This window comes from Chryseobacterium sp. JK1, assembly GCF_050632815.1.
In the GTDB taxonomy this organism is placed as follows: domain Bacteria; phylum Bacteroidota; class Bacteroidia; order Flavobacteriales; family Weeksellaceae; genus Chryseobacterium.
The window spans coordinates 1-115,343 of sequence record NZ_JBODRU010000004.1 but is presented as its reverse complement, the minus strand read 5'-3'; the positions used below and the strand labels follow the sequence as shown (position 1 = coordinate 115,343).

The 115,343-nt window shown below is 36.0% G+C and carries 92 protein-coding genes and 1 rRNA gene (1 of these 93 running past the window's edge); 59 read left to right on the top strand and 34 right to left on the bottom strand.

Annotated features, from left to right (window positions below):
• From tilS to ACQ76T_RS19390, 7 genes are all read left to right on the top strand, one after another.
• A protein-coding gene (gene tilS / locus ACQ76T_RS19420) for a tRNA lysidine(34) synthetase TilS (RefSeq protein ID WP_431344905.1) crosses the window boundary here: on the top strand, positions 1-773 show its 3' portion. It extends 580 nt beyond the left edge of the window; 773 of the gene's 1,353 nt are visible here — the last part of the coding sequence; its start codon lies beyond the left edge, outside the window; its stop codon occupies positions 771-773.
• Complete coding sequence (locus ACQ76T_RS19415; RefSeq protein ID WP_431344904.1) at positions 746-1,324, top strand: RNA polymerase sigma factor; 579 nt, start codon at positions 746-748, stop codon at positions 1,322-1,324. The genes tilS and ACQ76T_RS19415 overlap by 28 nt, the downstream gene beginning before the upstream one ends.
• A gap of 62 nt (positions 1,325-1,386) precedes the next feature.
• The gene (locus ACQ76T_RS19410; RefSeq protein WP_431344903.1) at positions 1,387-1,800 is read left to right on the top strand and encodes a thioredoxin family protein; all 414 of its coding nucleotides are present in this window, start codon (positions 1,387-1,389) and stop codon (positions 1,798-1,800) included.
• 289 nt (positions 1,801-2,089) lie between these two features.
• The gene (locus ACQ76T_RS19405) at positions 2,090-4,150 is read left to right on the top strand and encodes a cytochrome c biogenesis protein CcdA (RefSeq protein ID WP_431344902.1); all 2,061 of its coding nucleotides are present in this window, start codon (positions 2,090-2,092) and stop codon (positions 4,148-4,150) included.
• Positions 4,151-4,363: 213 nt separating this feature from the next.
• Complete coding sequence (locus ACQ76T_RS19400; protein ID WP_431344901.1) at positions 4,364-4,885, top strand: biopolymer transporter ExbD; 522 nt, start codon at positions 4,364-4,366, stop codon at positions 4,883-4,885.
• A 190-nt stretch (positions 4,886-5,075) separates the two neighbouring features.
• Entirely contained in the window at positions 5,076-5,858 is a 783-nt protein-coding gene (locus ACQ76T_RS19395; RefSeq protein WP_431344900.1) for an alpha/beta fold hydrolase, read from the top strand.
• Between the two features lie 71 nt (positions 5,859-5,929).
• Positions 5,930-6,742, top strand: a complete 813-nt coding sequence (locus ACQ76T_RS19390) for a patatin-like phospholipase family protein (protein ID WP_431344899.1) — start codon at positions 5,930-5,932, stop codon at positions 6,740-6,742.
• A gap of 65 nt (positions 6,743-6,807) precedes the next feature.
• On the opposite strand, the gene ACQ76T_RS19385 is transcribed toward ACQ76T_RS19390, so the two are convergent.
• The gene (locus ACQ76T_RS19385; protein ID WP_431344898.1) at positions 6,808-7,812 is read right to left on the bottom strand and encodes a DHH family phosphoesterase; all 1,005 of its coding nucleotides are present in this window, start codon (positions 7,810-7,812) and stop codon (positions 6,808-6,810) included.
• A 234-nt stretch (positions 7,813-8,046) separates the two neighbouring features.
• On the opposite strand from ACQ76T_RS19385, the gene rpmH reads away from it, so the two are divergent.
• Positions 8,047-8,205 (top strand): 50S ribosomal protein L34, encoded by a 159-nt coding sequence (gene rpmH / locus ACQ76T_RS19380; protein WP_034701860.1) that lies wholly within the window; start codon positions 8,047-8,049, stop codon positions 8,203-8,205.
• Between the two features lie 154 nt (positions 8,206-8,359).
• The gene (locus ACQ76T_RS19375; RefSeq protein ID WP_431344897.1) at positions 8,360-9,070 is read left to right on the top strand and encodes a cell division ATP-binding protein FtsE; all 711 of its coding nucleotides are present in this window, start codon (positions 8,360-8,362) and stop codon (positions 9,068-9,070) included.
• A 45-nt stretch (positions 9,071-9,115) separates the two neighbouring features.
• On the opposite strand, the gene ACQ76T_RS19370 is transcribed toward ACQ76T_RS19375, so the two are convergent.
• From ACQ76T_RS19370 to ACQ76T_RS19360, 3 genes are read right to left on the bottom strand one after another with little or no spacing between them, the layout of a single operon-like run.
• Complete coding sequence (locus ACQ76T_RS19370) at positions 9,116-9,823, bottom strand: tRNA1(Val) (adenine(37)-N6)-methyltransferase (RefSeq protein ID WP_431344896.1); 708 nt, start codon at positions 9,821-9,823, stop codon at positions 9,116-9,118.
• Positions 9,823-11,277 (bottom strand): ATP-binding protein, encoded by a 1,455-nt coding sequence (locus ACQ76T_RS19365; protein ID WP_431344895.1) that lies wholly within the window; start codon positions 11,275-11,277, stop codon positions 9,823-9,825. The genes ACQ76T_RS19370 and ACQ76T_RS19365 overlap by 1 nt, the downstream gene beginning before the upstream one ends.
• Position 11,278: 1 nt before the next feature.
• Positions 11,279-11,863 (bottom strand): riboflavin synthase, encoded by a 585-nt coding sequence (locus ACQ76T_RS19360; RefSeq protein WP_431344894.1) that lies wholly within the window; start codon positions 11,861-11,863, stop codon positions 11,279-11,281.
• Between the two features lie 48 nt (positions 11,864-11,911).
• On the opposite strand from ACQ76T_RS19360, the gene pdxA reads away from it, so the two are divergent.
• From pdxA to accC, 5 genes are all read left to right on the top strand, one after another.
• A complete protein-coding gene (pdxA, locus tag ACQ76T_RS19355) occupies positions 11,912-13,003 on the top strand; it encodes a 4-hydroxythreonine-4-phosphate dehydrogenase PdxA (protein ID WP_431344893.1) in 1,092 nt (363 codons plus the stop codon).
• Between the two features lie 84 nt (positions 13,004-13,087).
• Positions 13,088-13,618 (top strand): YceD family protein, encoded by a 531-nt coding sequence (locus ACQ76T_RS19350; RefSeq protein WP_431344892.1) that lies wholly within the window; start codon positions 13,088-13,090, stop codon positions 13,616-13,618.
• Between the two features lie 67 nt (positions 13,619-13,685).
• Positions 13,686-13,889, top strand: a complete 204-nt coding sequence (rpmF, locus tag ACQ76T_RS19345) for a 50S ribosomal protein L32 (RefSeq protein ID WP_007843326.1) — start codon at positions 13,686-13,688, stop codon at positions 13,887-13,889.
• Between the two features lie 127 nt (positions 13,890-14,016).
• Positions 14,017-14,502: an acetyl-CoA carboxylase biotin carboxyl carrier protein gene (gene accB, locus ACQ76T_RS19340; RefSeq protein ID WP_422695562.1), complete on the top strand. Its 486-nt coding sequence runs from the start codon at positions 14,017-14,019 to the stop codon at positions 14,500-14,502.
• A 98-nt stretch (positions 14,503-14,600) separates the two neighbouring features.
• Positions 14,601-15,956: an acetyl-CoA carboxylase biotin carboxylase subunit gene (accC, locus tag ACQ76T_RS19335; protein WP_431344891.1), complete on the top strand. Its 1,356-nt coding sequence runs from the start codon at positions 14,601-14,603 to the stop codon at positions 15,954-15,956.
• Between the two features lie 53 nt (positions 15,957-16,009).
• Here the strand turns inward: accC and ACQ76T_RS19330 are convergent, their stop codons facing one another.
• Positions 16,010-17,665, bottom strand: a complete 1,656-nt coding sequence (locus ACQ76T_RS19330; protein ID WP_431344890.1) for a hypothetical protein — start codon at positions 17,663-17,665, stop codon at positions 16,010-16,012.
• Between the two features lie 111 nt (positions 17,666-17,776).
• Here ACQ76T_RS19330 and rocD point away from each other — a divergent pair, with 111 nt between their 5' ends.
• The 10 genes from rocD to ACQ76T_RS19280 all read left to right on the top strand — a co-directional run bounded on the left by rocD (position 17,777) and on the right by ACQ76T_RS19280 (position 27,961).
• Positions 17,777-19,024: an ornithine--oxo-acid transaminase gene (rocD, locus tag ACQ76T_RS19325; RefSeq protein WP_431344889.1), complete on the top strand. Its 1,248-nt coding sequence runs from the start codon at positions 17,777-17,779 to the stop codon at positions 19,022-19,024.
• A gap of 1 nt (position 19,025) precedes the next feature.
• Positions 19,026-19,808, top strand: coding sequence for a glycosyltransferase family 2 protein (locus tag ACQ76T_RS19320; protein ID WP_431344888.1), 783 nt, complete (start codon positions 19,026-19,028; stop codon positions 19,806-19,808).
• Between the two features lie 28 nt (positions 19,809-19,836).
• Complete coding sequence (locus tag ACQ76T_RS19315) at positions 19,837-20,574, top strand: polysaccharide deacetylase family protein (RefSeq protein ID WP_431344887.1); 738 nt, start codon at positions 19,837-19,839, stop codon at positions 20,572-20,574.
• Between the two features lie 52 nt (positions 20,575-20,626).
• Complete coding sequence (locus ACQ76T_RS19310; protein WP_431345099.1) at positions 20,627-21,373, top strand: glycosyltransferase family 2 protein; 747 nt, start codon at positions 20,627-20,629, stop codon at positions 21,371-21,373.
• Between the two features lie 4 nt (positions 21,374-21,377).
• Positions 21,378-22,364 carry a glycosyltransferase family protein gene (locus ACQ76T_RS19305; RefSeq protein WP_431344886.1) on the top strand — a complete coding sequence of 329 codons (987 nt, stop codon included), beginning with the start codon at positions 21,378-21,380 and terminating at the stop codon, positions 22,362-22,364.
• Between the two features lie 3 nt (positions 22,365-22,367).
• The gene (locus ACQ76T_RS19300) at positions 22,368-23,555 is read left to right on the top strand and encodes a glycosyltransferase (RefSeq protein WP_431344885.1); all 1,188 of its coding nucleotides are present in this window, start codon (positions 22,368-22,370) and stop codon (positions 23,553-23,555) included.
• 199 nt (positions 23,556-23,754) lie between these two features.
• Positions 23,755-24,912: a glycosyltransferase gene (locus ACQ76T_RS19295; RefSeq protein ID WP_431344884.1), complete on the top strand. Its 1,158-nt coding sequence runs from the start codon at positions 23,755-23,757 to the stop codon at positions 24,910-24,912.
• Positions 24,913-24,918: 6 nt separating this feature from the next.
• Complete coding sequence (locus tag ACQ76T_RS19290) at positions 24,919-25,737, top strand: DUF6492 family protein (RefSeq protein WP_431344883.1); 819 nt, start codon at positions 24,919-24,921, stop codon at positions 25,735-25,737.
• Entirely contained in the window at positions 25,737-26,639 is a 903-nt protein-coding gene (locus tag ACQ76T_RS19285) for a glycosyltransferase family 2 protein (protein WP_431344882.1), read from the top strand. Before ACQ76T_RS19290 ends, ACQ76T_RS19285 begins: the two co-directional genes overlap by 1 nt.
• A gap of 74 nt (positions 26,640-26,713) precedes the next feature.
• Positions 26,714-27,961, top strand: a complete 1,248-nt coding sequence (locus ACQ76T_RS19280; protein ID WP_431344881.1) for a glycosyltransferase — start codon at positions 26,714-26,716, stop codon at positions 27,959-27,961.
• A gap of 91 nt (positions 27,962-28,052) precedes the next feature.
• On the opposite strand, the gene ACQ76T_RS19275 is transcribed toward ACQ76T_RS19280, so the two are convergent.
• Both ACQ76T_RS19275 and ACQ76T_RS19270 read right to left on the bottom strand, forming a co-directional pair.
• Positions 28,053-29,435: an MAC/perforin domain-containing protein gene (locus tag ACQ76T_RS19275; protein WP_431344880.1), complete on the bottom strand. Its 1,383-nt coding sequence runs from the start codon at positions 29,433-29,435 to the stop codon at positions 28,053-28,055.
• Positions 29,436-29,711: 276 nt separating this feature from the next.
• Positions 29,712-30,932, bottom strand: a complete 1,221-nt coding sequence (locus tag ACQ76T_RS19270; protein ID WP_431344879.1) for a hypothetical protein — start codon at positions 30,930-30,932, stop codon at positions 29,712-29,714.
• 187 nt (positions 30,933-31,119) lie between these two features.
• On the opposite strand from ACQ76T_RS19270, the gene gltX reads away from it, so the two are divergent.
• Together gltX and ACQ76T_RS19260 are read left to right on the top strand one after the other, a co-directional pair.
• On the top strand, positions 31,120-32,628 hold the full coding sequence (gene gltX / locus ACQ76T_RS19265; protein ID WP_431344878.1) for a glutamate--tRNA ligase: 1,509 nt from the start codon (positions 31,120-31,122) through the stop codon (positions 32,626-32,628).
• A 49-nt stretch (positions 32,629-32,677) separates the two neighbouring features.
• Positions 32,678-33,634 (top strand): acetyl-CoA carboxylase carboxyltransferase subunit alpha, encoded by a 957-nt coding sequence (locus ACQ76T_RS19260; RefSeq protein ID WP_431344877.1) that lies wholly within the window; start codon positions 32,678-32,680, stop codon positions 33,632-33,634.
• A gap of 358 nt (positions 33,635-33,992) precedes the next feature.
• Here the strand turns inward: ACQ76T_RS19260 and ACQ76T_RS19255 are convergent, their stop codons facing one another.
• From ACQ76T_RS19255 to ACQ76T_RS19245, 3 genes are all read right to left on the bottom strand, one after another.
• Positions 33,993-34,799, bottom strand: a complete 807-nt coding sequence (locus tag ACQ76T_RS19255; RefSeq protein ID WP_431344876.1) for a GLPGLI family protein — start codon at positions 34,797-34,799, stop codon at positions 33,993-33,995.
• Between the two features lie 74 nt (positions 34,800-34,873).
• Positions 34,874-35,083: a hypothetical protein gene (locus tag ACQ76T_RS19250; protein ID WP_431344875.1), complete on the bottom strand. Its 210-nt coding sequence runs from the start codon at positions 35,081-35,083 to the stop codon at positions 34,874-34,876.
• Between the two features lie 268 nt (positions 35,084-35,351).
• A complete protein-coding gene (locus ACQ76T_RS19245) occupies positions 35,352-36,113 on the bottom strand; it encodes a DUF6759 domain-containing protein (protein WP_431344874.1) in 762 nt (253 codons plus the stop codon).
• Positions 36,114-36,256: 143 nt separating this feature from the next.
• On the opposite strand from ACQ76T_RS19245, the gene tsf reads away from it, so the two are divergent.
• The 8 genes from tsf to ACQ76T_RS19205 all read left to right on the top strand — a co-directional run bounded on the left by tsf (position 36,257) and on the right by ACQ76T_RS19205 (position 50,444).
• On the top strand, positions 36,257-37,081 hold the full coding sequence (tsf, locus tag ACQ76T_RS19240) for a translation elongation factor Ts (RefSeq protein WP_422695580.1): 825 nt from the start codon (positions 36,257-36,259) through the stop codon (positions 37,079-37,081).
• A 196-nt stretch (positions 37,082-37,277) separates the two neighbouring features.
• A complete protein-coding gene (locus ACQ76T_RS19235; protein ID WP_431344873.1) occupies positions 37,278-40,619 on the top strand; it encodes a gliding motility-associated C-terminal domain-containing protein in 3,342 nt (1,113 codons plus the stop codon).
• Positions 40,620-40,698: 79 nt separating this feature from the next.
• Positions 40,699-43,524 carry a gliding motility-associated C-terminal domain-containing protein gene (locus tag ACQ76T_RS19230; protein WP_431344872.1) on the top strand — a complete coding sequence of 942 codons (2,826 nt, stop codon included), beginning with the start codon at positions 40,699-40,701 and terminating at the stop codon, positions 43,522-43,524.
• A 113-nt stretch (positions 43,525-43,637) separates the two neighbouring features.
• Complete coding sequence (locus ACQ76T_RS19225) at positions 43,638-47,039, top strand: T9SS type B sorting domain-containing protein (RefSeq protein ID WP_431344871.1); 3,402 nt, start codon at positions 43,638-43,640, stop codon at positions 47,037-47,039.
• A 228-nt stretch (positions 47,040-47,267) separates the two neighbouring features.
• Positions 47,268-48,059, top strand: a complete 792-nt coding sequence (locus tag ACQ76T_RS19220) for a hypothetical protein (RefSeq protein WP_431344870.1) — start codon at positions 47,268-47,270, stop codon at positions 48,057-48,059.
• Between the two features lie 300 nt (positions 48,060-48,359).
• Positions 48,360-49,121, top strand: coding sequence for a DUF6759 domain-containing protein (locus ACQ76T_RS19215; RefSeq protein ID WP_431344869.1), 762 nt, complete (start codon positions 48,360-48,362; stop codon positions 49,119-49,121).
• 96 nt (positions 49,122-49,217) lie between these two features.
• Positions 49,218-49,895 (top strand): tRNA (guanosine(46)-N7)-methyltransferase TrmB, encoded by a 678-nt coding sequence (gene trmB, locus ACQ76T_RS19210; protein WP_431344868.1) that lies wholly within the window; start codon positions 49,218-49,220, stop codon positions 49,893-49,895.
• A 114-nt stretch (positions 49,896-50,009) separates the two neighbouring features.
• Positions 50,010-50,444, top strand: a complete 435-nt coding sequence (locus ACQ76T_RS19205; RefSeq protein WP_431344867.1) for a DUF6759 domain-containing protein — start codon at positions 50,010-50,012, stop codon at positions 50,442-50,444.
• Positions 50,445-50,862: 418 nt separating this feature from the next.
• Here ACQ76T_RS19205 and rpsB read toward each other — a convergent pair whose 3' ends face one another.
• From rpsB to rplM, 3 genes are all read right to left on the bottom strand, one after another.
• Positions 50,863-51,624 carry a 30S ribosomal protein S2 gene (gene rpsB / locus ACQ76T_RS19200; protein WP_431344866.1) on the bottom strand — a complete coding sequence of 254 codons (762 nt, stop codon included), beginning with the start codon at positions 51,622-51,624 and terminating at the stop codon, positions 50,863-50,865.
• Positions 51,625-51,831: 207 nt separating this feature from the next.
• Positions 51,832-52,218, bottom strand: coding sequence for a 30S ribosomal protein S9 (gene rpsI / locus ACQ76T_RS19195; protein ID WP_007843277.1), 387 nt, complete (start codon positions 52,216-52,218; stop codon positions 51,832-51,834).
• A 6-nt stretch (positions 52,219-52,224) separates the two neighbouring features.
• Positions 52,225-52,680 (bottom strand): 50S ribosomal protein L13, encoded by a 456-nt coding sequence (gene rplM, locus ACQ76T_RS19190; RefSeq protein ID WP_027375420.1) that lies wholly within the window; start codon positions 52,678-52,680, stop codon positions 52,225-52,227.
• Positions 52,681-53,026: 346 nt separating this feature from the next.
• Between rplM and ACQ76T_RS19185 the strand changes: the two genes are divergently transcribed.
• Positions 53,027-54,130 carry a DUF3667 domain-containing protein gene (locus tag ACQ76T_RS19185; protein ID WP_431344865.1) on the top strand — a complete coding sequence of 368 codons (1,104 nt, stop codon included), beginning with the start codon at positions 53,027-53,029 and terminating at the stop codon, positions 54,128-54,130.
• A gap of 41 nt (positions 54,131-54,171) precedes the next feature.
• Here ACQ76T_RS19185 and ACQ76T_RS19180 read toward each other — a convergent pair whose 3' ends face one another.
• Complete coding sequence (locus ACQ76T_RS19180; protein WP_431344864.1) at positions 54,172-54,504, bottom strand: hypothetical protein; 333 nt, start codon at positions 54,502-54,504, stop codon at positions 54,172-54,174.
• A gap of 263 nt (positions 54,505-54,767) precedes the next feature.
• Here ACQ76T_RS19180 and ACQ76T_RS19175 point away from each other — a divergent pair, with 263 nt between their 5' ends.
• The 5 genes from ACQ76T_RS19175 to ACQ76T_RS19155 all read left to right on the top strand — a co-directional run bounded on the left by ACQ76T_RS19175 (position 54,768) and on the right by ACQ76T_RS19155 (position 62,208).
• The gene (locus ACQ76T_RS19175; RefSeq protein ID WP_431344863.1) at positions 54,768-58,115 is read left to right on the top strand and encodes a methylmalonyl-CoA mutase family protein; all 3,348 of its coding nucleotides are present in this window, start codon (positions 54,768-54,770) and stop codon (positions 58,113-58,115) included.
• 117 nt (positions 58,116-58,232) lie between these two features.
• The gene (locus tag ACQ76T_RS19170) at positions 58,233-59,273 is read left to right on the top strand and encodes a hypothetical protein (RefSeq protein ID WP_431344862.1); all 1,041 of its coding nucleotides are present in this window, start codon (positions 58,233-58,235) and stop codon (positions 59,271-59,273) included.
• Between the two features lie 42 nt (positions 59,274-59,315).
• Positions 59,316-60,026 (top strand): diphthine--ammonia ligase, encoded by a 711-nt coding sequence (locus tag ACQ76T_RS19165; protein ID WP_431344861.1) that lies wholly within the window; start codon positions 59,316-59,318, stop codon positions 60,024-60,026.
• A 36-nt stretch (positions 60,027-60,062) separates the two neighbouring features.
• Positions 60,063-60,965, top strand: a complete 903-nt coding sequence (locus tag ACQ76T_RS19160) for a hypothetical protein (RefSeq protein ID WP_431344860.1) — start codon at positions 60,063-60,065, stop codon at positions 60,963-60,965.
• 118 nt (positions 60,966-61,083) lie between these two features.
• The gene (locus tag ACQ76T_RS19155; protein ID WP_431344859.1) at positions 61,084-62,208 is read left to right on the top strand and encodes a serine hydrolase domain-containing protein; all 1,125 of its coding nucleotides are present in this window, start codon (positions 61,084-61,086) and stop codon (positions 62,206-62,208) included.
• On the opposite strand, the gene ACQ76T_RS19150 is transcribed toward ACQ76T_RS19155, so the two are convergent.
• Genes ACQ76T_RS19150 through ACQ76T_RS19140 form a run of 3 tightly spaced genes read right to left on the bottom strand, consistent with a single transcriptional unit; the run spans position 62,192 to position 63,897 of the window.
• Positions 62,192-62,806 carry a hypothetical protein gene (locus tag ACQ76T_RS19150; protein ID WP_431344858.1) on the bottom strand — a complete coding sequence of 205 codons (615 nt, stop codon included), beginning with the start codon at positions 62,804-62,806 and terminating at the stop codon, positions 62,192-62,194. The two genes, ACQ76T_RS19155 and ACQ76T_RS19150, sit on opposite strands and share 17 nt — an antisense overlap.
• A 39-nt stretch (positions 62,807-62,845) precedes the next feature.
• Positions 62,846-63,577: a hypothetical protein gene (locus tag ACQ76T_RS19145; RefSeq protein WP_431344857.1), complete on the bottom strand. Its 732-nt coding sequence runs from the start codon at positions 63,575-63,577 to the stop codon at positions 62,846-62,848.
• Entirely contained in the window at positions 63,574-63,897 is a 324-nt protein-coding gene (locus tag ACQ76T_RS19140) for a PadR family transcriptional regulator (protein WP_431344856.1), read from the bottom strand. The genes ACQ76T_RS19145 and ACQ76T_RS19140 overlap by 4 nt, the downstream gene beginning before the upstream one ends.
• An 80-nt stretch (positions 63,898-63,977) precedes the next feature.
• Between ACQ76T_RS19140 and ACQ76T_RS19135 the strand changes: the two genes are divergently transcribed.
• Positions 63,978-64,391: a 2'-5' RNA ligase family protein gene (locus ACQ76T_RS19135; RefSeq protein WP_431344855.1), complete on the top strand. Its 414-nt coding sequence runs from the start codon at positions 63,978-63,980 to the stop codon at positions 64,389-64,391.
• Positions 64,392-64,537: 146 nt separating this feature from the next.
• On the opposite strand, the gene ACQ76T_RS19130 is transcribed toward ACQ76T_RS19135, so the two are convergent.
• Positions 64,538-65,899 (bottom strand): M64 family metallopeptidase, encoded by a 1,362-nt coding sequence (locus ACQ76T_RS19130; protein ID WP_431344854.1) that lies wholly within the window; start codon positions 65,897-65,899, stop codon positions 64,538-64,540.
• Positions 65,900-65,901: 2 nt separating this feature from the next.
• Positions 65,902-66,393, bottom strand: a complete 492-nt coding sequence (locus ACQ76T_RS19125; protein WP_431344853.1) for a hypothetical protein — start codon at positions 66,391-66,393, stop codon at positions 65,902-65,904.
• Between the two features lie 103 nt (positions 66,394-66,496).
• Between ACQ76T_RS19125 and ruvC the strand changes: the two genes are divergently transcribed.
• Positions 66,497-67,051 (top strand): crossover junction endodeoxyribonuclease RuvC, encoded by a 555-nt coding sequence (ruvC, locus tag ACQ76T_RS19120; RefSeq protein WP_047424950.1) that lies wholly within the window; start codon positions 66,497-66,499, stop codon positions 67,049-67,051.
• 925 nt (positions 67,052-67,976) lie between these two features.
• Here the strand turns inward: ruvC and ACQ76T_RS19115 are convergent.
• From ACQ76T_RS19115 to ACQ76T_RS19105, 3 genes are all read right to left on the bottom strand, one after another.
• Positions 67,977-71,582, bottom strand: a complete 3,606-nt coding sequence (locus tag ACQ76T_RS19115) for a DUF6443 domain-containing protein (protein WP_431344852.1) — start codon at positions 71,580-71,582, stop codon at positions 67,977-67,979.
• A 77-nt stretch (positions 71,583-71,659) separates the two neighbouring features.
• Positions 71,660-74,410: a hypothetical protein gene (locus ACQ76T_RS19110; RefSeq protein WP_431344851.1), complete on the bottom strand. Its 2,751-nt coding sequence runs from the start codon at positions 74,408-74,410 to the stop codon at positions 71,660-71,662.
• An 11-nt stretch (positions 74,411-74,421) separates the two neighbouring features.
• Positions 74,422-76,017: a T9SS type A sorting domain-containing protein gene (locus ACQ76T_RS19105; protein WP_431344850.1), complete on the bottom strand. Its 1,596-nt coding sequence runs from the start codon at positions 76,015-76,017 to the stop codon at positions 74,422-74,424.
• Positions 76,018-76,352: 335 nt separating this feature from the next.
• On the opposite strand from ACQ76T_RS19105, the gene ACQ76T_RS19100 reads away from it, so the two are divergent.
• The 3 genes from ACQ76T_RS19100 (at position 76,353) to ACQ76T_RS19090 (ending at position 79,053) form a co-directional block, all read left to right on the top strand.
• The gene (locus tag ACQ76T_RS19100; protein WP_431344849.1) at positions 76,353-77,423 is read left to right on the top strand and encodes a DUF4407 domain-containing protein; all 1,071 of its coding nucleotides are present in this window, start codon (positions 76,353-76,355) and stop codon (positions 77,421-77,423) included.
• A gap of 343 nt (positions 77,424-77,766) precedes the next feature.
• Complete coding sequence (locus ACQ76T_RS19095; protein WP_431344848.1) at positions 77,767-78,357, top strand: phage tail protein; 591 nt, start codon at positions 77,767-77,769, stop codon at positions 78,355-78,357.
• A gap of 6 nt (positions 78,358-78,363) precedes the next feature.
• Entirely contained in the window at positions 78,364-79,053 is a 690-nt protein-coding gene (locus ACQ76T_RS19090) for a T9SS type A sorting domain-containing protein (RefSeq protein ID WP_431344847.1), read from the top strand.
• Positions 79,054-79,186: 133 nt separating this feature from the next.
• Here ACQ76T_RS19090 and ACQ76T_RS19085 read toward each other — a convergent pair whose 3' ends face one another.
• The 8 genes from ACQ76T_RS19085 to ACQ76T_RS19050 form a co-directional block, all read right to left on the bottom strand.
• Positions 79,187-81,058, bottom strand: coding sequence for a GEVED domain-containing protein (locus ACQ76T_RS19085; protein ID WP_431344846.1), 1,872 nt, complete (start codon positions 81,056-81,058; stop codon positions 79,187-79,189).
• Between the two features lie 334 nt (positions 81,059-81,392).
• Positions 81,393-82,853, bottom strand: coding sequence for an IMP dehydrogenase (guaB, locus tag ACQ76T_RS19080; RefSeq protein ID WP_431344845.1), 1,461 nt, complete (start codon positions 82,851-82,853; stop codon positions 81,393-81,395).
• Positions 82,854-83,078: 225 nt separating this feature from the next.
• Positions 83,079-83,582: a DUF4252 domain-containing protein gene (locus ACQ76T_RS19075; protein WP_431344844.1), complete on the bottom strand. Its 504-nt coding sequence runs from the start codon at positions 83,580-83,582 to the stop codon at positions 83,079-83,081.
• Positions 83,583-83,592: 10 nt separating this feature from the next.
• Positions 83,593-84,879 (bottom strand): DUF4252 domain-containing protein, encoded by a 1,287-nt coding sequence (locus ACQ76T_RS19070; protein ID WP_431344843.1) that lies wholly within the window; start codon positions 84,877-84,879, stop codon positions 83,593-83,595.
• 16 nt (positions 84,880-84,895) lie between these two features.
• Positions 84,896-85,576, bottom strand: a complete 681-nt coding sequence (locus ACQ76T_RS19065) for a hypothetical protein (RefSeq protein WP_431344842.1) — start codon at positions 85,574-85,576, stop codon at positions 84,896-84,898.
• Positions 85,551-86,060: an RNA polymerase sigma factor gene (locus ACQ76T_RS19060; RefSeq protein WP_431344841.1), complete on the bottom strand. Its 510-nt coding sequence runs from the start codon at positions 86,058-86,060 to the stop codon at positions 85,551-85,553. Before ACQ76T_RS19060 ends, ACQ76T_RS19065 begins: the two co-directional genes overlap by 26 nt.
• Positions 86,061-86,159: 99 nt before the next feature.
• Positions 86,160-87,320: a putative sugar nucleotidyl transferase gene (locus tag ACQ76T_RS19055; protein WP_431344840.1), complete on the bottom strand. Its 1,161-nt coding sequence runs from the start codon at positions 87,318-87,320 to the stop codon at positions 86,160-86,162.
• Positions 87,321-87,565: 245 nt separating this feature from the next.
• Positions 87,566-87,817 (bottom strand): type B 50S ribosomal protein L31, encoded by a 252-nt coding sequence (locus ACQ76T_RS19050; RefSeq protein ID WP_002976190.1) that lies wholly within the window; start codon positions 87,815-87,817, stop codon positions 87,566-87,568.
• 184 nt (positions 87,818-88,001) lie between these two features.
• Between ACQ76T_RS19050 and ACQ76T_RS19045 the strand changes: the two genes are divergently transcribed.
• From ACQ76T_RS19045 to ACQ76T_RS19030, 4 genes are all read left to right on the top strand, one after another.
• Positions 88,002-89,411, top strand: a complete 1,410-nt coding sequence (locus ACQ76T_RS19045) for a hypothetical protein (protein WP_431344839.1) — start codon at positions 88,002-88,004, stop codon at positions 89,409-89,411.
• Complete coding sequence (locus tag ACQ76T_RS19040) at positions 89,411-89,737, top strand: nucleotide pyrophosphohydrolase (RefSeq protein WP_431344838.1); 327 nt, start codon at positions 89,411-89,413, stop codon at positions 89,735-89,737. The genes ACQ76T_RS19045 and ACQ76T_RS19040 overlap by 1 nt, the downstream gene beginning before the upstream one ends.
• Positions 89,738-89,808: 71 nt before the next feature.
• A complete protein-coding gene (locus tag ACQ76T_RS19035) occupies positions 89,809-91,041 on the top strand; it encodes a 3-phosphoshikimate 1-carboxyvinyltransferase (RefSeq protein WP_431344837.1) in 1,233 nt (410 codons plus the stop codon).
• A gap of 193 nt (positions 91,042-91,234) precedes the next feature.
• Complete coding sequence (locus tag ACQ76T_RS19030; RefSeq protein WP_431344836.1) at positions 91,235-92,233, top strand: phosphatidylinositol-specific phospholipase C; 999 nt, start codon at positions 91,235-91,237, stop codon at positions 92,231-92,233.
• A gap of 312 nt (positions 92,234-92,545) precedes the next feature.
• Here ACQ76T_RS19030 and ACQ76T_RS19025 read toward each other — a convergent pair whose 3' ends face one another.
• From ACQ76T_RS19025 to ACQ76T_RS19015, 3 genes are all read right to left on the bottom strand, one after another.
• Positions 92,546-94,372: an alkaline phosphatase gene (locus tag ACQ76T_RS19025; RefSeq protein ID WP_431344835.1), complete on the bottom strand. Its 1,827-nt coding sequence runs from the start codon at positions 94,370-94,372 to the stop codon at positions 92,546-92,548.
• A gap of 73 nt (positions 94,373-94,445) precedes the next feature.
• Positions 94,446-95,954: a RagB/SusD family nutrient uptake outer membrane protein gene (locus ACQ76T_RS19020; protein ID WP_431344834.1), complete on the bottom strand. Its 1,509-nt coding sequence runs from the start codon at positions 95,952-95,954 to the stop codon at positions 94,446-94,448.
• Positions 95,955-95,982: 28 nt separating this feature from the next.
• Positions 95,983-98,871, bottom strand: a complete 2,889-nt coding sequence (locus ACQ76T_RS19015) for a SusC/RagA family TonB-linked outer membrane protein (RefSeq protein WP_431344833.1) — start codon at positions 98,869-98,871, stop codon at positions 95,983-95,985.
• A gap of 415 nt (positions 98,872-99,286) precedes the next feature.
• On the opposite strand from ACQ76T_RS19015, the gene ACQ76T_RS19010 reads away from it, so the two are divergent.
• The 10 genes from ACQ76T_RS19010 to ACQ76T_RS18965 all read left to right on the top strand — a co-directional run bounded on the left by ACQ76T_RS19010 (position 99,287) and on the right by ACQ76T_RS18965 (position 114,773).
• Positions 99,287-100,081: an SDR family oxidoreductase gene (locus ACQ76T_RS19010; RefSeq protein WP_431344832.1), complete on the top strand. Its 795-nt coding sequence runs from the start codon at positions 99,287-99,289 to the stop codon at positions 100,079-100,081.
• Positions 100,082-100,183: 102 nt separating this feature from the next.
• A complete protein-coding gene (locus ACQ76T_RS19005) occupies positions 100,184-101,788 on the top strand; it encodes an autotransporter assembly complex protein TamA (RefSeq protein WP_431344831.1) in 1,605 nt (534 codons plus the stop codon).
• Between the two features lie 349 nt (positions 101,789-102,137).
• A complete protein-coding gene (locus tag ACQ76T_RS19000; protein WP_431344830.1) occupies positions 102,138-105,296 on the top strand; it encodes a SusC/RagA family TonB-linked outer membrane protein in 3,159 nt (1,052 codons plus the stop codon).
• 20 nt (positions 105,297-105,316) lie between these two features.
• Entirely contained in the window at positions 105,317-106,840 is a 1,524-nt protein-coding gene (locus ACQ76T_RS18995; protein WP_431344829.1) for a SusD/RagB family nutrient-binding outer membrane lipoprotein, read from the top strand.
• Between the two features lie 82 nt (positions 106,841-106,922).
• Positions 106,923-109,268 carry a phosphocholine-specific phospholipase C gene (locus tag ACQ76T_RS18990; protein ID WP_431344828.1) on the top strand — a complete coding sequence of 782 codons (2,346 nt, stop codon included), beginning with the start codon at positions 106,923-106,925 and terminating at the stop codon, positions 109,266-109,268.
• Positions 109,269-109,450: 182 nt separating this feature from the next.
• Positions 109,451-110,029 (top strand): hypothetical protein, encoded by a 579-nt coding sequence (locus ACQ76T_RS18985; protein ID WP_431344827.1) that lies wholly within the window; start codon positions 109,451-109,453, stop codon positions 110,027-110,029.
• A gap of 103 nt (positions 110,030-110,132) precedes the next feature.
• Positions 110,133-110,936 carry a WxL protein host-binding domain-containing protein gene (locus tag ACQ76T_RS18980; RefSeq protein WP_431344826.1) on the top strand — a complete coding sequence of 268 codons (804 nt, stop codon included), beginning with the start codon at positions 110,133-110,135 and terminating at the stop codon, positions 110,934-110,936.
• Positions 110,929-113,682: a hypothetical protein gene (locus ACQ76T_RS18975; RefSeq protein ID WP_431344825.1), complete on the top strand. Its 2,754-nt coding sequence runs from the start codon at positions 110,929-110,931 to the stop codon at positions 113,680-113,682. The genes ACQ76T_RS18980 and ACQ76T_RS18975 overlap by 8 nt, the downstream gene beginning before the upstream one ends.
• Positions 113,679-114,215, top strand: a complete 537-nt coding sequence (locus ACQ76T_RS18970; RefSeq protein ID WP_431344824.1) for a hypothetical protein — start codon at positions 113,679-113,681, stop codon at positions 114,213-114,215. The genes ACQ76T_RS18975 and ACQ76T_RS18970 overlap by 4 nt, the downstream gene beginning before the upstream one ends.
• A 9-nt stretch (positions 114,216-114,224) precedes the next feature.
• Positions 114,225-114,773, top strand: a complete 549-nt coding sequence (locus ACQ76T_RS18965) for a hypothetical protein (protein ID WP_431344823.1) — start codon at positions 114,225-114,227, stop codon at positions 114,771-114,773.
• 497 nt (positions 114,774-115,270) lie between these two features.
• On the opposite strand, the gene rrf is transcribed toward ACQ76T_RS18965, so the two are convergent.
• A 5S ribosomal RNA gene (rrf, locus tag ACQ76T_RS18960) occupies positions 115,271-115,343 on the bottom strand; the annotation flags it as partial.

The window sequence follows — 115,343 nt, the reverse complement described above, 5'->3', positions numbered from 1 at the left end:
GTGATTATCTGAGAAATAAAATTAGAAACGAAATTGTTCCTGCCCTGTTAGAAACGAATGATCATTTTCTAGATAATTTCAAAAAAAGTTCTTCTTACCTCAATCAAGCCAAAGATTTTGTTCAGGGTCAGATTCTGGAAATAGAAAATCGACTGACCTTATTTAACAAAGACCATAAAATCTTATCAAAAGAAAAGCTTGAGCAGGAAAGCGATTTTGTAAAATTTGAAATTTTAAAGAAATACGGTTTCAGCCAGAAAGAAGAGATTCCTAAAATTTTCAAGTCGGAAAACAACCGTTCTTTTTTCTCAAAAGATTATCAGTTAGTTGTTAATCGTGATGAATTGATTTTTATCAAAATTATTCACGAACAGGAAAAAAAGAATGAAACAGTTCTGATTGAACATTTTGATTTTTCTGAAAACCAGATTACCATCAATCTCGTAGATGATAGTGAAAACATTCATGAAATCGTAAAAGAGTTTGAATGGGATTTTGATGCAGAAAAGCTTCAATTTCCATTGCGTTTGAGAAAACAAAAAGATGGAGATGAGTTTTATCCAACTGGTTTTTCAGGTAAGAAGAAAGTTTCTAAGTTTTTCCGGGACCAAAAATTATCTGCTTTGACGAAGGAAAAGATCTGGTTATTATGTGACTCTGCCAACCATATCTTGGGAGTCATCCCTTTTAGACAGGATCGCAGATATCAGGCAGGCGGAACTACTCAAAAAAAGATAACGGTAAAGTGGACAGAAAAACAACTAATTCGTTAGCTGTTGATGATTTTAAGAAAGACAGCAATATAGCTTTTGGAATTTTATACCAACAGTATTTCGGTTATACCAAAAAATTTATTTTCAAGAATAAAGGAAATGTGGAAGATGCAGAAGATGTTTTTCAGGATGCGCTCCTCATTCTTTATGAAAAGCTGAATGCTGATGAGTTCAGGGTTCAAACCTGCCTGGGAAATTATATCATTGGTATTGTTAAAAATTTGTGGTTGAAGAAACTAAACAATCGAAATTTCTATGTAGCGTCTCCTGAAAGTTACTTCGTGGAACATCAGCAGGAAATAAGTACTGCTATTGAAAATGAAAAATATTATTGGGAAAAACTGATGGGTTATATGAAGTCTATTTCTTCCCATTGTCAGAATCTTATCCATGACATTTTTGTTGAAAATAAAAGTATTGAGGAAATTCAGGACAAATACCAGTATTCCAGCAGGCATAATGCTCAGAATCAAAAGTACAAATGTGTAGAGCAAATCAAAAAGATTAAAAATAAAAATATTTTTTCGACTGAAAATCATTCAATTACATAAAATAATTTTATTCCTGGGTGATTTTATTCTTTATTCGGGAACATCTTAAGAAAAAGAAATATATGTTCAAAAAAATCGTATTGAGCTTTCTTATACTAATAGGAATTTCATTAAGTGCACAAAGCAAAGGCATCAATTTTCAAAAAATTGATTTGGAGGCTGCGAAAAAAATCGCAGCAAAAGAGAATAAGCTAATTTTTATCGATCTGTTCACCACCTGGTGCGGGCCTTGTAAGCTCATGGCAAAAAAGACCTTTACGGATCCTAAAATTGGAGAGATGTTCAACAAGAATTTTGTAAACATTGGTATAGATGCAGAAAAAGAAGGGCTAAGCGTGGCCAAGGAGTTTAAAATTGTAAACTATCCTTCTTTTTTATTTCTGGATTCAAAAGGAAAATTGGTTCAGTATGACTTCGGATATTATAATCCTGAACAGTTTTTAGAAGTAGGAGCTTCTGTTTTGAAAAAGAAATAGCAAGTCAACAAAATCGATAAAATCAATAATTATTCTGAATAATACAATAAGCAACGCTTTTATTGCAATCAGAGGCAGAAGGCAGAATATTTTAAACCTCAGAGTAAAAAAAGAAAGTTTCTAAATTTTTTAGGGACAAAAAATTAGCTATTTTAGCGAGGCAAAAAATCTGGATACTGTCAAACAGGAAGGATTCTGTAATTGGAATCCTCTTTTTTCAGACAGCATGGAAGATATACAAAGCATGAGAAGACAAAGTGGAGTCTCAAAATTTTTAATGAAAGGAACAATGAAATTTAGAAATTGGTTTTTATTAATTCTACTATTTTTAGCAACGGGGATTAATGCACAGATAAAAAATCCTGTAAAGTTTAAATTCACCATCAACGATCTTGGCAACAACCAATACGAAGCAGTTTTGAATGCTACGATGGAAAAAGGATGGCACATTTACTCAAAAGATTTACCGGAAGATACGGGAATTCCTACTGAGTATAAAGTAACAGGAAAGAATATTGAATTGATCGGGAAATTTACCGAAGTAGGTAAAAAACATGAAGAATTTTCTGAAGCATTTGGAGGAACTATCGTATTCTATTCCAATTCCGCAGGATTTAAACAGAAATTCAAATTAAAAGATCCAACCAAACCGGCAGATGTCACTTCTGAAATCACTTATCAGACTTGTGACGACAGAGTTTGTCTGGCACCTAATACGTTAGAGTTCAATCAAAAAGTAACTCCAAAAGGAGCAACTGAAGAGACTGCCACTACAGAACCACAAAAAGATTCTGTAAAAACAGTTGAAACCGTTACAGAAGAGCCTTCAAAAGATGCAATGGTTATTACGGAGACCTCTAAACTTGATCCAAAGAAATTGAAAATTGAAACCATAGATTTCAAAAATCCTTTAACGGATTGTGGAACTGCTTCTGCTAAGGTAGATGAAAACTACTGGACTTATTTATTCTTAGGATTTATCGGAGGGTTAATTGCCTTACTGACGCCTTGTGTTTTCCCAATGATTCCTTTAACAGTTTCATTCTTTACAAAAGGAAGTAAAAATAAAGCAAAAGGGAAAAGAGATGCGTTGATCTATGGATTCTTCATTCTTATGATCTTCGTTTTATTAAGTATTCCTTTCCATATTATTGATGGAATTGCAGGAAATATCTTCAATGAGATTTCTACAAGTGTATGGCTGAACATTGCCTTCTTTATCATATTTATCTTCTTTGCCGGAAGTTTCTTCGGGTATTATGATATTACTCTGCCAAGTTCTATTGCCAATAAGTCTTCAAGAGCGGAAGAAGCTGGTGGAATCATCGGAATCTTCTTTATGGCTCTTACATTAGTAATCGTATCGTTCTCTTGTACAGGTCCTATCTTAGGAAGCTTACTGGGAAGTGCTGTTACAGGATCCTCAAATGTTCCGATGTTATTAACATTTGCTTTGGCTGGCTTTGGATTGGCATGGGCTATTGTTTTTGGACTTCTGGCTTTATTCCCACAAGCATTACAGAGCCTTCCTAAATCAGGAGGATGGATGAATACTGTAAAGGTAGTTTTAGGGTTTGTAGAACTTGCATTAGCATTGAAATTCTTGTCTAAAGCAGATCTTGTATCGAAAACATTCTTCTTAAAAAGAGAACTTTTTATTGCGATCTGGATCATTATTGCATTAGGATTGGCATTATACCTATTAGGCTTCATCAAATTCCCACATGATGATAAAAAACCTAAAATCTCTATCACAAGAAAGGTTTTGGGAGTTTTAGGAATTGGTTTTGTGGTTTATCTTGTTCAGGGATTAATTCCTTCTGAGCGTCCGAAACTTCAGCTGCTGAGTGGAATTTTGCCTCCATTGAATGTTAGCTATTTCCATGATGAAAAAGATGGAATTCTGGGAATGCATCCGGAACATGATTTCTTTAAAGCGATTGAAATTGCCAAAAAAGAAGGTAAACCTATCCTGATCGATTTCACCGGATATGGCTGTGAAAACTGTAGAAAAATGGAAGAGTTTGTATGGAGCGAACCGGATATTCTTCCCATTCTTCAAAATGATGTAGTACTGGCCTCTTTATATGTAGATGATAAAGAAGAGCTTCCTGAAGATCAAAAAACTAAGATTGATCTTGGAGACGGACAAATCAAAAAGGTAAAAACAATTGGTGACAGATGGAGCTTATTCCAGCAGGTTAACTTCAACAACAACTCTCAGCCACATTATGTTTTAATAACTCCGGACGGAAAAGTGATCAACACACCCGTTTCTGGATATATGCCAAAAGAGGACTTCAAAAAATTCTTAGAATGCGGAGTCAATTATTTCAAAAAAAACAAATAGATTTTACATCATAATAACTCAAGCCTTATCAATTTACTGATAAGGCTTTTTTAATGCTTTGATTTTAACAGTATTTAAGTGTATATCATCAGTTAAATTTCAAAAATAAAACGAATTTATCATTTAAGGCATAAACTTTGTATCAATTTCTCAAAACAACGATCGGGTTTTTATATTTTCATCAAATACCGTTTAACATTAAAAACAAACACTATGGCTGAAGTAATCGCGCAAGAGAAACAGGGCGGCAAACAAAAGAAAAAAATGATTCGAGTAGACATGACTCCAATGGTAGATTTAGGCTTTCTGTTGATCACCTTCTTCATGTTCACAACTAATTTCACAAAACCTAATGTAATGGATCTGGGGCTGCCCGCAAAGTCTCATGAGCCCCTAATCAACGAAAATGTGATCAAAGACAAAAACCAGGTAACTTTTATTCTGGGAAAAGACAACAGAGTATTTTATCATCAAAGTAATTCTACAGATTTGAATACAAGCAATCTTAAAGAAACCGATTTCAGTGGAATTAAAATCTCTAAAATTATCTCTGAAGCGTATAAAAATGCTCCCAACCAGGAAAATTTCACCATTATTATCAAGCCAACTGATGAAGCCAACTATAAAAACTTTGTAGATATGCTGGATAATATTGCCATTGCTAAAAAAGAGCGTTATGGCGTTACCGATATTAAACCTTGGGAAACAAAAATATATAAAGAGTTAGTTCAATAAAGTGAAGGCTGTTTCAGATATGAGACAGCCTTTTTTATTATAAACAAATTTATCATCTAAGAGGGATAGTTATACCATCTGTCCTTCTTCCTACTTTATTCCTCTTTTTTGTTTACATTTGAACACCCAATTCTTCAGAAATTTTCTGACGGATTCTGATTTTATTTTAACCTTTTATACATTTGAAATCATGCTGAACTTTGAAAGAAAAGGAAACGGAAAAGAAACACTCGTACTACTCCACGGCTTTATGGAAAACCTCTCCATATGGAATGACATGGAACCTCATCTTTCTAAGGATTTTTCATTGTTAAAAATTGATCTTCCCGGTCATGGAAAGTCTGAAATCTTAGGCGAAGTCCACACCATGGAACTGATGGCCGAGGAAGTAAAAAAAGTGTTGGATCATCAGAATTTAAAAGAAGTACATCTGCTGGGGCATTCTATGGGTGGCTACATATCCTTGGCTTTTGCAGAAAAATATCCAGACACATTAAAAAGTCTCACTTTATTTTTCTCCACTTATTTTGCAGATGATGAAGAAAAAAAACAACAGCGCATCAAAAGTTACAGAATCATCAAAGATGCTTTTGCGCACTATGCCAGAGCTGGAGTACCCAATCTTTTCAACCCCAACGAAAGAGATGTTCTGGAAGGAAAAATTGAAACAGCACTGGAAACAGCACTTTCTACCAACAACCTCGGCGCTCTTGCCTGTGTAAAAGGAATGGTGGAGAGAACAGATAAAAAACACATCATGCAAAATCTGGAAGCTAAAATCTTAGTCCTGGCTGGCAAACATGACAATGCTGTGAAAACAGAGGTGATGATCAAACATCTTCCGGACAGAACCAATATAAAATCTTATATTCTAGACTGTGGGCACAACGGCCATTGGGAAAAACCGGGAATCTGCGCAGAGATTATCAACACAGAGCTCCTTCATCATCTTCCTAAGAAACTGGTTTTTTAACGCTCAGATACAACAACCTTACCCCATACTTACGAAAAAATCCTGTATATTAGTAGAGGATAATTTTTGCAATGGCTTTATTTTCGTTCAAAAAAAAGAAACCACCGGTTATCGGACTTACACTTTCAGGCGGAGGAATGCGTGGGATTGCCCATATTGCTGTTCTGAAAGCTTTGGAAGAATATAACCTGAAACCCCATATTATCTCAGGAACCAGTGCTGGCTCTATTATCGGAGCCTTTTACTCATTTGGAAAAACACCGGATGAAATGATGGAGATTGTACGGCAGACTTCTTTTTTCTCCAGATCATCATTAAAGCTTTCAAAAAACGGAATCTTCAGTTCTAATTTTATTTTAAAACTGCTTAAAGATTACTTTCCGGAGGATAATTTCAATATTTTAGAAATCCCCGTTTATGTGACTGCTACAGAAATGACGCACGGTATCGTAGATTTCTTCTCTGAAGGAGAGCTTTTTGCTCCGTTATTAGCATCATCAAGCGTTCCTTTTATTCTTCCTCCGGTAAAAATTGGTGACAAAATCTACGTGGATGGTGGTGTTTTAGACAATCTTCCTATTGAACCTATCATCGATAAATGTGATTTCCTGATCGCTTCTCATGTTAACTCGCTCAGTTATGATGAACTGAACAAGATGAGCCTGATGAAAGAGTTCGACAGAATTCTCCATCTGGCTATAGCCAAGTCGGTCTATTCTAAAGTAAAATATTGTAATATTTTTTTAGATCCACCCAAAATGACGAAATACAGTCTTTTCAGCAAAAAAAACATGGATGAAATGTTCCAGCAAGTGTATGAATATACCTGTATAGAACTTGAGGAAAAAGGTTACAGCAAAGGATTAGGCTTAACGGTCCAATAAAGAACTGTAAAAAAGTTTCACAGTCTAATTTTAAGCACTCCTGTCTAATGGACAATTTTGTATGTCTACAGATTTTCTTCGATCAGTCTTGCTTTAAATATTTCGATGGTTCCCGGTAGCGAATCAACAGACTTTCCACCTGCAGCATTAATATGCCCTCCCCCATTAAAATATTTTCTGGAGAACTGATTCACATCAACATCATCCTTACTTCTGAAAGAAATTTTAATAAAATCTTCATACAGATCTTCCATGAAAAATGCAGACATTTTAACGCCCGCGATACTTAAACCATAGTTTACAAAGCCTTCTGTATCTCCTTTCTGGAAACCGAATTCTTTAAGTTCGTTTCTGGTAAGGCTCAAAATAGCTACTCTTCCATCGTTCACCACTTCTATTCTTCCCAGAACCAAAGCCAATAAATGAAGACGGGAAACCGTGTTGGTATCCCAGGTATTAGATGTAATCATAGCCGGATCTGCACCTTTTTCAATCAGATTGGCAATAATTCTGTGCGTAGCAGCACTTGTGGAGCGAAAACGGAAACCTCCGGTATCGGTCATAATCCCTGTATAAAGGCATTCTGCTACATCCTGATTCACCAGTTGTTCATCGTTCATTACTTCGATGAAATGATAGATCATCTGTGAAGTTGCAGGAATAACAGTATCTGAATAGACAAAATCAAATGGTTCCGGCTGCTGGTGATGATCAATAAGAATTTTCTTTCCTTGCGCTTTTACCAACCAGTCACCCAATAATCCTATTCTGGAAGGAGAATTGAAATCCAGACAGAAAATAACATCTGCTGTGGCAATAATATCAGACGCCAACTTTCTTTTATATTCAGCAATCGTTACTTTTTTAGCTTCCGGCATCCATTTCAGAAATTTTGGAAAATCATTAGGAACAATAACCTCAGCGTGGATTCCTTTTGCCTTTAAATAATGTTTCAATCCCAGGCTGGAACCAATAGCGTCACCATCAGGATTGTAATGGGTAAGGATAACGATCTTGTTTTCAGGTGTCAGTAATGTATTAATCTCTAAAAGTTCTGCTGGTGTAAACATCGGGTGTTTATTTTCGTTAAAATTAAAGTTTTCAAAGATAGAGCTTTTATATAAATCATCTACATATTATTTTTGTGGCTGAAATTGGTTTTGTTATCAGGGTTTACCAAAGACTGAGTAAAAAACCTAACATATAATTTTAAAAAAAGATCGTTAAAGTTTGTAACTTATAAAATTTTATATATCTTTGCAACCTGAAAATTAATAGATTAATTACGATTTAAACATATAGTAATGAGTAAAAGAACATTCCAGCCATCAGAAAGAAAAAAGAGAAACAAACACGGTTTCAGAGAAAGAATGTCTACGCCAAATGGAAGAAGAGTTTTGGCTGCGAGAAGAGCTAAAGGCAGAAAGAGTTTAACTGTAAGTGCTGCACGCGCTAAGAGATAATCTTTTTATTATCATATACAAAACATGCTTGAGAAGTTGCTTTTCAAGCATTTTTTGTTGTTAAAATTTACTAAAAATTACGTCAGATAGACTTCTTTTTTCTATTTTTAAAAGTTGAAATATTTTTATTAGAAACAGCCTTTAAAATTACATTATGCCACATACTAATATCTCCGGAGACAATATCATAAGTTTGCAGCACGCCAAGATTGCGCAAAAAAACTTTACCGTTCTTTCTGATGTAAATCTTAACATCAAAAAAGGAAGATTCTGCTATCTTATCGGGAAAACAGGTTCCGGAAAAAGTTCACTTTTAAAGACTCTTTACGGGCATATTCCTTTGGCATCAGGACATGGAGCGGTTGTAGGATTTGATCTTGCAAAGCTTAGACCTTCTGATATTCCTAACTTAAGAAGAAAATTAGGAATTGTATTTCAGGACTTCCAGCTACTTTCGGACAGAACGGTTGAAAAAAATCTAAAGTTCGTTCTGGAAGCTACAGGATGGAACGACAAAGTAAAAATAGAAGATCGCATCAACGAGGTTTTAGAAAGTGTGAACATGAAGAGCAAAAAGCACAAAATGCCACACGAACTTTCAGGAGGAGAACAACAGCGTATTGCTATTGCAAGGGCTCTTCTTAATCACCCTGATCTTATTTTGGCAGATGAGCCAACTGGAAACCTTGATCCTGAAACTTCCAACGAAATCATGACTCTACTGAAGCAGGTTGCCCTTGAGAATGGTGCTGCTGTAGTAATGGCGACTCACGATTACCATATGATTCAAAACTTCCCTGGAGAAGCCATCAGATGTGAAGATGGAAAAGTTTCTGTACTAGATACTGCAGAATTATTTGAATAAGAAATTAAAAGACTTGAAAATTACAGTGCTTATGTAATTACCGCTTTAATTATCAACCTTTTTTTTAAAGATATGAAACTCTTTTGTGAGTTCAAGATATTGGTCCGAGTATATTCTCGGACTTTTTTCTATAATAAAATCAGAATCTGAAATTTCTTCTTTATGAAGTGAAAACTCAAGGATTAATCTTTTTATTTTAGAGCTTTCAATACCTTTAATATTGACCCTACGATTTAGGAAAAGTCCCTTTTCTTCTGCAATGGAAACAAAAGATTCTCCTGCCTCAATGGGAATAATAACAGAAAGAAGTCCTTTTGGCGATACAATTTGAGCAGCACCGCTAATCAGCTGAATAAAGTTCAATTCAACCATTTGCCGGGCAATTTTATCTTTGCCTGAATCCGATTCTTCAAAATAAGGAGGATTGGAAACAATCAGATCAAACTTCACTTCTGTTTCAAAAGTTTTAAAGTCCAGATGTTTATTAGCCAGTCTGTTATGGAAAGGCGAATTTTCAAAATTAACTTTTGTAAGAGCAGCGGCTTCTTCATTAATATCCAAACCTAAGACCTTCGTTTGTAGGTTTCGCTGAGCCAGCATGAGAGAAATCAGCCCTGTTCCCGTCCCTACTTCTAAAGTATGGAAAACATTATTTACATTGGCCAACGCTCCAAGCAAAACACCGTCTGTCCCTACGCGGAAGACTTCTTTGGATTGCTGAATTTCAAACTGTTTAAACTTAAAAGGTTTCACTATAAATTAGTAGGAAGTGTGATAATGAATGTTGATCCCTTTCCTACTTCTGATTTCACAGAGATCTCTCCTTTATAATCCTCAATCATTTTTCTTACCATAGATAAGCCAAGTCCCATTCCACTGTTTTTGGAGGTAAAATTGGGTTCAAAAATTCTTTCGTACATATTTTCAGGAATTCCGATCCCGTTGTCCTGTACGGAAATAATAACCCTTCTCTGATGTTGTTCTACATCTACATTGATGATCAGTTTTCTCTCTTCACTTTCTGCCTGTTTGGCATTGGTAACAAGATTGGTGATGATTCTGGACAAGTAAATTCTGTCCATATTGATCATAATATTATTCTTATTAGCATGCATAAAGATACTGTCGTCATTGAATACACGGAGAATATCTTCTACCTCAGTATTAAGGTTAATGACTTCATTATTTTTTTCAGGAAGTTTTGCGAATTCTGAGAAAGCTGAAGCCACGGTAGCAATCAGGTCAATTTGATCTACCATGGTTTTGCTCATTAATTTTACTCTTTCTTTGATATTGGGATCCTGCGGATCAAATTTTCTTTCAAAGTTCTGAATAGTAAGCTTCATAGGAGTAAGAGGATTTTTCACCTCGTGCGCTACCTGCTTGGCCATTTCCCGCCATGCTTCTTCTGACGCCTTGAATCTTAATCTCTCTTTTTGATCCTGAATCTGAAGAATCATTCTGTTATAAGCTCTTGCCAAAGCATTAAGCTCATCATTTTTATAGTATCTGATAGGGCGCATTTCATTTTCAAATAATGTAATACGGGTAATCATATCAGAGAATTTGGTAATTGTTTTTGCCAGACTGTTGGAAGTTACCCAGCTAATCCAGATACTGAACAGGATCAGGAATATATCCACTAAAAGAATATATTTTACATACTGATGAAGAACATCCAGATAAGCAGACTCATTATGATATAAAGGAATATAGACAATACCGACCGGCTCCAGCTCATTGTTTTTCAGTAAAAGATAGGAAGAAGTCAGTTTAGCATCTTTTGCGGCATCATATCTCACCATATCTACTCTAGCATCGGTTGCCAGAATTCTGTTAACAATTTCTATAGGAATTGTTTTCTGATCTACCAAAGCTTCATCTTTACTGGAAAGAAGATAGTTCCCTGCTAAATCATAAATAACAATGTCGTGCTGGTTGATATCCGCAATTTCAAAGATTTTATTCCCTAAAACTTTCGGAAGGTCTTTTGTTTCTACAAGCGTTTGGCTTACCGCATAGTCGAGATACCGCATTACAGCATTCGTCTTCTCCTGCATATCGATCGTACTCTGCTGCAGAGAGTTATTCCTTAAAACAAAATAAGGAACAAGCGAAGTTGCGACAACACTTAAGAAACATACCAGTAAGAACCCGAAAAATACGCGATTTCTTAAGCTATATCCTTTATATTTATTGATTGACATCCTACTTTTTAATTAACCTAGCAATATACTTACCAATAATATCAAATTCCAGGTTAACTTGATCACCAATTTTTAAATGTTTCATATTGGTAAATTCCCATGTGTAAGGAATAATTGCCACAGAAAACTGCGCATCTTCACTTTTTGCTACGGTAAGGCTGATTCCATTTACGGTAATAGACCCCTGAGGTACTGTTACAAAACTTCCATCGTTCTCATATTTCATGGTAATAAAATAGCTTCCGTCTTTATTTTCAATTCCTACGACCTCACCCGTTTTATCAACGTGTCCCTGAACAATATGACCGTCTAATCTACCGTCCATTTTCATACAACGCTCAAGGTTAACCACCGTTCCCAATTCCCATTTTCCAAGATTGGTTTTTTCTAAAGTTTCGTTGATTGCGGTTACTACATATTGGGTATCTTTAATCTCAACCACAGTAAGACAACACCCGTTGTGAGCCAGACTCTGATCAATTTTAAGTTCGTTTGTAAAAGGGCAGGTCAGGGTAAAATCGATATTGCTTCCCTTCTCTTCTATTTTTTCAATAACACCAACTGCTTCAATAATTCCTGTGAACATATTATTTTTTGCTAAATTTGTAAATTATAATCTTCAAAGATAATCAAAATGAGCCCAAAAAACCATAAAGTACGAGTAGGAATTTCAATCGGTGATTTCAACGGCATCGGTCCGGAGATCATTATGAAGTCTCTGAAAGACAAAACTATTACGGATTTTTTCACTCCTGTAATTTTTGGTTCGGGAAAACTATTCACTTATCAGAAAAATATTTTTAAGCTGAATCTTAATTTCAACTATGTTAACGAGGCTTCTCAGGCTCAACCGGGAAAACTCAATATGGTGAATCTTACCAAGGAAAACGTTAATGTAGAATTGGGAGTTCCTACCGAAGAATCTACCAAAATGGCGATTGATTCTCTGGAAGCGGCTACGGAAGCTTTAATGAGAGGAGATATTGATGTGCTTGTAACCGCTCCCATCAACAAAGATGAGATGGTAAAAATGGGCTTTAAACACACTGGCCACACCGGCTATTTTGAGGAGAAATTCAGCAAAAAGGGATTGATGTTCCTTGTTACTGAAGACCTTAAGGTAGCTGTTTCTACCCATCATATTCCGATTTCTCAGGTTGCAGAAAATCTTTCCAAGGATAAGATCAAGAAACAGATCAGAGTATTGAATCAGACTCTTATTGAAGACTTCTGCATTCAGAAACCCAAAATCGCAGTGTTGGGATTAAATCCTCATGCTGGCGATGGTGGTGTTATCGGGACAGAAGAAATAGAGATCATCGCTCCGGCAATCAAAGAACTTTCTGATAATGGAATACTGGCATTCGGGCCTTTCCCGGCAGACAGCTTTTTCCAACCTAATAAATACAAGAATTTTGATGCAGTTTTAGCCATGTACCATGATCAGGGGTTAGCTCCTTTCAAAACACTGGCTTATGAGGAAGGAGTGAATTATACGGCAGGTTTACCTTTTATCAGAACATCTCCCGACCACGGAGTTGCCTATGATATTGCCGGAAAAAACATTGCCGATGAACAGAGTTTTACAGAAGCTATTTTCACTGCTATTAAGATTTTCAAAAACAGAAGTGAATACAGTGATCTGATGAACAACCGCCTTCAGCCTAGAAAAATGGTTGTTGATAACGGAATAGACGAGGATCTTCCTGAGGAAACTGAAGCATAAATCGTTGAAACAAATTTTAAATTAATTTGTTTGAGATTTTATTTGTTATTATAAAAAAAATGCATATTTTTGCACACTCATTTTATGGACAAGTTAAGAAACTATGACGTAAGCTTTTCCGGACTTAAAAACGGAAAACACGAGTTCAAGTTTGAGATAGATAAAACGTTCTTTCAATTATTTGACACTGAGCAAGAATTTACAAATCCTAGAATAAAAGCAGATGTTTTATTAGATAAGCATACGACTTTTTTAGAATTTGAAATTAAAATAAATGGTTTGGTTGAATTGGTTTGTGATATAACAAATGAAGATTTCGACTATCCTATTGAGAATGAAATCAAAATTCTGGTGAATTTCGGGGAAGAATATGATGACAGCAATGAAGATGTTATTACTATTCCTGCAAGCGACCATGCATTCAATATAGCGCATTTGATCTATGAAAATGTAATGCTATCCATCCCTATGAAAAAGATTTCACCTAATGTGAATGATGAAGACATGAAAATTCTTGACCAGTTCAGCCCGAAAGATATTGAGGAAGCTGAAGAGGAAGAACATGAAAGTGACCCTAGATGGGATGCTTTAAGAAAATTAAGAGACAATAATTAAATAGAATAATTTAAATATGATGAGATGATGAATCTCATCGCTCATCAATTAAAAAAGTTATTAGAAAATGGCACATCCAAAGAGAAGACAGTCGTCTACAAGAAGAGATAAGAGAAGAACTCACTACAAAGCTGTAGTTCCTCAATTAGCTAAAGATGCAACAACAGGAGAGCTTCACCTTTACCACAGAGCTCACTGGCATGAAGGAAAACTTTACTACAGAGGTAAAGTAGTATTGGAAAAAGAAGTAGCTACTACTGAAGAAAACTAAGAGTCGCTTTTCACTGAAAAAGCCTCATTTTAATACAAAAACCGCCCAATTTTGATAAAATTTGGCGGTTTTTTGTTGTTTTTTACGTTTTTTTGGTATCTTTGGCATCAAATCAAATATCAAATTTATGGACATTAAAGACATACAAAATCTTATCAAGTTTGTATCTAAGGCTGAAGTTTCAGAAGTGAAGTACAAAACTAAAGATTTCGAAATCACTATTAAAACTCCATTAGCTGGAAGCGACGCTGTTTATGCACAACCTGCAGTATACCACACAGCACCACAAGCGGTAGCTGCTCCGGCACCTGTAGCTGCAACTCCTGCTGCTGCCCCTGCTGAAAAAGCTGAAGCGGCTTCTGATGACAGCAAATATGTAACCATCAAATCTCCAATGATCGGTACATTCTACAGAAAGCCATCTCCTGATAAAGATGTATTCGCAAACGTAGGTGACGAAGTTTCTGTAGGTAAAGTAGTTTGTGTAATTGAAGCAATGAAGTTATTCAACCAGATTGAATCTGAGATCAGCGGAAAAATCGTTAAGATCTTAGTAGATGATGCTACTCCGGTAGAATACGACCAACCATTATTCTTAGTAGATCCATCTTAATTTAGAAGTTAGATGTTAGACATTAGATGTTAGATTAAATTCTACATTAAAATAACATTATCTAATTTTCAAATTATCTAATTTTCAAATTGAAGAAGATGTTCAAAAAAATATTAATAGCCAATCGTGGCGAAATTGCAATGCGTATTTTACGTACTTGTAAAGAAATGGGAATCAAAACTGTTGCAGTATACTCTACTGCTGATAAAGACAGTCTTCATGTAAGATTTGCTGATGAAGCTGTTTGTATTGGTCCTGCTATGAGTAAAGACTCATACCTTAAAATTCCTAACATTATTGCTGCTGCGGAAATCACCAATGCTGACGCTATTCACCCAGGTTACGGATTCCTATCTGAAAATGCTAACTTCTCAAGAATCTGCCAGAAGAACGGTATCAAATTTATTGGTGCTTCTCCTGAACAGATCGAAAAAATGGGAGATAAAGCTAATGCTAAAGCTACCATGAAAGCTGCCGGGGTACCTTGTGTACCTGGTTCAGACGGATTAATTGAATCTTATGAGCACGCTGTAAAAATAGCTGAAGAAACAGGATACCCTGTAATGATCAAAGCAACTGCCGGTGGTGGTGGAAAAGGAATGAGAGCGGTTTGGAAAGCTGAAGATCTTAAAGAACACTGGGAATCTGCTATTCAGGAAGCTGTAGCTGCCTTTGGAAACGGAGGTATGTATATGGAAAAACTGATTGAAGAACCTAGACACATCGAAATTCAGGTAGCTGGTGACCAATATGGTAAAGCTTGCCACCTTTCTGAAAGAGACTGTTCTGTACAAAGAAGAAATCAGAAACTGACTGAAGAAACTCCTTCTCCTTTCATGACAGACGAACTTCGTGAGAAAATGGGTGACGCCGCTGTAAAAGCAGCAGAATTCATTGGATACGAAGGTGTAGGAACTATCGAATTCCTTGTAGACAAGCACAGAAATTTCTATTTCATGGAAATGAATACAAGAATCCAGGTAGAACACCCTATTACTGAGCAGGTAATTGATTATGACCTGATCAGAGAACAAATTCTTCTTGCTGCAGGAACTCCTATTTCAGGAATCAACTATTATCCTAAATTGCATTCTATTGAATGTAGAATCAACGCAGAAGATCCTTACGCAGACTTCAGACCGTCTCCAGGAAAAATCACTGGATTAAACATTCCTGGTGGACACGGAATCCGAGTAGATACTCACGTATATTCTGGATATACAATCCCTTCTAACTATGACTCAATGATTGCAAAGATCATCACTACGGCGCAGACCCGTGAGGAAGCTATTGCAAAAATGAGACGTGCTCTTGAAGAATTCTATATTGAAGGAGTAAAAACTACTATTCCTTTCCACAGACAACTGATGGATCATGAAGATTATCTTGCAGGAAACTATACTACAAAATTCATGGAAGATTTTGTAATGGATAAAAAATATGATAATCACTAAGATTATTATCATTGATATAAAAGCAGGCGGTTTTCAGAACCGCCTGTTTTCTTTTATAAATCATAGAATTCTTCACCATCTTCACTTAGCCAGCCCGCTTTTCCTGTTTCATCTTCAAAACGAGAAAAACGCATTGTAAGATCATCCAGCTTTGTGTATTTTATCTTTACATCTTTCAAGAAAGTAGATCTCGGAGAATACAATCCCAGTTTATCACCATTTCTTACTTTGTAATAGCTATCAGACACAAAATTGCTGTTAGAGAAATTATAAGTACAGGCATAATCTCCCTTAAGATTTAAAAGTGGTAAATCTGCTTTAAGATCTAAAATCTCATCATAGGAACTATTAGGATTGCTCTCAGACCTTCCTAAATCGTAGTAATTTACAAGGTAAAACGGCAGCTCTTTATTTTCTTCAGAAATAGTAACAAAAAAAGGAGTCCACTTATTTTCCTTGTTCTTTCTTTTCAAAACAACTACCATAGGTTTCGATTCAGAAGATTTTTGAAATAAAAATTCTTTATCACCTTTATTAATGTATGAAACACCTTCAAACGGATTCTGAAAAGAATATTTATTTTCTTTCCTTATCCAATCACTTCCCAAAGGTGGATGATATGATGAAATTCCAGTATAAGATATAGTCTGATTTAAGGTAAATTCTTTTTCATCAAATTCAAAATTAATCTTTTCGCTTCTGGACATCCCCATTGTGGTCCCACAAAATTCAAGTTCTCCTAAATTGTTATAGAATTTTGACGTTTTAGATTTTTTATAAATATCCTCTACTGTTTTTATTTTATTCCCTTCCAGTACAGAATAAACAATCAATCCATCATAAGTAGGTCTATGTTTCGTAAATTTAGGATTGAATGTGGCAGGCAAGATTTTCCTATACCCTTTTTCCATAAGCTTATTTCCGTAGAAATCATAAAAATACCACAATCCATTTTCCTTTGCTAAAATGGCATCACCAGAAATAATAATTTTTTCAAATTCCATAGGTAGAACAACCCTATTAGTATCATCATTCACTCCATACATTATTTTGTTTCCTACAGAAACCTGACTGATTTCTAAAGCCTTAGAATTGAAGAAATTAGCAAAATTTGTTCCCGTAAATACCACTTCATTCTCTCCGAAGATTGTTTTAAACAGATTTTTAGCATCAAAAAGAAATATCCTGCGCTCTATTACTAAAAAGGTTATACCTTCAATTTTCTGCAGATAATATTTCTTTTCGGAGTTCTCTTTTTCCTCATTACGCTTATTCGCAACCCCTTCACACAATTCTGGCAGAATAAGCTGATCCGAATAGCTTCTACCCCTCCGCACATTATCTGTTAAAAAAAAAGAACCATAGAAACAGTAAGAATCTGTTGTATTATCTCTTTTATCAATTACTTTAAACGATCTATTTCTGTACTTATCAAACTCTTTGACGTCATCTGTCTTAATTGAGCTGAGAGGTAAAAGACCTTTTAAAAAATCATGTTCTTCTTCCTGATTTTTGTATGTTTCTATCTTCGTTTCTATCAACTCAATTTCTTTACCTGCTTTATATTTTTCAACTTTATATGTTAATTCTTTTTGAAAAGAGTAGACACGAAATTCTGGATTCCAATTTTGAAACAGAAGATATTTTTTATCCTGAGCATTCACCATAGATAAAAATATTGTCAAAATAATCAATAAGAGTTTTTTCATTTGTACAGTTATTAATTCGAATTTCAAAAATACTGCTTTATTCTTTTATCAATGATTCCCAATGACTTTATCTCGGTAATATTGTGTAAATTTGTTCCAAATCAAAAACATATGTCAACAGCAGAACAAACAAAAAACTCACAGTATTTTATTGACCTTGAGGACAAACACGGAGCACACAACTACCATCCCCTTCCAGTAGTCCTGGATCGCGGAGAAGGTGTTTTCGTTTGGGATGTAGAGGGCAAAAGGTATTATGATTTTCTTTCAGCATATTCTGCTGTGAACCAAGGGCACTCTCACCCTAAAATTGTAGAAGCTTTAGTAGAACAGGCAAAAAAACTGGCACTTACATCAAGAGCGTTCTACAACTCAAAATTGGGAGAATACGAACAGAAAATTACCACTCTTTTCGGGTTTGATAAAGTCTTACCGATGAATTCCGGAGCTGAAGCGGTGGAAACGGCAGTGAAGCTTGCCAGAAAATGGAGCTACGAAGTAAAAGGAATTGCAGAAAATGCGGCGAAGATCATCGTTTGTGAAAATAATTTTCATGGAAGAACCACTACTATTGTTTCGTTCTCCAACGATCCGGATGCTAACCAGAACTATGGACCTTTTACCCCTGGATTTATCAAAATTCCTTATAACGATATTACAGCATTAGAAGAAGTTCTGAACAGTGAAGCGGCCAATATTGCGGCATTCCTGGTAGAACCTATTCAGGGAGAAGCCGGAGTATATGTACCGGATGAAAACTTCCTTAAGAGTGCTTCTGAGCTGTGTAAAAAACACAATGTTCTTTTCATTGCCGATGAAGTACAGACCGGTATTGCAAGAACAGGAAAATTAATAGCTTGTCACCACGAAGATGTTCAGCCGGACATCTTAATCTTAGGAAAAGCGCTTTCTGGAGGTATGTATCCTGTTTCGGCAGTTTTAGCCAATGATAACATTATGAATGTCATCAAACCTGGCCAGCATGGTTCTACGTTTGGAGGAAATCCTATTGCCTGTGCAGTAGCTGTTGCAGCTTTGGATGTTGTTGCTGAAGAAAATCTTTCTGAAAGAGCAGAAGAACTTGGAAAACTTTTCAGAGCAGAAATAGAAAAGCTTATCGAAAAAACCGACCTTATTACCAAAGTAAGAGGAAAAGGACTTTTAAATGCTATTCTGATCAATGATACTCCGGACAGTTCTACTGCATGGAATCTTTGCCTTCAGTTAAAAGAAAACGGATTACTTGCCAAACCAACACATGGTAATATCATCAGACTGGCACCTCCATTGGTAATTACTGAGGAGCAATTGCTGGATTGCGTGAAGATTATCGAGAAAACTATTCTTGAGTTCAAATAAAATGGCCCTTTCCCTTGCAATCATTACTTATAATGAAGAAGAGAATATCGTAAGACTTTTAGATGCTGTGGCAGACACGGCAGACGAAATCATTATTCTCGATAGCTTTTCAACAGATAAGACAAAAGAGATTTGCACACAAAAATATCCTCAGGTAAGATTCTTTGAGAAAAAATTCAATGGGTATGGTGAACAAAAAAACCATGCCCTTGCTTTATGCTCCCATGAATGGGTGCTATTTCTGGATGCCGATGAAGTCCCCAACGAGGATCTGAAAAAAAATATACAGAAAATAGTATCTTCAGACCAACCGGAATACAATATTTACAAAGCAAAATTCAACAACCACCTCGGTATCCATCTCATCAGATTTGGAGGCTGGGGAAATGTATGCCGCGAAAGGCTTTTCAAAAAAGAATACGCTAAATATTCCGACGACAAAGTTCATGAATCTCTGATTACCAATCAGAAAGCAGGTCTCATGAAAGGTAAAATAGACCACTACACCTACAAAAGTATTCATCATCATGTCTCGAAAATCAATAAGTATTCTGATATGATGGCTGAAAAAATGTTTGAAAAAGGGAAAAAGATCAACAGATTCAAAATCATTGTAAGTCCAATGTTTGAATTCACCAAAGTTTTCTTCTTCAAACTAGGTTTTCTGGATGGCTTTCCAGGGTTTTATGTAGCCAAAACAATGTCTTACTATACCTTTTTGAAATACATCAAGCTGCGGGAGAAAATACGCCTGCAAGAACTTCAACACAATACAGCAAAGTAGTATGTTTTTTTATTTGATCCCTATTCTAATGATGACTTTTGTCATCCTCTATTTTCGTCTGTATCTATTGGCATTCCCAAAAAACAGACTCATTATTCTGATGTATCATCAGATTGAAAAAGAAAGCCATGAAGATCTTACCGTAAGTTTAAAAAATATTGAAAAGCAGTTCGGCTATATAAGCAAACAAAAATATTCTTCAAAGTTTTTTTCAGAACTCAACATTGTAACCCAAAAAAATATTATCATCACCTTTGATGACGGATATAAAAATAATCTTGAGTATTTACCTTCTCTGCTAAAAAAATATAATCTGAAGGCTACCATCTTTATTCCAACATCATTTATCGAAAAAGGATATAAAAATTATTCTATGATGAACTTCGAAGAAATCCGGAGTTTGGATCCCAATTATTTTGAAATTGCGCTTCACAGCCATGCACACGAAAATTTAAAAAATGTTTCACCTGAATTTATAGAACAGGATCTTAAACAAAATATGGCTATTCTTGAAGCACAAAACATCCCGTATTCAAAAGTTTTAGCCTACCCCTATGGAAAATATCCTGATAAAAATTCGGAAAAGTCTAGATTTTTTTCTATATTAAATAAAATAGGAATCGATTTTGCAGTAAGAATTGGGAACAAAATAAATTATTTCCCAACACGGCATCAGTACGAACTATGCAGAGTCGATATAAAAGGCAAGGATTCGTTTATAAAGTTCAAATTAAAACTTATCTTTGGCAAACTAAAACTATTTTGAAAACTAAATTAAGGGAATATGAGTGTATTTCCATATCAAACAAAGGGTTGTGATGAATATAAGTGGTTTGATCATAACATATAATGAAGAAAAAAATATACAGGAAGTCTTAGAATGTTTTGATTTTTGTGATGAAATCATAGTGATCGACTCATTCAGCACAGATAAAACTGTAGAAATTGCAAAGAAATTCCCCCATGTAAAGGTGATTCAAAATAAATTTGAAGACTTTACGAAGCAAAGAAATTTGGCTCTGGATGCTGCAAAAAATGACTGGGTACTATTTTTGGATGGAGATGAGAGAATTCCTCCGGCATTGAGACAGGAAATTATAGAGGAGCTGAATAAACCCGAGCAAAAAGACGCCTATTATTTTTACAGGAAGTTCTTCTTTGCCCAGAAGCCTATCCATTTTTCTGGAACACAGTCTGATAAAAACTTCAGGCTTTTCAGAAAATCGAAAGCCAGGTATATAGACGGTAAAAAAGTACATGAAACTCTGGAGGTAAGCGGAAAGATCGGGATTTTAAAAAATAAATTACTTCATTACTCCGTTTCAGATTATGAATCGTACAGAAAAAAGATGATTCATTACGGGGTTTTAAAGGGGAAAGAACTGGCTGCAAAAGGGAAAAAGTACAGTATTTTGGTTCAATATCTTAAAACTGCTTTTAAATTCTTTAAAGCCTATATAATGAGACTAGGTGTTTTAGACGGACAGGAAGGATACCAACTATCTTACCTGCAGGCGTTAAGCGTGTTTGAAACCTATGAATCATTAAAAAAAGAGCAAAATTAGTTGAATGAAGATTTGTATCATTAGTTATGATTTTTGGGATTATGATAAGTATATTGTTGAGACATTATGCAAAAGGGGTATTGATGCGCATCATATAAAAATCAGTACCGTTACTCATTCCAACTTTAATGAAAGAGCAGTAAACGCTTTAAGCAAAACTTTTTTAAGCAAAAATCTTAAGACTGAAAAAAGACAAAAATATGTTCTCGATTCCCTTGAAAAACTGGGGCATCAGGATCAGATTTTGGTGATGAATCCTGACACATTCGATCTTTCTACCCTTAAAAAAATCAGAAAATATACCGACAGACTCATCACGTATCTTTACGACAACCTGGAAAGAGTTCCTGTAGAAGATAAGCTTTATCTTTTTGATAAAGTATTCTCCTTTGATCATATTGATGTCAAAAAGCATGGTTTTGAAAAACTTACCAACTACATCTATCTTCCGCTTTGTACAAAAGAAACCCAGCATCCTGAAATGGATCTTTTCTATATTACTTCGTATGATAACAGAAGAGTTTCCCTCATCAAGCTACTGGCAAAAAAACTGATTGAACAGGGGTTGAAATTCCAGATCATGATCATTGGAAAAAAATCATGGAAGCATCAGCTGACCAATATTTTTATGACGGTCCCTAAAAATCTGTTTCTTGTTTTCAGCATCAAAAAAATCCCTCATAACGATCTTCCTAAATATTATAAGAACTCCAAAGTGTTGCTTGATCTGATGCGTGAAGGCCAATATGGTCTCAGTTTCAGAGTTTTTGAAGCCATGTCTCTGGAGAAGAAAATCATTACTGATAATGAAGCCATTAAAACGTATGATTTTTACAATCCTAATAATATTTTGATTTTAAACAAAAATATTAGTAATCTTGACACATCTTTTTTTGATAAACCTTACGAAAAAATTCCTGAAGAAATCTACTACAGATATACTTTGGATAGTTGGGTGAACAAAGTTTTTGAACTTGATACTAAAAACTAGCAAATGGGAATCTTAAAAAAAATAAAAAAACACTTCGAAAGAAAAGAAAAACTCAAACATCTCCAAACTCAGGATCTCGTCAACATTCACCTGTATGACGCTTCAAAAAAGACAATTCTATTTGCTTCAAGAGATTTTCCTGCCCATGATAAAGAGTCTGGTGCCAACAGACTGAAAGAGCTTATTTTAATTTACAAAGAACTGGGTTACAACTGTATTCTTTTTGCTCCTCATATTTTTGAGAACAATACGTATGTACAGTTTTACCAACAGCATAACGTTATTGTATTTGTAGAAAACAACACGTACAAAAACATCTACAATTTTCTTTCATCTTTTAAAACGATAGATTACGTTTGGTTCAACGGGCCACTTGCTCTTAACCTTTTCTACAAAAAGATGAAAGCCGTTTTACCTTCTGCCCGATTCATTTATGATATGGTGGATATCCATTTTTTACGATTTAAAAGAGCGATTGAAATAGAGCCGACCCGTATTTCTCTAAAAAAGAATTATAAACATTTCTTCCATCTGGAAACGGTTGTCGCTCCAAAGCTGGACTATATTATTGCCATTTCCGACAAGGAAAAAGAAATTATGGGCCAGTATGCCGACAAGAAGAAAATAATCACCATTTCCAATATTCATTATCCTAAAATTGATATTTCTGAGAGAAAAAATTTCAGCGAAAGCAAAGGAATTACTTTCATTGGATCTATTCACGAACCGAATATTGATGCCGTTAAGTTTTTATACGAAAAAATAATGCCTATCGTCTGGAAAACCAATCCTGACCTGGAAGTAAGCATCATCGGAAATGTAGCCGAAAAACTAGATATCAAACAGTTTCCTAAGTTTAAGTTCTTAGGTTTTGTGGAGAGCATTGAAGAGCATTTTATGAGCTCAAAAATTATGGTAGCCCCTCTAAGATTTGGAGCGGGAGTGAAAGGAAAAATCGGACAGGCTTTCGAGTACTTTTTCCCGGTAGTTACCACCGATATTGGTGCTGAAGGCATGAAACTTACAGATAAAAAGAATGTTTTGATCGCCAATGATGAACAAAGTTTTGCAGAAGCCATTATTACCCTGAATAATAATGAAGCACTTTGGAATACGCTGAGCCAGAATTCTATCGACAGTCTGAGGGCTTTTTCTCCCGAAGAAGTGAAAGAAAAGCTTAAAACGCTGTAAATTCATACCGTCAAATATAAATTAACCTGTTTTTTAACGCTAATTTTGCAGTCACCGGAATTATCCGGCTGCATGTTTTGGTATGGGAAACCATTGCATTGATGATTTCAATATAATATTTGAAGAAATTGAAACCATTTATTGCAGAAAAATTAATTAAAAATATAACTTAGTACAACTTTTCGAATAATCTACCATAATGAATCACTCCGATAAAAGAATATTATTTTTCTTTCCTGAAAACCCTTTTTCAAAAAAGGCCGGGAATGTAGCCAGAGCATACACCAATCTTAAACATTTAAAATCTTTAGGTTTGAATATTGATTTGGTAGGAGTTGACGAGTTCTACAGAGGATTTGGAGATACAGGTGAGTTTATAGATAAAAATATAATTGATGATCATCTGGTCTTAAAAAGAAGACCGATAAGAGACAAAAAAAGCTATACGTACTGGAAATATAAGATCATAAAACTGTTCACCAAACAGAAAACAACCAATAACGGATACTTTTATACCCGATATTTCATGGATACTTTTACTGAATTTTATAACAGAAAAAAGTATGATTACATTCTTATCAATTATGAATTCTGGACAGATCTTATTGTAAAACTTGATGTAACCAATGTTGTAACAATAGTAGATACACACGACTGGATCACGCTGAATGAATACTACAAAAACAAAACGCTGAACATTGGAGAAAAGTTTAATGAGGAGCTTCAAAATCTTTCATTTTACGATAAAGTAATTACCATATCCAATGAAGAGAACTTTATTTTCAAAAGCTTTTTAGGAGATAAGGTGGTTAATATTCCGCCAAGCTTTCCTGCCAATTATGAAACGGACACTACGGAGAAAATATATGACCTTATTTTCGTGGGTTCAGATAATCCTTTCAATGTAGAGTCATTCAATTGGTTCATAGATCAGGTGATGCCTTTCTTACCTAAAGAAGTTAAAATATGTGTTATCGGAAGAATCTGCAACTGGATTCCTGATCGTGAGAATATTGAAAAAATCGTTTTTGCAGACAGTCTTAAAGAATATTATCACAAGAGTAAAATAGCAATCTGCCCGATGCTTGGAGGTACCGGCATCAAAATTAAGGTGGTAGAAGCACTTTCTTTTGGTATTCCAGTGGTAGGAAGTGAAAAAGCAATTGACGGATTTTTTCAAAAGACAGGAAATGGTTGTTTGGTAAGCGACGATCCGAAAACCTTTGCAGAAATTGCAATGCAGCTTATCAATGATCCAGCTTTATATGAAAAGCAAAAACAGGAAGCCATACAGTTCTTCAAAAATAATTTCACGGAAGAGAAATCGGTGGAACTTTGGGAATCAATTTTAAACTAATACATCATGGAGAAAACTCCTTTAATTTTATTTATAAAAACCTACAAACCGGATTTTGAAAGAACGCAAAAGCTTTTACAATCTATAGACCTTCATAACAAGGAAAATATTCCTGTTATTATTTCGGTGAACGATTCTGATTTTGAGTTTTTTAAAGAAAGAATTTCCGGTTATAAAGTAATTAAAGATTCTGATGTTTATGCTTCGGACCAGAAGGATGGCTGGAGATATCAGCAGATCATCAAAGTACATGCATACCGTCTGGGAATTTGTGAAAATTACCTTTGCCTAGACTCAGATTCTGAGTTTATCCGGGACTTTTACTATTCAGATTTCCTGTATGACGATCACACGCCTTATACTATCATGCACGAATCCAAAGCATTTTTGGAGACTATGGAAAACATCGGAATGGATTCCGACACCATGTTTTTCAAGGAGGCGCTAAGAGCAACCCGTCCATTTTTTGGCAATAAAGGAAAAGAATGGGACTATGGCCCTTCTCCTTACCTTTGGAGCTGTAAGGTATGGGAACATTTCATTGAAGTATATTTGAAAGAACAGGGTAAAACATTTGAAAGCTTCTTTAGCGAGATTGATAAGATAACAACACCTTCAGAGTGTGTGATATATGGAGAATATCTTCTAAGATCAAGATTAATAGACATTTATCCTATTGAAGGCTTCTTTAAAGTATATCATTTCGAAAAGCAATATAATCTTGAGAAAAAATTTTATAATATTGCAAAACTGAAAAAAAATTATTTGGGGGTTATCTTTCAAAGTAACTGGCAAATAAGAAAAAGAAAATTCCTACTATTCTAATGAAGATATCAATCGTTACAGCCTATTACAACCGAAAAAAGTTATTTGAAAATACACTTTCAAGTATCATTAAACAATCTGAGTTTCCATTACAGAATCTGGAGGTCATTGCTGTAGATGATGGAAGTGATGAGGATGAAAGACTGGAAGATCTGACTGAAAAGTATCCTTTTTTAAAGGTCATCAGACTGGAAAAAAAAGATAAATGGTACTTCAATTCATGTATTCCTTTCAATATCGGTTTCAGGGAAGCTAAAGGTGATATCGTTATACTGCAGAATCCTGAATGTCTTCACTATGGTGAAGTATTACAATATACCCAGGACCACATTACAGATACCAATTATATAAGCTTCTCCTGCTTCTCTCTTGGGATAGAAAGTACGGATAATCTGAATACCTTATTAGAAAACCCTGTACAGCTTCAAAAACTGATGGCTGATAATAATGTAGGCTATATCGGAGATGGGCTAGACTGTTGGTATAATCATTCTGTTACCAATCCCAAAGGGTATCATTTTTGCGCTGCCCTTACCAGGAAAAATTTATATGATTTAGGAGGCTTTGATGAAAGATTTGCCCGAGGAATTGCCTTTGATGATAACGAATTTCTGCACAGGGTTCATCTGAAAGGTCTGAAAGTGGAAATCATCGACAATCCTATAGTACTTCATCAGAACCATTACCAGAAAATTTCCTACACTACCGATAAAAATTTACTGGATGATGAAACGTATCAAAAAAGAATAAAACTGGCAGAAAGAAACAGAATTTTATTTGAGCTCGTTACCAAATCAGATAAACCATGGCGAGCGAATTACTTCCATGAGAATGAAGAACATAGAATTAAAAGAAATTTTATACAGAAAATAAAATACAAGATTAAAAAACGTCTTGGTTAAAAGATAAGGTTCTCATCATATCTCACTTTGAAAACCGTCACAAATGACAAAAGAAAATTAAAATTTTACAAGGTATGCAGTTGAGCGTAAATTATCACGGTTTTTTTAACGGAAACTTTGGAATTTCCGAAGCTACCAGGCTGAATGCTTTAGCCCTGGAAGCTGTTGGAATCAAAGTAAACCGGATTAATTATTCCAGTGAAACTTTTGAGAGAATTGAAACCAATACTCCATCGGAAAATGAAACGTCAATCAATATTTTCCATATCAATATCAACTTCATTAGTGATTTTTTTTCCAAAAATCAGGATCTACAGCTAAAGAATTTTTACAATATTATTTACTGGGCCTGGGAGTTTCCAGAAGTTTCAGACAAAGTGGTTCAAATTCTAGGTATTTTCGACGAATTATGGGTTCCAAGCGATTTTTGCGTTAATATTTTTACTCAGTATACAGGAATTCCGGTGATGAGATTTTCTCACCCGATTCAAAAGCTGACCGATTCAAAAGATTTTACCAGAGAACATTACGGTATTGCAGAAAACGCAAGAATCTATCTTACCATTTTTGATTCTCTAAGTACAACGATCAGAAAGAACCCTGAAGCAACTATAGAAGCTTTCAGAAGTGTTTTTAAAGAAGATAAAAACAGCGTATTACTAGTAAAAACGCATAATCTGGAAAAAAGTAAGGATGCACAAAAGGCGCTGGAAAAATATAAAGATATCCCGAATGTAATGATCATCAATGATCATTTTTCGAAAGAGAAGCTGCATTCTCTAATTCAACAGTCTGATGTTCTAATTTCCCTTCACGGTTCAGAAGGTTTCGGGCTGACAATGGCAGAGGCAATGGCCTATGGAAAAATTGTTGTAGGAACCGGCTATTCCGGAAATCTGGATTTTATGAATGTAAACAACAGTTTCCTGATCCAGTATGATTTCATAAAAACCTCCAATACCAAAGGACTTATTGAAGAAGGACTTACTTTAGCGAAACCAAGACTTCAGGATGCAATTGACAAACTTCAATATATAAAAACGAATTTTGAATCTCTGAATGACATAAGAGAAAGTGCAAGACTCCAGATTGAGAACAACTTTTCAATACAGTATATCGGAGAGCTGTTTAAAGCCAGGCTGGGCTTTATTCAAAACCTAAGTAAGACGGACAATCAGCCTGCAAGCGATGTGAATGATATTTTCTACCTGAGTGAGATTGAGAAACTCAACAGCAGAATACAGTATCTAGAGAGAACCATTTATAATAAGATGAGGAAAAAAGTAAATGCTTTCCTGAAAAAAATAAAAAATAAGAAGTGATATGCTCTATCAGAGTATAATTTTAATTACTTATCCATAAAAAGCCGCCTCAGTTTTGAGGCGGCTTTCTTTTGTAAAATATCAATATTAGTTAATAAGCATAGAATTCAATTCCTTCAGAAGCGTAACCGGATGGTCTTACGCTGGATCTTGAATAATAATGATCTTTACCATTCCAATATCTGTAAATAGGAACTGTATTGGGCTGTTGAGTGGCAAAAGCATTGAACTCAATTCCCTCATCTACATATCCCTGATAATATCCTGGCGTTTTTGTATAATAATGATCTCTGCCGTTCCAATATCTGTAGATAGGAATAGTATTGGGAGCTTTATACAGGAATGCATTGAACTCTGTTCCTTCAAAAGAATATCCACTATAGCTTCCCGGAGTTTTTGTATAGTAATGATCTACTCCGTTGTAATATCTGTAGATTGGAATGGTATTGAATTCCAGATAAACTTTATTATCGATCAGATACTGATCTACATAAGCTTTAAGCTGAGCTTTTTTAGCGGCATCTTTTACTAAGTCATAAATGATAACCAATCCGTTGTTCCCGAAATCTACCAAAACTGAATTCGTCGCGTTAGAGCTGTTCTGCCAGTTGGAAATATTAATTTTAGGATTGGTCTGGTCAAGATTCAGATCTCCTACCAGTCCTTTTGAAGGATCTCCTCCTCTCGTTTTATAAGCTAGTTTTTTAGAATAGTTCATTGATGATTCGGAAGTATTCACATCGTTGGTGACGTCTACATCAAAAATATCTTTCATTCCCACTTTAACACCAATTCTTGCAGCGCGGTCGCGGCTTTGGCTTCTTGTTTCCGCCTGGAATAAAACATCCAGTTTTGCTCCTGTATAAATATCAAGCATTACGTGAGTTCCGTAATCCTGTACAATTTGCTGTGGTGTTTTGGCCTGCAGATCCTGAGCAAACTCTGGTGTCAGGTAATCTCCCAGCATATCTGACGTTGCATTGAATCTTAATCTTTTTTGTTTGATCGTCAGGTTATAACTTCCGTAGATGTATTTCGCATCAAACTTATTGTTTGTCGTTACAGCAGAATTGAATCCTACAGAAAGCGTTTTTTTGAACAAAGGAATACCGGCTGTAACATTTACTTTGGTAGAAACCATTTTAGAATACGATTCCGCATTTTCACCATACTCTTCAACATATTCCTGAGAGAATGTATTTTCACTGATTAATCGGTTTGCCTGCTCTGTTTTAAACCTATCGATATCAATCACCTTAAAACCGGCAGCTGTTGCATTGGCATATTCACCAGCAACATTATAACCATGCCCTAAGACATCGTAAATTCCGTCTCCGGCAAATTTCGCAGCGGACTGACGACTCGCCTTTGTAGGGCTTTCTGGGGTGACTTCAGTGGTCAAGTCTTCCGAAGAACATGAACTCATGAAAAGCATCAGCAAACTACTGAAGCAAAATAAAATTTGTTTTTTCATTGGATTATTTAAAAGTTTTGACAAATATAATATTCATCAACGAGTGAAAAAACAAGCAAACCTATGACATATATCATCATTTAGTGAATTTAATAAACAATTAAAACACTATTAATAAATACATTATATAATAGAAATAAAAAAGTGAAACCAGGATTTCTGGCTTCACCAATAGTATATTTTCAAATAGATAGAAATTGATTTAACATTTCCGCGATTATAGGGGAATGTATAAAACGTATAAAAACGACACTAGTAAGCTTAAACATTCTGTAATCAGGCTTTCACCTTCAAAACTTTTCTGAATATCAGGATGATATAAATAATCAGGATGATCGCAAGAGAAGATATCAGCACTTGATTAATAATAAAAATAACATTCGACTGACCGGAAAACAGATTTTCTGCGATTCTTCTTAATGTCTGGTTCCATAATATAAGAGGTAAAATAAGCATTACATATTGGGCTCCAAACTGGTTGCTTTTGCTCCAACTTATCATAGCAGGTACGCATAAGACGAGAAAAAACAATCTGTACTCCCAACTGATAGACATAAAAAAACTGAACAAGAAAATTCCGGAACCTATTAGAAAAAGTGAAATTTCCTGTTTTCTAATCTGAGTAAGGTCTGTCTGTTCCCATTTCTTTTTGAATATACTAAGTAAAAGAAAAATAATGGAAATAAAAACAATAGAATATCCTGCCCAATATACGCCTTCCATTGTATACATTTTTGGATTGTGAGACATGATGTTTTTCAAAAGGACAGAAAATCCAAAACTCAATTCTGCAAAAGATGTTGGAGTTCTCTCCCGAATGATCGCAATTTCTTCATAATTCACTCCAAAATAGATCAATATTATACATCCAATGGAAGCAAAAAGCAACATATTTTTGAAATTCAGTTTTGGGTATAAATAAAGAATCACCAACCCTGCTCCTACAGGATAAAGTTTCAGCATAAAAGCAATCAGAAAGAACGGTATGTAAATCATTTTGCTTTTAGGAAAAACTACAATCGGAAATACAAGAAGTAAGAATATAATCAGATCACTGTTTCCTCTCTCAAAAATCAAAAGAGAAACCGGCGAGAGAAGCAATAGTATATAGTAAGCTGCTTTTTTCACATTCCAGTTTCCTGTTCCCCACAAAAAAAGACTTTGGCAGCAGAAAATAAGCAAAAAACCTATAATCTTATAGTGTGCACCATCAAAACCTTTGATATATGAAAAAAAACGCCAGAATGAAGGATAATTATAAGGAGGTTCATAGTGTTCCTTAAACGGGTCCTTCCCTATTTGATATAGATCTGTTCCCTTCAGAAGAAGACGAAGATCTCCATACACCGACCAGGAATCAAACTTGATAAAAGAACGGAATGCGTGCCAACCCTGAGCATAATCAAATACCAACAGGAATATCAGTAATACCAATACATAATAAATTCTAAGATCATTTTTCAATCTTACCTGCAAAGATTTACTGTTACCTGTCATTTTTCATTCTTTTATAAACTTTCATTCTTAGAAATAAACCGCTCTTCTTTTCCTCTTCACAAGAGAATATATACCTTATAAAGGCGTACAAAAGTAAAGATTAAGATCAAAAAAGCCAATAACACCGTTGCAAAACATCATGAAAAACATGATAATTTTAAGTAAATTTGCAAAAATTTAAATTGAAATGGAGAAAGTAAGAGTACGTTTTGCTCCAAGTCCTACCGGACCTTTACATTTGGGAGGCGTAAGAACTGCATTATATGATTACCTTTTTGCTAAAAATCAAGGTGGAGAATTTGTATTGAGAATAGAAGATACAGATACCGCAAGATATGTAGAAGGAGCTGAAGAATACATTGAAGAAGCTTTGGAATGGTGCGGAATCATCCCTGATGAAAGTCCGAAGAAAGGAGGGAAATTTGCTCCTTACAGACAATCTGAAAGAAGAGATATCTACGACCGATACACAGAGCAGATCCTGAAAACGGACTATGCCTATCTGGCTTTCGATACTCCTGAAGAACTGGATGCTATGCGTGCAGAGTTTGAAGCTAAAGGAGATGTATTTTCTTATGATAATAAAACCAGAAACCGTCTGAGAAACAGCCTTGCTCTTTCTGAAGAAGAAGTTCAGAAACTATTGGACGAAAATACACCGTATGTAGTACGTTTCAAAATGCCGGTGGACAGAGTGTTGAATCTTGAAGATATCATCCGTGGAAAATTCTCTGTTAATACAAACACGCTAGACGATAAAGTTCTGGTAAAAAACGACGGAATGCCAACCTACCACTTCGCCAACATCATTGATGATCACGAAATGGAAATTTCTCACGTAATTCGTGGTGAAGAATGGCTTCCTTCTTTAGGATTACACACTCTCTTATACGAAGCAATGCAGTGGGAAGCACCACAGTTTGCGCACCTTTCTTTGATCTTAAAACCTGAAGGAAAAGGAAAACTAAGCAAAAGAGATGGAGATAAATTTGGATTCCCAGTATTCCCTCTTGATTTCAAAGATCCTGCAACAGGAGTTGTTTCTAAAGGGTACAGAGAAAACGGATATCTTCCTGATGCTTTCATCAATATGGTTGCATTATTAGGATGGTCACCTGCAGACGATAAAGAAATTCTTCCACTGGAAGATATGATCAAGGAATTCGATCTTCATAAAGTACATAAAGCTGGGGCAAGATTCAGTAAAGAAAAATCAGAATGGTTCAACCATCAGTATATTCAGATGAAAACGGATGAAGAGCTTCTTCAGACCCTTAGAAATACGGATATTGACCTTTCTGGAGTTTCTGATGAAAAGCTTTTAAAAGTGATTCACCTGATGAAAGAAAGAGCAACATTCCCAAAAGATATCTATGAAAGCGGAAAATTTTTCTTCGAAGCTCCCACTTCTTATGATGAAAAAGCATCTAAAAAAGCATGGAATGAAGAAACATCTGTAGTTTTAGGGGAATTGGCTTCAAATTTTGAATCTACAGATTTCGTTGCAGAAACGCTGAAGCAAACAATGCATGATTTCGCGGCAAATAAAGGTCTGGGAATGGGTAAAATAATGATGCCACTCCGTTTATCTTTAGTAGGCGAATTGAAAGGACCGGACGTTCCGGACATCCTGGAAACCCTTGGTAAAGAGGAAAGTATCGCCAGAATAAGCAATGCTATAAATAATTTTAAATAGAATTACCATAATTTTTCATACATTTGAAAGATTTAATTTACTTCAAGAAATGGAATATTTAAGTTTCGAACTTCCTATCAAAGAATTGATGGATCAATACCAGACCTGTTCTTTAGTAGGGGAAGAAAGTGGTGTTGATGTAAAATTAGCATGCAGCCAGATTGAGGACAAGATTTTAGAAAAGAAAAAAGAAATCTATGGAAATCTTACACCTTGGCAAAGAGTACAACTGTCTCGTCACCCAGATCGTCCTTATACATTGGACTACATCCACGGAATGGCAGATAAAGGCAGTTTCTTAGAACTTCATGGAGACAGAAATTTCGCTGATGATCCGGCAATGATTGGAGGATTGATTACCCTTGACGGTCAGAAAGTAATGATCATAGGGACTCAAAAAGGAAGAACAACCAAAGAAAGACAGCACAGAAGATTTGGAATGCCAAATCCTGAAGGATACAGAAAAGCTTTACGACTGATGAAGCTTGCTGAAAAATTCAACATTCCTGTGGTAACTTTAGTAGATACACCGGGAGCTTATCCAGGATTGGAAGCTGAAGAAAGAGGACAGGGCGAAGCTATTGCAAGAAATATTTTTGAAATGGTTCAGCTAAAAACGCCCATCTTCACTTACGTTATCGGAGAAGGAGCCAGCGGTGGAGCATTGGGAATAGGTGTAGGAAACAAAGTATATATGTTGGAAAACACATGGTACACAGTAATTGCACCGGAAAGCTGCTCTTCTATCTTATGGAGAAACTGGGATCACAAGGAAGATGCAGCCAATGCGTTAAACCTTACTCCAGCAGATGCCTTAAGAGAAAAGTTCATCGACGGAATCATTGAGGAACCCCTTGGAGGAGCTCATTATGATCAGGAGACAACTTATTTAAATTTGAAAAATTCTATTCTACAGAATATCAAAGCTTTTGCCAAATTTACAGGACAGGAGCTTGAAACCCAGAGACAGGATAAATTTATCGCGATGGGTCAGTTTAAAGGATAAAAAAATAAAAGGTTAAGAATTTTTTTCTTAACCTTTTTTCTTTAGTTTTCTTCTTGCTTAATCGGCGACTATCAATATATTCCCAAATTAGCAGAAATTTTCGATGTTGAACTTCATGAGTTTTTTAAAGACGATCAAAAAATTCATATTACCAATAACATTGAAAACAAAGATAAAACAGGAACCGGAGGAGTTGGAGTACAGAAAGGAAAAATCATAATTAATATGATAATTACAGATGAATCCTCTGCAATCAAACTTAGCGAACAATTAGAAAAACTTTTACATAAAAAATGATTTTCTATTCATTGGGTTCTTAATAATAAAGGAAGCTTTGCAAATTGCAAGGCTTCCTTTATTATTCCAAGCTTAGTTCAATAGGATTATATTGATCATATAATTTTCTTGAATTTCTATTTAACTGTCTAATAGTTTCAGGATCCGCATTATCCAATACTTCTGAATAATCAACCTGCAAAAAAGAATCTTTGCGCCATTGGTAGGCTTTTTCCTTCTTGGCAGATTTTACATTTTTGTATGAATTAGCAAATGGACAAACCACTTTTCGTTTTTTTAATTTATATAATTTGTAATGAAAATTGTCTTTATCATCATACAGCTCAACAATAAGACCCGGTAATTTATTAAACTTATAAGGGCCATAATTTAGCGGAATATTAGGATTGAAGTAGGCTATCCAGTTTCTTCCGTATTTGTTAGTAATTGCTTTCTGGCAATTAACGTTTCCAATTTTTTTAAATTCGTTAATCAATTTCCATTCTATATTGTTTACCTCTTCATAGTTAACATATGCTCCTGAAATAGGAGTTGTTACATATATTTTCCCAGCTGTAATTCCTATATTCTCGGGATATTCAGATGAAAATTTAGAAAAGGATTTAAAATCAGTTAAAGGATCTCCTGTTTCTTTTATTTTCTTATAATACATCAAAGAATCCTTTACGTAGACGTTCATACTTTTGAAGTAAGATTCCTTATCATTCATCAGTAAAATAAAGGTTGCCAGTTCACTCTTTGCATTAGGTAAATTAGAATCCTTATAGTCTAGTGTATATCCTGCAACATATTCCGAAGAAAAACTTTTTTGGGATTTTATTACGATAATTAAAAACGTGAGAATCAATAATACTATTTTTTTTTCCATAACATAAGAAATGCTATCCTGATATACTACCAAGATAGCCAAGATTAAATTAATTTTTATAAACTCTCAATAGGTTAAGAAATATAATAAACGATATGTGCCGGACGTACTCCGCATGCACTCATATTAAGCCCCATTAAAGTACTCGTTAAGGCTTCAGTAGTTACATTTGCTGCGTAATTTTTATTAATTTGGAAAACGATACCACAAGAACTTCTGAAGGGAAATGCAAATACGCTTGATATTCCTAAAAATACCATTGCTAGAATAAGTGTTTTTTTCATAATGTGTAAAAATTTTGTTTGTTATTGTTCAGCAAACATATGAAGTGAAATTGGAAAATAATGTTAAAAAAACTCAACAAATTTTGTCGTGTTTTTTCAACATTTCTATAAAAGAAACAGAATAATAAATGTATTTAACAACAATCTATTAAACACAAAAACTAAAACTTATAATTTACAAAATCTAGTGAAAAAATATTTACCATTATTCAATAAAAAACGGTTAAGAATTTCTTCTTAACCGTTTTATCTTTAGTTTTCTTCTTGCTTAATCGGCAACATTGAGAGCAATCTCAATATCCTGATCAATTTTTTTTACTGAAGAATATTTTGCATCACATACCATGGTTGTCATTACATATTCTCCTTTATCTATAAGGATAAAATTTTGTCCTTTTGCGGGTACACTTAGATTATAATATTTTTTTCCGCTGATTTTAACTACCAAATTACAGGAAGAGCGGTTTTTGATATTAATATAAGCTTCATTCTTATTAACATCATTATTAAACATATGAGTCAGCATGGCGGCTGTTCTTTTCGCTTCTTCACTAGGTTCGGACTTACTCACCCCGGCAGTTTTTGCGGATCCTACTGAAGCAAAACTTGTTCTTCTTTCTTCTTTTAGAGCTTCAATAGCTGCTGCGGTGTTACTGTTAACAGCAGCTTTACCATTCGTTGCAGATTTATTTACCGCAATTGTTTTACCGCTGTTCAGTTCATTATTTTTAACAATATTTTCAATTTTTTCTTTACTGATTGGTTTGATCGTAGGCTTCGCTTCCGGAGAATTGTTGGCCATGATCATATCAATCAGCTTTCTTTTAAAATAATCTGTTTTGGCGTGTCCTGGGTTTTGTTTCAGGAAACCGGCAATCACTCTGGCTTCTTTTGATGATTCTGCATCCTGCTCCGTATAAATGATCACTGTTTCTTTTTCAACAACAGCTTTGGATTTTGTTTTTTTCTTTTTTTGGGAAAAACCAAGAGAGAAAATGCATATAAATAGAAGGAAGAAGATTTTTTTCATTAATCAAACCTTTAAAATAGTATTAATTATATTAATAACGTGAAAAGTCATTTTTTAGTTTATCATTAAAATCATTATCTTTGCACTGCTTTAAAATTAAGCTAAAAATTAATACTAATCTTAAATAAAAAATAATAGATATTATGTCTTATACACCAGTTGCTGCAGACGTAGCTAAATTAAGAAACCAAACAGGTGCAGGTATGATGGACTGCAAAAAAGCTCTAGTTGAAGCTGAAGGAGACTTCGAAAAAGCGGTAGATATCCTTAGAAAAAAAGGACAGAAAGTTGCTGCTAACAGAGCTGACAGAGAATCTACTGAAGGAGCTGTAATTGCAAGAGTAAATGAAGATAACACTTTAGGTGCTATTATCTCTTTAAATTGTGAGACTGACTTCGTTGGTAAAAACGAGGCTTTCGTTGAGCTTGCTTACGAATTAGCTGAAATGGCAATCTTCGCTGCTACTAAAGAAGAATTATTGGCTACAGATTTCCACGGAATGACTGTTGCTGACAAATTAATCGAGCAGACAGGTGTTATCGGTGAAAAAATCGAAATCGGTACATTCGAAAGAATTGAAGGTCCATTCTTAGGAGCTTACATCCACGCTGGAAACAAAATTGCTGCAATCACTTCTCTTTCTGCTAAAGTAGACGGAGCTGACGAAGTTGCTAAAGCTGTTTCTATGCAAGCTGCTGCGATGAACCCAATCGCTCTTGACGAAACTAAAGTTTCTCAGGAAACGATCGACAAAGAATTAGAGATCGAAAGACACAAACTTACTGAAGAAGGTAAGCCTGCAAACATTATTGATAATATCCTTAAAGGTAAAATGCAGAGATTCTACAAAGACAACACTTTGGTACACCAGGATTTCATTAAAGATTCTAGTATCTCAGTTGCTGACTATGTAAAATCTGTAAACGCAGACCTAAAAGTAACAGGATTTATTAGAGTAAGCTTATAATTAATCTTTCAAAAAGATATTGAATCCCGGTGAATCTTTCACCGGGATTTTTTTATTGAAAAGGGTTATGATTATTAACCCAATATCACGGGAATTTTAAATATTCAACAATTACACAATAAACGAGATTTCATAGTTTTTTTTATATAAAAAATTGATTATTAATGCTTAAATTTGCGGCCCCTTATAATAACTCATGAAAAAATTTCTACTCGCTTTTTGCATTTTTCTTTGTTTATTAGTAAATGCACAATTGGATTCTGAGCACTGGATTGCTCCAATGTCTGCAAGTTCTCTTCAGGGAACTCCGCAATGTTATTTATATTTATCTACCAACGAAACGACTCCGTTTTCTGTTCAGGTTTCTAATAATAATGTTGTATTCAGCACGGTACAGGTAAGTAAAGGAAATCCTGTTCAGCTTGATATCCCAAGCAATTTTATGGTTGGTTCTACGCCCACCCATCTATTCAATCCCAATAATACGATGGGACTGCATGTAAAAGGATCTAAAAAATTCTTTGCCAACTTCAGATTCTCAGTACCACAGCAGGCCGAAATCATTACTTCCAAAGGAATGGCAGGAGTTGGAAAAACTTTCTTTATCGGAACCGCTCCTACGACTTCTCCTAAAAACCACGTAAACTCTACCGTTGGCGTAACGGCTACAGAAGATAATACTACGGTAACGGTTTCAGGATATAATCCCAGCATTGTTTTCGCCGACGGAAGTGTAATGGCATCAAGAACATTTACCATCAACAAAGGAAAATCTTATATCCTTGATGTAAATAGTAATATGGGAGGGACTGCCAACAGAAGAGGTCTGCTAGGAGCAAAACTTGTTGCCAACAAACCGGTATCTGTAACCAACGGAAACTTCAATGGCCTTTATACCAATCAGAATGACAGCAATGTGGATGTACTGATGGATCAGTCTGTTCCGATAGAAAGGCTGGGAAAAGATTTTATTATGGTAAAAGGAAATGGACCCAACTCTGTAGGAATGGAAAAAGCAATGATTATTGCTACAGAAAACGGAACTACCCTTACCGTTAATGGAACTCCTCTGGGTGGAACTCCTCTTAATGCTGGAGATTACCGTCTGATTGAAGGGAACAACTACATCAACCAGGGCGGTGGAAATTATAATATGAGTATTTCCTCAAACAAGAATGTATATGTATATCAGCTTCTTGCAGGAGCTTCAGGAAGTACAGTATATCAAACAGGGGGAATGAATTTCATTCCGCCATTAAGCTGCTTTTTACCTAAAGCTATCGATGAAATCGGATTTATTAATAAGATAGGTAATACAGCTTATGATACTAAACTTAATATCATTACTCAGGTAGGCGCAACTGTAACAGTAAATGGAGCCACTGTCACAGGTTTTGTCCCTGTGAATGGAAATCCGAACTGGGTTACTTATTCTAAAACCAATGTTACAGGAAATATTACCGTAACTTCTACAAAGCCCGTAACCGCAGGAATTGCAGCCGGAAACGGAGCTGTAGGATATGGAGGATATTTTGCAGGATTCTCTTCGATTCCTGTTATTACTAAAACCGGAGACTGTTATAATGGCGTTCTTCTGGAAGTTGATCCCAGCCATGATGCTTACCAATGGTACCTTAACGGAAACATCATCCCTGGAGCAACTACTCCTACCATCAACCCGGACTTATATGGTACAGGAATCTATACGTGTTTCATTACGAAAAACAGCTGTGAATCCAGACTTACAGCAGAATATGATTACACAGCATGTCCTCCTATTACCACTACAACTTATGATATCGGATCGTGTGGTACAAAAGTAATTAATCCCGTATTTACGAGTTCTACACAACCCGTAGATCCTACGAGCACCAATATTATTGTATCTCCTACCAATGGAACTGTTACTATAAACCCTACTACAGGACAAATTGTCTATACCCCAAATACAGGTATTACAACAGATACTACAGATACATTTACCTATTATATTCAAGGAACCGGAACTCCGGCTGCTTTTGAATATTTTAACATTGTGGTGAATACTCACATTATTCAAACCACCAATGCAGCGCTGACATCTTGCTCAGCAGCTAACGGTAACGGAACGTTCAACCTTACTACAGCGATTGTAACATCTACTCCGGGTACTACTGTTACGTATTATACCAATGCCAACTTAACAGGACAGATCACCAACCCTACAGCTTACACAGGACCTTCCGGAACGGTGTATGCCGCTGTAACAGCCTATGGATGTTCTCAACCTGCAACCATAACCTTAACAGCTTATCCTACTCCCAACATCAATACAGGTAACTACAATGCTAATATTTGTGATGAAGATTTTGATGGAATTGTAAGTGTTAATTTTGCCAATGTAACTCCGCAGATCGTAACCAACTCTGCCAATTTCATTGTAAGATATTACCTAAGCCAGGCAGATGCCAATGCAGGAAATAACAACACGCTTCCAGCTAACTGGACTTTCAGTGCGAATACAACAGTATATGTAAGAGTGACAGGCGTTGTAGGGGACTGTGCTGCTGCTTTGGGACAAATTAATTTCACCATTGGTTCTAAAATTCCTTTGATCACAGGTACAGCGAAAGCAGATATTTGTGATAATGACCTTAATGGTTCGGAAGCGGTAAACCTTAATAACTATAAAGGGTTATTCACTACAGATCCAGGTGTTATTCTATCTTTTTATACTTCATTGGCCAATGCACAGGCAGGAATAAATGCTGTTTCAGCTTCACAAACGCTTACTTCAGTGAGTGTTTTCTATGTAAGGTTTCAATCTAATACAGCATGTCCTACTACAGCTGTTTTAACGCTTACTTTAAAATCTCCTAAGAAATCAGGAACTCTTCGTGATCAGGTAGTTTGTTCTAATGACAAAATCATTTTGGACGCAGGCCCTGGGTTCTCATCATATTTATGGAGCAATGGCGCTACCAGCCAAACCATATCAGCCGGACCTGGAAGCTATTATGTAGATCTTGGATTTAACGGATGTATATACCGTCAAAATGTAACCGTAACAACATCTCAGGCTCCTACTATTTCAAAAATAGATGTTGTAGGAACTAACGCTACAGTATATGTAACCGGAGGAACAGCTCCTTACAAATATTCATTGAATGGAATTGATTATCAAGCATCTAATGTTTTTGTCGGATTATCAAGAGGGCTGCATACTGTATATGTATTGGGCTCAGACGGATGTTCTCATGTAACAAAGGAGTTCCTGGTGCTTAATCTTATCAATACGATTACTCCGAACGGTGATGGTATCAATGATGTTTTGAACTATTCTGAACTGAGAATCAAACAGAATGTAAGCATAGAAGTCGCTGACCGATATGGTGCTTCGGTTTATAAGTCCACTGACAAAAATTATAAGTGGGACGGAACCTCCAATGGAAGGCCTCTTGCAACGGGAACATATTGGTATGTAATAAAATGGATAGAACCAGACACCCAATTACCAGTTTCGTACTCCGGATGGCTTTTAATTAAAAATAGACAGTAATTCCTCAATATTTATTCACATTTTATTAAATGTATTTGATTTTTTATTTTATTTTTGTAGAAATCCTAATTCCATTCAAATGAAAAGATTTCTACTCAGTTTGGTATTAATTTTTTTTACAATTAATACACTCTTTGCACAAAGAGATACAGAGCATTGGATTGCTCCTTACTACGATAGCGTTGGTGGTTATACCAACATGCTTTATCTGTCTACAGACTCTACAACCCCGTTTGATGTAACCATATACAACAACGGCAATGTGGTGAGTACAGTTACTATCAGTAAAAACAATCCGCAAACTTATAAAGTTGCTAATAACCTGATTTCCACAGGAACAACAACTGAAGCATTCACAATAGGCAACAAGGGACTCTATTTAAAAGGAGACAAACCTTTCTATTGTAGTTTAAGACTTGCTCAAAGTGTACATGGTGAGGTTATTACCAGTAAAGGAAAAGCGGGTATCGGAAAGACATTCTTTGTCGTTCATGGTCCCAATACGGATATAAGCAGTCTTTATAATTTTACAGCGGGGGTAATGGCCACTGAAGACAATACCAACGTAACAGTATCTTGGAATAATGCAGGTGTAGTTTTCATCAATGGTAATCCCACAGGTAATTCTCATACCTTTACATTACAAAAAGGGCAGTCTTTCATTTTCGCAGGCTCAGGGTCCCAATCAGGTAATCAAACCGGCTTTATTGGTGCAAAAATAGTTGCTGATAAACCGATAACCCTTACGAATGGAAACTGTAACACCAATTTCTCTGCTGTCACATCAGGAAGTGATCCGGTTCTTGACCAATCTGTACCGGTTGACAGACTTGGAAATACCTTTGCAATGGTAAAAACAAGATCTACACTCGCTACTTTAAATATGGAAGGAGGAATTATTGTGGCTACCGAAGACAATACTGAAGTCTATTTAAATGGAGTAAATCTACCTGTTGCAACGCTTAATGCAGGACAATGGTATAGGATTAATGAAACAAGCTATATAGCTCAGCCAGGAACAGGAAACCATTCTAACATGTTCATTTCAACAACAAAGAATGTATATCTGTACCAGTTTATTGGGATCTTAAACAATGCTGCAACCAATGGATTCAACTATATTCCACCATTGAACTGTTTCCTTCCAAGAAAAATTGATGAGATCGGAAAGATCAACGAAATGCCTCTTGGCACCAACGGAGCTAGTATTACCCAGAGTGATTTGGTGATCAAGCTAAACATTCTGACTGAAACTGGAGCTACCGTAATGGTAAATGATGCACCTACAACAGCAGACCAGGGACCTTACCCTTTAACAGGAAATACCAACTGGGTAACATATGCAATAACAGGAGTTACCGGGAACCTTAAAATCACCTCTACTAAAGCTGTAACAGCCGGAATCAATGGAGGATACAGTTCTGCAGGATATGGAGGATACTTTGCAGGATTCTCATCCATCCCTGTAATTGCTAAAAAAACAGGAAACTGTGTTCCGGGTATTATTCTTGAAGTGGATGATAGCTATGAAACCTATCAGTGGTTCCGTAACGGAGTAGCTATCCCGGGTGCTAATAGCTATACTTACACTCCCACACAATCTGGAAATTATACGGTAAAAGTAACAATGGGATCATGTCCTCCTGTTACCACTCCGGTTTATATTGTTCAAAACTGTTTAAAAGAGACCACGCAGGCACTTAACGCATGTTCTACAAAAATTATCACACCAGCATTTACCTCTTCTACTCAAACTCCGGTGGCCAGTACAGTAGTAATTGTGACCCCTCCTACTAAAGGAACAGCCGTAGTAAATCCAAACGGAACCATTACCTATACTCCTAATGCAGGATATCTTGGTGCTGATAAAATTGTTTATAAATTCTGCGGAAACGACACTGCATTTACAGACTGTGAGCAGGTAACTTTAAACCTTACCGTAGTGCCGTTTACAGTAAAAGATGCTACGATTACAGCATGTTGGTATGATGTGGATCCTTTTGCTTATTTTGACCTGACAAAAGCAAATGTTACAGATTACAACCTGGTAGTAAAAAAATACTATCGTACTATAAATGATCTTACAGCAGGAATCAACGAAATAACAACTCCAAGCAATTTCCCTTCAACAGGAGGTGTTGTATATGTGAAAGTAACAACCACAGAGGGATGTACAGCTAATGCAAAAATCACACTGGTACCACTTCCTATCAAGAAATCACCAGTATTGGTTGACCAATATATCTGTATGGATGCTAAAACTGATCTGGAAGCAGGTCCTGGATATGATTCATATCAATGGAGTACAGGTGCTACAACTTCAGGAATCAGAAATGTAAGTGTAGGAGAATATTCTGTAATTCTTGGTAAAAACGGATGTTTCCTTACTCAGATTGTAAAAGTAAAAAAAGTAGAAGATCCGGTAATCCAAACTATTGAGATCAACAATAACAATGCAACAGTGACCGTAAGCGGAGGTAAAGCTCCTTATAAATTTGCTGTTGACGGAACGGCTAACTGGCAGGACTCAAATACCTTCACAGGATTAACAAGAGGACAACATACATTCTATGTAAAAGATTCTTACAACTGTACTCCTGTGGCCGTTGAAATTACAATTCCTAACCTTCTGAATGCAATCACTCCTAATGGTGATAATGTAAATGACTTTATCGATTACAGTGAATTGGCATATAAGGAAAACCTTACGTTTGTAGTGTACGACAGATATGGAAATATGGTATTCACCGGAAATAAATTCAACAACTACAAGTGGGACGGAAAGCACTTCGACAAAAAGCTTGTAACAGGAACGTACTGGTACCACATTAACTGGAATGAATCTAATAAAGACAAAACTCCGGTAAAATATACAGGCTGGATTCTTGTTAAAAACAGAGAGTAAGAATTAATACTTAAAATTTTCAAAACCACGATTTCAAAATCGTGGTTTTTTTGTTATATTTTCAATCATACAATGCTTTTTATTATTAAATTTGTGATAAATACTAATAGTAAATGAAGAAAACTCTATCTTTTTTATTTATATTTTATATTTTCTCCTCTCTTTTTGCACAATTAGACAGAGAACATTGGTTTGCTCCTATGGTCGATAGAAGCGGCGCGCCTAATCCTTATCAGAAACTTTATCTATCCACCAACAGAACAACTTCTTTCCCGGTTAGCATCTATAATAACAATATTCTGATCGGAACTGTAAATATCAGTAAAAACAATCCCCAAAAATTTGATGTTCTAAGAGATTATATTATTACCACTCAGCAGACAGATCTTTTTACTCCCACAACAAAAGGAATTTATCTGAAGGCCGAATTTCCTTTCTACGCCAATATGAGATTCTCGGTATTTAACCATGCAGAAATCATTACGTCAAAAGGAATTCCCTCTACAGGAAAAAATTTCTTTGTTGCTTCAGCTCCCATTACGGTAAACAATAATATACTCAACTTCATGACCAGTGTTCTGGCAACAGAAGACAATACCAGTGTTACCATTTCCGGATATAATCCTGGTGTTCTGTTTTCAAACGGAGCCACCGGAGCCACCAACCCAACCCTTACTTTTACCCTAAATAAAGGACAATCTTATATTATTGATGGAATTGGAAGTTTTGTTGGAAATTTTGACGGATTCATTGGAGCAAAAATTACAGCAACCCAACCCGTCAATGTTACCAATGGAAATTTCAACGGACAGTACGCAGGAAACTTTACTTCCAGTTCGGATATTCTGATGGATCAGGCCGTACCTGTTAACAGACTGGGTAATGAATTTGCTTTGGTAAAAGGTAACGGAAGCATTGGCGCCAATATGGAAGGTGCTATTGTAATTGCTACTGAAGATAATACTCAGATCTACGTTAATAACGAGCTGCTTCCTGTAGCAACTATTAATACAGGGAAATACTTTGTAATTCCCGATACTAAATACAGTCTTCAGGGGACCTCCCATTACAATCTCTATATCAGAACAAGTAAGAATGCTTACGTATATCAGCTTTTGGCTGGAGACTCCAATAGTGGAAATGAAGTAGCTACTGGAGGGTTCAATTTTATCCCGGCTCTGAACTGCTATCTCCCGAAACAGATCAACGAGCTTGGCTTTATTGACGAAAACTTTGTTCACTCAAATGGAAATCCAGCAGGTATTCTTAATATCCCTACCAAACTTAATCTTATTACCGAAAGAGGAGCTTTTGTTACCGTAAACGGGGGAATTCCACCCGCCTCATCCGGTCCTTACAATATGACAGGAACCAACAATTGGGTTACCTACGGAATTCCGAATGTGACAGGAACGATTACCATTGTTTCGGATAAAGCAATTACTGCCGGAATTACTGCCGGAAGTGATGCTGTAGGATATGGAGGTTTTTTTGCAGGATTTCCCACTCAGCCAGTTATTCTGAAATCCGGAGGAAACTGTATTCCAGGAATAGTGCTTACAGTAGATCCTATTATTTATGATACATACCAATGGTACAGAAACGGAATTATTGTGAATGGAGCTACAGCTTCATCAATTACTCCCACCCAGCCTGGCTATTATACCTGCTCAGTCACCATGGGCAGCTGTGCACCTCTGGTGACCGAACAATATAAAGTACTGAATTGTACCAAGCTCAGTACTAAGACCTATAATGTATGTAATGCTGAAACCATAGCACCTGCTTTCAGCAGTTCTACACAAACACCGCTTCCTGCGACAGTAACTATCAGCACTGCTCCTACATTAGGAACTGCGGTTATCAATCCGGCCACCGGAATCATTACTTATACGGTTAACAATCCCGGAACACCCGGAAATGATACTTTCACCTATACTTTCTGTGGAAACGATCCTGATTTTCCTGATTGTGAAACAATAACTGTCAATATTAATATTCAGGTACTTGCGATAAATAATGTGACATTAAAAGCTTGTGACATTAATGGCCAGGGAACATTCAATCTTACCACAGCCAATGTGGCCACCAGTAGCAGCCCTATTACGATTACCTACTACCCAACACTGGCAGATGCACAAACAGAAAATGCGGCAGCATTGATTACTTCACCGGGTATTTATACAGCTCCTAATGGCACAATCATATATGCTGTTGTAAAAAATAGTTTAGGCTGTAAAAATATTGCTCAAATTACCTTATCCCTATACAACAAAGCAATTGTTGTTGATAACTACAATGGTACTTTCTGTGATGACAACTTTGATGGGATCGTGAATATTATTCTCTCCAACATTACAGGGATCGTTTTGAATGACCCCAATTATTTTACCAATGTAAGATACTACACTAATCTTGCAGATGCCAATTCGGGAAATAATAATGTTCTTTCCAACCTATGGAGTTATAGTGCTAATACGACTATTTATATCCGGGTAGATTCTCCAGATGGATGTGCTACTGTAATAAAGCCTTTACAGTTTAGTATCGGAGCAAGGCTCCCACTTATGAGCAGAGTGGTTTCACAAAATGTATGTGATGATGATCTGGATGGAATAAAGACCGTAGATCTGGCTCAATTTATTCCTCAATTTACATTAGATCCAAATGTAACGTATACATTTCATACGACATTAACTGATGCGCAGAATAACGTGAATGCTATTCCTTCATCAGTAAATATTACCACCGGTCAAACCTTTTATATACGTTTTGAAAAAAATGGAGTTTGTGCAGAAATCGGCTCTATTCAAATTACGATTAAAATCCCTAAAAAATCTACTATCCTAGTGGATCAGGCTATTTGTCCAAAAACAACTACAACATTAGATGCCGGTCCTGGATTTGACAAATATTTATGGAGTACGGGAGAAACCACTCCTTCCATCACGAATGTTCCTGCTGGAAGCTACTGGGTGGAGCTTACCTTTAACGGATGCGTCTACAGGCAATATGTAAATGTCACAGAATTACCATCCCCTACCATTACTTCTATCGAAATTGACGGTACAACAGTAAAAGTCGGAGTAACCGGAGGCACACCTCCTTACGAATACTCTCTGGATGCAGTACTTTGGCAGAGTTCCAATGTTTTCTACAATGTTCCGAGAGGAGCCCATAATGTATATGTAAGAGACTCCAAACGTTGCGAAGAAGTAAAGAAACCATTTGCTATTATCAATCTTATCAATACCATCACTCCTAATGGCGACGGATACAATGAAGTCATCAATTATTCTGCCCTTATAGCCAATGATAATCTTGTATTCCGTGTATTCGACCGATATGGTGCAGAGGTTTTCAGAGGAACCCCTGAAAATAAATATACCTGGGACGGAAGAATAGGGGGCCGCTATGTTCCTACAGCTACGTATTGGTATTTTATTACCTGGACAGAATATGGATCATCACTTTCAATAAAATATTCAAGCTGGCTGCTTGTAAAACATAGATAAAGAATACAATAAGAAGAAAAGCTCTGAAGAAGTTCATAAAATGACATTAGCTTTTTCCAGTCTTTTTTCTTCCTATTTCCCTGCTCTTTTAGTCAGAATTAAGGGTAAAAAATAAATTTATAACACTCCTTAACAGTTTAATCTTAAAGTTTAATATAACTTTAACCTGTATTCTTTATCCAACTAGTGATTAATTGCTTTATTTCTGTGTAATTTTGCCGCAATTATATGAAGAAACTGTTTACCATATTGCTATTGATTTTTCTGGCAAAAATTAATGCTCAAACATACTCTGGAGAGGTATTTATACGAGACAACTCTATTCTTTACCTCAATCAGGTATACGTTACCAATTTGAACACTCAGAAAACTGTTCTTACAGATTTCAACGGTAATTTCAACATTCCTGCCAACCCCGGAGATGTTATCCGTTTTACTTCTATTGTAACGGAAAGAAAAGATATCAAACTCACCCAACAATTGGTGGAACAAAAAAATCTGGTAGAGCTTAAAATTGCTTATTATGAAATTCAGGAGATTGTACTCAACAGGTTTAAACCTACCGGAAACTTACGGTATGATGTAAATTCTCTTAGAAAAGAAGATAAAGCATATGCCCTTAAAAAAGTCATTGGGCTTCCGGAACCTAAAGGAGACGGAACTCCTCCGGAACTTCCGGTTGCCGGGCTAAGAGACGGAGGTCTTACTTTCAGTCTTGAAAGCATCTATGATCTACTTTCGGGAGAAAGAAAGAAAAAACAGCGTTATCAAGCTTATGAAAGGATGAACACTTCTGTTACCCAAATTAAAAATTATTTAGGCAAAGACTATTTTGCAAAGTTCAAAATTCCTGAAAATCTGATTGATAATTTCCTTCAGTTTGTTTATACTTCTGAAAATATTCAACCTTACGTATTAGCAGGAAACTTTGAAGCAATAAAAATTCCTATTGAAAAATATTTACCTATATATCAAAGAAGGCTTAAAAATTCTCACCTTCAGGAAGTTCTTACTAATTAGGAAAATAATAGATGATATTTTGAATAAAAATATTCCCCGTGTACATTTCTGCACGGGGATTTTTTTTCACATACACAGAAACTAATCCCGTTTTGAAACCATTTTTATTGTATCTTTCACACTGAAATACAGCATACTTGACGATGAAAAATAAACATTTCATTAAGTATTCAAAACATGTTTAATTTTACATCACAAAGAAGTGTTTTAAATAAATATGATAATATTCCGTTATCTTACTATACTAATAACCTGAGCGCAAATTAAGAGAAGTACCAAATTCTAACTTAATATTAATGAATGAAAAAAAGTTTTTTACTTCTTTGCCCACTCTTGTGTCTGAACCTTTTTGCACAGAAAGGTAAAGATTATAGTGAAATTTTGAAAAGCAAAAATATTTATGAAATTAATGCTTTTCTAAGAGATGCTCATCCCGATGATCCCCGAAGATCCGTCCTGAAACCCAGAGTAATGGACATGATGAAGGAATACATTAAAAATGCAAATTCCTCAGATAAAAAAGTGAAAGATATGCAGGAAATGCTGGCCTTATTGAAGAGAAGACCTTCTACAAAAATCACTTTTGATGAGATGAATGCGATTATAAAACAAAAACAGATCTCTAAATATAAAGCTGAACTTTCCGCCAAACAATATACTGCCGTTTACACACCCAGTACTGTGCAAAATGCTTTTGTAATAAATACTGCCGCCAATAGTGCGATTCCAAATGCTGAAGCAGAAGAGTTCAATATGCTAATGGCAGTTTCTCCTGTTGAACATAAAAACAGAACCGTAAAGATCCTTAATTCTCTATTTGATAACGATCCGAATGCTAAAGAATGTATTGTTATGATCCAGAATAAATCGGATTGTAATATTATCGTAAGAATGGAAGGAGTAGGAACTACCAAATACAGACTTGCGGTTCCTGCTCAGGGAGAAAATTCTATTGTTATCGAGAAAGGACAGTATCTTTTCAGCAGCCTCGTGTGCGGGGCCCAATATTCATCACAAAAAACAATACAGAGACCTATTATGGTTGCTTTGGGCAGTCAATAAATCAATAGTGAAACAAATTATCTCTCTGTCTTTTACCTTCAAAAGACAGAGATCTTCTGTAAATTTTTAGTATTTTTGCACTCATTTTATAATTCAATGGGCAAGAACAAATTAGCAAGATTTGCAGAAAACAAGATATTACCAAATGTAATTCAACCTTCAAGAGAAGATGCTTTAAACGGCTTTGAACTGAAAGGAAAATGGAGAGAAAATTTCTTTAAAAATGACAATCCTATCGTTCTGGAATTAGGTTGTGGTAAAGGAGAATATTCTGTAGGGCTCGCCAAAACATTCCCTGAAAAAAACTTTATCGGGGTTGATATCAAAGGGGCAAGATTCTGGTTCGGAGCTAAAGAAGCTGTAGAAAACAATATGAATAATGTAGGTTTTTTAAGAACGCAGATAGAGCTTGTTGATTATTTCTTTGCGGAAAACGAAGTAGATGAAATCTGGATTACATTCCCTGATCCACAAATAAAATTCAAAAGAACAAAACACAGATTAACCCATCCGGATTTTTTAAACCGTTATAAAAAATTCCTGAAGCCTGGAGGTATTATCCATTTAAAAACCGATTCAGAATTCCTGCATGGATATACACTTGGATATTTACAAGGTGCCGGCTATGAAATTATCTCAGCCCACCACGACATTTATGGAGCTCCTGAATATGACCCTAATACAGAACATTTGAGAGATATTCAAACGTATTATGAAGGTCTTTTCTCGGCAAAAGGCAAAACAATTACTTACATTAAATTCCGGATAAGCTGATAAAATAAACCATTAAAATTATCCCAATCAGACCGAAACTGAGTAAGATATATCAAAATGAACATGTCAAGGAAAGGCCATTGAAAAAAGAAAAGTAAAAAACAATAAATGGATATGAAAAAGCTATTATTTTTCGCTGGAGTTTCATTACTATTCATGAGCTGTAATGTGAACTACGGCAATTATCCTACAAGAACCTCCTACCCTTCCAACAATGCAGGTAATACTGCCAATACAGAAAGGGAATACAATGAGCTAATCAAAACCTACAAAGCAGAAACCGCTGATGTACTTAATGACCTTCTGAACAGTGATTCTCCCAACAATCCCAAGACTTCAATTTCGGTAACCAATAAGTCCAACTGTAATATGGTCTTAACTGTAAGCGGGAATAATTTCTTCAAGAAAATCCCTATAGGTGCAGGAAAAATTGGATATACAATGGTTTTAAAGAATCAAAACTACAGATTATCAGGAATGGTTTGCAATTCTGTATACCAATCTACAAAGTATATTACAAGCTCTTATTCGGTGTCTATTTCGAATTAAAAAATAGCTTTACGGCATTCTAAAGTCATTTCATTCCAGAGATGACTTTTTTATTTATGATTATAGGAAATAATTCTGTTATTACTTAGAATAGAAATATTTATTGACCCCCCTCCTTAAATTCAAGTGAATATTTTATTATATCTAAAACTGACAATTGCGGAATCCGAAAAGCGTACAGAGTAGGAAACACACAAAAACAAAACTATGAAAGACTTAAAGAAAGTCTCAAGAAATGAAAGGAGGATATAAAAGCTGTCTTAAGTAGGCTTAACGTGCTGTTCAGGAAAATGCAGAATGGGAATAGTTATCTCCAGCACTGACCCCGACATAGAGGACACGATGGTATGCCCTAATTAAAACAGAAAAACGCTGAATCGAAATCCAGCGTTTTTCCTATATTAAAGAAAATCTTTAATTATTCTGCATCGAAATCAGTATCTGTATCAGCAGACACTTTTTCTCCTTCTTCTTTAGATTTTTCTTTATCAGCTTTTCTTTGAGACTGACCTTCTTTGATAGATTCAGAAACTACGCTAAGGATCATATCAATAGACTTAGAAGCATCATCGTTTCCTGGGATAACGAAGTCAACTTTTCTTGGGTCAGAGTTTGTATCAACGATACCGAAAACTGGAATACCTAGTTTCTTAGCTTCAGTTACCGCGATGTGCTCTCTTAAGATATCAACTACAAATACAGCAGATGGAAGTCTAACCATATCAGCGATAGAACCTAAGTTCTTCTCTAAGTTAGCTCTTTGTCTGTCAACTTGTAATCTTTCTTTTTTAGATAAAGTTTCGAACGTACCGTCTTTTTTCATTTTGTCGATAGAGTTCATCTTCTTTACCGCCTTTCTGATAGTAACGAAGTTCGTTAACATACCTCCTGGCCATCTTTCTGTAATATAAGGCATATTAAGTTCAGAAGCGTGTTTTGCAACCACTTCTTTCGCTTGCTTCTTAGTAGCTACGAAAAGAACTTTTTTACCTGCAGAAGTTAATTTTTCTAAAGCGCTGCATGCTTCATCTAATTTAACTGCTGTTTTATGTAAGTCTACAATGTGAATACCGTTTTTCTCCATAAAAATGTATGGAGCCATATTTGGATTCCACTTTCTAGTCATGTGACCGAAGTGTACGCCAGCCTCTAAAAGGTCTTTTACATTTGCTTTTGCCATGTTTTCTGTTTTTGTTAGTTTACTTTCCGTCTTTTAAACAATCAACAACTTCTTTAGATGGGAGAAGCGTTTGGATGCTAAACGTAACGGGCAATTGGCGGTTTGCTTTTTGCTTGTGGCAATTGGCTTTTCGCCGAGATTAAGTTTAAAAAAATTTTAATAAATTCCTGAAGCCAATAGCTAAAAGCCATTCGCCAACAGCAAATCTTAACGTTTTGAGAATTGGAATCTCTTTCTTGCTTTTTTCTGACCTGGCTTCTTTCTTTCCACCATTCTTGCGTCTCTTGTAAGTAAACCAGCTGGCTTTAATGCTAATCTGAACTCAGCGTTGATTTCGCATAAAGCTCTTGAAATACCTAATCTGATAGCCTCTGCCTGTCCTGTATTACCACCACCGAATACGTTTACGGTAACATCATACTGACCAACAGTCTCAGAAAGGATAAACGGTTGGTTTAATTTATAAACCATCACGTCTGTAGAGAAATATTCTTTAGCATCTTTACCGTTTACTGTAATGTTTCCAGAACCTGGTTTTACATAAACTCTAGCTACAGAAGTTTTTCTTCTTCCGATTTTGTGAACTATAGACATAATTAATTATTTAAATTCGTTAACATTAATTGTTTTTGGCTGTTGAGCTTCATGTTTGTGCTCAGTTCCTTCATATAAATAAAGGTTCTTAAGGATAGCAGCTCCTAATCTGTTTTTAGGTAACATACCTTTTACAGACTTCTCTAATACCTTTAAAGAATCTTTCTTTTGAAGTTCAGCCGCAGTCATAGACTTCTGTCCTCCAGGATATCCTGTATGCCAGATGTAAGTCTTATCAGCCCACTTGTTTCCGGAAAGCGTAATTTTCCCAGCATTCAAAACGATTACGTTATCACCACAATCTACGTGAGGTGTAAAGTTCGTTTTGTGCTTACCTCTCAAAATCTTTGCAACCGTAGAAGCTAGTCTTCCTAACGGCTGTCCTTCAGCGTCTACCACAACCCATTCTTTATTAGCAGTAGCTTTGTTCGCTGAAACAGTTTTGTAACTTAATGTATTCACACGTTTTAGTTAAAGATTAAACATAATTTACCCCTAAAAGGGTGTGCAAAGGTACAAATTATTTTCGTATCCCAAAAACATATTTCATTTAATCTGTATAATATCTGTTATTCAGCCTTATAACAATAGACTTTAACGATAGAAATTCTTTTGGCACAAAACTTGTGAAGTGTTGCCCCGATGAAAAAAAAACGTTTAAAGATTCTAAAAACACAAATGACAAAGCAAAGAGTTTATTCCCTCAACTCTTTCTTTTATTAATTTTTCTTTAAAGATTTCCGCAAAACCCATCAGTATAATTATTTATTTCCCAAAATAATTATCTTTACCGCACAAATCTATATCCATGAGCCACGGAAAAATAAGAGAAGATAAAACCTGTCTAAACTGCGGACATCAGGTCGAAGAAAGATATTGCCCCTCGTGCGGACAGGAAAATATTGAGAGACGACAGCCATTCCATTTCCTTTTCACCCACTTTGTGGAAGACTTTACTCATTATGACGGACAGTTTTGGGGAACGGTAAAAAATCTGCTGTTTAAGCCTGGTAAACTTACCAATGTTTATCTGGAAGGTAAAAGACAGAAATTTGTACCACCGGTAAAGCTTTATATTTTTGTGAGCTTCATTACCTTTTTCGTGTTTGCACTGTTTCCAATGATGACTCTTAACTTTGGTTCAAAGAAGGACATCAATGCCAGTAAAACGAAGTTTTTGGAACAAATGAAATCTATGAAAACTCAGAAAATGCTGGACAGTATAAAATCTAAAAAGATCCTGACTCCACAAGATTCTGTAACCATTAAAAGCCTGAGTACCATCCCAGACTCTGCCCAGATAGACGATCTTGAAGATATACTGGAAATGAATAAGAAGATTGACGATAATGTTGGCTATGGAAGATATAAGACCCGAAAATCATATGATTCAGCAGCAGCTAAAAACCCGTCAGTATTTGATCTTATTCAGACTCCGGTCGCTCACAAGTTTTTTGAACTCAAAGAAAACGGAGTAACAAAAGAGGAAATTATGAAAAATATGGTAGAAAAATCTTTTCATAATCTACCAAAGGCTCTTTTCATCTATCTGCCCCTTTTCGCCTTCTTTTTATGGATATTCCACAGCAAGAAAAAATGGTGGTATTTCGATCACGGGATTTTCACACTGCATTACTTCTCTTTTCTATTACTGAATATACTGCTTATATTTTTGGTGGCCAAAATCATAAGCTTTTCAAGTTTTGGTCCACTTAACCTTATCTTATACCTTACCCTCTTTGGTCTGCTGTTTTATATTGTTATCTATTTCTTTGTAGCGCATCGCAGAGTGTACCGTTCCCATGGGATTGTAAGTTTCATCGTTGGAAGCACATTGTTTACTCTTAATTTCTTTGCCTTTATGTTTTTAGTCGTCGGACTTGCGATAGTAAGCTTCCTGATGATTCATTAAATAAACAATTCGGCTGTCATTTCTGACAGCCGAATTTATTTTTAGTTTCTTAAAGATTTACTTCCTCTAAAGCTTGCTATAAGATAGTAGGCTACAAAAACCATAGAGAATTTCAAAATAGATGGGATAGCCAGTTCAAGACTAAAAATGAGGGTTCCTATCAAAACCAAAATTCCCATCGCTACGAAAGACAATCCCAGTTTCTTGGGTAGTGTAAAATGAGGAGTATCCAAATAATAAGCAATTCCCCATGCTGCTCCAAAGGCTACCGCATAATAGATTTCTAATCCAACACTCTCTGAACTCAACAGGAAATAATTAATAAGGAAACTTACGACAGTTCCCAGTAAGAAGTATATCAAAGCTTTTTGCATATCTGTAAAATATGTTGCAAAAGTAGAGAAATTAATTCGACCAAGATAAAGATGTACCCAATTCAAAATAAACCCCTGTTATTCACACTGCTTTAGGGTTACTTTACTTCTAACCTCTTCAAGTGTGAAACTCTCAAACATAAAATGGGGAGATATAATTAAATAGGGCTCTACAACAAAATGATATTCAATACAATAAAATCAAACACAAGGTTCTTTTTTTATTATTATATTTGGAAACTTAGAAACTTTCTAGAATTTTTATGGAAACCCAAAAATATACTCCAACCAACAAGGTAAGAATCGTAACAGCTGCCTCATTATTTGATGGTCACGATGCTGCGATCAATATTATGCGTCGTGTCATTCAGGGAACAGGATGCGAAGTGATCCACCTAGGACACGATAAATCTGCAGAGGAAGTTGTAAATACAGCAATCCAGGAAGATGCCAATGCTATTGCATTAACTTCATATCAGGGAGGTCACAATGAATATTTTAAATATATCTACGATCTTTTGAGAGAGAAAAATTCACCACAGATCAAGATTTTTGGTGGCGGTGGCGGTGTAATTCTTCCTGAGGAAATCAAAGAACTGATGGCTTACGGAATTGATAGAATTTACTCTCCGGACGACGGCCGTGAGCTTGGCCTTCAGGGAATGATTGATGATCTGGTAAAAAGATCTGATTTCGCTACCGGAAAAGATGTCACGGCAGAAGATCTGAATGCTATCAGCTTTGAAAACTCAACAAGCATTGCAAGAATTATCTCTGCTGTTGAAAACTTTTCAGACGAAAAACCTGAGCTTGTAAAAGCTATCGATGAACAATCTAAAGATCTTACCATTCCAATTATCGGGATCACAGGTACCGGAGGGGCAGGAAAATCTTCTTTAACAGACGAATTGGTAAGACGTTTCTTACGCGCCAACACCGATAAAAAAATCGCTATTATCTCTATAGACCCTTCCAAAAAGAAAACAGGAGGAGCTCTTCTTGGAGACAGAATCCGTATGAACGCGATCAATGATCCCAGAGTCTATATGCGTTCTATGGCAACCCGGGAAAACAATGTTTCCGTTTCTCCGTTCATCCATTCTGCATTGAATGTATTGAAACTGGCACATCCGGATGTTATCATTCTGGAAACTTCAGGTATCGGACAGTCTGGTTCAGAAGTTTCGGATTTTGCAGATGTTTCTATGTATGTGATGACTCCGGAATATGGAGCTTCAACACAGCTGGAAAAAATCGACATGCTAGATTATGCAGATCTTGTAGCACTGAACAAATCGGACAAGCGAGGAGCGTTAGATGCGCTTCAGGCGGTAAGAAAACAATTCCAGAGAAACCATTTATTATGGGAAAGTCCATTGGAAGATATGCCAGTATATGCTACAAAGGCTTCTCAGTTCAATGATCACGGTACAACAGAATTATATAACCGACTGGTTTCTAAAGTCAATGAAAAATTTGCAGATCTACATTTAAGCACATTCGTTGAGCAGGAAATTACAGACGAAGTGACGATTATTCCTCCAAAAAGAGTTCGTTACCTTTCTGAAATTGTAGAAAACAACAAACAATATGATTCCAACATTGAAAAGCAGGCTGAACTGGCAAGAACAATGTATCATATTGAAGGGGTAAAAAATATCATTTCTAATGAAGTTTTAGATGCGGAATATCAAAAAGCGGAAAAAAACCTTCAACAGGAAAACATCGACTTCCTTAAAACCTGGGATGATACGAAGAAAGCTTTCCATGCAGAATTTTATTCCTATTATGTAAGAGGAAAAGAAATTAAAGTAGAAACATCCACAGAATCTTTATCTCACCTTAGAATTCCAAAAATTGCATTACCAAAATACAATGACTGGGGAGATCTGATCAAGTGGAAAGGACAGGAAAATCTTCCTGGAAGTTTCCCTTATACAGCCGGAATTTATCCGTTCAAAAGAACAGGAGAAGATCCAACAAGGATGTTTGCAGGAGAAGGAGGCCCTGAAAGAACCAACAGAAGATTCCATTATGTATCTGCAGAAATGCCGGCAAAACGTCTGTCTACAGCTTTTGACTCGGTAACTTTATATGGTCAGGATCCAGCTTTACCACCAGATATCTATGGTAAAATTGGTAATGCCGGGGTTTCTATTGCAACCCTGGATGATGCTAAAAAACTCTATTCAGGATTTGACCTTGTTAATGCATTAACTTCAGTTTCAATGACGATCAATGGTCCTGCACCTATGTTGTTAGCCTTCTTTATGAACGCTGCCATCGATCAGAATGTTGAAAAATACATCAAAGAAAACGGATTAGAAGCTAAGGTTGAAGCTAAGCTTAAAGAAAAATTCGATGATAAAGGGTTAGAAAGACCAAGATACAATGGTGAACTTCCTCCATCCAACAATGGTTTAGGATTACAACTTTTAGGTTTAACAGGAGACGAAGTAATTCCAGCAGAAGTATACGCAGAAATTAAAGCTAAAACAATTGCTACCGTTCGTGGTACTGTTCAGGCTGATATTTTAAAAGAAGACCAGGCACAGAATACCTGCATTTTTTCCACTGAGTTTGCTCTAAGGCTAATGGGTGACGTTCAGGAATATTTCATCAGAGAAAAAGTGAGAAACTTCTACTCTGTTTCCATTTCTGGATACCATATTGCAGAAGCAGGGGCTAACCCTGTTTCTCAGTTGGCATTTACCTTAGCAAACGGATTCACTTATGTGGAATATTATTTGTCAAGAGGAATGGACATCAACGATTTTGCTCCCAACTTATCATTCTTCTTCTCCAACGGTATTGACCCTGAGTATTCAGTAATCGGACGTGTCGCAAGAAGAATCTGGGCAAAAGCCATGAAACTGAAATACGGAGCCGATGAAAGAAGCCAGATGTTGAAATACCATATCCAGACTTCCGGACGTTCTCTTCACGCTCAGGAAATTGATTTCAACGATATCAGAACAACGCTTCAGGCATTGTATGCTATTTATGATAACTGTAATTCACTTCACACCAATGCTTATGATGAAGCGATTACTACTCCTACAGAACAGTCTGTAAGAAGAGCAATGGCCATTCAGTTGATCATCAACAAGGAATTGGGTCTTGCTAAAAACGAAAACCCGCTTCAGGGATCATTTATCATTGAAGAGCTTACCGATCTTGTTGAAGAAGCAGTTTATACAGAATTTGACAGAATTACTGAAAGAGGCGGAGTTCTTGGAGCCATGGAAACCATGTATCAGCGTTCTAAAATTCAGGAAGAGTCTATGCATTACGAATGGCTGAAGCATACAGGAGAATACCCAATCATCGGAGTGAATACATTCCTTGGAAAAGACGGTTCTCCAACAGTTCTTCCGGGAGAAGTTATTCGTTCTACAGAAGAAGAAAAACAAGCTCAGATTGAATCTCTTCACAACTTCCATAATGCAAATGCCAACAGGTCTGAAGAAGCATTAAGCAAACTACAGCACGCTGCCATCAACCAGCAAAACCTTTTCGAGGTTATGATGGATGCTGTAAAATACTGTTCTCTTGGGCAAATCACCAATGCTTTGTTCGAAGTAGGTGGTAAATACAGAAGAAATATGTAATCCACTATCGGACAGACATTTTCATAAAATTAAACCTCAAAGGATTTCTTTGAGGTTTTTTATTTTTAATAAACTAATCATTAAATTTATCAGGTATTACAATTCAAAATAACCAATATGAAAACCCATTTAAAAAGAATATCATTTTTGATAGCAGTAGGAGTATCATCTATTTTATTTTCACAAAAACGAACAGAAGATTTCACAATCAGTCTTCCCACTCAAAAAGCAGATAAAAGCTACTACAAAACAATCACAGTCATTGATCGTAGAATTGATACAACTTCAGTAGGAATTATTCAACAGGGGGCATTCAATGCAAAAGCAAAAGTCATTCCTACATCATCGCTTCCCGATCAGTTTCAACATATTCTGAATAGTGTAAATAATGAAAATACAGAGAATGGAAGTTTGGTCTTATATCTTAAGCAATTATATTTTGCAGAAGTGACCAAAGCATTCACAGAATTTGGATATTGTTATTTCCAAGGATTTTTATTTGCCAAAAATGAAGACGGAACTTATTCTTTACTTGACAAAACAGATACTGTTGTAGATCACAGGTCAATGGATGTTACAAAAGAAATTTTAAGAAAAGGCAGCGAAATGCTCACACAATTTATAGTGAAAAATGTCCCCAGAAAAGCTGACACAACTGTGAAATATACCTTTGATCAGATTAAACAGTTTGATGATACTGATAAACAGTCTATAAGTTTATACAATTCTCCACAGTTAAAAGACGGCGTTTATAACGATTATCTTTCTTTAAAAAATCAGCAGCCTCAAAAAGAAATTAGCAATGTGAAGTTTTATGGCAACATGCCAAAAATTGTAAGGATCTATGAAATGGTTGATGGCAAAGAACAAGAAATAAAAAAGGATGACATCTATGCAATTATTTATAAAGGCGACCCATATATTTATCTTCCTATAGAAAATCTCTTCAATAAAGCAGAAAAAAGAGATAACGACTATTATTTTACAGGAAAGCTAAGATCAGGCGGTCCCAATGTAGGGAATCTGAGTATTGGAGTATTCTTCGGTGCAGTAGGTGTTTTATTTACGTCAAATCCGGCTTATCCTTTCGAACAGAAAATTGATTATCTCAACGGTGCTTTTATTCCTATCAGAGAAATCCAATCTAAAAAATATTAATTTGCAGAATCTTCCTATTTTTGGGAGATTTTTATTTTGACAATGAAACCCAAAGCCTTATTCAATTGGAGCAGCGGAAAAGATTCTGCTCTTGCCCTTTACACCTTATTAAAAGATGATCAGTACGAAGTAACGACCCTTCTCACCAGTATCAATCAGGAATTTCAAAGGATATCGATGCATGGGGTTCATGTGTCTCTTCTGGAACAGCAGGCTTCTTCTATCAGTATTCCTTTGGTAAAAATGGAACTTCCCAAAGAACCATCCATGGAAGAATATCAGAAGATCATGAGTACCACAATGGCTGAAATGCAGGCTCAGGATATTACTCATTCTATCTTTGGAGATATTTTCCTGGAAGATCTTCGTCAATACCGTGAAGAGCAGCTAAACAGAATAGGTATGAAGGCGGTATTTCCTCTCTGGAAGCAAAATACCTCTGACCTCATCCACGAGTTCTTAAGCCTTGGCTTTAAAACTATCGTAACCTGTGTAAATGGTATTTATCTTGATAAAAGTTTTGCCGGAAGGATTATTGATCAGCAATTTCTGGATGATCTTCCTGAAAATATTGATCCCTGCGGAGAAAACGGAGAGTTTCACACCTTTACTTTTGACGGGCCTATTTTTAAACATCCGATTCAGTTTGAAATTGGAGAAACCGTTATGAAAACTTATCCCAAACCAAAAACGGAAACAGGAGACCAAGATGAGGATTATATTTTCTGGTTCTGCGACCTGATTTCAAAATAAATTCCTGCAAATTTCGTTTGTAAAAAAACTAAATACATGAGCCTTTTTTTAAGAATAGAGAATCCATGCTCCCAAACGATGGATGATATGCAGGATATTCCCGGAGGAAAATTCTGTAGTGTCTGTAAAAAAAGTGTCCTCAATCTCTCCAACCTCAGCTCCACTGAAATAAAGGCAGTTCTTGAACAGAAAAGAGGTGAAACATTCTGTGGTATTGTATTAAAAGAACAGCTCAACACTCCCATCCCTACTCTTCACACAGATTTTGTAGAGCTTTCATCAAGAAAATATCCTATCACAAAGGTTGCTGCGGGAATTGCTCTTACGGCAAGTGTATTTACGACAGTTCCGGGACAGACCATTCCATTGAAAAAGCATGAAACAACCGTTCAGAAAGATCATTCAAAGAATAAAAATCAGGGACAAAAGCAGCCTGTAAAGAAAGATGGACTTACCCTTTTTACAGGAAAAATAGTAGCTAAAAAATCAGGAAAACCTCTTACCGCAACAGTAAGCTTTATTACGATAACGAAGATCTACTCTACCCAAACAGACGCCAATGGAAATTATACGCTGGAAATTCCTTCAGAGGCTGTCAAACAAGAAAATTTACTGGAATTTAAACCGGACGATATTTATCACGATGGTACCATGTCAATTTATACGAAAAATGCTCTTTCAAAGCACCAAACAATACAATTATTGAACAACGGATATGAAAGAGTAATGGGTGAAATCGCCACTGGTCCGCCTTATGCTACATCTCAATCATTTATTTCATTGGATGGTAAAGTGCTGGATTACAAAATATTCAACAAAAGTTATTTTCTCTATGCCAACCGGTATGAGGTGTATTACATTCCTAAAGCTTTTGTAAAATTTTTCACATCCAAAGAAAATATAAGTGATATCTACATTGCGTTTGTTAAAAAGAAGTGATTCCTGTATTCATTCCTATTTATCTTCGTGATATTCAAATATAAGTCTCTGGTTACATTGAGAGTTTTTTGTTATTTTTGGGTAACAATGTTGCCAAAAAATTATTCCCAAATACAAAATGACTCTAAAAAAATTCCCTTTTCTCCCGCTTATACTTCTATTCATTGCTTTAGTATCATGTAAAAATGAACCGACAATACAGGTTAAAACTATAGATAAAAAAGCCATAATAGATTCTACCATCAATGCTTTTCAAAAGACTCTGTTGGAACAGCAGATCGATTCTGTATTTAAAAAGTATCATTTTAATGGGAGTATTGCCGTTTTTAAAGACACTTTGCCATTATACAGAAAACAAAGCGGCTATTCTGATTTTAAGAACAAAACAAAGATCGACAGCAGTACCATTTTTGCCATCGGTTCTGTAAGTAAACAATTCACAGCAATTTTGGTTTTGCTCCAGATGGAACAGGGAAAGCTGAATCTTACAGATAAAGTTTCCAGTCATCTCAAAGAATTCCAAATTAAGGAGTATGAAAATATCACCATTCATCAACTTCTGAACCATACTTCGGGACTGAATCTGATGGGTGGAAAACTCATGTTTAAAAGCGGTTCAGATTTTTTCTATTCTAATGACGGATTTAATGCTCTGGGAAAAATTGTGGAAAAAGTCTCAGGGAAGTCTTATGATGATAATGTTTTGGAACTTTTCAAAAAAGTGGGAATGCATCATTCTTCAACAGCTGATGTTTTTAAAGGAACTCATTTCGCAGGAGCTTATCTCGGTACAGCCAATAAATTTCAGGAAGTTCCCAATATGCCCAAGAGGCTTGGAGGAAAAGATATTGGAATTCCTGCCGGAGGAATACTGTCTACGATTCAGGATCTTCATACATGGAATAATGCTTTGTATGGCGGAAAGATTTTAAAACCTGAAACATTACAGAAATTTATGGGCAAAAGTGCAGAAAGACATCATGCCGTTTTCGGAAAGATGGGCTATGCCTATGGAATTATGGTAAACATTGGCAAGCCCAATTCTTATTTTCACAGTGGATATGTAAAAGGATCTCCTTCTTTAAATATCTATTATCCAGATACCAAAACTTCGGTAATCATCCTTTCTAATATCGCAGATGAGGAAAAAGGCAAAGGATCCATTTTCAAGCCTCATATTGAAGTTAAAAAAATTACAGATCATCTTGAAAACACGATTTCCCAACTTAAATCAGCACATTAGTTTTCTTTGCTTTGAAATAAAGAAGCTGAATTTTAGCAGCCATAGCATATAGAAAGAAAGCCTTCATCATTCCGCTTCCTATCGGGGTAAGACCATCATAAAGAAAGTATAAGGAGGAAAAAAGAACAATACCCAAGGCTACATTTTTAAGAATTAATGGGTGAAAGCTTAACTGCATATAGTGATACAGTCTCATTTTTCTGAAAATAAAGTTGTACCCCAATAATACCGCCATTATTCCCAATAAAGAAATCTCTATGTACATGAAAAGATCTGTATTGCTAAAGATCAATGTTGAAAATATCAACGAGAAAGCCAATGCACAAATTGTAATGCTCCTGAATCTTCTCTGCACTATTTCTCTCTCTATCCTGGTTATTTTCCTGAATGAAAAGAAGTCTGCTCTTACTATTTCAAGTTCACGGCTCCAACTTTGTTGAGTTTTAGTAAAAGCTTTCTCAAATATAATGGATTCCTCATCCATAAGGATTGAAATCTGTTCAGTGAAGTGATCTTTAATTTCGATGAATAAATCCCTGTTCAAATTTTTAGATAAAAGATATCTTACAATCTCTTTTTCTTCCTGTAAAGTAATCATGGTTCGTTCGTTTTTTGTTATTAGATATTGAATGTAGGTTTATTGTGCACTGGTCGTAGATTTTACAAACTCCTGTACCCCTGACAAATTCTTTTTGTGTTCATAAAAATTTAAAAGGGCAAAAACTGTGAATGTCTGCAATATGAAAGGAAAAGAAAGTGTTGTAAAAACCATTGAGAAGTTTGCCTTATCTGCATTTTTGAAAAATTCATACACATAATGTCCGTTTTTGGATACAATCTGCATCATTCCCAAGGCGCAACCAATCATCAATCCTGTATTTTTCTGATATAAAGTGTAAAAACACTTTCCCTGATACTTAAAATCCGACCTCATATATCGATGCATCTTAAAATTTGAAAGCCATACACCAACAATGGCCAGCAAAAACAAACCATTGAAAGCTCTGAACAAAACAGTATAAGCTTCCTCATTATTTGAAAAACTGACCAGCAAAATATTCATCAACAAAGACAGTATACCTACCACCAAAGATTTTTTCAGCATATTATTATATTTTCCGCTGATGATTCTTCTGGCAATTAAAGGAATTTTTGTTGGAAAAAAAAGCCAGTAATGTACCATTCTAAATTCTCCGGTCCAGGATTCTTTTGCTTTTGAGAATGCATCGTTAAAGCTGAGATTTTCCTCCAATTGAAGGTCAATGATCTGTTGTGTCATATGATCTCTTATCTCTACCAAAATATCAAGAGAAAGATTTTGAGTAATCAGATAGTCCGTAATCTGCTTTTCCTGTAATGCGTTGATCATATGTTAAAGATTGTTTGAAGGTTTACCAAATAGCTTTTCATTTCACTCTCCTGTTCTGCCTGTTGTTTTTTTCCTTTTTCGGTCAATAGATAATACTTTCGGTCCCGGCCATTGATTTTTTGAAGTTCTGAAGTAATCATTCCGTCACCTTCCAACTTGTGCAGCAGTGGATATAGGGCTCCTTCTGTCATTTCAAGCTCGCCCTGGGTAAGTTCTTTTGCTCTTTGGGTAATCTGGTAACCGTACATTTTCACCTCTTTTGAAAGCAGCTTCAAAATGATGTTCTGTAAAGTACCTTTATAAAGACTATTCTTTTTCATAGAGTCATTTTATACATTACAAACTTATGCATAATTTTCTTATGTATCAAGAATTCATTTAAAATATTTTAAATTGCTGTATGAAAAAGCTTTACTTCATAGCGATATACCCTCCTCAGGAAATTATTGAAGACGTTAAAACCTTTAAGAAAGATTTTGTGGAAAACTATGGGAATTCAAAGGCTTTAAAGAATGATGCCCATATTACGCTTTTCCCCACCTTTTCAAGAGAACATGATCTTCAAAGTGACATCTTTAAGGCGTTCTATGACATTGATACAGATCTTCCCCCTTTTGAAGTTAAGCTCAATGGTTTTGGAAGTTTTCCCAATCCAAAAAATCCTGTCATCTATGTACAACCGGAAAACAATACTGAACTAACGGAACTTTGCAATAGGGTAAAACAGAAGTTTAACTTCATCAGCTATTCCTTCCACCCTCATATTACGGTGGGCCATAGAGATTTAACATTCGAGAATTATGAGAAAGCATGAGAAAAGTATCAAACAAAAAGATACAAAACTAAATTTATCGTTGACAAAATACTTTTATTACGCCATGACGGCAAGTGGGTTCCTATTGCAGAGAAAAAACTGTTGGAACCTAAAAAATAAAACCGGCCTTGAAAGCCGGTTTACATTTATTCTTTGATTATTTTCTGAGAGATGATCTGCTGATTATCTTCTGTAACGTTCAAAAGATAAGAGCCTGTAGGAACGTGGCTGATATCAACCCATAAAGTTGAGGCATCCTTTAATTCAGACTTTGCTGAAATTAATTTTCCAGATCCATCATACACTTCAATTTTGGTATTTTTTGAGAAATCCTGTTTCGCTCTGATATAAAATACGCCGTCTGTAGGATTCGGGTAGATACTAAATCCTTTTTCTTTAGCAGCAATTTTAGAAACTTTAGCGGTTGATTTATTAAGCGTCCAGCTTACATTGGTAAAGTGAACGGTACTATGATTATTGACTTTAACCAGCGACGTGTTATCGGTCACAGAAAAAATCAATGTATTGTTTCCTGTATTAAGCTGTGATGGGGTAATTGTTATGCTATTTCCTGTTCCACTCAGTGCGGTTCCATTAAGCTTCCATGAATTGACCAGAGTATTTGGTATCGGCAAAACTTCATTCACTGTAAAAGTAACGTTAGCATTGGCGTTTACAGAAGAGGTATTGGCAGGAGAATATGAATCCACGGGCGAAACCAATGAATGAATTCTTTCTATAATAGCTTCCTTACATACTGAACAAAACTGTTGATTCAGATATCTCATCTCGCAACTTTGATGGGGTCTAAACCAACTTGGACTTTCTGTATAAGGATAAACTCCTACACTGTTTAAGCCAACCCAATTTTTCCATTTTACTGTTGAAGGATTAGAGGTTTGAGTTTTATTCGGAGATTCACCAGAACCGGCAAACCAGTACTCATCCGCTAATTTCCCAAAAGAATGCCCTAGTTCATGAACTACAATTTCATTGGCAGAACTGTTTAAAGAGGCAAATGCATAAGCGCCTCCGCATCCACCATATTCTGTAGAATTGCCCAGCACATAGGTGATATCATAATCAGGAACATTGGCAGCCAATACCTGACCTACTTTATTGGTTGTACTGCTGTAAATACATCTGTGTACCCCATTATCAAAACTGGACCCCAGATAATTATTGGGATTGGAAACAGGTATTACAGGCTCTGTAACGTCTGTAGCCGTTCCCGGATGTTTTACTCCGGTTTGCGTAGAGATTACTTTAACCGCATATGCATTGAAGTAGTTTTTATACTCAGCATATGGACTTTTGGTAAAAAGATAATTGACTGTCGCCTGTGCCGATGATACAAAAGAGGTTTGTTGGGTGCTTGTAAAACCATCTCCCAACACCGCAATAATAATTCGTTTATCATTACTTCCGTTCTGGAGTAAAGAAACTTTATCAAACACCTGAGCAAAACAATTGCTTCCGATTAAAAGGGCAAATAAAATTTTTTTCATGTTTATAGTTTTTGAGTGAATAGGAGCTGTACACCGTCAGCTTGTGCTTTTTCAATTTTTACAGATTGGATATTTTCAGAGTAAGGGAACCGTACACTGAATTCCGCAGTGGAAAGTAAAGTTTTGTGTCTGGAAATGCCTTCTTTTTCATACACTTCCAGCTCAGGATGCAACGGATTTTTGACAAGTTGTTTTGAAACTTCTTTTCCTCCATCTCCAGAAATGGTGATGATAAAATCTCCGCTTTCAACTTCATCCCGACTAAAAGATGGAACCAGTTTCAGTCTGCCTTCTGAAATTTTACTTTCCTGAAGAACAATTTTTTCACTTCCTGACTGGTCTTTATCTGCTTTAAAAAACAAATAGATAATCCGGTCACTTTTGGCAACCGTATTTTCCACTGCTACCGCTCTTTTCTGCGGTAATTCACTCTGTTTCTGAAAACTACAGAACAGCATTGTGGGAACAATACATAAGGTAAATACGTTTTTCATAATCATTTTTCATTAAAATTAAGAAAGATTCCAACACAAATCACCATTAATTGAATTTTTTTTCATCATTAAAAAAAATTAATAAAACCTTATCTTTGTCCTAATGATTTCAGAGAAAATAATTTTAGGAATTGACCCAGGAACCACAGTAATGGGATTTGGTATTATCTCCGTAAAAAAAGGGAAAATGGAGATGGTATCCATCCATGAGCTTATCCTCAAAAAATACCCTAATCACGAAACCAAGCTTAAATACATTTTTGAAAGAACCCTTTCTTTAATTGATGAGTTTCATCCTGATGAAGTAGCCTTAGAAGCTCCTTTCTTTGGAAAGAATGTACAGAGTATGTTAAAACTTGGGCGTGCTCAAGGGGTTGCGATGGCTGCCAGCTTATACAGAAATATTCCCATCACAGAATATTCTCCTAAAAAAATCAAAATGGCTATTACCGGAAACGGAAACGCCAGTAAAGAACAGGTAGCAGGAATGCTTCAAAATCTTCTTAACCTGAAGGAATTCCCCACCAAATATTTAGATGCTTCTGATGGACTTGCCGTTGCGGTATGTCATCATTTTAATTCGGGAACCATTACCGATACAAAATCGTATTCCGGCTGGGAGAGTTTCCTGAAGCAGAATCCGGATAGGCTGAAGTAGTTGATTGGATAAGTCTTTTATCAATAATTTTATCACTTCGCCATACGATGTAATCGTGCAATAACGGAGCGTTTTTTTGCTATTCGTACCATTTTACTATATTTTTTAGTTACCTGAACGAATGTATAAAGGAATTTTCAATAGCCAATCACTCCCGAAAATAATGACCAGTTGTGACAGGTTTAAAACCCACTTTCTTCGATAGTTGTTCGAGTGTTCTTCGAATGAGCTTCGGAAAAATGATTCTTTTTCCGAAGAGCACTCGAAGGAAGTCCGAAGCACATTCGAACAGTTAAGATATAAATCGCTTTACATTTTTGGTGCATAATCATTATAAGATTCTATGGTAAACAGTCTCTTAAAATATGGAATGACAAAGGATTTTACTATTACATCTATAATTTTATAAGTTTTCTTTATACAGAAATAGAACCTTTTTTTACAATACAAAACCACTGCTTAATAGCAGTGGTTTTGTTATTATTAGTTTACCACACGATGCAATTGTGTGTCAGCGAGGGGATTGAAATTTTAAATTTATCTTACTATTTTATTGGTTTAACCATGATCATAAGTACTATCATTATTAGAAATAATATCAGTAAGACTAAATATCCTTTATAACTTTCTTTAAAATCATAATCTAAAAATCTTTCATTTTTTATAAATAGTAAGTTGACTATTAACATAATAATTGGCATTACTAAAAAAAAGAAGATATTCTTATATTGGAGACGAAAATAGCTTCCAAAAAAAATATTATCAATACTTGAAAAGCTTACATTAATAAAAATTGAAATTATTATTATCAACCAAAATTTTTCCGTTCCTCGATCTTTATATTTAAATTTATCCATTTTCTTATACAAACAATCTAAATGGAAAATTAAATAATCTATATATTTTATCATTTTTTAAAAATTTGCTATTGAGGACCTAACCCTAAATCATTGAAAATACTTCTATCTGTTACAGCCTGGTAGCCTCCTGTGACAGCACCATATACCAGAGCAATACCCATAGTCCATGGTGTGGGTACTAGACCAACACCAGTCATCATATGATTCATCACTCTTTCAGTATTTCCAATACTTCCACTTGCATATTGAGCTTCTGTAGCTACTACAGAGACACCTGCTAAAATATATCCTCCATATTTAGCAACTTTACTAATTGTAGCTGCCGTTGAAGGTTGCATTTTCAAGCCCGCTATAGTAGTAACTCTATATGGCTTTGCATTGTTATTCAGTACAGTATAATTTACTGAATAATCTGGTCTTAATGCTTTATCTATAGAATAAGCTCCCAAACGAGCAAAAGACTCACTTGTTGTTACAAGCCCAGCAGTAAAATAACGATTACTTACAATGTCTGTAAAATTATTATTAACATTTTTTGCAAGATTCACAAGATGCCCAATCATTTCTTGGGCAGTATTTGCATCACCATAAACACCTCCAGTCCACCAGCTCATATATCCATTATTGACTTTAAGAGAAAAGTCTCCTCCATTTTGAAAAGCAGCCATCAAATCAGAGTAAGCTGTGGTCTGGCCAAAAGCCAGATAGTTACCGCCTCCACCGCCTTCATCTGGGGTCCTCCCCATAAACTCCGTCATCAGCATTTGAGAATGTGCCATAATTGTAAAAGGATTTGCATATCCTGAGGTATCAATATGGCCTGCTTCATCCATCCATCTTCCATCAGGATCTCTCCTTGAAATAGGATTATTAGCAACATAGGCAAAAGGGCTGGTAGAAGTATATGCCTGTGACAACTGATCTATTCCATTCCATCTTCCCAGATCTGGCATATATTGCCTCCAACCGTAATCAAACATACCAGTTTCCTGAAGCTCTTTACCGTTATACTTATAACTGTATAGACTTCCAAAATTGGAAGAGTTCAATCCGTTCCCTCCCGTATGATTTAACCCAAAAGGATAATAGTTGTTGGTATCGGTAATTTCAGAAACTCCTTCATTATTTTTAGCAAAGGTAACCCTGCTATTTCCAAGGTGATCCCTATACTGGTAAATATAACGATTCTCTGTAAAACTGTAAAAACCTTCTGCAGTGGCAACAAAATCCAGTTTCCATTCTGGAGTAACAGGAAGATTGGGATCAAAAATATTTTTATATGCCTGAACCTCATAAGCATTTTCAGTTCTGCAGGTCAGGCAAATTCCACCCCTATCCAAATAACTATACTGAAACCCGTCCAGATAGTCTGTCATTTGGGTTGATGTTGATCCTCTCGGAGGATTTTTTGAATAGGTTTTACGAAGCTTAGTTCCGTCTGCACTGTAAAGATATCCCACAGAGCCATATAACAACTGCCCAAAACTGTTTTGCTGTACGGTCATATTATTGGAAAGATTCAGATAATTGTAACCAATAGATTGAATTCCCTTATCCAACATATCTTTCATATTACCGTTCAAATCATAGGAAATTGTATTGTTCCCGCCTTCGTATCCGGTATCATTTAGTGCATTTTCAGTAACTTTTGTTAAGCGGTTTCCTGTATATTCATAGACAAGATCATCGACTTGGGTCGCTGTAGTTCCTGTAACCGGAAAAGCATTACGTTTTAAAGTCTTAATATTTCCATTAAGATCATACGTCAAATATTCATTATAATTATTATTGAATGGAACAGAAGCATTAGGCTCTGAATATACAGCATCCTTTAGTCTGCTAAGTGCATCGTAAGTATAATTATATCTTTTAAGCACATTTTCTGAAGCATTCTTCCAATCTACTTCTGTAATACTTCCGTTGAATTTCCCTGAGGCTACATTGGCATTCACAGGGTTGGTATACTTCATTTCATATCCGAATAGCTTTCCATTCAAATTGGAAGGGTCATTGATCTTAGTCAACCAGCCTTTAATATTATAAGTATAGTCAATACTTTGCAGAGGTTGAGCAACATTGGTTCCGCCAAGTTTTTTGCTTTTCACCTGCGAAAGCTCATTATACTCGTTCTGCACCAGAATTTCTACAGGATTTGTGTCTATCTGATGCTTATGAACCAATAATCTGTTTTGGTTATCATAGGTAAAAATCTGAGTGATTACTTTTTCAACATCTGTGATCAGTCTTTTATGATACGCCTTACTTTGCTTTACTATACCTGAAAAATCTAACTCTAATTCTGTTTTGGTATATCCACCAAGATGATTCTCTGTAAAAGTTCCAATTGTTCTTCCTTTTTCATCATAATACATTAAATTCTTTGTCCATGCATCGTCTTCAATATTCTTTACATAAGAAGCCAACGACAGACCTTGGGTATTTACGGATGATGTGCTTTGCCCAAGCTGTTTAAGAACTTTTTGCCCTGCAATAGTATTGGGTACTTCAGCTCCTGAAGGAACTACAGCCGGATAAGTATCATAGTAATTCAGAGACAACAAAGTTACCCAGGTTGGTGATTTAGGATAGGTAAGATCGGAACTTCCGTAATATACTCCCATTCCCTGTCTATAAAAATATATAACATCACCTCTATCTACATTATTAGAACCAAACGTATCAGCTTCTGCCTGCTCAGCAACTCTAGTTCCCCCTGTATTAATTCCCGTATAAGCAACTCTACCAAACTGATCGTATTTGGCGTACATCCACTGTCCCTTTTCTTTCAAATTGGCATCCTGAGTAGCTACAATCCTATTTTGTTTATCATATACTGTATACTCCCAACCTTTTCCGGGAATTTTCTTTTCTACCTGGCGCCCCATAGCATCATAACGATACTGGTAACACAAATTGTTCAGAAGATCATCGGTAATAGCTTTATGAATAGCCTCTGGAGGAAGTACAAAAACAAGCTGACCATATTCATTGTATACATAATAAGTATCCACATGTACTGTAGAGCTCATAATCTTTCGGACCAATATAGTTTGTCCTTTTGTATTTTTAAACTCTACTGTTTCTATTCCATCCTCATCTTTTACCGTAGTTTTATAGAGTTGACCAGGAGCATATGTTTCTGATGGAGGTAGGCTCAAAATACTTTTAGTCGCCCCGTTCTCCCAACTTGTAGAAATGAGATATTGATAAACTTCACTGACTTTGTTGGTATCATATCCCAATTGTACAGATTTATTATTCCATTCGTTACCGATCGACTTTTGCTGTAAAACCCTCTGTAACGGAGAATTTTCAACAATTTTTTCTGCGTAGATCTTTTCATCCCCGTAAGTTGTAGGATAAACTCCTAGAGGTCCTGAATAATAATTACCTGCACCACTTGAAAGCTGGGGAACAGGAAGATAATCTTTTACTTTTCTCCCATACTGATCATATTCAATATGAGTGACAACATCTTTTCCCGTTGGAGAGGCCTGTACGTTAACAATTTGCTTTGGTCTTCCCAAAAGGTCAAAGTACTTTACGGTATATGTGTTTTTTGTACAGTCCTCATTCAGGCAGTTCGTAGTTGATATATAGTTTTCAGTTGCTGTTTGTGCCTCTGATAGAGTGACAGACAGAAAACCAAATAGTATTAATAGTTTTTTCATCTTAATTAAGATATTAGAAGTTATAGATTAAAAGTTACATGGCTAAATTTTTATAATAAAGCACTCGTTACTCATAATCAATGTCCATAGTTGTGCTGGTATTTCTTTAATAATTTTCCACTTTCATCCTCTACTTTCTCCAGTCTTCCGGAAGTATCATATTGATAGATGACACGAATTCCTGTAGGAGGAGTCGTCGTTTTCAATCTTGTTAAAGAGTCGTACACATAAGTAGTGATCGAATAATTCTTAAGACCAGTATTATTTCTAAAGGCATCCAGAGAAGTCTGAAGAGCCTGTTCAGATATATTTACAGCATTGGATTCATTGATAATATTGGACACATACGGAGCGATTTGATCATAAGTCGCACCTTCTACTTTGGCAATAGGTTGAGTTTTGTTATATCCCCAAATAACAGAAACGGGCTGTCCATATTTAGGTGTATACTGTTCCAGATTTCCTTTATCGTCATATCTGTTAAAAATTACCTCAGATGCAAGAATGTTCTGGGAATTATAAGAAACAGAAGAAGAAGGATATTTATTTCCACTGTTATCATACTTTGTTTCTACTCTTGATAATAGTTTTCCAGCATCCGATGCATCTTTCTTAACTATGGATGAGGTTTCTAAAGGAATCCCAATCATGTTAGCACCAATAAGTTTCTGATTATTCTTTTCCAGTGCATATTGATACATCGTTTCCTGGATACTGCCATCAGAAGAAGTAGTACGTTCAAGATTAGTTTTATTATTATGGGTGTTTCTGAAGATCTCATTTTTAATCTCCATAGTACCAGAGTCAAAATAACTTTTAGAAGTCACTTTATTATTTTTTATCCATGAAGTTTTTACCTGTATTGAAGCTAAACTATAGAGTGGCCCATCAAACTCTTCAATTGTGTAATCATATAAATCCTCAGATAATTTTTGATTCAATGCATTATAAATCTCTTTTTTATCAAGAAGACCTTCGCGGGTAAGGTTATAGTGTGGCCAGAAATCCCCTTGTTGAGGATAAGCATCCGGTGCTCTAAAATAATATTTAGTATATCCCATATTATTTCCACTAGAAACCTTTACATTCTTATAAATCCTTGTCTCTCCTACCGGAAACTCGCTTGAAGTACCAGGCTCATCAAATTTATCATATTCATATTCTTCTATTTTTGCGGGTACAGGAGGATTAAGAGGATCTATAGTAGAAGTATTATAATATTTAATATTCTTAACTCTTGGTGGTCCTGTTATATGACGCTCTTTAATGGTTATCTGAGTAGCCGGACCATCCCCTTCACGCCATATCTCAACAAAAGCGGGAGAATCTAATGTAGAAGTAGGGCACGACTCATCGTTACAATATAAATCAAGATAATATTCCCCCGGTTCAAATGTTCTGCTTTGAATATATTCAAGACCAGGAACCGGATCTATAGGCTGACCTAAACTATGCGAAACTACAAATGAGTTTCCTACTTTTCTCCAGAATTGAATTGCCCAAGAAAAAGCAGCCACTTGACCAATTCCTGAAGCATCTATGTCCAAAGTTTTAGTATTTGTTAAAGTAAAAGCATACTTCCTTTGACCATTGGCTCTTGTAAATGAAATATCCGCTAGAACGACTTTAGGAATAGGAAGAGTTTCTACTCTGTCAATATCACTCGTCGGAAAACCATAATTATACTCGACAATACCCCCTGTTGGCAATTTAATTTTTGTCAGCTCCCAAATATCGCTAGTTATTAATTCGTTATTTCTCCCAAGGAAGGGTATATTTTCATAAGTGAAAGCACATTTCTCAATGGTTAATCCATTTGTATCTATTTGACTGAAAGAATTTAAATACCGTAAAAATTCCTGAGAAGTACCTATTGGCTTATAGGAATAATCAAAAGTATATTTTTTAACAAAAGCATTATTTGCTGTCTTTAATACGATACTGTTAATTGCAAATATGTCATTATGTTGGGCATATGCCTCATTTTTATCGTAACTAATTTCTATAATTCCACGATCTTTGACCCCTATGCTAGTTAATTTATTAAATTCTGCATCAATAATCTGAGGACCTGGACCTGAAACATATTTTATATCTCGTAAATAGGTATATTTAACCAACTCCTGATTATTTTCATCAAGAATGGAAGAAAGATAAAAAGCACTTCTATACTTCTGATCCGCATATTGAGTATCTCCTGTAGAAGGATTCATATATTTTATTACGGTCATTGTATTAATATCGTAATCTTTAAAAACATACTTAGTTCCTGTTTCACTTGTTACAGTAAAGGAATCTAAAATGAGGGTTGCCTGATTGGCAGATCGCTGATACTCTATTTTAGAAGTATATGGCGTGAGCTTTACAATACTAAAGGTATTGTTTACAATATCTCTTATTATCCTAAATTTGCCTGATTCTTCCGGAGTACTGAAGTTATAAATATCATCAAATTCATTTTTGACATAACGAGCATAGCTGCTATCATCAAATGATTCATCAAAGTCCCCAGCGATTTCTCTGGAGATAACACCACCTCCTAAAAACGACCATCCTCGTCCTACCTCACTTACCCATTCATCACTATGAGTATTGCCTGCATGATAACTCAGTCCTAAATTGATGCTAACTGACTTATTAGCGATCCCAAGACTAATTAATGGATAAGAAATATCAGGAATTCCCGTTTGTATCGAAACAGGCATTGTGCTGTAAGTAGATAATCCTGCAACAGAAGGTGTAGGCCGTGTAATTTCAATATCTGCACTTTGTCCGGTACATAAAGTAAAATACAAGGTACATACCAATAATAGCAATGTTTTTTTCATGATTCTTAGTTTTATTTCTTAATCAGCTTTGCATTAGCTGTTTTATTCGTATCCGTTTTGATAACCACCAGATAAGCTCCCTGTACCAATGCCTGTGTATTAATCTTGGTTACCTTATTCTTCGTTTTTATATTCTGAAGCTGTCTTCCACCCATATCATACAATAAAATATCTGCTTCCTTGAAGTCGAAACCGATTTCTACATAAGCATAGTCGGATACTGGGTTAGGATAGATTTTGATATCGTATTTCTCTATTAACTTATCAACCTGCTTGTCACCGAGCTTGACGATCTTCCAGTTTTCTTTTCCCAATTCTTCAGCACTTGTTCCGGCCAGAATAATGGAACCATCTCTGTTCAGCTTGAGGTCAGATAACCTTTCTTCTCTCTTTCTGGATTCTCCGGTGATGTGTTTTCTCCACTGTTCACTACCATTCTCATCCAGATACAGCATCCAGAAGGTTTCATCATCCTTTTCTATTCTTCCTTCTGCCTGAGTATAACCGCCTAATAAAATTCCTTTAGAAGATTTATCATCCGCTGAATGCAGTACACTCATGCTCATCAGAATATCTCTGTTTTTAAAATTGTAGGATTTTTGCCACTGTTCATCGCCTCTTTCATTCAAAGAAATCAGCCATAGATCAGTTCCTTCTTCGATGCCTACCGTTTTGTTTCCGGATCTTTCAGATCTCGATTCTCCTCCGATGATAAATCCATTCGAAGTCAAAGCCAATGTTCGGATGTGATCGTCTCCTTTTCCTCCAAAGTTCTTTTCCCATTCTACTTTTCCGTTTTTGTCTAATTTGACAATCCAATAGTCACCTTCACCAAAATTGCTGCTGGCTTTTGGCATCTGACTAATGGCTGTTGAACTAGCTGATCGTTGTTCGGATCCCGAAACACGAACTTCGGAACTTCTTGAATACATTCCCAGTAAAGCGCCTCCATCCTTCGTGGGAATCATTTTCTCCACTTCATCAAGACCTTTTCCGCCTAAAATAAGTTGTGAAAGTTCTTTTCCGTCTTTATCAATTCTACTGATCCAAACATCTTTAGAACCATACCCTTTGGATGAGTCCTGAACATTTCCGGCTACAAAAAATCCTAAGTCTGTTGTTTGGATAACAGATCTGGCTTCTTCATCAGAAGAGGTTCCGAGTGTTTTCTGCCACAACTCATCTCCAAATTCATTGATTCTGATCAGCCAGATGTCTGAACCGCCTTTAGAATCATCTTTTTTATCCAACCCTTTTCCGGAATAAGATGTTCCGGCTAATAGAAAACCACCATCCTGAGTGGTAACGGTAGCTGATAAATAGTCATGATTATTTCCTGAGAAGTATTTTTCCCAGACTTCCTGTCCCTGTTGATTCAATTTAATAAGATGGAAATCGTACCCATTGTTTTGCTTACTGCCTGAAGCTTGCTGCTTATCGCTTTGAATAGAGCTTCCTGTAATAAGGTACTGCTGATCAATTGTAGTGGTCACCTGGCTTAAGAAATCCTGCGTTGAGGATTTAATATCTTTCTGCCATATAACTTCCTGAGCAGAAATACCTAAGACCGTGCATAAGGTCAATGCACTAAGATAGAGTTTTTTCATTCTCGCTATATATTTGAGTTTATAATTAGTCTTGCGCTGCAAATTTAATCTTTTTAATCTAAAAAAATCATACTTATGGGATTTAGTAGGCTTATTTATTCTATCACATATATTCTTTACTGAAAAGCTAAATTTCCAGTATTCTTTTGCAAAAATATCTTTGTATTGCGACAAAACATGTCGCATTTTTAATAAACAAAATCAAACATAATAAGGAAGTTTAATAGTCAAACTACCAACTCAATCTTAAGAAAATAAAAATTACTTGGTAAAACATAATACTATCTTTTACATTGGTATGATTTTTAGTAGTACATTTGTATAAATTTTCAGTTATGAAAACAAACCAACAAACTATAAATCAAGGAACTCATACAATAAATTGGTTCCAAAAGTTTCTCATGGTATGTTCTGGAGGGAACATCCATATCTTAAGAAAAACTCCGAGTGAATGGAATAAGTTTTCAGGAATCGGGGGAATTGTCCTTTTCACTGCCGTATTTGCGACCTTATCGGCAGGGTATGCTATGTATACTGTATTTGATGATGTCTGGACCTCAATAGGATTTGGAGTTCTATGGGGACTGATGATTTTTAATCTGGATCGGTATATTGTCTCATCTATCAAAAAAACAGGAACGTGGTGGAATCAAATTCTAATGGCTATTCCCCGTCTGATATTGGCAACGTTTCTAGGGATTATTATTTCCAAGCCATTAGAACTTAAAATCTTTGAAAAAGAAGTTAATAAACAGCTGAATACGATTATTCAACGGAATAAAAAACAGCTTCAGGGTGAGATGAGCGGTAGAATCCTTCAACAAAGTGGCCCGTTTGAAACTGAGAAGCAACAGATTTCAGCGAAAATAGCACAGTATCAGAAATCATATGATTCTGCGTCGGTAGAGCTTGAAAAGGAAATTCTGGGAAAACAATCGGGCTTAACAAGTGGAAAGGAAGGATATGGGCCTAATGCTAAACGTAAACAACAGTTAAAAGAGCAACGAAGACAGGATCTTGAAAATTATCAGAAACAAACTACTCCTAGGTTAGAATATCTCGACAAAGAAATTTCTAAAGTATATACCAATCTGGAAACGGAAAGAAAATCTACGGAAACCTTTGAGGATAAATTCAATGGATTTGCTGCAAGGCTTCAGGCATTGGATGAACTTGGAAAAAATTCTGCAATTATTGGACTGGCCGCTACTTTCATCATGGGACTTTTCATCTGCCTTGAAATTTCCCCTGTTCTGGTAAAACTAATATCTCATGTAGGACCTTACGATTATCTTTTAGAGAAAACTGAAAATGATTTCCGACTTTATTCAAAGGAAAAAATTGAGAAGGGAAACGCTCTCACCAATTATCGTATTGAGGATTTTAAGGACAATTTAGATAAGTAATCAATTCTGATCTATTAATATTACCTTCCTGTTGATGCAGGAAGGTTTTTTATTGAGCAATATACCTCTGCCAAAAAATAGTTTTATCATTTAATCAATATCCAAATCGTGTCAGCTTCTTTTATTAAAACTTAGAATAATTATGAGTGAAACTTCATTCATCTTCTATGAAAGAAAATGCTTTCCAATTTCAGGAAAGCAAGACATTAGAGAAAAAATCTATAATACATTAAATTACAATTAATAAAATCTAATTATTACTAAAATTAATGCAATATTTTTCTCTTATTCAATTATATTATGTGAAATATTTTCTAATTTTACACCAATAAATCTTACTATCATGAAAAACTTACTAATTGCATGTACATTACTATGCAGTGCGTTCGCACCTACTGTAAAAGCGCAAGCTACAGAACCTTTTTTAGGGCAAATTGCTTTTGTTCCTTATAACTTCCCCCCTAAGAACTGGGCCGAGTGCAACGGGCAATTGCTTCCTATAGCACAAAACACAGCTCTTTTTTCTCTTCTGGGAACCACCTACGGAGGAAACGGAACGACTAATTTTGCTTTACCGGATATGAGAGGGAGAATGGTTGTTCATAATGGCCAGGCTCCCGGAGGCCCAACAACTTATACTATGGGACAGACAGGAGGAAGTGAATCTGTGACTTTAACCGTAACACAAATGCCTGCTCACAGCCACACTGTAAATGCAGTAACCAGCGAAGGTAATCAGAACATCCCAACAGGAAGTCTTCCTGCAGACACAAAAATTCTTGATAAAGAATATTCTAATGCTATAGCAAATACTACCATGAACAGTACTATGATAAGCAACGCTGGAGGAAACCAACCCCATGAAAACAGACCTCCTTTCATAACATTGAAATGCATTATTGCGCTGCAAGGTGTGTACCCAACCCAAAACTAAAAAACTATGAAACTACTTTACTTAATGGGTCTGGTCATTGGAAGCTCAGCTTTTGCGCAGACCATAACTTTTAACGGTTGTCCCAATTTGTTTGATAGTCAAAATACCTTTATTTTCAACAAAACCGGAGTAGATACTTTTAATAAAAATATCTACATGACAACTCCTATAGATGGCCAACAGCCTTGTGGTGGATTAGGAACCTGTGAATTTAAAATTCAATGGAACAATGCTCTTACAAGATGGGAATTTATTGGAGATGAAGGAAACGGTACTTTTACCAACCCTTATTTAATTTATTATAATTCTACAGGGAATAATTCTCTTCCTATTCCTCCCGGAAACCTTGTAGGAACATGGGTTGAGAATACAGCAATCACGAACGGGCAATGCGGGGGAAATCTTACAGCTGTTAATTCTACGATGACAGGCGATGTACAAACGAGTACATTAGCTACTTCAGAAGTAAAAAAGGATAAAATACAGATCTTCCCTAATCCGGTTTCAGATTTCATTCGTGTTTCAGGGATGAATGACGGGCGTACTATTCAAATTTATAATATTGACGGAAGACTTGTAAGATCTGAAATGTTTGATTCTAAGATTGATGTTTCTCAACTTTCTCCAGGAATGTATGTATTAACAATCATAACTAAAGATCTTAAACATCACGAATTTAAGTTCCTGAAAAAATAAAACCTATTAAAACAAATAAACTACCTCAAGCTTCCGGATTCCCGGAGGCTTTTATTTAATCTATACAATACATTTAATAAAAAATGCCTCCTTAGTACGGAGGCATTCTGTATATAAAAATATGATTGATCTATTATTTGATAATCAGTTTAGAAGACTTACTGTCTTTCCCATTGGAAACCTGAATCATGTAAACTCCTTTTTCAAGTTGTTGGCTTACTCTGAATATTCCATTTCCATCTTCAGTTACTGACGGACTTGCCATCAGTCTTCCTGACATATCAGAGATAGAAACTTTTAGGTTTTTACCATTTTTAGCTTTAATGAAGATTTTATCTCCTGTAGCAACCGGATTAGGGTAGATTGTCAAATCATCTTTCTCCAAAGCAGCTTCACTTGTTCCTAATGTTGTTACAAATTTTACAGTATAATCCTCAGCCTGTCCGTACTTCAATTGTCCACAAGGAGTAATATTAGCATTTTCATCGTCCACAATAACTCTCATCCTTAATGGTGTATTAAGCACTGTAGAAGCAGGAGCTGTAAAGTTAACATTGAAGGTACCAATTAATGTAGTAGGATCCGCAACAATATTATCTGCGGAAGCAACAAGTTCGGAAGCTTCAAAAGTACCATTGTTATTAAAATCGATCCAAGCTCTAACTTCATTATTTGAATCTGAAACATTTACCTGAAGATTATGAGTCCCTGTAGAAAGAAGTTCTGTAGAAGTAGCTCTCAGACAGCTTGCTCCTGTATAATCTTCGTAGTAGTTAGCTGCATTCTGCCAAAAACCTGTTGAAGCATTATTTATATTTCCTAATTTCACTAATGTTGGTCCTACAAAATAGTTTCCAGGGGTTGCTATCCCGGTAGGAGTACATGCTGCAATAGGAGTTCCAATTGTAGAAGCTGCAGTAGGCGCAGTTCCTCCTAACGAAGTGCTTAGAGAACCTTTCATTAAGAAATAATAAAGGGCTGCTCTGTCATGTTGTCCGTCAGTAAATTTGAATGCTCTTGGGTTGGTATAGTTCATCATGTTATACTGTACTCCCTGATAGTTCGTCCCTGTACAGTAATTCATGCTGTTATTAGTAGGAACCGGGAAGTCATTAAGTAAACTTCTGGATCTTTCCGTATCACAAACCTGATCGTCATCCTGTGCACAGTTATTATTTGTTTGTGGAGGACAGTAGGACACATCAGAAGTACCCGCCGGAGCGTCTGCATTAGCATTTCCAAAAGTATGAAGTAAACCCATACTATGTCCAAACTCATGTGCTAAAGTAATATCATCCTGCAGAGTTACTACGAAAGATTTCATGAAAGATTCATATGAAGAATCAGGATTCTGAGGTAGTCCTGCCCAGCCCATAATTCCATATTGCCCACCTCCATCTACTTTGTTCATGATATAGATATTGAAATAGGAAGCTTCCGGCCAGTGTGGAGCAATAGTTTTTACCTGAGCCGTGGTAACTCCATTAGCACCACTACGTTTTACTCCGTAAGAATCATATCCTGCTAATGATCCACCATTGTATCGGATAATACCTGTTGTTGCATTACAGCTAGGATCTCTCTTAGCCAAAACTAGCTTTATCGGCATTGTAGCAGCAGAGCCAAAATCTGCGGGAACACCTTGAGCCCACTGATAAGTACCGGCATACATTGCATTACAACGATCAAGCCATGCCTGAATCTGGGCATCACTCTTGTTGTAATCTGTACCGACAGCTGAACCTGTAGGTACTATTACGTGTACCACTACAGGAATCTCATAAACACCGTTCACAGTCTTATAAGCTGCTCCTCCATTCTTAGCATTGCTATTTTGATTGGCAACAATAATGCGTTCACGGAGGTTTCGGATCATCTCGTCGATTTCCTGGTTTTGTTTTTGATGCCCTCTTTGTTCTGTATCAAAATCACACCAATCTTTTTTTTGTTGTGCAGATAATGAAAGGGAAAGCAGCATTGCCCCACAAAGGATAGTTTTCTTCATTCTAATAATTTAAAAAATAATGAGATTATAGATTTATTATTTTCAAATCAGTACGGATCATTTGTAATAGAAAAATCAATACTAATTAAAAACATCACTACAGTTAGTAGCAAAAATAGTTTTATTGTTACAATGATATATAAAAATAAAATCAATAACATTCTTACTTTTTAAATTAATTAATTCAATTATTTATATTTTATACGGTAAAAATTTACAGAATACCCAATGAAGTCAAAAAGCATATTAAATACAAAAAAAACTGAAAATCAATCAGTTAAAACAAAAAAAACCGCACTAACTGTGCGGCTTTATAATCAATTTGGTTATGATTTTATAATGAATAATTTGGAGCTTCCTGAGTAATGATAACATCGTGAGGGTGAGATTCTTTCAATCCGCTTCCTGTGATCATTACCATTTTGGTTTCAGTTTGTAAAGCGGCAACATCTTTTGCTCCACAATATCCCATTCCTGCTCTTAAACCTCCAACTAACTGGAAAATAACCTCTTCCAACTTACCTTTACTTGGAACTCTTCCTTCAATACCTTCCGGAACGAATTTTTTAGCTTCACTCTGGAAATATCTTTCTTTTCCACCTCTCTTCATTGCAGAAAGACTTCCCATACCTTGGTATGTTTTGAATTTTCTACCTTGGAAGATGATTTCTTCACCTGGCGCTTCATCAGTTCCAGCAAGAAGTGAACCTAGCATCACAGCTCCTGCTCCACTTGCAATTGCCTTTACAATGTCTCCCGAAAGTTTAATACCACCATCAGCGATTACGGCAATATTTTTAGTCTGAGCATATTCGTAAACATTATAAATGGCAGATAATTGAGGAACACCCACCCCAGCAACAACTCTTGTTGTACAGATAGAACCAGGACCAACACCTACTTTTAAAACATTTGCTCCAGCTTCAATAAGGTCTTTAGCCGCTTCAGCTGTTACAATATTCCCACCAACGATATCCAAATCAGGATACGCCTGTCTGATCTCTTTGATTTTGTTTAAAACTCCAATAGAATGTCCGTGAGCAGAATCAATACCGATAATATCAACACCTGCTTTTACCAATGCTTCAATTCTTTCTAAAGTATCTTCACCAACTCCAACACCTGCTCCAACGATTAATCTTCCGTTCTGATCTTTGTTGGCATTTGGATATTCAAGCTGATTGTCGATATCTTTAATCGTAATCAATCCAACCAATTTGTTTTCAGCATCTACGATAGGAAGCTTTTCAACTCTGTTTTTAAGCAAAATTTCTTTCGCTTTTTCAAGATTGGTATTTTTATCAGAAGTGATTAAATTATCTTTCGTCATGAATTCCTCCACTTTCACGTCAAGGTTTTCCTGATATTTTACATCTCTGTTTGTGATAATTCCAATTAATACATTTTCAGCATCTACAACGGGTAAACCAGAGATTTTATATTTAGCCATTAAACCTTTAGCATCACCTAAAGTATGATCTTTAGAAAGCGTTACAGGATCTGAGATCATTCCGTTTTCGGAACGCTTCACACGGTTTACCTGTGCAGCCTGCTCAGCGATTGTCATATTTTTGTGGATAAAACCTAAACCTCCAACTCTTGCCAAAGCAATAGCCAGATCAGCTTCTGTAACAGTGTCCATCGCAGCGGAAACTATCGGAACATTCAGCGTAATTTTGTCGGTAAGTCTTGATTTTAATGAAACCTGGTTAGGTAAAACTTCTGAATAAGAAGGGACTAGAAGAACGTCATCGAAAGTGATGGCTGTCTCTACAATTTTGTTATGAATAGACATCTTTACTTTCTTTGCAAAATTAGGTTATTTTGGTGAGATATGAAAATCCTTTTTGATAGTTTAAATAAAATTTAATAATCAATAACTTAAATCGAAAAACCGCTCTTATAACAAGAACGGTTATTGTACAAAATAATTGAATATGTAGAAACTACTTGAAAAGTATGATATAAAATTCTTACAACAGCTGGTTAAAGCAGTTTGTATTGTTAGCTAACCTATGATTTATTTTCCAGAAACTGAACTTATCATCTTTGAGATATCGTTCGTTGTAAAATTTCCTTTAACATCTACAAAAACAAGTTCTTTTTCTTTGGAACCTACCGTGATCAGCATATTTTTAATAGCATCACCATCCTGCTTTACCCGGATATTGACATCATCACCGTCGTGCTTAATCGTTGCCCATTCTTCGTAATGATGATCTTTCAGATATTGGCTGTAATCTTCCAGCATCTCTTTACTTCCGTTGGTAACTGTAAGAACTTTTATTTTGGAAGCCTTTTTTACCAGATTGATCGTTTCCTCACTCTCACCACTTTCTTTTAAAGCTTTTTTAATATAAGATTTAGCCAGAACCATCGGTACATTGATGCTCGCAAACTTTGCGCCTTTGAAGTCATATTTTGAGTTTGAGAAAAATTCCATATTAGGTTTTTCTGAAACAATACATGACTGAAGTATACCTATTGCCAGGATCGTCAGAAAAATGTGTTTAAGAGTTTTCATAGTTGGTTTTTTATTTTATCTGTCTAAGGCTACCTCCTGAAAGTTTGTCTACTGAAGCATCCAGTTCAGGGTTACCTCTTAATTTTACATCAGCACCTGAAGATACACTTACTTTCAGTTTTTCTGTCACCAAGATGGAAAGAGCTGCTCCTGAAGTCGCTTCTACAATACCTGTATTAATCTTAAGGTCTTCAGCCTTACAGTAGGCTCCACTACTGATATCAATGGCAGCTGATGCTACCTGTCCGGATAATGTTACATTGGCCCCGCTTGATGTGCTGAGAGCCATTTTCTGTGTTGAAATATCAGCCTTCAGAACAGAACCCGAAGTTACCGATACCGCTGTAGCCTGCTTGATATCAAACTTTCCTTTAAGAATAGATCCCGAATCGGCTTCAATCTCTAAACTGTTCTCTGAAATAGGATTGACTGCAGTAAAAATACTCCCTGATGAAGTTTTAATTCTTTGAAGGCTTGGTGAAGAAACATTCACGCTTAGATTCTTAAATCTCAAATTTCGAACCCCTTTGTTATCGATATAGATCTTCAAAACTCCATCCTCTACTCTTGTTATTATATACTGAAGTTTATCAGCATCTGCAATTACTTTTACGCTTCTTGTATTTTCCTGTTTAAAGTTAACCGTTACCCCTTCGCTAACGTCAATTTTCGAAAAGGCTCCCACGTTTCTGCTGTCTCCATTCAGATAAGAGGATGTATTTTCTGAAGTAAAATCAGTTTTTACGGAAGTCGTCACAGAATTGGTAGCTAGCCCGTTAGAGTTTACAATCTTATTAACATCAGACAGCTTCATTTTTCCGTTGAGGATAAAAATAATGTTCTCTTCTTTAGAATCAACGTTAAATACGAGATTTTCCAGATAATTATCCTTCTCATCTTCCGCCAAAAACTTCATGGAAGTACCATCGCTGTTTAATGATAGAAGTTCATTAAAGTTAAGAGATTTCAATGCTCTGTTTACTTTTTCAGTTTTTTCTTCGTTGAGTTTGATATTTGCAAGATTTTCATCCTTTAAAGCATCGGGAAATGTTGCCTTAGGAATGATCAGAATTTTAAGACCATCTACTTCATTCAGGATGGGTTTTATTTTTCCAACGTATGCGTCGTTTACATCAATGGTATTTAAAAGCTTAAACATAGGCTTTTTAATATTGATAGAGGTTACGCCGCCATTTTTTTCAAAATCCTGAAAAAGCTGGTTCAATTTATCAGTTTGTGCAGAATAAGTTACCAAACTGTTTAAAATTATGGCGATTATAAAAAATATTTTTTTCATGAGATTGCTCGGATTTTTAGTATTCACTGTCAATGTTTTCGTTTTTCTGCGAAGAAGCTACCGTTTTTTTAAATTCGTTTCCTAGTTTCATAAAGGAGTATTTGGCAACGTCTATGGCTTCTTTTTCACTGCTGATTCTTTTACCGTTTACCGTAACATAAGAGTCGTTGTATACCGTAGAATCATTTATTTTTTTGGTCCCGAAGGAAGTATTATTCACATAACGAGGTTTGGCTTCCTTTTTAAGTCTTCCTCTTTTAGGCAGGATTTGATCCATGACATCTTTTTCCGCCACTTGATTTTCCTGAAAAATAGAGTCTTTTTTCGCTCCGGAAATAGAATCGGTATGATTTACCGCTACCTGCTCCTGATGATCGCTATTTTCTTCTATGAAACCAGATTTTTGCTTAAGAATCTCGTCTTTCACGAGTTTTTCTCTGTCTGTGGCACCGGTATCATAGTTTTTATTAAGGAAAATCCCCAACCCCGCAATCAGCATCACACTGGCGGCCATCCAAAACCATTTGGGAAAGGAAGGTTTTTTATTCTCTTTCAGAGGGATGATGGGAGCGGCATTTTCTTCAGTATCTTTGCCTTCTGCCTTTTGAAGGAAGTCATCAAAGCTCCAATCCATCTTTTCTTCCTTTATTTCCTGGAAGACTTCGTTATATTTATCTTGTAATTGATCTTTGTTCATAGCTCATCAGTTGTGAGATTTGTTCTTTTACCTTTTGTCTTGCCCGCATAAGGTTTACCCTTACTGCATTTTCTTCTATTTCCAGCATTTCAGAAATTTCAGAAATATCATACTCTTCTACATCTTTCAAGTGGATCACCATCTTTTGTTTTTCCGGTAGCTGGTTGATAAATCCTATAATATGTTCCTTAAGGTTGTTCACGTCCATACTATAGAGTTCCGAGCGATGCAGTTGCATATCCGCAAAACCGATCTTTACATCGTGGTGCTTCAGCCGGTTCAGGCATTCGTTCCGGACGGACTTCAGCGCATAGGATTTGAGATTTCCAAACTGCTCAAGTTCATCTTTCTTCTGCCAAAACTTCATCATGAGATCCTGAACCACATCTTCTGCCTCATCACTGCTCATGACAAATCGCTTCGCAAAACGATACATCTCGTCTTTGAGAATAAACACCGTATTCTTGAAAGTTTCTTGGGTCATGAGTTTTGTTTCTTATAGGTAAGACAACTGCCGTTTCCAATCTATTACATCAAAAATAAAAAAACTTCAAAAAAAATTGAAGTTTTTTATATTATCTGGTTAATATGTTTCAAAAATATGCTTAAGAATAGCCTTGTCCTCCTCTGTTAGAGCCACTTTCCTTCTTGCCATTGCTCTTTCTGCAACTTCATATACTTTATCCAATTTAAATCTCTCATCATCCTTCAAACCACCCCAGGAAAAGTTTTCTACAAGATTGGGAGGAAAACCTGGTTTAAAAATATTGGAAGCTACTCCTATCACTGTTCCTGTGTTCAGCTGAGTATTAATAGCCGTTTTGGAATGATCTCCCATAATAAGACCGGCAAACTGTAATCCTGTATCTTCGAACGCCTTGTTTCTGTAGTTCCAAAGTTTAACGTGGCTGTAATTGTTCTTAAGGTTGGAAGAATTGGTATCTGCACCGAAATTACACCATTCACCAATCACAGAATTCCCTACGAATCCTTCATGCCCTTTGCTTGTATATCCGAAAATCACAATATTATTAACTTCTCCCCCTACCTTACAGTGCGGACCAACGGTAGTGGCTCCGTAAATTTTAGCTCCAAGGTTAAATTTGGAATCCTCCCCTAAAACGATTGGCCCACGGAGATTACAACCTTCCATGACCTCTGCATTTTTACCTATATAAATTTTACCGGTTTTGGTATTAATCGTTGAAAATTCAACTGAAGCTCCTTCTTCAATAAAAAGATCTTTTTTATCTCCTAAAAAGCCATTGGTTGAAGACAACTCCTGTGAAGCTCTGCCTTTGGTAAGAAGATCAAAATCGAAATCAATAGCATGATGATTATACGTGAATAAGTCTTTCGGCTTTTTAAAGAAAATAAGTTCTTCTTTAATATCGGTCATCTTTTCAATCTGGTTGAGAGAAAACCCTTTCATATTAATTTTAGCCGCAATCAACTCATCTTCATACACTAAAGCTTCTCCTAACTTAAGATCTTTAATTTGCTGAATTACTTTTTCTGTAGGTAAAAAATTGGAAACTAAAAACAGACTCTCTTTTTCTTCTGGAGTTTTAAATTTATCCTGAAGATACATTTCTGTAAAATAAGTCACCTCGGTATTTTCCAGAATTTTCTGCCATCTTTCAGAAAATGTAAGAATTCCACATCTCATGGCAGCCACCGGGCGGGTAAAAGTAAGCGGAAGGAAATCCTCCCAATATTGTGCGTCTGAAAATACTAATTGCATTTTTTAGAAGTTAAGGGTTAGAAGTTAGAAATTAAAAACTGAAGCCAAGCTCTCTATAGTTAACTTACAGGTTCTAAATTCTGTCTAAACAAAAATACAAAAAGATGTGGGAAGTCTGAAGAGATAAAAAAAGTTTTGGCCGAAGCCAATAGCAACTGGTCCTTACTTTCTTCTTCCAAATTTTCGGGAATAAAAAAAGTCTTCCAAATCATTGGAAGACTTTAATATTTGTAGTGATACAAAAATTACTTAGCGAATTTTTTGTATTTGTTCATGAACTTATCAACTCTACCTGCAGTGTCAACTAATTTAACTTTACCAGTGTAGAAAGGGTGAGAAGTTGAAGAGATTTCCATTTTGATTAGAGGATACTCTTGTCCTTCGTACTCGATAGTGTCTTTTGTTTCTGCAGTAGACTTGCAAAGAAACACCTCGTCGTTACTCATATCTTTGAAAACAACAAGTCTATAATTTTCTGGGTGAATTCCGTTTTTCATAATACTATTTTTAAAAAAATTAAAGTTTGCTTTCGAAATAGTAATGGATATTTCTCTGCTAATTTTAGGTTGCAAAAGTACGACTTTTTTTTAAAATTCCAAATACTGAATTCATTATTTTTTTATTGATAAGAAATTTAAAGTATTTTCGTTAAATTTGGAACCTACTTAAACTTTAATTTCGATGAAATTCAAATTATTACTGGCTTTTTCTTTCTGGATGTTACTTGTAGCAGTATCATGTAATAAGGATGATATCACCTTTGATACGCCATCACAACAGCTTCGTTTTTCAAGAGACACGGTATTTTGTGATACAGTATATCATCAGGTTCGTTCAGAAACTTATGTTGTAAAGGTATATAATAATGAAGATAAAGATATCCTGATCCCAAGAGTAAATCTTGAAAAAGGAGCCGCTTCCTTATATAGAATCAACGTAGATGGAAAGCCGGGATTTGATTTTAATAATGTTCCTTTAAGAAAAAAGGACAGTCTTTATATTTTTGTTGAAATCGCTCCTCAGGCAACCGGCCCTGAAGCTATTGCTGAAGATAAAGTAGTTTTCACCGGGCCTGCCGGTCAACAGCATGTTACTTTATTCTCTGTAGTGCAGGATGCTGAGTTCTTTATTCAAACACCTACCAACCCAAATGTAATTTCCAGCTCTACAACATGGAGTAATAATAAGGCCAAAATTATTTATGGAGATCTGACCATTAAACCTAATATTACCCTGGATATTGATCCTGGAACTAAAGTATATTTCCACAAAAACAGTGGAATGAAAGTATCTTCCGGAGCTATTTTGAATATTAACGGAACACAGACCGATCAGGTAATTCTTCGTGGTGACAGAAATGATCCTTATTATGATACGATTTCCAAAAACTGGAATTCTATCAGAATGGAGGCCAATTCTATCCTTAATATGAAGAATGCAAGACTTTTCGGAGGAACGAGAGGATTGGAAATGAGACAAACTACAGCTACTATCACCAACTCATTCATTCATACTTTCTTTGAATATGGTATTTATGCAGTAGGTTCTACTGTTACAGCCAATAATCTTGTGATGAACAACTGCGGCTTATCCTGTATAGGAATTTTCAGAGGCGGAAAACATAACTACACACATGCAACCATTGCCAACTATTCTAAAACAATGGGAACTTTCGACAGAAACGGAATTTTTGCCACTAACGAATGGAAAAATGATGCAGGACAAACAGAACAGGGAGCTCTGCAGCAGCTTAATATAAGAAACAGTATTGTATATTCGGACAGAGATAATTCTGTTCATTTTGAACCTACTCCGGGACAGCAGTTTGAATATCTCATCCAAAACTGTTTACTGAAATATTCGAGTACATCAGAAGCAGGTTTCTCTTTTGATAATAATGCTAATGTGATTCAGAGTATCAAAAATACTGAACCTCAGTTTGTCAATTACTTTATGGCAAAAATGAATTTAAGAGTAAAATCTACCTCTCCGGCTATTGGAAAAGGAAACGTTTCAGTTGCCGGCACAATACCTTTCGATATTGTGAATGTATCCAGAACCGCTAACCCAACTTTAGGCGCTTATCAATAATGGAAATTACACAATTACAGCAACAGGTTGATGAGTGGATCAAAACCATTGGCGTAAGATATTTTAATGAGCTCACCAATATGGCAATGCTTACCGAAGAAGTAGGGGAAGTTGCACGAATTATTGCCAGAAGATATGGCGAACAGAGTGAAAAAGCAAGTGACAAAACTAAAGATCTGGGCGAAGAACTGGCAGATGTACTTTTTGTAACATTATGCCTGGCCAATCAAACAGGAGTTAATCTGCAGGATGCTTTCGACAGAAAAATGAAAATTAAAACGGACCGCGACAAAGATCGGCACCAGAATAACGAAAAACTTAAATAAATATCAATTATGAGTTATCAATTATAGAATATTTTTAACTCATAATTCTTTTAAATATAATGTAGATAATAATGAAGAAGCTAGAAAAATCAACATTAATCGGAAATAAAACAGTACAAATCAGCGGTTCGAAGAGTATTTCGAATCGTTTATTGATTCTGGAAAGTCTGTTCAGCAATATTAAAATAGGAAATCTATCCAACTCTCAAGATACGCAACTACTGAAAAAAGCACTTTCTGAGAATACTGATGTGGTGGATATTCACCATGCAGGAACAGCCATGCGTTTCCTTACGTCTTATTACTCTATTCAAGAGGGGAAAACGACTGTACTTACGGGTTCAGGAAGAATGAAAGAAAGACCGATCAAGAATCTGGTAAATGCTTTAAAAGATCTTGGAGTGGAGATTGAATATCTGGAAAACGAAGGATTTCCTCCTTTAAAAATTATTGGAAGAAAAATCACCCAAACTTCGGTACATGTTCCCGCCAATATTTCAAGCCAGTTTATCACCTCTCTTCTTCTTATTGCAGGAAAACTGGAAAACGGACTGGAAATCCATCTTGTGGGAGAGGTTACTTCCAGGTCTTATATTGAAATGACGTTGGATATTCTGACAAAATTTGGGATCAAAAGCAGCTTTGAAGGAAATATAATTAAAGTAGAGCCTTTCCATCCTGAACAGAATTCTGAAGCAGTACACTATGAGGTGGAAAGCGACTGGAGTTCGGCCTCTTACTTCTATTCAATCTGTGCATTGGGAAGAGAAACGATTCGTTTGAAAAGCTTTTACAAAGAGTCCACTCAAGGGGATTCTGCCATTGCAAACATCTATGAGAAATTCTTTGGAATTACAACCACCTTCAATGAAGATGAGCATCAACTGACTTTGGAACCTAAGCCAGATTTTGTTTTCCCGGAAAAAATTGTTCTGGATATGAATAATTGTCCGGATATCGCTCAAACTCTTTGTGTAACAGCTGCTGCCTTAAAAATTCCTTTTGAAATTTCAGGACTGGGAACCTTAAGAGTAAAGGAAACAGACCGACTTCTTGCTTTATACAATGAATTGAAAAAACTGGGCACAGAAACAGAAATTACAGATCTAACGATTGATTCAGTACGTTTTGGTGAACCTGAAGAAAATATTTCCATCAAAACTTATCAGGACCACAGAATGGCAATGAGTTTTGCCCCGTTCTGTCTAATCAAAGAATTGAATATTGAGGAAGAGGATGTCGTAGAAAAATCTTACCCAATGTTCTGGGAAGATCTTGAAAGCATCCTGACCCCATTAATTTAAGTAATATATAAATGTGGTAATTTGAATTTCAGATTACCACATTTTCATTTATATAGTCATAATTTTCTTTTTTTCAGCCTGTTCTTCTAAATTTCTTATTTTAAATCAACTTAATTATCTCTTAAAGTTAAATTAACTCCTCTTCGTTTGATATATTCTTATTTTTAAGTTCAAATAAAAAATACGATAAACTATGTTCAAACAAAGCATGAGACAAATCACTGCCATTACTCTTGGTATTGCCACAGCAAGTCTTTTCTTTTCCTGTTCTAATGACAGCATTATGGAAAGAGATTCTAACCAGACAACGGGAACTTCTTTAGGGAAATCAACATTGAAAGCTTCACTGGTTCCTATTGAAATGAACAGCTGGATGGCCGGATTACAGGATAATATATCCATTTCAAAAATCTCAATTCCCGGAACTCATGATTCCGGAGCACGTGTAGATGCCCCTGTTGTATCAGGTACGGCTAAAACTCAAAACCTCAGCATTGCAGAACAACTGAATGCAGGAGTCCGTTTTCTGGATATCCGTTGCAGACATATTGATAATGCTTTTGCCATTCATCATGGTGCTATCTATCAGAATTTAAATTTTGATGATGTATTGAATGCCTGTTATGCTTTTCTTCAAAGTCACCCTTCTGAAACCATCGTTATGTCTGTAAAAGAAGAATATGATGCATCCAATACCACCAGAAGTTTTGAAAGCACTTTTGATTCTTATGTGCAGAAGAATCCTTCAAAATGGGATTTAGCTACCAATATTCCTAATCTAGGAGAGGTTAGAGGAAAAATTAAATTATTAAGACGATTTTCTGCAAATGCTGCAAAGGGAATCAATGCTACTTCATGGGCTGATAATACTACGTTTGAGATCAATAATCCGGGAGCACAGCTGAAAGTTCAGGATTATTATAAAGTAACCAACAATGATGACAAATGGAACGGTATCTCAAATCTCCTTAATGAAGCTAAAAACGATACTAGCAATAAACTTTTTGTCAATTTCACCAGTGGTTATAAACCGGGAATTTTTGGGATTCCAAGTATTCCGACTGTTTCTAATAATATCAATCCTAGGCTTAAAACTTTCTTTCAGAGCAACACTAGAGGAAACTTTGGTATTATGCCGATTGATTTTGTAAATGCAGAATTGTCTGAGCTGATTGTGAAAACCAATTTCTAATTCAATAGTTGTTAGATATATTCAGTAGGGCTGTTTCCTTTGGGAAGCGGCCTTAATTGTTTTTTCTAACCGCAGATGACACGGATGGACACAGATGATTGTGGAAATTTTAAATAGAAATTGTTTTAAAACTGGAATGGCTTTTTTGAAGAGAATGTTAAAAACTGCTTTTTGTGGTGTGAATTATCTGAATTATTCTTTTTAACCGCGGATGACACGGATGGGCATAGATGATTGCGGAAATTTTAAATAAAAAGACCGTTTCAGATTTGAAACAGCCTTCTTAGTAAAAGTAAAAGTATTGAAAGTTATTTATTTCTGGATTCCGTAAGCGGTCATTATTTTGTTGAAGATCTCGGTATTTTCAAACAAACCTGTAAACTCACCGGAATTGGGTCCGTAAGCAAAAACACTTGACGGAATAGAAGTATGATCATTCGTGCTAAAGTTTCCAAAAACCCAGCCATCTTTAAGACTTCCATCCAAAAGGGTAAGTCCTCCGGTTTCATGGTCTCCAACGACAATGACAAGTGTTTCTTTATTTTCATCGGCAAACTTCATAGCCTTTCCTACGACATGATCAAAATCCAACAGTTCGGTAACAAGCTGTTCCATATTATTACTGTGCCCTCCTCCATCGGTTTGGGAAGCTTCTATCATCATGAAGAATCCTTTTTTGTTCTCTTTTAAATTGTTTAAAGTAAGATCAAAAGCATCCGCAAGCCAGTTTCCTCTTCCATTGGTTATTCTTTGTGATGCTAAAGGATCGATAATCACGGTGCGGTTATTAATTTTATCAACGGATTTCAAATCATGGAACAAATCTATTTTCGAATCCTTAAACTTCTGTAGGTTTTCCTGAGATAAACCACTTGTAGGTCCACCCATTAAAATCTTAGTTTTCGAAGTTGTGAAATCTTTCAAAATGGGTTCTGAACTGTTTCTGTTATCAGAATGGGCATAGAAATCTGCAGGAGTGGCATCGGTAACGTCTCCAGTGGAAATCAATCCGGAAACCATTCCTTTTTCTGCAATCATATCAGGAATCTGAGCTAAAGCTTTTCCCATATTATCAACCCCCACAAAAGTATTTTTAGTTTTCACACCTGTAGCAAATGCAGTTGACCCCGGCGCGGAGTCTGTAATATAGGCATTAGATGAATTGGTCTTGGAAAGTCCGCTGGCTTTCATATTGAAAACATTGAGTTTCCCTTTATTCGCAGTAAAAGCAGCATAATATTGTGGTAAAGAAGTTCCGTCCGGGATCAGAAGGATTACGTTTTTCACTTTTTTGCGGACTCCATCTGTTTTATAGGTTGGTGTATAAGTACTATATTCTTTTGTGTTTTTATAAAAATTTTTCGGAATGGTATTCATGAATTTTTTAAGATCAGGAATATGATCTGTGTTGATATAATCCACCCCCATATCCATTAAATTCACCCAGGCATTAGGAAAGTCAGGAGCTCCGTAGAACCTCATCGGTTTTTGCTGAGTGTGTGCCTTTTCTACTGCTTTTTTTATTTTTTCAGTTTCTTCATCTCTTGGAATACCTTTTCCGTTCCATTTTACCAGATCGGGTAAATCTGCACTGAACATTCCAATTCTTTTCAACTGATCAGGAGCATAGTTTTTTTCAAGGTCTCCGTCAAAGTAAAGATAATTCGGATAGTTTTTAAAATCTGCAGGTTGAGGTCTCCCTCCGGTGATCACTATTTTAATATTCGAATTTCCTGTAATTTCAGGATATTTCTTCAATATGCTTACCAAAGCTGCCAGCGAAGTTTTGTAATCCTGTTTGATATCAATCAGTAACTGCAGTTTTTTGCCGGCATCAGGATAGATATTTCCTTTGTTCAGCTTAATCTGTTTTGAGATATTATCAAGATACAGGTTTTCCAAAGTTCTGTCTGCCGAAAGTTCTTTTTCTGTATGGGCAACCCACAGTTTACCCTTTACCAGGAAAACATCTGCTTCTATAGACCCAAAATTAGCATAATAAGCCTGCCAGAAAGGAACCTCCTGCATATAATCATTATGAGAATGGGCATTCCCTACTGTATAATTTAAATAATTCTGTGCCTTATTTTGAGAAAAGACCGCCAAGGCTACTACAGCCCAAATTTTTGATAGTTTCATAATACCTGTGAAAAAACTATATCACCACAGAAACTTCTGCAATGATATAGTGGATAATATATAAGATTAAATTTTACCAGCCTTCATTTTGTTTAATGATCCCGTGACTGTTTACGATTTCAGCCTGTGGAACTGCCCAAACATTATGTACAGCTGGATTAAAGTTTCTTGATGCCCAAACGACCTGTCCGTTGATACCATGCAGTGGTTTTGCATATGCAGCCTGTGCATCTCCCCAACGTACAAGATCTCTGTGTCTGTCTGCCCATTCGCCAGCCAGCTCACAACGTCTTTCGTGTTTCAGATCAGCCATTGTACATCCGTTTTTAGGAGTAAGCCCGGCGCGGGTTCTGATCATATTGATTTCCTGATCGGCAGATTTTCCCTGCATCAGTAAGGCTTCTGCTTTGATAAGGATTACCTCAGCATAACGCATGATGGGAACAGCAAGATCTGTACAAGGATAATCTCCATTCGCACTTACGTGTCCGCTATTCAGCTGATATTTGAAGGCATCCATATATTTGTTGAACTGATATCCGGTAAGAGAGTTGGTAGAAGCATACGTTCTTTCTTTTCCGTTGAAGGTAAATTTATCTCCTATTTTAAGGATAGAAGCGCTTCTTCTAAGATCTCCGGTTTCATATTCGTCATACAATTCTTTAGTCGGTTGGAAGTATCCCCAGCCATTATATTCTCCCCAACCTTTGTTTTCAAGCATTACACCCGGAAGGATGCTTCCCCAAGCTGTAAATTTAGGGGTTCCCGGAAGTGACCATATGTATTCTGAACCGTAGTTATTTTCAGCTTTGAAAACATCTGCAAAATTGGTCATAAGGCTTCTGTTTCCTTTAGTCATTACTTCATTAGCCCAGAATTCAGCATTTTTCCAGTCTTTCATAAAAAGGTATACTTTTGCCAAAAGCGCCCATGCTGCTGCCTTGTGAGGTCTTCCATAATCCTTTGCAGGCAGTTCTGCCTGAGTAGGTAATAAATCAGCTGCTCTTTTCAGATCGTTTACGATATAATTGTAGTTTTCTGTAACATTCGCTGCTCTTGGAATTGGATTCGGGTCTGGTTCTTTTGAACGGTCGATAATGGGAACTCCGGCTTTCTCATTTCCGTAGCTGTATGCCAATTCAAAGTACATTCTGCTGCTCATAAAAAGAGCTTCTCCCAGATATTTATTTTTAGTGGCCTGTGAAGTCTGGATATTATCAACACTTCTAATCACTCTATTGGCAACGCCTATGACGTTATATCTTTTATTCCATTGGGTTTCCAAATCTCCTGCAGCAATATAATTACTGCTGAAATTTTTAGCATTATCGGCTTCACTTTTTGCTCTTCCGGTTACCATATCATCACTGGCATTGATAAACCAGAAAAGACCTCTCCCATAAAATTCACCATCAAATAAGGGTTTATACATTGCGTTAGCTCCTGTGATCAGGTCATTTTCGGTTTTCCAGAAACTTGCTTCTGTAGGCGTTCCTTCCGGTTGAACATCCAGCTCTCCTGTACATGATAGAAGCATTACGGAGATTCCTGAGATTAAAAATATTTTATTAAATAGTTTCATTTCTTTACTTTTTGATGTTTTTTTTAAATTATAATCCTACCTCTACTCCGAAAATAAATGATCGGGCCTGAGGATATCTACCGGTATCTACCCCGTAAGAATTCATTCCTACTTCAGGATCGAAACCTGTATATTTGGTAATTGTAAACAGATTATTGGAGGTTACATAGATTCTCACTTTATTTACATCAAGTTTTCTGTACAATTCTTTTGGTAACGAATAACCGATGGTAAGGTTCTTCAGTCTTAAGTAAGATCCATCTTCCACATAGAAATCCGATACTTTTGAGTAGTTTCCGCTTGGGTCACCATGTACCAGTCTTGGAATATCCGTATTGGTGTTCTGAGGAGTCCAGGCATTGAGGATATCTCTGTCCATATTATAGTTTTGCCCTGTTCCACCCGGATTTAAAGAAATAAATTTCAATCCGTTGAATATTTTATTTCCATATACTCCCTGGAAGAATACGTTGAGGTCAAAGTTTTTCCATGTCATATTGTAAGAGAATCCATAGGAGAATTTTGGATAAGGGCTTCCAAGATTTACGAAGTCATTATTGTTGAGAACTCCTGTATTTCCGTCTTTCTTAAGGAATTTTATATCTCCAGGTTTTGCATTGGGCTGAATAAGGGTTCCATTGGCATCTTTATAATTATTGATCTCCTCCTGAGTCTGGAAAATCCCTCCTGTCTTATAACCATAATAAGAATAAAGAGCATCACCTACTTTTACGCGGGTTGGTTTCAATACTCCCCTTACTCCATTATCATTAATAAATATTTCATCTACATCAGCAAGTTGCTTTACCGTATTTTTTAGTTGACTAAAAGTTGCTCCGATAGAATAGGTAAAATCTTCATTCCCTCTGTTGTTATAATTGATTCCCAATTCATACCCTTTATCCTGGAATAATCCTGCATTTACATATTGGTTATTGTAAGTTGCGGTACTTGGTAAACTAACGTTAAAGATCTGATCTTTGGAGTTCTTCACGAAATAATCAAACTGTAAGGAAAGACTGTTATGAAGGAATGATGCATCTACCCCAAAGTCGGTCTGCTCAGATTTTCCCCACTTCAAATCGGGATTGGGACGAGTGGTTGCATAATATGCAATATTCTGAGAAGGATCCTGTCCGAAAATAACGTTATTATCTCTTGTCATTAAAGGGTTAACTGCCTGAGGTGAAATTCCTCCAAGGTTCCCCAGAATACCATAACTTCCTCTCAATTTCAAATTCGAAATCCATGAAATATCCTGCATAAAGTTTTCTTTTGAAACCACCCAGGCTCCGGAAACAGCATAATAATTAGCAAATCTGTTTTGTTTTGCCACCAGTGAAGAACCATCACGTCTTCCTAATACACTAATGATATATTTACCGGCATAGTCATAGTTTACTCTGGCAAGGTAAGAAACCAATGCCTGTTGATATCTGTAGCTGGAAACATCTTTATTGGTATCTGCCGCATTCTGAAGATGCTGAAAAACCTCGGCTTCACTTCTGAAATCATAAGCCTTTGCTGAAAATCCTTCTTCAATGGTTTTCTGGAAAGTAAAACCTCCCAGGAAGTCAAAATTATGTTGTCCTGCAGTAATTTTGTAGGTAAGTAACTGTTCTGCAAGAGCTGTGGAAGAGTTGTTAGATTGATATTCTAAATTGTTGGTATCGAAAATTTTCCCAACCTCCAGAACTCTGTATGTAAAGTTTTTAATATCTCCAATTCTAAACGTTTGTGAGAAGTTGGAACGGAATTTTAAATCTTTCGCCAGTGTAACTTCTACATAAGGATTGATCAAAATTTCATGAGTAGGATTTCGGATACTGATTCTTTTAAGATACGCCACAGGGTTGATCATATCTCCATAACCTCCTGCCACATCGATAGGCAATCCGGAGAACGCTCCCGAAGGGGTATATACCGGAACATTTGGTGGATAATACATCGCTGCTACAAGAGCACCTGTATAACCACTTTTAGTATCTGCTGTATTTCCATCGGAATAGTTATAATACATATTCTCTCCAATGGTTAACCAGTCTTTTATTTTATGTTCAGAGTTCACTCTGAAATTATATCGTTTGGCCTGAGTATTTAATAAAATCCCTTCCAGATTTCTGTGGTTCATTCCTACAAAATATCTGGATTTTTCACTTCCACCGCTGAGGTTCATGTTGTATTCCTGAATACTTCCTGTACGGAAGATTTCTTTCATCCAATCTGTTCTGGTAATTCTTCCATCCGGATATAGAGTGGGATTAAAAGCGATTGGTAAGCTTCCCAATTTGCCTGCATTTTCATAGGCTTTGTACATCACATCCTGAAATTCAGCAGCATTTAAAGACTCTTTCAGTCTCCATGCCTGATTCAAGCCATATTTCATATCAAAATCTACGGTAAGATTTCCCTTTTTCCCTCTTTTAGTGGTTATAAGAATAACACCTCCTGAAGATCTTGCTCCATAAATGGCTGCCGATGCATCTTTCAGTACAGAGATATCCTGGATATCATTTGGGTTGATAGAAGGGGTTCCGTTAAAAACCACGCCATCTACAACATACAGAGGAGTCTCTCCGTTGATTCCCCCTAAGCCACGAATATTCACTTTTGGGGTACCATTGGGATCTCCACCTTCGTTCACTACTGTTACTCCGGGAGCTTTACCCTGAAGTACTTCTCCTACACCGGATAGAGATCTGGAAGTAAGTTTATCCAGTGAAGCTTCTGTAACAGCGCCGGACACTTTACTTTTTTTCTGAGTTCCATATCCAACCACAACAACCTCGTCGATGGATTTTTCTTTCAAACTGTCTTTTTTCTGAGAAAGGAACATAGGTGAAGCTGAAATTGCCCCAATAAGTAATACCCTACCCGTTAAATAAGTTACTGAGACAGGGACTTTAAATACATTCATGCCATCCATTTTGATTAGATGCAAAATTAGAACAGCTCTTTTCTCAACTCATTAAGATTTCCTTATGTTTTTATTAAGAAATTTTAGCTTTTTTAAATCACCCTCATTAAAAACACAAACATAAATAACTCATTATCAAAATCATAAACAATTAAAGTAATCATTTATCTCATTTTTACAATATTTGAGATATTAACTTTGCTTTAAGTTTAAAATGATTTCATAAACGTTCTTACTTCATTTGTTCAAATACTTCCTTTCCGGATCTTATTCACATTAAGGAATAATATATATAGAGACTTCATTATTCTTTTTTTACATTTGCTGAAAATAGATTTTACAGAATTTCCGGATATTAAAAACGGATTACGGAAGCTCTGAAGAATTGATAACATTATAAAACTGAACGAATTAAATGACCATTATCATTACAGGAACCTCATCAGGAATTGGATTTGCTTTGGCCGAATATTTTGGTAAAAAAGGGCACAAAGTTTACGGATTAAGCCGAAAACACACAGAAAGCCAGTATTTTCAATCGATCCCCACTGATGTTACCGACAATCATGCTGTTTTGAATGCCATTGCTGAAGTCTTAAAGACAGAAACCAGAATTGACGTACTGATCAACAATGCCGGAATGGGAATGGTTGGTGCAGTGGAAGACTCCACAAAAGAAGATATTTTAAAACTCTTCAACCTGAATCTCGTAGGAGCCGTTCAAATGATGAGCGCCGTTCTTCCTAATATGCGTGAAAATAAATTGGGAAAAATTATCAACGTATCCAGTATTGGAAGTGAAATGGGGCTTCCTTTCCGTGGTTTTTATTCTGCTTCAAAATCAGCCTTGGATAAAGTAACGGAAGCTATGAGATATGAGGTTTATCCTTGGAACATTGAGGTTTGCTCTCTTCATTTGGGAGATATCAAAACCAATATTGCAGATAACAGAGTGATGACTCAGGTTTCTCAGCCTTATAAAAATGTTTTCGATAAAGTATATGCACTGATGAACTCTCATGTAGGTGCGGGAACTGAACCTCTGGAAGTAGCTGAGTATATTGAAGCTCTTTTAGGGAAAAGTAAATGGAAAGCTCATTATTATTTTGGTAAATTCGGGCAAAAAATTGGAGTTCCTCTAAAATGGATTCTTCCACAGGGAACTTATGAGAATTTAATGAAGAAATATAATAAACTGGATAAAAATTAGTTGATTGGTAAGGTGTATTTTATTCTGAACAGAATGAAATGCGGTGAAAAATCTTTCATGTTGTATTGAGATTGCTGATCTCCTCATATTCAGAATGGTAAATTGAAATTACTTTTAAAAATATTTTTTGTTTTCTTCTGCGTTTTTACACAAGCGCAGAAAAAACATTATTGGCTGATTGACACAGAAACTAAAGTCAGAAAAAAAGTAAAAGATTCCACCTCCGCCGTGAAGTTTCTGGACTCTTTGGCTCAAAACAACTATTTTTTCACTCAATTGAAAGATGTAAAGAAAAAAGGCGACAGCACGGAAATTTTCTACGACAAAGGAAAAAATTTTAACGAAACCTATGTAGACCTTTCCGATTCTCTTGTTCAGAAGCTGAAAATCAGGAAAGATTTTTTCACGAAAAATTTAGATTCCACTAAGAAGAGTATCAACAAGATTTATATTGAGGACGGCTATTCTTTCAGCAGGATTAAATCAAAATATAAAGGTCAGAAAAACGGTTTTCCTATTGTAGAACTTGACATCAATAAGAACGATAAAAGAACGATCGACGGATTTGTTGTAAAAGGATACGAAAAAGTTCCTAAACGATTTATTAAAAATCTGGAAAAGGAGTTTAAAGGGAAAAATTATGACGAAAAAAACCTTCTGGCCATCAACAAAAATTTTCAGAGCCATCCTTTCTTAACGTTGGAACGGCAGCCACAAACTTTATTTACCAAAGATTCTACCAATATTTATTTATTCCTCGAAAAGAAAAAGACCAATACCTTTGACGGGGTTATAGGTTTTGGAAATGACAAATCATCCAAATTTACCCTAAACGGAACGATGAATGTTAATTTCAGGAATATGTTCAATGGTTTTGAAACGGTTAACCTGTATTGGCAGAGAAACCCGGATAAAGGGCAGACTTTTGACCTGCAGGTGGATATTCCGTACCTCTTCAAATCCAATGTGGGAATGAATGCCAAGGTTAATATTTACCGACAGGATTCTACGTTTGCCAATGTGAAATTCCTCCCTGCATTTTATTATCACCTGAACAACCGTAACAAGATCGGGATCAGAGGAACTTTAGAATCTTCCACGATTATTGATACATTATACGTTCAGGGAAAAGATTATAACAAACAGGGACTTGGGGTGTGGTATGAAATGACAGAACCTACAGATATAGATCTTTTTCTTTACAAAACAAAGATCTCTGCCGGCTATGATTTTTTAACGACCACTTATACCAAGGACAATATCAAAGCCACCCAGAATCAGTTTTATCTCTATGGGGAGCACAATTACCATATCTCAGGAAATCATTTCCTCAATATAAAAGGAGAAGGCCGAATGATGGATTCTAAAATGGAGTTTTCAACCAATGAATTGTTCCGCTTTGGAGGCTGGAACTCTTTACGGGGTTTCAATGAGAATTCCCTGGCCGCAGATTATTACTATTACGGCAGTTTGGAATACCGGTATTTAATTGGTAACCAGGCATTTTTTGACGTCTTTGGGCAATATGGACAGCTCAATAACAAATCGCTGCAGGTAAAACCCAAACTCTACAGTGTCGGTCTCGGGTTCAATTTCTTTATTCCTATTGGCCTGATGAGTTTCCAGCTTTCGAATGGTAATGAGTTCGGAAATCCTTTTAAATTTAATGATACCAAGATTCATTGGGGAATTTTGAGTAGATTTTAAAAAAAATCAGTTATTTAAGCCAAACTATACTTAAAATTTTTCCAGCTTCCTGTTCTATTTTCCATCTGTCGCTTATGTTTTTGGGAAATCCTTAAATTCCTGCTTCTGTGAATTTTTTATGGAGATATAGTTTTAACCTTATTGAGGCCCGGAAAAATTAAACTTTTGCAACTGAATACTTTATCTATTTATATACTATATAATAAAGCAAAAGTCTCTATATAAGCCCTATATTCCGCTTTACTTTTATATTAATTATCCCTGTTAAATACTAATAAAATCATATTTTTCTTTTAATATAAGATTAAAGTACAGGTAACAGTACACTGCTAAATTTGCCTTCAAAAAAATGAAGAAAACTCTAGCTACTTTTGCCGTTTTTTTACTTCCTCTTTATTTTACTGCCCAGGAAATCAATATCTCCGGAAATGTAAAATCTGAAAACGGCTCTAGTGTTTCCGGTGTGAACATTACCGACAAAAACACAGGAAAGACCGCTACTACAGATGACAATGGTAATTTTACAATCTCTGCCAACCCTAAAGACATTCTTGAATTTTTCGCTCCTGATTTTTCTGTTTATACCGTTGAGGTTTCTTCTAAAAAGCAATATTCGGTTGTTCTAAAGAAAACCAACGAAAAACAAATTGAAGGCGTCGTAATTACCGCTTTAGGAATCGCCAAGAAGAAAGAAAAAATTGGATACTCTACCCAGGAAGTAGGTACCAAACAGTTTGAAACCATCACAACACCAAGTATTGGAAACTTATTCTCAGGGCAGGTTGCCGGCCTGAATGTTTCTAACCCAACAGGGATGCAGCAGGCTCCACAATTTACCCTGAGAGGAAACTCCAATCTGGTTTTTGTAATTGACGGAGTGATTGTGGAGAAAGAAGTTTTTCAGAATCTGGACCCGAATAACATTGAAAACATTAACGTACTGAAAGGAGCTACCGCATCTGCTCTTTATGGTTCAAGAGGACGTTACGGAGCTATCTTGATCACTACTAAAAGTGCCAAAAAGAAAGGTTTTTCTGTAGATTTTTCCCAAAACACGATGATTACGGCTGGTTTTACCAACCTTCCAAAAACACAGACCGAATATGGAAACGGTTCTCACGGAAAATATGAATTCTGGGACGGAGCTGATGGTGGAGTGAACGATGGAGATATGATCTGGGGGCCAAAATTTGTTCCAGGGTTACAGATTGCCCAGTGGAACAGCCCGATCCGTGATAAAGTGACAGGACAGGTTGTTCCTTGGTACGGTGCTGTAACAGGTACTCAGTATGATGACAAATCAAGATTTGAAAGAGTTCCGATTGACTGGAAATATCATGATAACTTAAGTACATTCTTAAAGCCGGCGGTGATTAATAATAATAATTTTGCCATCAGCTACAGAGACAATAAAGATATTTACCGTTTCTCAGGAAATTTCATGAATTACGATGACAGAGTTCCGAATTCTTTCCTACAGAAATATGGAGTAAATTTTTCTTCTGAAAACCATTTGGGAGATAAATTGATCTTCAATACGAAGTTTAACTTCAACCAGGCTTTTACTCCTAATGTTCCCAACTACGATTATAACCCAAGTGGACATATGTACACCATCCTGATCTGGATGGGAGGTGATGTAGACGGAAAAGCTCTTAAAAACCACATGTGGATTCCCGGACAGGAAGGAAGAGCACAGGCCAACTGGAACTATGCATGGTACAACAACCCATGGTTTGGGGCAGAATATTATAAAAATCAGAACCGAACCAATATCATCAATGCTCAAACCGGATTAGAATACAAAGCCACAAAAGATTTATCAGTAAAAGGTAAAATATCGCTTGTAGAAAATCACAGCAAAACGGAAGTTCTAAGTCCATATTCTTATTTCAATTATAGTGCTCCAAGAAGTGGAGGATATATCTTGAAAGATGAGAAAACATGGAACATGAACTATGATGTTCTTGCTACTTATAAGAAAAAAATATCTGAGAATTTCGATTTCACAATCAATGCCGGAGGTTCAACATTTTACTATAAAAACAATAAAAATGAAAGGTCTACCGATGGTTTGAAAGTTCCTGAGTACTACTCTTTTGAAAACTCTATCGGAGCCTTGAAAAATTATGCTTATCTAAAAGAAAAGCTGATATACAGTGCCTATTCTACAATTGATATCGGATTATACAATGCTTTTTTCATTAACGTTTCAGGACGTAATGACTGGTCTTCTACCCTTCCTAAAGCCAACAGATCTTATTTCTATCCTTCAGCATCCATCAGTGCCGTGATTTCGAATCTGGTAAAAATGCCGGAGTCGATCAATATGTTGAAACTTTCTGCTTCATGGGCGAAGGTAGCGTATGATTTCCAGCCTTATTCTATCAGAAATTATTATTTGAATAATAAAGGAATTTCCTTCAATGGAAACCCAACTTATTACTATCCTACTATTCTCAATGTAGAAAACACATTGAAACCAGAGCAGACAAAGTCTTATGAATTGGGGCTAAGTGCTGGGTTCCTAAACAACAGAATCACTTTAGATGCAACGTATTTCAGAACACTAGACTATAACAACATCCTGGAATTCCCAACTCCTGAATCATCAGGTTTCCTTTCCCAATATGTAAACGGTAATGAATACACAACAAAAGGATTTGAAATCTCTTTGGGATTGGTTCCTGTAAAATCGGCCAACTTCACTTGGAAAACCTTAATTAACTGGAGTACTTACGAGCAAAAACTGACTTCCATTTATAATAATATGTCCAATTATAATAATATCAAACTGGGAGAAAGAATGGACAGCTATTACGATTACGAATGGCAAAAATCTCCGGATGGGAAAGTAATTCTGGATGCTAAATCCGGAATGCCTACACGAGCAAACAACCCAAGCAATTTAGGACACTTCAATCCAGACTGGACCTTTGGTTTCAACAACACCTTCAAGTATAAAAAGCTTTCTTTAAATATCGGAATCGACGGAAGCATTGGAGGCGTTATGAGATCGCAGGTAGTAGAAAAAATGTGGTGGGGAGGAAAGCATCCGAATTCTGTAGCTTACAGAGATCTTGAATATGCCAACCCAGGAAAATATTTCTTCGTTCCGGATGGTGTAAACTATAACCCGACAACAGGGCTTTATACGCCTCACACCACGGCTATCAGTTTCCAGGACTGGGCACAGAACTATCCCTACCAGGCAAGGGTAACCGAGAGCGAAAGTAAAGAATTTGCGAACGTATTCGACAGGACCTTCATTAAGCTGAGGTCTGTAGTTCTGGAATATGATTTCTCATCATTACTGAATCCTAAAGGAATGGTGAAAGGTTTCACCGCCAATATTTCCGCTTACAATCTGGCTATGTGGAAAAAATCCAAAAATCTTTATTCTGATCCGGACTTCCAAATCAGATCAGGAAGAGAGGGCGATGTCAGCAATGATATTCAAGACCCGTCCAGCAGATGGTTCGGAATCGGATTTAATCTTAAGTTTTAACTAAAAAGTACGTTAATAGAATGAAAAATAATATACTTAAATCAAAAAGTAATAACGGCAAAAAGAATCAATGGTTCAATATAAAAACGGTTCTGTTGGCAGGAGTACTGGCATTGACGTCTTGTGAGTCCAATCTGGATAAGATCAATGAAAACCCTAACGACCAGGCCAGTATTGACCCTAAATATCTTTTGACTTTCGTTTCAAAATATACTTTTCAGGTAGATGGAGACAATATGTATGCTTCAAGAATGATGATTGGTACGGATGGTGAAAATCCTTATCAGTATATGAAATGGAATAGCGCCTCTTTTGATGTCTATACCAAGGCTCTTCTGAACACAGGAAAAATGATGCAGGAAGCAGAGAAAACCAATAACAAGAACTATCAGGCTATCGGTAAATTCTTTAGAGCTTATCATTTTTTCAACATCAGCTTAAAAGTGGGAAGTGCTCCTTATTCTGAAGCAGCAAAAGGAGAAGCTGGAATTACACAGCCAAAATACGACACTCAGGAAGCTATCATGTCCGGAATTTTATCAGAATTGAAAGAAGCCAATGATCTTATCAATACCAATGATAAAGTAGAAGGTGATATTGTGTACAACGGTGATGCTTTAAAATGGAAAAAACTGATCAACTCATTCCGTTTGAAGATTCTTATCACGATGTCTAAGAAAACAAAAGTAGGAAATTACAACATTGCGAACGAGTTTGCCTCTATTGTAGGAAGCCAGTCTCTAATGACTTCAGTTGCTGATAATGGGGAACTTAAGTTTGCGGACGCTGCCGACAGCCGATACACCATGTTCAACAACAGTGGATACGGTTCCAGTTTATATATGGCAGATTATTTCATCAATATGTTTAAAGACAGGCATGATCCGCGTCTCTTTACTTTTGCTGCACAAACTACAGGGGCAAAAGAAGCTGGAAAAGCCATTACTGATTTCACCGCATATAACGGAGGAAATCCTACTTCTCCTTATTCCGACAACGCAGCCCTGATTACGGCAAAAAATATTTCAAAGGTAAATGATCGTTTTTATAAAGATGCTACCAATGAGCCTGCATCTGTACTAAGCTATTCCGAACTGGAATTTATTTTGGCTGAAGCCACCGCCAGAGGATGGATCTCAGGATCGGCAAAAACACACTATGATAATGCTATTAAGGCCAGCTTCAACTTTTATCAGACCTATGTAAAAAATCCTGGACAGTATTTCGCAGGTTTTGATGTAAATCAGTATCTGGCAACTCCTTTAGTGGTTTATAATAATGCAGATCCTTTACAGACACAGCTGGAAAAGATCATGACGCAAAAATACATGACAATGTTCCACCAGTCTCAATGGACTTCCTATTATGATTATCTGAGAACGGGTTATCCAAATTATCCTTTAAAGGCAGGAGTACCAGCACCATTCAGATTCAGATATCCGCAGTCTGAATACAATTATAACAGTGGAAATTTAAATGCTGCAGTAGCTTCCCAATATGGAGGAAATGATAATATTAACTCTAAACCTTGGTGGTTACAGTAGAAATCTGATTAATTTTATATAAAACAAAGAAACCGCAGGAAAATCCTATTAACTTGCGGTTTCTTTATTATTACGATTGAACATGAACAGAAGAGAATTTTTAGAAAAATCCAGCATTTTACTGGCAGGGTTGGGAACTTCAAGCGTTCTTCATCCTTCTATTTTAAAAGCTTTGGCTATTGACCCGGCTGCCCAGTCTACTTTTTATGATGCAGAGCACGTTGTGATCCTGATGCAGGAAAACCGTTCATTTGATCATGCTTTTGGAACCCTCAAAGGAGTGCGTGGTTATTTGGATAAAAGAGCTTTTGTAAAACAGGATGGCCATTCCGTTTTTTTTCAAAAGGAAAATACAGGCAAATATGCTTCACCAGCCCGTCTGGATCTTAGAAATACAAAGGCTACCTGGATGAGCTCACTGCCACATTCCTGGGACAACCAACAACATGCTCTGAACAAAGGAAAGTATGATCAGTGGTTGCAGGCAAAGGCTTCAGGAAATAAAGATTATAAAAATATTCCGCTTACGTTAGGCTACTACAACCGTGAAGATCTTCCATTTTATTATCAACTGGCAGACGCATTTACCATATTTGATCAATATTTCTGTTCTTCTCTTACAGGAACTACGCCGAACAGATTATTCCTTTGGTCCGGAACTTTAAGAGAACAACAAAATGGCAAAGTAAAAGCCAATGTTGTGAATGAAAATATAGATTATGATAAAGCCAGACAGGCCAAATGGAAAAGTTTTCCGGAGATCCTGGAGCAGCAGAACGTTTCCTGGCGAATTTATCAGAACGAGATCAGTCTTCCCAAAGGAATGTCCGGAGAACAGGAAGCATGGCTAAGTAATTTTACCGACAATCCGATTGAGTGGTTTTCAAAATATAATGTCAAGTTTTCAAAAGGATATTATAAGAATATTCCTAATATTATTGCCTATCTGAAAAAAGAAATTGAAAAAAATCCTAAAGAGAAAGAACGTCTTGAGAATCTGATTGGCGAATTGAGTGAAGATCTGGTAAAATACCATCCTGATAATTATTCCAAACTATCTCAGGAGGAGAAAAACCTTCATGAAAAGGCTTTCACTACCAATGCTAATGATCCTGAATTCTGGAATCTGGAAATAGGAAAAGATGAAAACGGGGAAAGGCTGGTTGTTCCTAAGGGAGATGTTCTTTTCCAGTTCCGTAAGGATGTAGAAGAGAAGAAACTTCCGCTGGTATCCTGGCTGGTAGCTCCTGAGCATTTCTCAGACCATCCGGGATCACCTTGGTATGGAGCATGGTATATTTCTGAGGTTTTAAATATATTGACGAAAGATCCTGAAACCTGGAAAAAAACGATCTTCATTATCAATTACGATGAAAATGACGGATATTTCGATCATGTTCTTCCTTTCGCTCCACCTGTCAATCCTAGTCAGCCTGTTGATATGAATGGGAAAGAAGGCGTTGAGTATGTAAACAAATCTCAGGAATATATGTCTAATCCCTCCCTGAAAGACTATGAAAAAGTAGAAGGAACAGTAGGTCTTGGATATAGGGTTCCGATGATTATTGCATCTCCATGGACGAAAGGTGGCTTTGTGAACTCTGAAGTTTCAGACCATACTTCTGTTCTACAGTTTCTGGAAAAATTCATCATGAAAAAATTCAATAAAGATGTTCATGTAGATAACATCAGCGACTGGAGAAGAGCAATATGTGGAGATCTGACATCTGCTTTTAATACGTCGAATGTAAAGGTTCCGCATATGGATTATCTTAATCAGAAAGATTATGCTAAAACCATCAATTCTGCTAAAAACAAACCGGTTCCGAATCTTAAATGGTATTCTGAAAATGAGCTCCATGACAATTTACTCGATATTCAGGAACGAGGTTTGAAACCGTCTAATCCATTACCTTATAATTTCCATGTCAATCTGGAAAAAGAGAAAATCCGAATGACCAATTTAAAAGAAAACGGAGTTCCTTTGTTAGTTTATGACAGAACCCAGTTCAACAGTAACAATTATCATTTTTCTTATGCTCTATACTCCAAGCAGGAGCTGTCACATGATGTGCACACCGGAGCATATGATTATGAAGTATTTGGACCTAACGGTTTTTTCAGAAAGTTCAAAGGGAATAACACTCCTGAGCTAGACGTTCGTTTAATGAATAATTCAGATAAGAGTCAGGTTGAAATAATTTTCAATCATAACAAAAAAGAAAATAATATCCTACACATTGAAGATCTGTATGGAAAGACTCAAAAAAGTATAACATTACGGAAACCGGAAGAAAAAATAGTTCTTGATCTGAGCAAAAATAAAGGTTGGTATGATCTCAAAATTATTAATGAAGATCATCTATGGCATTTTGCAGGAAGAATTGAAAACGGAAAAGTCTCTGTTTCGGATCCACACTGGGCATAAAAAGTCTCTAAACACCGATAAAACCTGTACCTAGCTGTGCAGGTTTTTTTATAGCCAATAGTGAGTTATTATTCAAAATATTCCTTTACAATCATGAAATACACAACAATATAAAAAATATCATATATTTTTTTCACATTAAGCTGAATTTTGTTATATTCACTTAACTAATTATCACCATCATGAAAAAACTAAAATTAACAATTGCAATGTCAATATTTGCAGTTGCCTTATCTGGAAATGTAAGCGCACAGGACACCAATACAGACAACCATACCATTACGGTTTCTGTTCCTGAAGTCGCTCTTGTAGACATTGAACCTTCTGCTACAAAAAATATCACATTAGGATTCACTGCTCCTACAGAAGCTGGAAATCCTGTTATTCCGGCTGCCGCTAATACAACACTATGGCTTAATTATTCTTCCATTAAATCAGTTGCGGATCCTACTCGTAATGTAACGGTAAAAGTAAATGCCATTATTCCGGGAGTAGACATCCACGTCACTGCGGCTGCAGCAACAGGAGCTGGAGGAGGAACTTTAGGAACTTCTGCGGGCCTATTAACATTAAGTGCTGCCGACCAAACTATTATTTCCGGTATTGGAAGTGCTTATACTGGTAATGGAACCAATAATGGGCATAATCTTACGTATGCACTTGCAGCAGGAAGTGGCCCTGGAGGAGTAGCAGCGTATGCAGACTTACAAGCTACAGCGACAACAGTAGCCACTGTTACTTATACAATATCAGACAATTAGAATTTAAAAAGAAAATTCAATTTTATATTTCAAAAACAAGGAGAAATTGCATTTCAGTTTCTTCCTGTTTTTGTATTACCTATAATTTAATGACAAACTTTACATGATGATAAAGCGTATTCTTCTTTTGATCACCCTGATTTTGCAGTTCAGCTTTTTACATGCCGGCATTGTGATTCTCAACGGACTTACGCATTCCTATAAAATAGAGAACGGAAAAGTTTATAAAGGGAAAGTTGCGATCGAAAACACCAGTAACAATCCTCAAAGCGTAAAATTGTATTTACAGGATTTCAGCTACAATGCGGATGGCACAACTCAATATGCAACGTTACAAACCAATAAAAGAACAAATGGTGACTGGATTAAATTCAATACCAATTTAGTAACGTTAAAAGGCAAAGAAAAAACGGAAGTACTCTATGAGATTACAGTTCCGAACCAAATTAAAGATCCTGGAAGCTACTGGAGTGTCATTATTGTGGAGCCTGTAGATGATATAAAACCCAGCGATAATAAACAGGGAGTGAGCATTACGTCTATAATACGATATGCTATTCAGGTTATTACCGACTACGAAGGAGATAAAGCTAAACCGGATCTTAAGTTTGAAAGTGTAAAAGTAGAAAAAGAAGAAGGCAAGCAAGCTGCCAAAATTGCAATTGCCAATAATGGAAATCTTTACTGCAAGCCAACGGCTACTATTGAAATCTATAATCGGAAAACAGGAGTAAAAGTGGGTACATTTTCCAGTATTACCATGGGATTGCTTCCTTCTACGTCTAAAACATTTTATATCGATCTCAGTAAAGTACCACCAGACAAGTATAAAGCAACCATAATGGCCACAGACGAAGAGGAAAATGCTTTTGCACTCAATGTGGAATTAGAAGTAAAAAATGATTAGAACCTGGACATTATTTACAATCCTCCTCTTATCCCCGGTATTTATTTTTTCTCAGAAGCAGTCAAACCGATTGATCAGTAAAAAAGATAGCTTAACACCGGGAATGTCTACGTCTATTCCTTTTACATTAGAAAATAGTTCCGGAGAAAACAAGATCTATGATATAACGGTCACTACTTCCAGTCCTAATATTGCTCCTATTTTGGCACAGGGAGAATTTCAAATTGCTCCCAATGAAACTTCGGTATATCTTGTTCCTTTAAGAGTTGCTGCTGAAACGGCACAAGGGAATTATTCAGTCACTTTACATGTTATCGATCGAAGCAGTGCGATAACTTTTACAAAAACAACACAAGTCGTTGTTTCCGGAAACAGAAAACTCTTACTTACCGCATTAAATACTCCTGAATTTGTAAGAGCTGGTGAAACTATACGTTCAACTTTTCTATTAAAAAATAATGGAAATGTAACAGAAAATCTGACTTTGGGAAGCAAAAATGCGGTACTGGATGATGACACATTTATTATTCTTGGGCCTAATGAGTCTAAAATAATTACGATCCATAAAGTAACCAATCCGGAAACCAGGCAAAATGAATTTCAAAATCTAAATCTTTCGGTATATGCAAAAGATAACCCGAAAGAAAATCAGGACCTGTATGTAAGCACTCAGGTAATAGCGGTAAAACCTGTGGAAAACGATATTTATCACAGACTTCCGGTTGCGATATCGTTATCATTTATCGGCATGCAGAATATGGGAGTTTATAATGATGGTTTTCAGGGTGAAATCTATGGTAAAGGAACATTGGATAAGGATAATAAAAATCAGGTGGAATTTCATGCAGTTTCTCATAATCCTGTTGAGTTTAATTCGTTCACACAATATGAAGAATATTTCATCAACTACAAACGGGACAACCTCTTTGTTCATCTTGGAGATAAAACATATTCTTCTTCTTTTTTAACAGAATTTGCAAGATATGGCCGCGGAGCTGAGGTCCGGTATAATTTTAACAGGATCAGCTTGGGAGGATTTTATAATCGTCCCCGGTTTTTCAGAGATATTAAGGATGAATTTAATATTTATACTGCATTCAGAATCAGAAAAGAGTCGGAATTATCAGTCGGATATCTCTACAAAGATCCTAGAAGAGACGAAATGAATTTTGGCGATGTAAGACTGGATTCACAGGCGCATCTTCCTTATGCTAAAGGAAAATTCAAAATTTCAAAAAATATTACTCTTTCGGGAGAATTCGCCTATAGTACAACCCAAAAAACTGATGGAACAGCTTATTTACTTCAGGCAGAAGCGATCTTTAAAAAATTCAACGGAAGCTTAATGTATATGAAGGCAACTCCTGATTTTGCAGGATATTTTACAAACACCAATACCTTCAATGGGAATATATATTATAACATTACCAAAAAGCTAAGTGTTTTTGCCAATTATATGCAGGATGCCAGAAATTTTCAGCGGGATACTTTACTGTTAGCTGCTCCTTACAGAAAAAACATTCAGTATGGAGTGCAATATAAGTATCTGTCAAACGGTTTTATCATCCTTAATAACGGTTACCAAACTTATAAAGATCGTCTGGAGCCGAGGCAGTTTGATTATTATGAGCGTTTTTTCAAGGTTACGATCAACCAGCAGTTGGGAATGTTTCAGGTGAATGTAGACGGGCAATTTGGTAAAACAGACAATTATCTTACGGGATTTAATGGAAATTCAAGTTTTTATTCGGCTAACGTTTCTTTTCAAAAATTCAGGACATCTTTCAACATATTTGGAAGCTACGCCATTACATCAAGGTATCAGTTGCAAAACCAGAAAATACTGTATTACGGGGCAAGAATTTTCAGCAGGTTTTCTGATAAGACGAATGTAAGCCTTTACTATCAGAATAATTATATGCCTGAGGAATATTTCAGAGATCGAAATCTGGTCGAAGTTCTTTTTCACCAACAATTATTTCCGGGAAATGAGCTTGATCTTTCGGGAAGGTATTCTTTGCAAAGAGGTGAAATAGGGAATAAAGATTTTATATTTTCCATGCGCTACACCTGGCGTCCGAATATTCCGGTTCAGAAAATTGCAGAATATGTGACATTGTCCGGGAATATCCAAAATCTGGGTATAAAGAAAACAGAAGGGATACGTTTGATGTTGGGAAGTTATTTATCCATTACCGATAAAGACGGGAACTATTTATTTAAGAATGTTATTCCAGGCAATTATTTTCTTGAGATAGATCGCTCAACTACTGAGATTAATGATATTCCAACATTAGCACTACCTGCAGCCATTTCTTTAGTTAATAAAGATAATATATTCAACTTCGGGTTAACGACTGCAGCCAATCTGAAAGGTCATATTCAATTCACCGAAAAGCAGGACAAAGATCAATCCAACATTGCAGATTTACTGTATAAGAAAGATAAAAAGAAAAAAGAAAGTATTATTGTAGAAGCAGTGAGCAATGACCAAACCTACCGTAAAATATGCGTTGTAGGAGAAGACTTTGATTTCACTTATCTAAGACCTGGTGACTGGACGGTAAAAGTCTATAGAAATGGTCTCGATAAGCGTTATAAAATCTCAACTGATAAGTTCCAATTTACCTTAAAGCCTGCAGAAACCTTAAAGTTGAACATTGATGTTGTGAAACAGCAGGTAGAAATCAAATACCAACAGGAATCCTTAAAGGTAGGATACAATGAAATAAAAAAGAAGAAATGATTTTGATTCGTTCCATATTATTAACTGCAGCCGTGATCTTATCTGCTGTAATATATGCTCAAACGGCATCTATTCCTGTTACGATGACTTTACCGATAGTCACCTTAATGGATATTGAACCTGCAGGAAGTATTAGCTTAAACTTTATAGCCCCTACAGAAGCAGGAAATGCTCTTACAACGCCCACTTCCAATACATCAAAATGGATCAACTATACCTCTGCAATTGCTACCGGAGGATTAACAAGAAGGATCACTGCAGCGACTAATAATACAAATATTCCCGGGGTAAGCATCCGACTACAAGCAGGGGCAGCTACCGGATCAGGAGGAGGTACAATGGGAACATCTTCAGGAATAGTAACACTGAGTCCGAGCCCCATTACTATTATTAGTGGCATAGGAGGTGCTTTTACAGGCAATGGAACCAGTAATGGTCATCAGCTTACTATTTCATTACTTATCAGCAATTATGCACTTTTAAGTGCACAAACAAATACTTCTATTTCCATCGTGTATACCATCACAGAATAAAGTTGAACAATGAACAGCAACATAAAAAAATATATATTCATTATCCCTTTACTAATAAACAGCTACATTGGGGCACAAACCATTAATGCCAGTGGAAGCGGCTGGGCTGTGAGCGTACCTGCTATAACGGAAGCCGGAAATAATTATACAGGAACTTATACGAGTGCAACTAATGCAACTATATTATCTGGTTCTTTACCCGGTTCTTTTCTTAATTTACTTTCAAGTTCCGGTGCTAAGATTACAATGCACTACAATCCTACTACCTGGAACAGCAATTTACATTTATATGCAAAAAGAAGTGGTGGAACCGCTATAATAAATGGAGTCTGCGTTTTATGCACCGCTACAATAAATGGAGGGAATACAGCTTTCATAGAAATTCCTCAGGCAACATCTAATATTCTATCAACAATTACTTTTACAGGTGTTCTAGGGCTTGGAAACAGTGTTACTTATTCTGCCATTAATGTTCAATTTGAAATAAGTGGTGTGTCGGTAACAATTCCTGCTGCTTCCTATAGTGCACAGGTAGTTTTTACGGTAGCTGCCAATTAACAATAGATAAGCCGCTTCTTTTGGAGCGGTTTTTCTGTGAGCATTCCTTGAAGTATTTGAATAAGATTTTATATAAAACTAACGCAGTCTAAATAAGCTTTATTTAACGCTTGTTACTCAGTTTCCGATCAAGACACTATAATTGTATTTTTCAAGCTTATATGAAGCTATAACTATGTCTTAGTTGAAGAAAACCTTAATGCACCAGTAATATATTGGTTTTGCTTCCTACGGAGTGAGAGTTTGGTGGAAGATCGATCAGTAATAAGGGTAAAGACAAGGAAGAAGCGGGAAGAAAAAGAACAGATCAGATCATAAACGACACATTCCTTAGTATTGAGATCCTTATAAGCTATAAGTATAGGTATAAGAGTACGTGAGTATATGGGTATAGAAGTGTTTAGGTATAAGAAAGAGAGGAAGGTAAGGGATGTATGATATATAACAAAAAAAATCCTTTATCGTTAAGATAAAGGATTTTTTAAAAATAAAATAAAAACTGGCGGCGGCCTACTCTCCCGCGTTAGCAGTACCATCGGCGCTGGTGGGCTTAACTTCTGTGTTCGGAAT

Bases quoted from the DNA above. Each gene is read 5' to 3' on its own strand.
- ACQ76T_RS19290 (WP_431344883.1), top strand. From the start codon at position 24,919: ATGGAGAAAACTCCTTTAATTTTATTTATAAAAACCTACAAACCGGAT.
- ACQ76T_RS19110 (WP_431344851.1), bottom strand. From the start codon at position 74,410: ATGAAAAAAACATTGCTATTATTGGTATGTACCTTGTATTTTACTTTA.
- ACQ76T_RS19060 (WP_431344841.1), bottom strand. From the start codon at position 86,060: ATGACCCAAGAAACTTTCAAGAATACGGTGTTTATTCTCAAAGACGAG.
- ACQ76T_RS19320 (WP_431344888.1), top strand. From the start codon at position 19,026: ATGGCCCTTTCCCTTGCAATCATTACTTATAATGAAGAAGAGAATATC.
- ACQ76T_RS19235 (WP_431344873.1), top strand. From the start codon at position 37,278: ATGAAAAAATTTCTACTCGCTTTTTGCATTTTTCTTTGTTTATTAGTA.
- ACQ76T_RS19360 (WP_431344894.1), bottom strand. From the start codon at position 11,863: ATGTTCACAGGAATTATTGAAGCAGTTGGTGTTATTGAAAAAATAGAA.
- ACQ76T_RS19100 (WP_431344849.1), top strand. From the start codon at position 76,353: ATGAAAACAAACCAACAAACTATAAATCAAGGAACTCATACAATAAAT.
- ACQ76T_RS19215 (WP_431344869.1), top strand. From the start codon at position 48,360: ATGAAAAAAAGTTTTTTACTTCTTTGCCCACTCTTGTGTCTGAACCTT.
- ACQ76T_RS19305 (WP_431344886.1), top strand. From the start codon at position 21,378: ATGAAGATTTGTATCATTAGTTATGATTTTTGGGATTATGATAAGTAT.
- ACQ76T_RS19075 (WP_431344844.1), bottom strand. From the start codon at position 83,582: ATGAAAACTCTTAAACACATTTTTCTGACGATCCTGGCAATAGGTATA.
- ACQ76T_RS19250 (WP_431344875.1), bottom strand. From the start codon at position 35,083: ATGAAAAAAACACTTATTCTAGCAATGGTATTTTTAGGAATATCAAGC.
- ACQ76T_RS19165 (WP_431344861.1), top strand. From the start codon at position 59,316: ATGAAACCCAAAGCCTTATTCAATTGGAGCAGCGGAAAAGATTCTGCT.
- rocD (WP_431344889.1), top strand. From the start codon at position 17,777: ATGTCAACAGCAGAACAAACAAAAAACTCACAGTATTTTATTGACCTT.
- rpsI (WP_007843277.1), bottom strand. From the start codon at position 52,218: ATGTCTATAGTTCACAAAATCGGAAGAAGAAAAACTTCTGTAGCTAGA.
- ACQ76T_RS19405 (WP_431344902.1), top strand. From the start codon at position 2,090: ATGAAATTTAGAAATTGGTTTTTATTAATTCTACTATTTTTAGCAACG.
- ACQ76T_RS19020 (WP_431344834.1), bottom strand. From the start codon at position 95,954: ATGAAACTATTTAATAAAATATTTTTAATCTCAGGAATCTCCGTAATG.
- rpmH (WP_034701860.1), top strand. From the start codon at position 8,047: ATGAGTAAAAGAACATTCCAGCCATCAGAAAGAAAAAAGAGAAACAAA.
- gltX (WP_431344878.1), top strand. From the start codon at position 31,120: ATGGAGAAAGTAAGAGTACGTTTTGCTCCAAGTCCTACCGGACCTTTA.
- rpmF (WP_007843326.1), top strand. From the start codon at position 13,686: ATGGCACATCCAAAGAGAAGACAGTCGTCTACAAGAAGAGATAAGAGA.
- ACQ76T_RS18965 (WP_431344823.1), top strand. From the start codon at position 114,225: ATGAACAGCAACATAAAAAAATATATATTCATTATCCCTTTACTAATA.
- ACQ76T_RS19070 (WP_431344843.1), bottom strand. From the start codon at position 84,879: ATGAAAAAAATATTTTTTATAATCGCCATAATTTTAAACAGTTTGGTA.
- ACQ76T_RS19095 (WP_431344848.1), top strand. From the start codon at position 77,767: ATGAAAAACTTACTAATTGCATGTACATTACTATGCAGTGCGTTCGCA.
- accB (WP_422695562.1), top strand. From the start codon at position 14,017: ATGGACATTAAAGACATACAAAATCTTATCAAGTTTGTATCTAAGGCT.
- ruvC (WP_047424950.1), top strand. From the start codon at position 66,497: ATGATTTCAGAGAAAATAATTTTAGGAATTGACCCAGGAACCACAGTA.
- ACQ76T_RS19185 (WP_431344865.1), top strand. From the start codon at position 53,027: ATGAGCCACGGAAAAATAAGAGAAGATAAAACCTGTCTAAACTGCGGA.
- ACQ76T_RS19365 (WP_431344895.1), bottom strand. From the start codon at position 11,277: ATGTCAATCAATAAATATAAAGGATATAGCTTAAGAAATCGCGTATTT.
- ACQ76T_RS19230 (WP_431344872.1), top strand. From the start codon at position 40,699: ATGAAAAGATTTCTACTCAGTTTGGTATTAATTTTTTTTACAATTAAT.
- ACQ76T_RS19045 (WP_431344839.1), top strand. From the start codon at position 88,002: ATGAAATTCAAATTATTACTGGCTTTTTCTTTCTGGATGTTACTTGTA.
- ACQ76T_RS19410 (WP_431344903.1), top strand. From the start codon at position 1,387: ATGTTCAAAAAAATCGTATTGAGCTTTCTTATACTAATAGGAATTTCA.
- ACQ76T_RS19375 (WP_431344897.1), top strand. From the start codon at position 8,360: ATGCCACATACTAATATCTCCGGAGACAATATCATAAGTTTGCAGCAC.
- ACQ76T_RS19130 (WP_431344854.1), bottom strand. From the start codon at position 65,899: ATGAAAAAAATTTTATTTGCCCTTTTAATCGGAAGCAATTGTTTTGCT.
- ACQ76T_RS19105 (WP_431344850.1), bottom strand. From the start codon at position 76,017: ATGAAAAAACTCTATCTTAGTGCATTGACCTTATGCACGGTCTTAGGT.
- ACQ76T_RS19295 (WP_431344884.1), top strand. From the start codon at position 23,755: ATGAATCACTCCGATAAAAGAATATTATTTTTCTTTCCTGAAAACCCT.
- ACQ76T_RS19135 (WP_431344855.1), top strand. From the start codon at position 63,978: ATGAAAAAGCTTTACTTCATAGCGATATACCCTCCTCAGGAAATTATT.
- ACQ76T_RS19225 (WP_431344871.1), top strand. From the start codon at position 43,638: ATGAAGAAAACTCTATCTTTTTTATTTATATTTTATATTTTCTCCTCT.
- ACQ76T_RS19245 (WP_431344874.1), bottom strand. From the start codon at position 36,113: ATGAAAAAAATCTTCTTCCTTCTATTTATATGCATTTTCTCTCTTGGT.
- trmB (WP_431344868.1), top strand. From the start codon at position 49,218: ATGGGCAAGAACAAATTAGCAAGATTTGCAGAAAACAAGATATTACCA.
- ACQ76T_RS19255 (WP_431344876.1), bottom strand. From the start codon at position 34,799: ATGGAAAAAAAAATAGTATTATTGATTCTCACGTTTTTAATTATCGTA.
- ACQ76T_RS19390 (WP_431344899.1), top strand. From the start codon at position 5,930: ATGGCTTTATTTTCGTTCAAAAAAAAGAAACCACCGGTTATCGGACTT.
- ACQ76T_RS19310 (WP_431345099.1), top strand. From the start codon at position 20,627: ATGAATATAAGTGGTTTGATCATAACATATAATGAAGAAAAAAATATA.
- ACQ76T_RS18995 (WP_431344829.1), top strand. From the start codon at position 105,317: ATGAAAAATAATATACTTAAATCAAAAAGTAATAACGGCAAAAAGAAT.
- ACQ76T_RS19330 (WP_431344890.1), bottom strand. From the start codon at position 17,665: ATGAAAAAACTCTTATTGATTATTTTGACAATATTTTTATCTATGGTG.
- ACQ76T_RS19275 (WP_431344880.1), bottom strand. From the start codon at position 29,435: ATGAAAAAACAAATTTTATTTTGCTTCAGTAGTTTGCTGATGCTTTTC.
- ACQ76T_RS19160 (WP_431344860.1), top strand. From the start codon at position 60,063: ATGAGCCTTTTTTTAAGAATAGAGAATCCATGCTCCCAAACGATGGAT.
- ACQ76T_RS19035 (WP_431344837.1), top strand. From the start codon at position 89,809: ATGAAGAAGCTAGAAAAATCAACATTAATCGGAAATAAAACAGTACAA.
- guaB (WP_431344845.1), bottom strand. From the start codon at position 82,853: ATGTCTATTCATAACAAAATTGTAGAGACAGCCATCACTTTCGATGAC.
- tsf (WP_422695580.1), top strand. From the start codon at position 36,257: ATGTCTTATACACCAGTTGCTGCAGACGTAGCTAAATTAAGAAACCAA.
- ACQ76T_RS19140 (WP_431344856.1), bottom strand. From the start codon at position 63,897: ATGAAAAAGAATAGTCTTTATAAAGGTACTTTACAGAACATCATTTTG.
- ACQ76T_RS19260 (WP_431344877.1), top strand. From the start codon at position 32,678: ATGGAATATTTAAGTTTCGAACTTCCTATCAAAGAATTGATGGATCAA.
- ACQ76T_RS19090 (WP_431344847.1), top strand. From the start codon at position 78,364: ATGAAACTACTTTACTTAATGGGTCTGGTCATTGGAAGCTCAGCTTTT.
- ACQ76T_RS19395 (WP_431344900.1), top strand. From the start codon at position 5,076: ATGCTGAACTTTGAAAGAAAAGGAAACGGAAAAGAAACACTCGTACTA.
- ACQ76T_RS19170 (WP_431344862.1), top strand. From the start codon at position 58,233: ATGAAAACCCATTTAAAAAGAATATCATTTTTGATAGCAGTAGGAGTA.
- ACQ76T_RS19350 (WP_431344892.1), top strand. From the start codon at position 13,088: ATGGACAAGTTAAGAAACTATGACGTAAGCTTTTCCGGACTTAAAAAC.
- ACQ76T_RS19125 (WP_431344853.1), bottom strand. From the start codon at position 66,393: ATGAAAAACGTATTTACCTTATGTATTGTTCCCACAATGCTGTTCTGT.
- pdxA (WP_431344893.1), top strand. From the start codon at position 11,912: ATGAGCCCAAAAAACCATAAAGTACGAGTAGGAATTTCAATCGGTGAT.
- ACQ76T_RS19025 (WP_431344835.1), bottom strand. From the start codon at position 94,372: ATGAAACTATCAAAAATTTGGGCTGTAGTAGCCTTGGCGGTCTTTTCT.
- ACQ76T_RS18975 (WP_431344825.1), top strand. From the start codon at position 110,929: ATGATTAGAACCTGGACATTATTTACAATCCTCCTCTTATCCCCGGTA.
- accC (WP_431344891.1), top strand. From the start codon at position 14,601: ATGTTCAAAAAAATATTAATAGCCAATCGTGGCGAAATTGCAATGCGT.
- ACQ76T_RS18990 (WP_431344828.1), top strand. From the start codon at position 106,923: ATGAACAGAAGAGAATTTTTAGAAAAATCCAGCATTTTACTGGCAGGG.
- ACQ76T_RS19270 (WP_431344879.1), bottom strand. From the start codon at position 30,932: ATGACAGGTAACAGTAAATCTTTGCAGGTAAGATTGAAAAATGATCTT.
- ACQ76T_RS19085 (WP_431344846.1), bottom strand. From the start codon at position 81,058: ATGAAGAAAACTATCCTTTGTGGGGCAATGCTGCTTTCCCTTTCATTA.
- ACQ76T_RS18980 (WP_431344826.1), top strand. From the start codon at position 110,133: ATGATGATAAAGCGTATTCTTCTTTTGATCACCCTGATTTTGCAGTTC.
- ACQ76T_RS19040 (WP_431344838.1), top strand. From the start codon at position 89,411: ATGGAAATTACACAATTACAGCAACAGGTTGATGAGTGGATCAAAACC.
- ACQ76T_RS19145 (WP_431344857.1), bottom strand. From the start codon at position 63,577: ATGATCAACGCATTACAGGAAAAGCAGATTACGGACTATCTGATTACT.
- ACQ76T_RS19000 (WP_431344830.1), top strand. From the start codon at position 102,138: ATGAAGAAAACTCTAGCTACTTTTGCCGTTTTTTTACTTCCTCTTTAT.
- ACQ76T_RS19015 (WP_431344833.1), bottom strand. From the start codon at position 98,871: ATGAATGTATTTAAAGTCCCTGTCTCAGTAACTTATTTAACGGGTAGG.
- ACQ76T_RS19155 (WP_431344859.1), top strand. From the start codon at position 61,084: ATGACTCTAAAAAAATTCCCTTTTCTCCCGCTTATACTTCTATTCATT.
- ACQ76T_RS19315 (WP_431344887.1), top strand. From the start codon at position 19,837: ATGATGACTTTTGTCATCCTCTATTTTCGTCTGTATCTATTGGCATTC.
- ACQ76T_RS19205 (WP_431344867.1), top strand. From the start codon at position 50,010: ATGAAAAAGCTATTATTTTTCGCTGGAGTTTCATTACTATTCATGAGC.
- ACQ76T_RS18970 (WP_431344824.1), top strand. From the start codon at position 113,679: ATGATTTTGATTCGTTCCATATTATTAACTGCAGCCGTGATCTTATCT.
- ACQ76T_RS19115 (WP_431344852.1), bottom strand. From the start codon at position 71,582: ATGAAAAAACTATTAATACTATTTGGTTTTCTGTCTGTCACTCTATCA.
- ACQ76T_RS19300 (WP_431344885.1), top strand. From the start codon at position 22,368: ATGGGAATCTTAAAAAAAATAAAAAAACACTTCGAAAGAAAAGAAAAA.
- ACQ76T_RS19280 (WP_431344881.1), top strand. From the start codon at position 26,714: ATGCAGTTGAGCGTAAATTATCACGGTTTTTTTAACGGAAACTTTGGA.
- ACQ76T_RS18985 (WP_431344827.1), top strand. From the start codon at position 109,451: ATGAAAAAACTAAAATTAACAATTGCAATGTCAATATTTGCAGTTGCC.
- ACQ76T_RS19285 (WP_431344882.1), top strand. From the start codon at position 25,737: ATGAAGATATCAATCGTTACAGCCTATTACAACCGAAAAAAGTTATTT.
- ACQ76T_RS19150 (WP_431344858.1), bottom strand. From the start codon at position 62,806: ATGATTACTTTACAGGAAGAAAAAGAGATTGTAAGATATCTTTTATCT.
- ACQ76T_RS19180 (WP_431344864.1), bottom strand. From the start codon at position 54,504: ATGCAAAAAGCTTTGATATACTTCTTACTGGGAACTGTCGTAAGTTTC.
- ACQ76T_RS19030 (WP_431344836.1), top strand. From the start codon at position 91,235: ATGTTCAAACAAAGCATGAGACAAATCACTGCCATTACTCTTGGTATT.
- ACQ76T_RS19385 (WP_431344898.1), bottom strand. From the start codon at position 7,812: ATGTTTACACCAGCAGAACTTTTAGAGATTAATACATTACTGACACCT.
- ACQ76T_RS19050 (WP_002976190.1), bottom strand. From the start codon at position 87,817: ATGAAAAACGGAATTCACCCAGAAAATTATAGACTTGTTGTTTTCAAA.
- ACQ76T_RS19175 (WP_431344863.1), top strand. From the start codon at position 54,768: ATGGAAACCCAAAAATATACTCCAACCAACAAGGTAAGAATCGTAACA.
- ACQ76T_RS19400 (WP_431344901.1), top strand. From the start codon at position 4,364: ATGGCTGAAGTAATCGCGCAAGAGAAACAGGGCGGCAAACAAAAGAAA.
- ACQ76T_RS19010 (WP_431344832.1), top strand. From the start codon at position 99,287: ATGACCATTATCATTACAGGAACCTCATCAGGAATTGGATTTGCTTTG.
- ACQ76T_RS19055 (WP_431344840.1), bottom strand. From the start codon at position 87,320: ATGCAATTAGTATTTTCAGACGCACAATATTGGGAGGATTTCCTTCCG.
- ACQ76T_RS19220 (WP_431344870.1), top strand. From the start codon at position 47,268: ATGAAGAAACTGTTTACCATATTGCTATTGATTTTTCTGGCAAAAATT.
- ACQ76T_RS19065 (WP_431344842.1), bottom strand. From the start codon at position 85,576: ATGAACAAAGATCAATTACAAGATAAATATAACGAAGTCTTCCAGGAA.
- rpsB (WP_431344866.1), bottom strand. From the start codon at position 51,624: ATGGCAAAAGCAAATGTAAAAGACCTTTTAGAGGCTGGCGTACACTTC.